Origin of the sequence: Plantibacter sp. CFBP 8798 (genome assembly GCF_014841195.1) — a bacterium.
Classification (GTDB): domain Bacteria; phylum Actinomycetota; class Actinomycetes; order Actinomycetales; family Microbacteriaceae; genus Plantibacter; species Plantibacter auratus.
Genome location: NZ_JACYTS010000001.1, coordinates 112,183 through 226,394 on the forward strand (window position 1 = coordinate 112,183; position 114,212 = coordinate 226,394).

Below are 114,212 nucleotides of genomic sequence, written 5' to 3' on the forward strand. Positions count from 1 at the left end.
CTGGCCCGCCGTCGTGCTGGCGGTGCTGCCGGTCCTCTTCCTCTCCGCCTGGTGGTTCGTGCTCGAAGACGGCTCGATGCCGGACGAGCCATGGGACTGGTCGGCCCTGATCCTCCTGCCCTACCTCGCACTGCCCGTCGGCATGCTCGTCCTGCTGGTGCGCACGGTCCGACGACGCAATGGCGTCCGCCAGTACCGGCTGGACCGGTTCGCGCGGGCGAACGGCCTGAGCTACCGACCGTTCGCCATACCGGTGGCGCTGCCCGGGCTCATCTTCACGATGGGTGGGACGAGCGTGGTCAGGGACCTGCTGTGGCGGGGCGGCAGGTCGCCGTTGTCCGTCGGGAACCTGCGCACGATCGTCGGTTCGGGGCGGAATCGCAAGGAGCACCGCTGGGGGTATGTGGCACTCCGGCTGCCGGTGGCGCTCCCCCACATCGTCTTGGACGCCGTCGGCAACAACTCGCTCCTGCACCCCCGTCTGCCCGTCACCTACGCCAAGGATCAGCGACTCTCACTCGAAGGCGACTTCGACCGCCACTTCGAGCTGTATTGCCCGCGCGGGTACGAGACCGACGCCCTGTACCTCTTCACGCCCGACATCATGGCGAGGTTCATCGACACGGTGGCCGAGCTCGATGTCGAGATCGTCGACGACCACCTCTTCCTCTACTCGCCGAAGGACCTCTCGACCCTCGACCCCGAGGTGTGGACGTGGCTGATGTCGGTCGTCGACATCCTGACCGAGCGCATCACGCAGTGGGAGCGTTGGCGGGATCGCCGACTGGAACCGGTCGACGCGGCGACGATGCCGGGTTCGTTCCCGCTGATCCGTCCGCCCCGAGGGGTGGCCGGGCAGGGCAGACGTCTGTCCCGGCGGACGGGATGGTGGTGGCTCATCGGTCTCGCCCTCGCCGGCTACGGGTGGTACCTCATCATCGGCGACGCGGTCCGGGCGATCACCGGCGGCTGAGCCCGTCCCAGCTCGCGAACTGTCACTTCGGAACAGTGCGGGCCGCGCACACCCGCATCTACTGACAGTTCGCGGGCTACTTGGCGTCGGCGTAGGAGGTGACGACGGCGGTGGTGACCGGGAACTCGACCGGCGCGGTGCCGAAGATCAGGCGACCGGCCTCGGCCGCCGCCTCGCGCACGAGGGCCACGACCCGCTCCGTCTGCTGCTCGGGGCAGTGGACGACGATCTCGTCGTGGAGGAAGAAGACGAGGTGGGCCGACTCGGTGAGCGCGGCCGCCGGACCGACCGTCTCTGCGGCGAGCGCCTGCAACCGCGTCCGGAGGCCGGCCATCCAGCACAGCGCCCATTCGGCGGCAGTGCCCTGCACCACGAAGTTGCGGGTGAAGCGACCCCAGCTGCGCGCCTCCATGCGGGCGCGCTGTGTCTCGGCGGCGTTCGCGCCCTCCATCGAGGCGGCCGACTGGATCTCCCGCCAGGTCTCGCCGGGCAGCGGTGACGTACGACCGAGCCGGGTACTGACCCGCTCACCGCGTTCACCGGCCCTGGCGGCCGTCTCGACGAACTCGATCGCCCGAGGGAACGCCCGCGTGAGCCGGGGCAGGAGGCGCCCGCTCTCCCCCGTCGTCGCGCCGTACATGGCACCGAGCATCGCGATCTTCGCGTGTGGTCTGGTGTCGACCGCGCCGACGTCGACCATGCCCTGGTAGAGGTCGACGCCCCGTCCGGCATCGGCCATCGCGCGGTCGCCGGACATCGCGGTGAGGATGCGTGGCTCGAGCTGGGCGGCGTCGGCGACGACGAAGCGCCACCCCTCGTCCGCGAGGACGGCACCGCGGACCTGGTGCGGAAGCTGGAGGGCACCGCCACCGTCGGATGCCCAGCGCCCGGTGACGACCCCGCCGGGCACGTAGGTGGGACGGAAGCGTCCGTCCTTCACCCAGGTCTCGACCCACGTCCAACCGTTCGCGGTGAGGAGACGCGACAACTTCTTGTACCGGAGCAGCGGCTCGATGACGGGGTGCTCGATCTCCTGCAACTCCCACTGCCGGGTGGACGTCGCGTTGATGCCGGCACGCTGGAGCGCCTTGAGGAGCTCGCCAGGTGACTCGGGGCTGAGCTCCTGCACCCCGAGGGCGGCCTTGACCTCCTCGAGGACCGCAGCCAGCTTCGCCGGACGGACACCGGGCGGCACCTTGGGGCCGAGGGCGTCGGCGAGGATGAGGTCGTGGGCCTCGGCGTCCCACGGGAGACCGGCGAAGGTCATCTCCGTGGCGATGAGGGCACCGGCGGACTCGGCGGCGAGAAGGAGTCCGAGCTGCGAGCGTCCCTGCGGTGTCGCGCCGTCGACGGCGTCACGCTGGAGCGTGAACTCGGCGACGGGATCGCGTTCGCCGCCCGGGAGGTCGAGGTCGAAGAGGGTACCGACGGCCTCCGCGCGCTGGGCGACGCGCGGATCGAGGACCTCGTCCCACGGGCCGGCCGGAGCCATCGCGAGGGCGGAGTCGGCGGTGAAGGCGGCGTTGCGGAGGAGGTTGTGGGAGAGCCGGAGGTCGACGCAGCGGGCCACCCGGACACCCGCGGCGAGGAGCGCCGGGTACCAGAGCGTGGTGTCGTCCCACACCCAGCGCGGCGGATTCGGCTCGGCCTCGAGACGCCGGACGAAGGCCGCGAGGTCGGCCCGCGGGATGGTGGTCTCGGATACCGGAGGTGGCTCGCCGGATGAAGTGGGACGGTCCTCGAGGTGCACGACGCGCACACGGGCGCCGTCGAGCTGCTGGAGGACGATGTGCACCACCCCAGTCTGCCGTTACCCGCCGACCTCGCCCGACGCAACCCAGCGGCCGAACGAAGGAAAGGCCCTCCGTCCGGCCGCCGGGTTCACGATGCGTGTGCCGCGATCATCTCGAGCGGGTTTCGTTGATCCACCTCAGGACGAGATAACAAGCGAGAAGCAGAACACCGACTCCGCCCGCAACTGCCGCATATTCCGCCGGGGTATACGTCAGGTTCCGACCGACCACGGTAATCAGAACCGCGCTGGACACTATTCCGGCGGTCATAGCGCGTCGGATCTGCAGCGGCTCGCGGCGGGATTTCACACGCACTGCGGATATCCGAGCTGCTGAACGTGGATACGAAGCACATTGCCGCATAGACCATGAGCGGCAATAGCGGCTGCCGCTGCAACGAAGACCCCGGTAGCTACTGCGCAGAGCGGAATGCCAACGCCGGGCAATGCGCACAGCGTAACCGCCAGAGCACCGGCACCGCCGCTAGCGATGATCCCTTGATCTGTCCGATTTAGATCCACATACAGCCCGTAAGGCCCCCAGCCGCCACCGAGACGCGATCGGTCCTGAGAAACGGCCAACTTAATCCCGGATCCCAAGTCATATGTGGTGATGACTGATGAACCGTCAATGGTGGTCGCGCGTTCGAAGTCCGAAACCTCAAGGTTCGCAACAGCAGCTGCGACGGTATCCTGATCGATTTCCCCTGCTGGGAGGCCGCTCGACGGCGATGAGGCGGCGAGCTGCGCGGGCTCACTTGTCTCGCCATGCGCCGGGAAGGCCGCCCCGAAAACCACGAGTGCGGCCACCGCCGCTCCAGTAATACCGCCACGCACGAATACTTTCCTCATTTTGAACCCCAGTTCTCCTGGAACTTCCAGGTTGCCATGACAATAAAGGAATATGAGATGCAAGTCGAGTTAAATATTTTTGACTTCATCGTTCCCATGAAGCGATTGGAACCCGGGACATCCCCCCTATGGGGGTGGGCGCTGCGGTGCCAGACTGCGAGCATGCTGATCTCAACGATGAACGATGTCCCCGGCCGCCCGGTCACCGAGGTGCTGGGCGAGGTGACCGGACTCACGGTCCGTGCACGCAACGCGGGCGTGCAACTCGGCGCCAACTTCAAGGCACTGCTGGGCGGTGAGCTCTCCGGGCTCACCAAGCAGCTCGCTGAGAGCCGCGAGGAGGCGAAGCAGCGACTCATCGAGGCGGCCACCGCGCTCGGTGCCGACGCGGTACTCGCGATGCGGTTCGACGCGGCCGAGGTCGGCCAGAACTACCAGGAGGTCGTGGCCTACGGCACCGCCGTCAAGCTCGGCTGAGGTCACAGACCACCGCTTGGCAACAGGAGAAGCGACTGAGGGCAGGACCCGAACGCGACGTTCGATCCTGCCCTCGTCCAGATCTCCTGCTGTCAGGCGCGAAGGCGCTTGAGCTCCTCGCGACGGACTGCCTGCTCGGCCGGGTCGGGCACGGGGAGCGACGCGAGGAGACGACGCGTGTAGACGTCGCTCGGCGCACCGAGCACCGCTGAGCCGGGCCCCTCCTCCACGATGTCGCCGCGGTACAGCACGACGATGCGGTCGGCGAGGATGTCGACGACGGCGAGGTCGTGGCTGATGAACAGCGACGCGAACCCGAACTCGCGCTGCAACTCGGCGAAGAGCTCCAGCACGCGGGCCTGCACCGACACGTCGAGCGCGGACGTCGGCTCGTCGGCGACGAGCAGGGCCGGCTCCAACGCGAGTGCGCGGGCGAGGGACGCCCGCTGCCGTTGCCCACCGGACAGCTCGTGCGGGAACCGGTCGCCGAACGCCTTCGGCAGCTGGACGGCCTCGAGGAGTTCGTCCACGCGCCGCCGGGCTGCACGTGCATCGCCGAAGCGGCCGTGCACGATGAGCGGCTCCGCCACACACTCCGCGATCGTGAGCAGCGGGTTGAAGCTCGTCGCCGGGTCCTGGAACACGAACCCGATCTCGCGGCGCTTCGGAGCGAACTCGCGCTCCTTCACCCGGTTCATCTCCACACCGAGCACCGACAGCGAGCCGCCGGTCACCTTGGTGAGCCCGGCGATCGCGCGGCCGATCGTGGTCTTGCCCGACCCCGACTCCCCCACCAGGCCGAGGACCTCGCCCGCGTGGATCGTGAAGTCGACGCCCTTGACCGCCCGGAACCCGGCACGACCGAAGCGGCCGGGGTACTCGATCTCGAGCCCCTTCGCGACCACCACCGGCTCACCGAGCTGCAGCTGCTTCCCGCGCTCGACCTCGGCCGGCGCGGAGCTCTTGCCGCGGCCGACGTGCGGCACCGACGACAGGAGCTTCTTGGTGTACTCGGCCTTCGGTGAGGAGAACAGCTCCTGGACGGGAGCCTCCTCGACGATGTCGCCCTGGTACATGACCACGACGCGGTCGGCGAGGTCGGCGACGACGCCCATGTTGTGGGTGATGAGGACGATGGCCGTCCCGAACTCGTCGCGGCACCGACGCAGGAGATCGAGGATCTCCGCCTGCACCGTGACGTCGAGCGCGGTCGTCGGCTCGTCGGCCACGATCAGTCCGGGGTCGAGCACGAGCGCCATCGCGATCACGATGCGCTGCTTCTGTCCGCCGGAGAACTGGTGCGGGAAGTAGTCGACCCGCTCCTCCGGCTCCGGGATGCCGACGCGACGCAGGATGTCGATGGCCTTGGCCCGCGCCTCGGCCTTCGTGTACGACCCGTGCGCGCGGAGACCTTCGGCGATCTGCCACCCCACCTTGTAGACGGGGTTGAGGGCCGTCGACGGTTCCTGGAACACCATCGCCGCGTCGCTGCCGCGGATGGACCGCAGCTGCTCCGCCGACGCCGTGACGACGTCCTGCTCGGTCGAACCGTCGCGTGAGCGCAGGACGACGGCACCCGAGGCGGTCGCCGTCTCCGGGAGCAGACCGAGGATGGTCTTGGCCGTGACCGTCTTGCCCGAGCCGGACTCGCCGACGATCGCGACGATCTCGCGCGGTGCGACCGACAGCGAGATGTCGTTGATCGCCTTCACCGCGCCGGCGTCGGTCGAGAACGAGACCCCGAGGTCGCGGATGCTGACGATGTCCTTGGTGCCGAGGTCGCGTGGACCGGTGGTCGGCGTCGACTGGCTCATGAGCGCTCGTCCTCTCGTCGGTTCTCCAGATCGCTGTCCGCCGCGGCGTCGCTCACGGCTCCCAGCGACTCGGCGTCTATCATCCCGGCGCCACCGGGGCTGTCGGGCGTGCCACCGGTGGTCGTGATGCTCGACGTCGCAGCGACCGATCCGCTCGACGCGCCGACACGACGACGGCTGCGCAGACGCGGGTCGGACAGGTCGTTGAGGCTCTCACCGACGAGCGTGATGCCGAGCACGACGAGGACGATCGCGAGGCCGGGGAACAGCGCGGTCCACCAGATCCCGCTCGTGACGTCGGAGACGGACCGGTTGAGGTCGTAGCCCCACTCGGCGGCCGCAGTCGGCTCGATGCCGAACCCGAGGAAGCCGAGCCCCGCGAGCGTGAGGATGGCCTCGGAGGCGTTGAGGGTGATGATGAGCGGCAGGGTCCGCGTCGCGTTCCGCAGCACGTGACGGAACATGATGCGGGAGCTCGACGCACCGATGACCTTCGCCGACTCGACGAACGCCTCGCTCTTGATGCGCACGACCTCGGAGCGGATCACCCGGAAGTACTGCGGGATGAAGACCACGGTGATCGAGATCGCGGCGGCGAGGATGCCGCCCCAGAGGCTCGACTGCCCGCGGCTGATGACGATCGACATGACGATCGCGAGCAGCAGCGACGGGAAGGCGTAGACCGCGTCGCACACGACGACGAGCACGCGGTCGAGCCAGCCACCGAAGTACCCGGCGACGAGCCCGAGCAGGACGCCGATGAAGATCGACAGGATGATCGCGGAGACGATGACGAAGAGCGCGGTCTGGGCGCCCCAGAGCACCCGGGACAGGACGTCGTACCCGCCGACGGTCGTGCCGAGGAGGTTCGTCGCGTTCGGCGCCTGCTGCGTGCCGAACGAACCGTCGTCGCCGCGCAGCTGGTTGAACCGGTAGGGCGCGACGAGCGGCGCGAGGATCGCGATGAGCACGAACACGCCCGTGACGACGAGACCGATGACGAGCATCGCCCGCTGCAGCCCGACCGACTGGCGGAACTGCTTCACGACGGGCAGGCGGTCGCGCAGCGGACGCTTCGCTGGCGCGGTCTGCACGGCGGTGGTGGCTGTCGGAGCACTCATGCTCAGTACCTCACCCTCGGGTCGATGATCGCCGCGATGATGTCGACGATGAAGTTGGTCAGGGCGACGATGACGGCCAGCAGCGCGACGATCCCCTGGACGGCGACGAAGTCACGCGCCTTGAGGTACTCGCTCAGCATGAAGCCGAGGCCCTTCCATTCGAACGTCGTCTCGGTGAGGACCGCGCCCGCGAGGAGGAGCGCGATCTGCAGGCCGATGACCGTGATGATCGGGATGAGCGCCGGACGGTAGGCGTGCTTCGTCACGAGCCGGAACTCGCTGACGCCGCGCGACCGGGCCGCGTCGACGTAGCCGGAACCGAGCGTGCCGATGACGTTGGTGCGGACCAGCCGCAGGAAGACGCCGGCCGTCAACAGGCCGAGGGCGATCGCCGGGAGCACCGCGTGGGCGAGGACGTCGCTGATCGCCGTCGGGTCGCCGAGGCGGATCGCGTCGATCAGGTAGATGCCGGACGGGTTGGAGATGGTCTGGAGCGTCAGCTCGGTGCCGGTGCTCGCTCGACCGGCGACCGGGAGGATCCCGAGCCAGACGGAGAAGACCAGCTTGAGCAGCAGGCCGGCGAAGAACACCGGGGTGGCATAGCTGAGGATCGCGAAGACGCGGAGGCCCGCGTCCTGCCAGCGGTCGCGGCGGGCGGCGGCGAGCATGCCGAGCGGGATGCCGACGATGAACGCGACGATGAGGGCGTAGATCGCGAGTTCGAGGGTCGCGGAGCCGTAGGTGAGGAGGACCTCGATGACCGGGCGGTTGTCGGAGATCGTCGTGCCGAAGTTGCCGACGGCGATCTGTCCGAGGAACTCGAAGTACTGGACGAAGAGCGGCCGGTCGTAGCCGGCGGCGCTGATGCGTTCCGCAAGTTGGTCGGCTGGGAGGCGACCTCCGAGCGCCGCGGTGATCGGGTCACCGGTCAGGCGCATCAGGAAGAAGACCATGGTGACGAGGATGAACACCGTCGGGATGATCAGCAGGAAGCGGATGACGAGGTACCGCCAGAGTCCGCCACCTCCGGAACGTCTGGCCGCCTTGGGGGGTGGGGTTGCGACAGCTGCCGTCATTGCAGTGGATCCTCCTCGATCACCGACTCGGTAGAGCCCGGACAGACGATCGGGGCGGCTCTGTGGAGCCACCCCGATCGCGACGTCCGACTCACCATAGTCGGATATCAGTTGGTCAGGCTACTCAGCCCTTGGTGATGGGGGCGTAGCGGAACTTGAACGACGCATCGAGGACGGTGCCCTCGATGTCCTTGCCGACGACCGCCACCTGAGCGCCCTGGAGCAGCGGGATGGTCGACAGGTCGGCCGCCTCCGTGTCCTGGATCTGCTCGATGAGCTTGGTCCGTGCGTCCGCGTCCGTCGTCGAGCGCTGCTCGTTGATGAGGTCGTTGACGGCCGGGTTGTCGTAGTGGTTCGCGAGGAAGTTGTCCGTGGCGAAGAACGGCGTCAGGTAGTTGTCCGCGTCGGAGTAGTCCGGGAACCAACCCAGCTGGTACGCCGGGTAGACGTCCGTCGTGCGGTCCTTCGAGTACTGCACCCACTCGGTCTGCTGCAGGTTGACGGTGAACAGGCCGTCGGCCTCGAGCTGGTCCTTGATGAGCGCGTACTCGTCGCCGGAGCCGGAACCGTAGTGGTCACCGTTGTACTGGAGGTTGAGCGCGACCGGAACGGTCACACCGGCTGCCTCGAGCGTCTCCTTCGCCTTGGCGGCATCCGGGCCACCGTCGCCGTCGCCGTAGAGGCCCTTGAGGGACTCGGTGGCACCGGTCAGGCCGGCGGGCACGTAGGAGTAGAGCGGCGTGTAGGTGTCCTTGTAGACGTCCTTGGCGATCGCAGCACGGTCGATCAGGTCGGCAGCGGCCTGGCGGACGGCGAGCGCCTTCGCCGGGTCGGCGTCAGCAGTGGTCGCTCCGTAGGGCATCGTGTCGAAGTTGAAGACGAAGTAGCGGATCTCGCCACCGGGGCCGTCGACGACCTTGACGTTCTTGTCCTTCTTCAGGTCTTCGATGTCGGTCGCGGAGAGGCTGCGCGATGCGACGTCGATGTTGCCCTGCTTGACGTCGAGCTTCAGGTTGGACTCGTCGGTGTAGTACTTCACGTTGACGGTGTCGTTCTTCGCCTCGCCGAGGAGGCCCTGGTAGTCGGCGTACTTCTTGTACGAGATCAGCTCGTTGAACTTGTAGCTGTCGATCGTGTACTGGCCGGCGAAGGCCTTGCCCTTGACGATGTCGTTGTCGGGCGTGACCTCGGTGGCGGAGAAGACGTCCTCGTCCACGATCGGGCCGACGGGGCTCGAGAGCACCTGTGGGAAGGTCTGGTCGTTCTCGGTCTTCAGCGTGAAGACGACGGTGAGGTCGTCGGGCGCGTCGGTCTTCTCGAGGTTGCTGAGGAGCGACGACGGGCCGTTGTCGTCGGCGATGGCCAGCTGACGGTCGAAGCTGAACTTCACGTCCGAGGAGGTGAGGTCGTTGCCGTTGGCCCACTTGAGGCCCTTCTTGAGCTTCACCGTGTACTCGGTCGGCGAGGTGAACTCGGCCGACTCGGCGATGTCGGGCTCGACGTCGGGGCTGTTGTACGGCGTGTTCAGGAGGAAGGGGAAGACCTGGTTCATGACGGCGAAGGAGCCGTTGTCGTACGATCCGGCCGGGTCGAGCGTCGTGACCTTGTCGGTCGTGCCGATGACGATCGTGCCGCTGGCACCGCTGCTGGAGCCGCTGCCACCGGCGGCGCACCCGGCGAGGGCGAGGGCGGTGATGGACAGACCCGCGAGCGCGACGGCGCTCTTCCGGAATCCACTACGTGGGGATGACATTGATGTCGACCTCGTTTTTCTGTGTGTGAGAGACGGCACGGCTGTGTGCAGGTTCTCCGCACGTGCTTGTAGAGGATTACAGCACGCTCCGAACAAATCCCTCAAACCGAGAAGGCTTCCGGTGCAGATTCGTTACGAGCACGAAACGTGCGCGAGCGACATCTCTAGCGCAATGACCGCGCGTTTCGCCTGGTTCGGACGCCACCGAGATCCGGGGCTCGACGCCCCGATGACCGGGGTCGGTCAGTACCCGCGCTCGGCGTCGAACCGGTTCAGCAGCGGTTCGCCTGCGCGGTAGCGGGCGACGTTCTCGATGAACAGTGCCGTGAGCGTCGCGTTCTCGCTCTCGACCGTGGACGCCGAGTGGGGCGAGATGAGCACGTTGTCGAGGTCCCAGAGCGGGGAGTCCGCGGGCAGCGGCTCCTCGCGGAAGACGTCGAGCGCCGCGCCACCGAGCTTGCCCGACCGAAGTGCCTCGATCAGCGCGTCCTCATCGACGACCTGCCCACGGGAGATGTTGACGATGGCGGCGCCGTCGGGCAGGAGCGCGATCCGGTCGGCGCTGATGAGGTTCTCGGTCTCGGGCGTGAGCGCCGTGCAGAGGACGAGCACGTCGGTGCCCGGCAGCACCTCGTCGAGCCGGTCCACATCGCTCAGCTCGACGCCGTCGGGGAGTTCATAGGTGCCACCGACCCGACCCACCGCGGTCACCCGTGCGCCGATGGCGTCGAAGGTCCGCACCACGTTCGACCCCATGCCGCCGACGCCGACGACCGTGACCCGCATCCCGGCGAGCTGCCTGGTCGTGTACCGCTCGAACCGGCGTTCACGCTGCCGTCGCTGGAGGAACGGAACACCCTTCACCACGAAGAGCGCCCCGGTGAGGGCGAACTCGGCGAGTGGGACAGCGTGCACACCGCCCGCCGTCGTGACGGTGATGCCGCTGCGGTCGAGTCCGGTCCGGCGCATGAACGCACCGATGCCGGCGCTCGTCGCCTGGATCCATCTCAGGTTCGGGGCGCGCTCCGGCAGTGCCGCCGGGTCCTGCCAGTCGAAGTCGAACGCGACGTCGGCCCGGGCGAGCATGTCCGCCCACCGTTGCTGGTCCGCTGCGGACAGCTCGGGTGCCGGCCCACGGTGATCGGCGACGTACTGCGGGACCGCGACGAGCGTCGGGTCGTACAGCACCTCGACATCCGGGTGGGAGGCGCCGATCGCCACGACGTACTCAGGCTCGAGGTGACTCGCGATGAGGATCCGCATGATGGTCCATCATGCCCTGCGATGCCCTGCGCCCGGACTCAGTCGTTGATGGCGGCGTTGGCCGCCTCCTGCGCCTTCTTGAGGCCGTCGGCGACGGGCGTCGTGCCGGCGAAGATCTCCTTGAAGATCGGGTCGTAGGCGGCGAGTCCCTTCGCGTACCCGGCACCCGTCGGCGGCGCGATGGTCTTCGCGTCGTCGGCGATCACGTCGAAGAAGGGCTGCACGTCGACGTCCTGGCCCTTCCAGTAGTCGAAGTACTGCTTCTGGGCCGCGGTGACGGCGGGGACCGCCGAGCCGGACGAACCGACGGGAGCGTTGCCCTCGGTGCTGCCCAACCAGGCGAGCACCTTCTTCACCTGGTCGGGGTGCTTCGTGGCCGCGTTGCCCGCTGCGGCGATCCCGTTCGTGACGCTGACTTTGCCCGCAGGGCCGGCCGGGAGCTCGGCGACACCCCAGCGGAAGTCGGCACCGTCGTGCACGGCCTTCAGGCTGTAGAGCCCCGACTGGAACATCGCGACCTTGCCCTGGAGGAAGGCATCGCGGGAGAAGTCGCCGTCGGCGTTCGTCGAGGCGGCCGGCGGGGCGACCTTGGCGCCGTTGATCGCGTTCACGAGGTAGTTGACGGACTCGCTCGTCTTCGGGTCGTTGAACGCGAAGTCGTCGCCGTCCTGGTATTTCCCGCCGTTCGAGCCGATGAACGGGAGGAGCACGGCCTGCAGGTCGTACCCGAGGCCGGTGCCGTAGGTCGCGGGCGCCGCGGGGTTGAAGCCGGGCTGGTCGGCCGAGACCCCGGCCGCGTCCTTCGTCAGCTTCTTCGCCAGGGGCAGGAAGGTGTCCTTCGTCGCGTCGGGCGACCAGGTCGCCTCCTCGAGCTCGGCGGGCTTCACGCCGGCCGCGTCGAGGAGGTCGGCGTTGTAGTAGACCGCGATGCCGGCGTCGGACAGTTGCGGGACGGCCCACAGCTTGTCGTTCCGGGTGAACTGGCTGACCACGCTCGGTGCCCATTCCTTCGAGGCGTCCTTGCCGAGCGTCTGCCCGACGTCGAGGACGCTCCCGCTGTCCGCGTACCCGGCGAGGTAGGAGTTGTTCAACCAGAAGACGTCGGGAGCGGTGTCCGCCGCGACGTCGGTGCGGAGCTTCGTCCAGTAGTCGGCCCACTCGACGACGTCGACGCGGACGCGGATGTCGGGGTTCTCGCGCTCGAAGGCGGCGAATGAGGTCTCATAGGCGTCGGCGACGGCGGAATCCCAGACGCGCACCGTGACCGTCGTGCGCTCCGTGGATCCGGCGGCGCAACCGCTCAGCATCAGGGCGGAGGCGGCCGCGATCGCGAGGGCGGCGTGGCGCTTGAGCATGAGAATCCTTCGTTCCGTGAACCTCAGGGAGGCTAGCAGTTCAGTCTGAACGCCCGCGAGCTGTCAGAAACGGCCAGTGTGACGCCGTCTGACTGTGCGTTTGTGACAGTTCGCGGGCAGGTGGGGCTATCACCGGGAGGACCACCAGTCGAGGAGGCGGCGGGTGGCCTCCTCCTCGCCGAGCGGGCCCTCGTCGAGACGCAGCTCCAGCAGCCAGCGGTACGCCTCGCCGACCTCGCGACCGGGTGCGATGCCCAGCACCTCCTGGATGCGGTTGCCGTCGAGGTCGGGCCGGACGGACTCGAGCTCCTCCTGTTCCTGGAGCTCGACGATGCGCTGCTCCAGGTCGTCGTAGGCGAAACCGAGGCGGTCGGCCTTGCGCCGGTTGCGGGTCGTGACATCGGCGCGGACGAGCATGTGCAGCCGCTCGAGCAGCGGACCGGCGTCGCGGACGTAGCGCCGCACCGCGGAGTCGGCCCACACGCCCTCCGAGTACCCGAAGAACCGCATGTGCAGCTCGACGAGCCGCGCGACGCTCTTGATCGTGTCGCCGTCGTACCGGAGCGCGGTGAGGCGCTTCTTCGCCAGCTTCGCACCCACGAGGTCGTGGTGGTAGAAGGTGACGGCTGCGCCGGGGCCGGTCTTCTTCGTCGCCGGCTTGCCGATGTCGTGGAGCAGCGCGGCCCAACGCAGGACGAGGTCGGGCGCCTCGCCGGGGTGCCGCGAGTGCTCGTAGCCGATCGCCTGCTCGAGCACCGTGAGCGAGTGCTGGTAGACGTCCTTGTGGTGGTGGTGCTCGTCGGGCTCCAGCCGGAGCGCGGGCAGCTCGGGCAGCACGAGGTCGGCGATGCCGGTGTCGACGAGCAGCTCGAGGCCCGCGCGCGGGTGGTCGGTCGCGAGCAGCTTGCCGAGCTCGGCCTGGATGCGCTCAGGGCTCACGATGGAGATGGTCTCGCGACGCTCCTCCATCGCCTCGATCACGTCGTCAGTGGGCCGGAAGCCGAGCTGCGAGGCGAACCGCGCGGCCCGGAGCATGCGCAGCGGGTCGTCGCCGAAGGAGACCTCGGGCGAGCTCGGCGTCCGCAGCAGGTGGGCGACGAGGTCCTCGACGCCGCCGGACGGGTCGACGAGGGTGATCTCGGGGATGCGGAGCGCCATCGAGTTGACGGTGAAGTCGCGCCGGCGCAGATCGTCTTCGAGGGTGTCGCCGAACGCGACGACCGGCTTGCGGGTCACGCCGTCGTAGGCGTCGGCCCGGTAGGTGGTGATCTCGACCGTGTCGGCGTGCTCGACGCCGTCGTCGTCGGTGACGGCGACCTTCGCGCCGATCGTCCCGAAGTCGCGGCCGACGTCCCACCAGGCGCTCGCCATCGGCTTGAGGACCGCGAGGATCTGGTCGGGCGAGGCGTTCGTCGTGAAGTCGAGGTCGCTCACGGTGCGACCGAGCATCGCATCGCGAACCGGTCCGCCGACGAGGGCCAGTTCGTACCCGGCTTCGGCGAACGCCGACGCCACCCGAGCGACCACGGGCGACGAGGCCAGGTCCTGCAGGCGCACCAAGGATTCCGCCACGCTCACCATGGGGTCAATCGTAGCCGGACGGCGCTCCGTGGCCATCGCCGTCAAGCCGCGAGCGGTCCCGGGCAACGGCCGTACAATAACGATGAACCCACTCCCCAGCAGACCAGAGGCGGACACGATCACGAACGAACTCGACGACCAGCGGCCAACCGTCGGCACTCAGGCACCGACGGCCTTCACCAGTACCGCGAAGGACCCGATTCCGCCGGAACTCCCGTTCACCACCGCCCCTGAGCTCGTCCTCGTGACCGGTGGCTCCCGATCGCAGCGCTTCGACCGCCCCGACGTCGTGCAGCGCAAGGGCGTGTACACCCTCATCAACGGTCACCTGACCCCACAGCAGTCGATGGTGGAGGACCTGCTCGCCGTCGCCGACGTGCTCGACGAGGCCGAGATCGAGTACCTCCTCATCCGGGGCGAGCACGACCGCCCCGTCATCGTCGTCGACCGCTCCCTGCGCAAGCGCCTGCAGACCGCACTCGCGGAGGCGTTCGCCGACGAGCCCTTCTACAGCGTGCCGCTCAAAGCGCGCATGTCGACGGTGAAGCCGGCCGGCGATCCTCACCTCCTCTCCGACGGCCTGCTCACCGGCGCCCGCAAGGCCGAGGTGTTCCGGCTGTACCGGCCGCGCATCGAACCGCTCGGCCGCCTCCGCTACGGCATGGAGACCGCCCTGCAGCTCGAACTCTGGCGCTTCGGCGACGAGGAGATCACCGCTCCCGTGGAGAACGTCCTCATGCGGACGTACATGCCGCGGACGGAGGCCGTCGAGACGACCGTCGAACGCTACGGACGCAGCTGGCGGACGCTCGAGCACATGTTCGGCGCGCTCGCGAGCGATGTCACCTTCGACATCGACCTCGTCTTCTCGTGGGTGGACGGCTCCTCCGAGGAGTTCCAGCGCGCCCGCGCCAAGCGGATGCAGAGCTACGTCGTCGGCGACGGCGACGACTCCGACGCCCGCTTCCGCCAGATCAACGAGCTCAAGTACGCCCTTCGCAGCGTGCACACCTTCGCCCCGTGGATCCGGCGCATCTTCATCGCGACCGACTCCCCCGCGCCCGAATGGCTGGCGGAGCACCCGAAGGTCACCATCGTTCGCAGTGAGGAGTTCTTCGGCGACCTTGACGCCCTCCCGACGCACAACTCCATGGCCGTCGAGAGCCAGCTGCATCGCATCGAGGGGCTGTCGGAGCACTTCCTCTACTCCAACGACGACATGTTCCTCGGCCGACCGATCAGTCCCGAACTGTTCTTCTCACCGGGCGGCATCAGCAAGTTCGTGGAGGCGACCACCCGCATCGGCCTCGGGGCGAACGACCCCTCGCGCAGCGGCTTCGAGAACGCGGCCCGCGTGAACCGTCGGCTCCTGCACGAGCGCTTCGGACGCGTCACCACCCGTCACCTCGAGCACTGCGCCGCGCCCCTCCGCCGGAGCATCATGGCGGAGATGGAGCAGGAGTTCGCCGAGGAGTTCCGCGCGACCTCCCACAGCGCCTTCCGCGCTGCCGACAACATCTCGGTGACGAACTCGTTCTACCACTACTACGGCCTCATGACGGGTCGCGCGGTGCAGCAGACCCAGGCGAAGGTCCGCTACATCGAGACGACGCTCAAGCAGTCGCTCGGGCAGATGGAGCGACTCCTCAAGCGACGCGACCAGGACATGTTCTGCCTGAACGACGGCAGCCGGCCGGAGATCTCGGTGGAGCAGCGCACCACCGCGGTGATCGACTTCCTCGAGCGGTACTTCCCGTTCCCGGCCCCGTGGGAGCGCGAGGCCGCCGTGCCGAACGCGCTCGAGATCGAGCCCGCCAAGCTCAGCTGACCGCCCTTCGACAGGCTCGGGGACCGGGACGGTCACCGCCCTTCGACAGGCTCAGGGACCGGAAGGGCGCCCAGGGACCGGAAGGGCGCCCGGGGACCGGGGACGGTCAGGGGACGATGCGCTCTGCGCGGAGGCGGTCGAAGATCGCGGTGAAGGCGTCCAGCGTCCGCCGGTAGCCGGTGAAGCCGGCGAGTCGGCTCTTGCTCATGTCGGTGACGACCTCGATGTCCCGGCCGAGGTCGCCGTCGGTGTGCCACCACGACGCCACGCGGGAGAGGTCGGCCTCGACGAGACCGTGTTCGGCCACCAGCTCGGCCCAGGTGCCCTCGACGCCCGCCATCTGCTGCTCGAGCGGACGCGGCTCGGTGTCGAAACCCTCCGGCTCGACGCCGAGGTGCGCAGCCAGTCGCGGCCACATCCAGCGCCAGCGGAAGACGTCACCGTTGACGATGTTGAACGCCTCGTCCGCACCGGCCGGTGAGGTCGCAGCCCAGAGCATCTGCTCGGCGAGGAGTCCGGCGTCGGTCATGTCGGTGAGGCCGTTCCACTGGGTCTCGGAACCGGGGAACACGAACGGTCGGTCGAGCCGCTTGCAGAGCGCCGCCTGCACCGCGAGCGTGGACGCCATGTTCATCGCGTTGCCGACCGCATGTCCGATCACGGTGTGAGAGCGGTGTACCGACCAGGTGAACCCCGCTCGCGCAGCCGCGGCGAAGAGCTCGTCCTCCTGCTCGTAGTAGAAGTTGGGCGTGTCGAGTCGGTCCTCGTCCTCGTGGAACGGGGTGTCGGGCATCTCGCCCGCCGCATAGGCCTCGAACGGGCCGAGGTAGTGCTTCAGGCCGGTGACCAGGGCGACGTGCTGAACGGGCTCGGCGGAGAGGGCTGCCAGCAGGTCGCGGACCATGCCGCCGTTGACCCGGATGTTCTCGGCCTCGGTGTCCTGACGTGACCAGGCGGTGAAGAACACGTGGGTGACGCCGGTGCCGCCGAGGGCGCGCGCGAGGTCGTCCGCGTCCCGGAGGTCGGCCGCGACGTGCTCGACCTGCGGGTGGGCCGCCGGCGCTCGGCGAGCGAGGGCGAGGATCCGCCAGCCACCGTCCTCGAGGAGCTGCGACACGATCGCGGAACCGGTGATGCCGCTGGCGCCGACGACGAGTGCGGTGCGGGGTGATTCTGGGGAGGTCATCCGTTCACGATAGGCGCGTCGGTCTGGGGAGGCTCCCGGAACGGCGGACCCGCCGGGCTGCGGCCCTTCGACAGGCTCAGGGAGCGGGGCAAGGCGACGCCCTTCGACAGGCTCAGGGACCGGGGGAAGTTCAGGGACCGGAGGCGAGCTCAGGGAGCAGGGAGGTGCAGCCCTAGACGAGGACGCCGATCGGCATCGTCAGCGGCGGCTCCGGCTGCACCGACACCGTGTCCGACAGGGGCAGCTCGATGCCGTCGCGAGCGAGCAGGCGTGCACTCTCCTCGGCGTCGATGTAGTGCAGCGGCGGGGTCTCACCCAGCGGCACCACCGAGTGCAGGACCGTCTTGCCGTAGACGTGGACGAGGTTGAACGCCCGCGCGCCGTCGCGACCACGCGTCCCGCCGACGGGCACGTTGAGGTCCTGCGTGTAGCACGTGGCCGAGGCGACCGACACCGGGATGCCCGCGAACGTCGCGGTCGACGAGTAGTGCAGGTGACCGGCGATGATGCTCCGGACGTCGGATCCCTCGAGCACTTCGGCGAGCTTCGCCTGATCCCGGAGCTCGACGCTCACGGCGAGGTCGAGCACACTCGGGACGGGCGGGTGGTGCATCGCGAGGATCGTGCCGTGGGGCGCCTTCGTCGACAGTTCCTCGGCGAGCCAGTCGAGCTGCTCGTCCGAGATCTCGCCGTGGTGGTGACCGGGCACGCTCGAGTCGAGGGTGATGACGCGGAGGCCGTTGACGTCGTAGACGCGGTCGACCGGGCGGGTGGTCGGCACCTCACCGAACAGCCCGGCCCGGAACGCCTGGCGGTCGTCGTGGTTGCCCATCACCCAGATGATCTGCGATCCGAGGCGCTCGGCGACCGGCTCGACGATGGAGCGGATGCGGTCGTACGCGTCGGGTTCGCCCTTGTCGGCGAGGTCGCCCGTGAAGACGATCGCTTCGGGCCGACCGCCGGACGCCTCGAACTCGGCGAACAGGTGACGCAGGTGCGTCTCGCTGTCGACACTGTCGTAGAGGCTCCCCCCGCCGGCGAGGAGGTGCGTGTCGCTCACATGGAGCAGGAAGTGATCGGGCCTCGGGTACTCGGCCGTGCGAAGACTCACGTGACAACTCTCGTTCGAGCGATGCTCTCCGAACCGCATCGCAGCTGTTTGACCATCTGACCAGACTCGGTTGAACGGCAACGGAACGCCACGCTACGACGCGGGAAACTCGTGAGCAAGGTCAGGAGCCGACATCCAGGGGACTCACACCTGACGGTGGGCTGCGGGAGGATGTCCGCATGCCCTACCTCGACGACGATGAGCAGCCGCTGCAGCGGATCGATCTGGCGCAGATCCCCCCGACCGGACGCCGGTTCCGGCTCGAGCGGCGGATCGGGTTCCAGGAGCACGCCCCTGACGGTCCCGTCGTGTGGGCACCGGCGTCCGACGACGGGCACGACGGCGACCGGGCGGAGGGATGGACCGACCTCGCGTCCGTCCCGGGCGTCCTGTGGAGCTTCATCGGCAGCTACGGCCGGCAGTCCGCGCCGGCCGTCGTGCACGACCACCGGGCGCTCCTCGCACTCGGGCTCCCGCCGGACCAGGCACTCGAGCAGCGGTTCGAGGACGACCGACAGTTCCGCGTCGGCCTCCGCCACCAGCGGGTGCCGCTCCTCCGGGCCTGGCTCATGTGGGCCGTCGTGTCGGTCGAGCGGTACGTCAGGCACGCTCCAGGCATCGCAGCCGTGCTGATCGGGCAGTCGGTCCTCGGGGTCCTGGGCGTCTGGATCGCGACGATCGGACTCGTCACGCCCGTGCTCGGCGCTCCGACGCCCGGGTGGCTCGGCCTCGCGATGGCACCCGCCGTCCTCGCCGTGTGCTGGCGGGAGGAACGGAGACTCCTCGTCTGGTTGCCGTACGCCGGTGCGCTCCTCGGGCCGCTCCTCCTCGTCCAGCTCGCAGCGGTCGGCGCGTTCCGCCTCCTCGAACTCCTCGTGCGGGAGACCATCGACCGCCCGTTCATCGACGACTCCCCCGGCCCCGTCGGCCCGCCGACCCTCCGCTGACCGTTCCCTGACTCAGGAACGCCTCGGCGTGTCGAGCGCGGGGGACCCGACACGCCGAGACGCTCCTGAGACAGGGACGGAGCAGGGGCCCGGCTAGGCGCCGGGGAGGGTGCCGAGTCCGTCGACGACCGGGATCGCCGCGAGGAGCCGCTGCGTGTAGGCGTCCTGCGGGTCGGACCAGACGCGGTCGACCGGACCGTGCTCGACGATGCGCCCGGCGCTCATGACCGCCACGTCGTCCGCGATGACCCGCACGACGGACAGGTCGTGGCTGATGAACAGGAGCGCCGCGCCGGTCTCGACCGCGAGCTTCCGCATGAGCTTCGCCACCCGTGCCTGCAGGGAGGCGTCGAGCGACGCGATCGGCTCATCGCCGATGAGCAGCTCCGGACCCGCCGCGATGGCCCGGGCGATCGCGATGCGCTGCCGCTGGCCACCCGAGAACTGGTGCGGGTAGCGGGTGCGGCTGGCGGCGTCGAGCTCGACGTGCTCGAGCAGCTGACCGACGTCCCACGCGTCGCGCACCGGGTTGACCCGGAGGCCGTCCTCGATCTGACTCCCGACCGTGCGGCGCGGGTTCAGCGACGCGTACGGGTTCTGGAAGACCATCTGGATCCGCAGCAGTTCGGGTGTGCGCTTCCGGAGACCCAGCTTGCCGATCGGCGTGCCGTTGAACGTGATCGCGCCACCCGAGGTCGGTTCCAGCCCGCAGACCGCTCGCGCGAGGGTCGACTTGCCGCAGCCCGACTCCCCCACCAGCCCGAGCACCTGTCGGGGTTCGAGGTCGAAGCTCACGCCGTCGACCGCGTTCAGCGTGCCGCGACCGGGCAGCTTGTACGTCACGTGGACGTCGTCGAGGTGCAGCAGCGTCATGACGCCGCCTCCGTTCCCGTGTCGGGCAGCGCGTCGATGAGCGCCTTGGTGTACTCGTGCTGCGGATCGGTGATGACCTGGTACCGGCTGCCGTGCTCGACGATCTCGCCGAGCCGCATGACCGCGATCGTGTCGGCGAGCGCCGACATCACCCCGAGGTCGTGGGTGACGAGGATGATCGCGATCCCGAGCTCGTCGCACAGCTTCCGCAGCAGGCGGAGGATGCCGGCCTGGACCGTGACGTCGAGGGCGGTGGTCGGTTCGTCGGCGATGAGCACGGAGGGCTCGCACATGAGCGCCGAGGCGATCGCGATGCGCTGCAGCTGTCCGCCCGAGAACTGGTGCGGGTACTTGCGCAGCGCCGCCTCCGGGTTCGGGACGGCGACGAGGCCGAGCATCTCGAGCGCCCGCGCATGGGCGGCCGCCTTCGAGGCCCCCGTGTGGTGCCGGTAGTGGTCGACGAGCTGGGCCTCGACCGTGAGCATGGGGTGCAGGCTCGCGGTCGGGTCCTGGAAGATCATCGCGATCTCCGTGCCGCGGTACCGGTTCATGGAGCGCTGCTTGAGCCCCACGAGTTCGGTGCCGTCGAAGCGGATGCTGCCGCCGAGGTCCGCGCCGGCCGGCAGGAGCCCGCAGATCGCGAGCCCGGTCATGGTCTTGCCTGACCCTGACTCACCGGCCAGTCCGGTGATGCGACCGGCGGGGACCTCGAGGTCGATGCCGCGGAGGATCTGCTTGGTGGCTGCCCCGCGACCGAAGCCGAGGGTGAGCCCCTCGATGACGATCCCGCCACCGCTGCCGCCTGCTGCCTGCGTCATGTCGCGTCCTTTCGGGTCGCTCGCACCGCGCGCGCCGCTCACAGCGCGCGCCCCTGCACGGCTTCCTGCGACCGGGGGTCGAGGGCGTCGCGGAGGGCGTCGCCGAGGAAGTTGAAGGCGAGCACCACCGTGAGGATGGCGAGTCCCGGGAAGACCGCGATCCACCAGGAGGAGAAGTTCTGCACCCCGTCGGACACCATCGCGCCCCAGTCCGGCGTCGGCGGGACGGCACCGAGGCCGAGGAACGAGAGACCCGACAACAGCAGGATGGCCGTACCGACGTCGAGTGTGGCGAGCACGACGACCGGCGACACGACGTTCGGCAGGATGTCCTTGCCGAGCGAGGTGAACGGTCCGTTGCCGAGCAGACGACCGGCGATGACGTACTCGGCACCCCTGGCTCCGATGACGAGCGAACGCGTCACGCGGGCATAGGCCGGCCACGACACGATGAGCATCGCGATGACGGCGTTCGTGAGGCTCGGGCCGAGCGCTGCGGCGATGACCATCGCGAGGATGATCGTCGGGAACGCGAACACGAGGTCGGCGATCCGCATGATGGTCTCGTCGAGGGCTTTGCCGAAGTAGCCGGCGATCGCCCCGAGGAGCGAACCGATGAGCATCGCGAAGATCACGAGCATGAGGGCGAGCGGGATCGAGACCTGCGCGCCACTGACGACCCGGGACAGGACGTCGCGGCCCACCTGGTCGGTGCCGAACCAGTGCGCGGCACTCGGGGCCTGCAGCCGGTCGAAGTCCTGGGCGAGCGGGTCGAACGGCCGGATCCACGGCGCGAGCACCGCGACGAGCAGCCAGAAGAGCACGATCACACCACCCGCGACGGCGAGCGGGGTGCGCAGCTGCTTCGAGATGCGGAGGCGGCCCTTGCGCTTGGTCTGGACGGCGAGGACGTCGGTCATGCCACCCTCACTCTCGGGTCGATGAAGCCGTACAGCACGTCGACCAGGAAGTTCAGGCCGATGTACACGAAGCCGACGATGAGCCCGACGCCCATGATCGCGGGCAGGTCGAGTTTGGTCGCCGCGGAGTACGCGTACTCGCCGAGGCCGTGCCACGAGTACACCTTCTCGACGAGGACCGTTCCGGACAGCAGCGACCCGAAGGCGACGCCGAGCACGGTGATGATGGGGACGAGCGCCCCGCGGAGGACGTACCGGGTCACGACGACGTGGCCGGGAAGGCCCTTCGCCCGCGCTGCACGCACGTAGTCGAGGTCGAGCACCTCGAGGATCGCCGACCGCGCGAACCGGGTGAGCAGGCCGATCGTGTAGAGCGCCAGAACCGAGGCGGGCAGGATCAGGTGGGCGATGGCGTCGCCGAAGGTCGACCACTGGCCGGCGAGCAACGCGTCGATCGTGTACATCCCGGTGACCTTCGTCGGCGGGATCGCCGCGGGCGAGAGTCGCCCGGAGCCCGGGAACCAGTGCAGCTGGGAGAAGAACACGAAGTAGACGACGAGTGCGAGCCAGAACGACGGCACCGAGATGCCGATGAGGCTCACGACCCGGATGACCTGGTCGGTGATCGTCTTGCGGCGCAGCGCGGCCCACATGCCGAGGCCGACGCCGATGACGATCGAGATGACGATGGCGGTGAGCGCCAGTTCGGCCGTGGCCGGGAAGGCGCGACCGAGTTCGTCCGCGACGGCGCCGCGGGTCTGCTGTGAGGTCCCGAGGTCGCCCTGGAACAGGTTCGCGACGTAGGTGACGTACTGGACGGGCAGTGGCTTGTCGAGGCCGGCGTTCTCGCGGAACTGCGCGACGATCGTCGGATCCGCTGCGGCCTGCTCACCGAGCGCCGCCTGCACGGGGTCCGCGGGGACGAGGTTGGTCAGCGTGAAGGTGACGAGCGTCACCCCGAACATCAGGAGGACCGTGAGTCCGAGCCGGATGCCGAGGTAGCGCGCGAGCGGGTGGAGACCCGCTCGCGCGCTGGACGTCGTCGGTGCGACGCTACTTGATTCCGGCAAGATCGACGGTCCACGTCGGGTTCAGCGGAACCTCGGTGATCGTGGTCGCGGTGACCACGTTCTGCGCCGGCTGCAGGAGCGGGATGAACGGTCCGCTCGCGTTCTGCGCCTTCTGGAGGTCCTGGTACGCGGCGGCACGGGCGTCCGTGTCGGTCGCGGCGAGCGCCGCGTTCGCGAGGTCGGTCACGGTCGGGTCGGCGCCTGCCGGCCAGCCCGCACGGAGGCCGACGAGCTCACCCGGCGTGAACGCGAGGTAGTTCGACGGGTCCGGGAAGTCCGGGCCCCAGTACCAGAGACCCACGGTCTCCTTGCCGTCGCGGTATGCGTCCAGCTCAGTGGCGACCGGAGCCGGGGCCAGCGTGATGGTGATGCCGACCGACTTCAGCTGCGCCTGGACCGACTCGGCGATGCTCTGGAGCGAGAGCCCCTGCACCGTGATGTCGTTCGGGAAGTTCAGCGTGACGGCTTCGCCCGCGTAGCCGGACTCCTTGAGCGCAGCCTTCGCCGCATCGGCGTCGAACTGGTTGCCGTCGGCGGCGTCGAGCGCACCGTTGAAGATCGAGGGGATGAAGCCACCGGGACGGACGGAACCGTCGCCGGCGAGGTCGACGATCTTGTCGTAGTCGATGCCGAGCTTGACGGCCTCGAGGAATTTCGGGTTGCTCGTGATGTCACTGATCGCGGGGTCCTGGTTGAGCATGAGGAAGATCATGTAGCGCGAGGGGTTCGCGATGATCTTCACCTTCGAGTCGTCGAGCTCGGAGACCTGGTCGGGGTTCAGGTCGAGGGCGACCTGCGAGTCACCGGCCTCGACGTTGAGCTTCTGGGTCGGGCCCTGCACGTTGCGGAGGACGACGCGCTCGTACGCGGGCTTGGTCCCCGTGTACTCGGGGTTCGCCGTGAAGACGACCTGCGAGGCGGCGTCGAAGGATTCGAGCTTGTACGGGCCGGAGCCCGCGGAAGTGGTGTTGAGGAACGACTCGGCCGCGTCGTCGGCGGTCGCGCTGCCACCGTTCTCTTCGACGACCTTCTTGTTCACGACGCCGAGGGCCGGGTTCGGCAGGATGAACGGGAGGGCGGGGTTCGGCGTCGCCGAGGTGAGCGTGAGGGTCGTGTCCGAGGTCTTCTCGATCGTGACGCCGTCGAGCAGGAAGGACGGGTTGCCCTTCACGCCCTGGACGCGCTGCAGCGAGAACACCGCGTCGTCGACGGTCACGTCGGAGCCGTCGGAGAACTTCTTGCCGTCCTTCATCGTGAGGGTCATCACCGTGTTGTCGGCGTTCATCTCGTAGCTCGCGAGGCCGTCGACGGGGGCGGTGACGTCGTCGCCCTTGAAGGTGAGGAGGGTCTCGTAGAGCGCCTTCGCGACGATCGAGCCGGTCGTCTCGTACTCGCGGTTCGGGTCGGCGGTCTTGAGGTCGAAGGACGCGTCGACGACGAGCGACTTGCCCGCGCTGTCATCGGAGCCACCTGAGGGGGAGCAGGCGCTGAGCGCGAGGCCGGCGGCGAGGGCGAGGCCGAGGGCCGCCATGCCGCGCCGGCTTGTGCGGCTGAAGGATCGTGACAAGGTGGAGCTCCTTATCTGGTTGGAGGGATGAGCTGAAAGTAGTGCGATACGCGATCATTCGTCAATCCACAAGCCGTTACCAAAGAAGAATTGTCTCGATTTCGCGGCGAATCTGCCATATCCTCTCAATCGACCGCCAGGACCACCGCCGAATCTGGACGTTTGGAGCAATCGATGCAACTCGACGACACCCACATCCGCATGTTGGAGCTGCTCCGGGAGGACGGGCGGGCTTCGGTCGCCGCGCTCGCGGAGGAACTCGGGATCTCCCGCTCGAACGCCTACTCGCGCTACGAGGCGATGCTCCGCGCCGGCGTCCTGAAGGGGGTCCACGCGGAGATCGAGCCGGCCACGGTCGGGCTCGGTGTCGCGGCCATGGTCTTCATCACGCTGCGCCAGAGCCAATGGGCGGACTTCCGCGCGCGGCTGTCCTCGGTCCCGGAGCTGGAGTACTTCGCCGTCACGACCGGCGAGCACGACGCGATGATGCTGATCCGGGCCCCAGATGTGGCGGCGATCCACGAACTGGTCGCCACCCGGCTCGCACAGTGGCCGTCCATCAAGGCGACGACGACCGTCTTCCTCATGGACGAGGAGCGGTCGAACGTGTCGCTCCGCATGACGAGGTCCGAACGCACTAGCGTCGAGGACTCCGGCGAGCGCTTCGGCATGACGCGATTCGTCCGCACGAGCGACGAGCGCGCCCAGCGGGTGCCGGAGCGACGCGGACGCTGACCGGGCGACGGTGGCGTGCCCGTCCTGACCGGCTCAGGCGGCGGCGATCTCCCGACAGACGCTGACGTGGGCCTGCCCGTCCGGGCCGATGAAGTCCTCGGTGAGGACGAACGAGCCGTCCTCGGCGCGGGAGATGATCGAGCTCGCTTCGCCGCGCGTCGTCAGGTCGCCGGCACGGTTGCGGTGCACGAACGAGATGTCGATGCGTTCGCCGGCGCGCACCCCGCAGAACCGTCCGACGGAGACGGTGTCGCCGACGTATTCGCCCCACAGCACGCCGTGCGTCTCGTGGTAGACGAATCGCGTGGGCGCGTCGGCGTCGACGACGCTCGCGGACGACGACACCATGTCGAACACCTTCGCATCGAGGTTGAAATCGAGCGTGGCACTGGTGCCGGTGTCGGCGGTTCCTGTCATGCCGTCATTCTGCGGAGGCGTCCGAACAGGTGTCAACCTGCCGACGATCCGTCCATCCCGTCCATCACCTGAGCCGGTCAGACAGGACGAAACGCCGGATCTGACGACACCGACGAGATGTTCCGCTGGCTCCAGGCGTCGCAGCTTGACGGCGTCCACCGCGGGTGGCTTACTGATCTCCATGTGTCCAGACAGCCTGCAGTTCCGCGACCCCCGCACCCAGCCGCTCCCCCGGGACGACGCGTTCCGCGAGTACCTCGCGACGAGCTGGGGTGCGGTGGACCGCTCCGTCGACCTCGCCGAGGGTGCCGGCGCAGCCGCCGGGCGTCACCGCGACGTCGTCAGCGCGCAGTTCCCCGGCCGGTGGCTCGTGGTCACCGCGGGACGCGCCGTGACGCGCGCGAACGACACCGAGTTCCCGTTCCGGCCCGACAGCGACTTCGTGTGGCTCACCTCCTGTCAGGCGGAGGGCGCCGTCCTCGTCATGCGGCCGACCGCCGGTGGGCACGACGCGACGCTGTACCTCGCCGAGCCCGTCGGTCCCGGTGAGGAGGCGTTCTACGCCGACGCCATGCGCGGCGAGCTCTGGATCGGCCCGTCCGCCGGACTCCCCCAGTGGGCGGAGGCGCTCGGCATCGAGGTCCGCTCGCTCGAGGTACTGGACGAGTCCCTCGCCCTCGTACCCGCCGACGCGCTCCGCGCAGGCGCCCCGGAGCCCAGGGTCGACGGTCGATTCGCGGCGTCGCGAGCGCTCCTCATCGCCCTGTCCGCCGCGAAGCTCGTCAAGGACGACTGGGAGATCGCGCAGCTCCGCGCCGCCGTGGACGCCACGGTGGGCGGGTTCCGCTCGGTCGTGCGCGAACTGCCCGCCGCCATCGAGTTCGGCGGAGAACGCTGGTTGCAGTCGACCTTCGAGCGCCACGCCCGCACCTTCGGCAACGGTGTCGGGTACTCGACGATCATCGGCAGCGGACCGCATGCTCCCACGCTGCACTGGACGCGCTGCGACGGTCCGGTCCTCCCCGAGCATCTCATCCTCATGGACGCCGGCGTCGAAGCCCGCTCGTTGTACACCGCCGACGTCACGAGGACCTTCCCGGCGAGCGGGTCCTACACCGCGGCCCAGCGCGAGGTCCACGACCACGTCGAGCGGGCCCACCGCGCCGCGATGTCGGAGGTGGGCCCCGGCCGGTCGTTCATCGACATGCGGAACACGGCCTACGAGCAGATCGCCACGAGCCTCCGCGACCTCGGCATCCTGCAGGTGTCGGTCGACGAGGCGATGTCGCCGAACGGCCAGCAGCACCGCCGCTACCTGCCGAGCGGCACCGGCCACCATCTCGGACTCGACGTGCACGACTGCGCCCGCATCGGCGACGAGCGGTACCTCGACGAGCCGTTGCAGCCGGGCGCCGTCCTGACGGTCGAACCCGGCCTCTACTTCCACGCGAACGACCTCACCGTGCCGCCGGAGCTGCGCGGTATCGGCGTCCGGATCGAGGACGACCTGCTCGTGACCGCCACCGGCCACGAGGTGCTCTCCGCAGCACTCCCGATCAGCGCGGACGGTCTCGAGGCCTGGTTGCGGAGCTGACCGACGGTTCACAACTCAGGACGGTCGCCGCGTGTCGCGACGCGCCCCTCCGGCACCAGCAGCGACTCGCCCGGTGCGTCCTGCATTGCGAACGAGCCTAGGCTTGCACGGTGAGTCAGCCCGACGCCCCCATGCGCACCGCCGTCCGCCCGAGCCCGGGCGTCATCGCGACCCTGCGGAACCCCAGGGCCTTCAGTGTCGAGATCCTCGCCGGGATCGTGACGACGCTGGCGCTCATCCCCGAGGTCATCTCGTTCTCGATCATCGCCGGCGTCGACCCGAAGGTCAGCCTCATCGCCTCCGTCGTGCTCGCCATCTCGATGTCGATCCTCGGCGGGCGTCCGGCGATGATCACGGCCGCCGCGGGAGCCGTCGCCCTCGTCGTCGCGCCGCTCGTCAAGGAACACGGCGTGGAGTACCTGCTCCCCGCCGTCATCCTCGCGGGCCTCATCCAGATCGTGTTCGGCGTCACCGGTCTCTCCCGGCTCATGCGGTTCATCCCCCGCTCGGTGATGATCGGGTTCGTCAACGCGCTCGGCATCCTCATCTTCGTCGCCCAGGTCCCCCACCTGCTCGGCGTCCCGTGGCTCGTCTACCCGCTGTTCGTCATCACGGTGCTGATCGTCCTGCTGCTCCCCAAGCTCACGACCGCGGTGCCGGCGCCACTCGTCGCCATCGTCGTCGTCACCGCGATCACGATGATCGCGCACGCCGCCGTGCCGACCGTCGGCGACCAGGGCGACGTCTCCGGCGGCCTCCCCGGCCTGACCGCGCTGCTCGTGCCGCTGAACCTCGAGACGCTCGGCATCATCTGGCCGACCGCGCTGAGCGTCGCGTTCGTGGGGCTCATGGAGACCCTCCTCACAGCGAAGCTCGTCGACGACATCACCGACACGACCTCGTCGAAGGGGCGTGAGTCGTGGGCCCTCGGCGTCGCCAACATCCTGGCCGGTTGGTACGGCGGGATCGCCGGCTGCGCGATGATCGGTCAGACGGTCGTGAACGTCAAACTGGGTCGAGCTCGGACGAGGATCTCCACATTCGTCGCCGGCGTCTTCCTCCTGCTGCTCGTGACCGCGCTCAGCCCGGTGATGGCGCAGATCCCGATGGTCGCGCTGGCCGCCGTGATGATGATCGTCGCCATCAAGACCGTCGACTGGCACAGCGTGCGCCCGGCGACCCTGCGACGGATGCCGATCCCCGAGACGGTCGTGATGGTGGTGACCGTCTCGGTGGTCGTCATCACACACAACCTCGCGATCGGCGTCGCTGCAGGAGCCGTCCTCGCGATGGTGCTCTTCGCGCGGCGCGTGGCCCACGTGATCCGCGTCCGCCGGGTCCTCGCGGACGACGCCGCCTCCGTCCGCTACAGCGTCATCGGCCCCCTGTTCTTCGGCAGTAGCAACGACCTGGTCGAGCAGTTCGACTACGCCGCCGATCCTGCGGAAGTCGTCGTCGACTTCACCGCCTCGCAGATCTGGGACGCCTCGAGCGTCGCCGTCCTCGACGCCGTGCAGGAGAAGTACGCCGCACACGGCAAGCAGGTCGTGTTCACCGGACTCGACGAACGCAGCTCGGCGTTCCACGGAAAGCTCACCGGCCACCTCTGAGCCGATCGCTCCGGCACCACCTCAGAGGTGCAGCACTCGCCGGAGCCCCGCGTCCAGATCCAGTGACAGGGTGACGGGAACCCTCCCGGCGGCCGGACCGAGGTCGTCCTCATCGAGGGTGAGCAGCTGCGTGGTGTTCACGACCGAGTCCTTCGGCAGGCCGGAAGCCGTCGCAGGGAGGAACACGTTGCCCGGGAGCTCGGCGAGCGCCGTGTTCGACGTGACGACCGCGACGATCACGGTCCGGAGTGCGCTCCGCGTGTAGGCGTCATGTTGGACGACGACGACCGGGCGCCGACCGGCGGGCGCACTCCCCCGTTCGCGAGGGCCGAGATCGACCCACCGGATGTCACCGCGGCGGATCACCAATCGTCTCCGGCAGTGAGTTCGGCAAGGCGGTCGCGTCCGGCCGCGGCGACGCCCCGTGCTTCCTCCGCTGAAGCGACTCCCGCACGCCGCAGCGCGGTGTCCACTGCGTCAGTGAGACCGGCGGCATCGGTCTCGTCGAGATACCGACTCGCCGCCGCCGCGAAGAACTCGGACCGGTTGACACCGAGCTCGGCGGCGCGAGCCTCGACGCGGGTGAACAGTTCATCGGGCAACGAGATGGCGGTCTTCACAGGTGAGAGTATAACCGGGTATAACTTGGGTTGCGACCCTGGGCTGAAGATGTCGACGGCGTGACTGGGCATGCGACCACGGTACGCAGCCCAGGTCGGTCACGGCCTGGCCGGCGCAGCAGCGGTGGAGAGGAGCCCCGCAAGCGGGGCTGTGGAGGACTGAAGTCGCCGATTCGCGGGCCACCAGAGGATGATGGAGTCATGGCAGAAACCGGAACGCCCAGAGTCGCGGTCTACATCGACTTCGACAACATCGTCATCTCGCGCTACAACCAGCTCTACGGGAAGGCGGCGTTCAGCCGGGATCGCGCGCGGTCCCACGTGCCCTCCGCCGCACCCGAAGGCGACGAGATCTCCGAGCGCCTGCAGGCCGCTCGCGTCGACGTGGGCGCCATCCTCGACTACACCTCGTCGTTCGGGAACATCGTCATCAGCCGTTCCTACGCCGATTGGTCCGAGCCGGTCAACTCCGCGTATCAGAAGGACCTCGTGGACCGCGCGGTCGACCTGACGCAGATGTTCCCCACGACGAAGGCAATGAAGAACGGTGCCGACATCCGCCTCGCCGTCGACGTCGTCGAGGACCTCTTCCGCCTCCCCGACCTCACGCACATCGTGATCGTCGCAGGCGACTCGGACTACATCTCCCTCGCGCAGCGCTGCCGACGCCTCGGACGCCACGTGATCGGGATCGGTGTCGCCGGTGCGACGAGTCGTGCGCTCATGGCGGCGTGTGACGAGTTCTCCGACTACGACGACATCCCCGGGATCGTCCGGCCGGTCGTCACGCGCACGCCCCGGACCCCTGCCGCCGTCGAGAGCACGGCGGAGGTCTCCCCGGAGGAGGCGCCGAAGTCCGCGCCCAAGTCCGGCGGGCGTCGTCGCGCCTCGTCCGGGTCCACGCCGACGGCCGAAGCGCCGGTCGCCCAGACACCTCCCCGCATCGGCGGCCTCTTCACTGAACCGGTCTTCAGCCACCGCGACGCCGACGACCTGGACGACACCGACGAGGAGACCGCGGACCCCTCCGGCCCCGACGCACAGCGTGCGGCGACCGAGCTCCTCGTGCGCGCGCTCCGCCTCGTGCACGCCAAGAACGACGACGAGGACTGGCTCCTGAACGCCGAGGTGAAGAACCAGATGATCCGCATGGATCCGGCGTTCAAGGAGAAGCCGCTCGGCTACCGCTCGTTCAGCGACTTCATCAACTCGCGCTCCGACCTCGTCGAGGTGAACCCGGACGCGAGCCCCGACGGACGTCGTCTGCGACTGCGCGAACTGGGCTGAGCCCGGCCCGGTAGCAGGAGATCAGCGCCGGAGCAGGACCGTCCGCCTTCGGATGTCCTGCTCCCGCGCGGATCTCCTGCTGCGGCGCGGCTCAGGCGCCCCGGAAGAACGCCTGGACCGCTGCGCTCAGAGCGGTCGGATCGTCGATGTGGCACAGCTCGCGGGCGGAGTGCATCGACAGCAGCGGCGTCCCGACGTCGACCGCCCGGATGCCGAGCCGCGTCGCGGTGAGCGGGCCGATGGTCGAGCCGCACGGTACCGTGTTGTTCGACACGAAGTCCTGTGAGGCCACACCTGCGGCGGCGCAGCTCCGGGCCCACAGTGCGGCCCCGAGGGCGTCGGTGGCGTAACGCTGGTTCGCGTTGATCTTGAGCAGTGGCCCGCCACCGGCGATCGGACGGTTGGCCGGGTCGTGGCGCTCCGGGTAGTTCGGGTGGATCGCGTGGCCGGCATCTGCTGACAGGCACCAGGAGGCCGCATAGGCCTGGAGCCGTTCGGACGTCGTCGCGCCCAGTGATGCGCCGATGCGGGTGAGGACGTCGTCGAGGAACGGACCGCTGGCACCGGACGTCGAGGCCGAACCGAGCTCCTCGTGGTCGAAGGCGGCGAAGACCGTGATGTGTCCGGCGTCGTCCGTCGCTCCCCCGTCGCTCGCGGCCAGCAACGCCGCGAGTCCCGCGTGGACCGAGGTCAGGTTGTCCATGCGTCCGGCGGCGAACAGCTGACCGTCGAGACCGAATCGCCGAGGCTCCTGGGTGTCGGCGACGAGCACGTCGTACCCGGCGATCGCGCTGGGGTCGACACCTGCGATCGTCGCCAGGTGCGCGAGCACGTCGGCGTGGGCGAGGTCGCCGACCCCGTACACCGGCTGCAGGTGGCGCTGACGATCGAGGACCAGGCCGTCGTTGACACCTCGATCGAGGTGCACGGCGAGCTGCGGGATGCGCAGGAACGGGCCGGTCCGGACGAGGTGCACGGTGCCGTCGAGCGTCACCAGGCGTCCGGCGAGTTCGAGCTCGCGGTCGAGCCAGGAGTTGAGGAGCGGACCCCCGTAGACCTCCACGCCGGCCTGCAGCCACCCGTGAGCGCCGGTCGTCGGCTTCGGCTTGAGCTTGAAGCTCGGCGAGTCGGTGTGCGAGCCGAGGATGCGGAACGGCGTCGTGGCGTGGGCCTGCTCGGGCTGCGCCCAGGCGATCACCGCGCCCTCGCGTTCGACGAAGAACCGGCCGGCGCCGCCGTCCCAGGACTCGGTCTCGAGCCGCCGGGTGAAGCCGGCCGCCGTGAGGCGCCGAGCACTCTCCGCGACCGCGTGATACGAGGTGGGCGAGGCGACGATGAAGTCGGCGAGGTCGGTGATGTGGGCGACGGAGTCCATCCCACCATCCTCCCACCACCCACGCACCCGGCACGTGGATGCACCAGGCCCTACCCTGGACGGGTGACGAAGACCCGCAGCGACCTCATCGGGCCCGCAAGCGGCCTGTCCGAGGATCGTCGCGGACGGATCGCACGCATCGTCGACGGTTGGTTCTTCGCCTTCGGCACGGCTGCGGCCGTCTTCCTGGCGTACGTGCTGCTCACCGAGGCGTTCGCCCGCGGTTGGGCCCAAGCCTGGTTCATCCTCGTCATCTACCTCGTCATCGCCTACCTCATCCTCCCCCGCCTGCACACCGTGCTGTCGCGCGTCTACCTGCCCGACTACTTCATCGGACGCACTCGCACGCGCGAGGGCATCCTCGGTGATCCCGTGAACCTCGGCCTCCGTGGTCGGGAGGAGCAGATCCACATGGCGATGCTCTCGGCGGGCTGGACGCTCGCCGACGACCTCGGCCTGCGCGCGAACCTCCGGATCGTGACCTCGACGCTGACCAGGCGCAGCTACTCCGAGGCACCCGTCTCGTCGCTCTACCTGTTCGGTCGTCCCCAGGCGTTCTGCTACCAGCAGGAGGTCGACGGCAGTCCGGGGAAGCGGCACCACGTCCGGTTCTGGCCGACCCCCGAGGGCTGGCTGCTCCCGGGCGGCTACCAGGCGGATTGGCTGGCCGCCGGGACGTACGACCGATCGGTCGGCATCAGCGTCTTCACCCTGCAGGTGACCCATCGGATCGCCGACGACGTCGACGACGAACGCGATCACATCGTCGCGTCGATCGCGGCCGCGGACCTCGGGGCGTCGACGTCCGTGATCGACAACTTCTCCACCGGCTACCACTCGCGGAACGGCGGAGGCGACGCGATCGTCACCGACGGCGACCTGCCGATCATCGATCTCAGCGCCGTGGTCGTGCCGCCGGCGGCGACCCTGCCGGCCGCCGACGCTCCCCCGACGCGCTCCCTCATCCGGGCCGGCGACCCGCGGCCCTTGGACACCACCGTCGGCGTGGTCCTCATGGTCGTCGCGGCGCTGTCCACCGTGCTCTCCGGCGCCCTCCTGGTCTCCGATTGGAAGCAGGTCATCTCGGAGGCCCGCGCGACAGCCGCGACGGCTGACGACGTCGTCCTCATCCCGTGGGTGGTCGGGGCCGTGCTGGCCCTGTCGGCCGTGGTGACGCTCTGCTACCTCGTCCTCGCCTGGCGGGTCCATCGGGGAGGCAATCTCGCGCGCCTGCTCGCCATGACCTTCAGCTCGACGTCCATCGCCACCCTCGCCGCGAGCTATGTCGCCGGCGCCGGCGGATTGACCCTGCAGACCAACCTGATCGGCTTCGCGGTCGACTGTTCCATCATCCTCGCCCTCTCCGGAACCGAGGCCCGTGACTGGGCCCGTGGGCGACAACGACGCACCCGGAGGACGAAAGCATGACCGACGCACCCGACCAGACGGACGAGGGGCCGCGCCCCGCCACCTCGCTCAAGCGCGCGCTGCTCCTCGGCGCAGCCATCATCACGATCGTCGCCGGGCTGACGGTGCACTGGTCGGTGGCGGCAGCCTGGGCGAACCCCGTGACCAACGCGCTGTACACGGTCCTCGTCGCGCTCCTCCTCGCCTTCGCCGCCCCACGGCGTCCGCTGTGGCAGATCGCCCTCGGCGCGTTCGTCTTCTCGGCGGCGATCGAGTGCTTCCAGGCCACGGGCGTGCCGGCCGCACTCGCCGACCAGTGGCCGCCCTCGGCACTCGTGCTCGGCACGACGTTCATCCCCACGGACTTCATCTCCTACGCCCTGGGCGCGGCGGCGTTCCTGTTCCTGTCGCTCGCCATGTCGCTGCTGATCCGCTGGGTTCGCAACGACATCCTCGAGCGACGCGCACGCGCGGAACGGGAGACACGGCGCCGATCGGGCTCAGGACCCGCCTGACGGGTGCCCTAGCCGCGAGTCGTCTCCCCGTACTGGACGTGCTCGAGGTCGAAGACGGCCTCCGCCAACGCCGACCTCGCCGCTTCGAACTCGACATCGTCGGGGTGGCCCACCACCCGTGCGTGCTCGAGGTGCCAGGTGGCACTGCGCAGGAGTTCGACGGTCGTCGGAGCGGGGGAGGGCGCCCGCGTCGAGGCCGCAGGTGACGCGTCGGCGTTTGCCGCTCCGCCGGGGACGAACTCGATCGTATTCGATTCCTTTGGAGCCTCGGGCTGAGCGTATTCCTTCTTCTTCATATGTCCTTCATTGAGATCGTGGTTCGTTGTGGTTTGCCGGGAGATCGGCTCCACTGGCGGCGAAGATGCCTATTGTGGAGACGAAGTGATATATGCCGAGATGGGAATGCCCGGTTTCGAGCGCTGTTCGGGTCGCGCCATCGCGAGGAGCGTCGGAACGCGCCCACGGTCGTCCGGAGCATCCGAGGCGCCAAGGACCTGGAACCGTTCGAGCCCCCAACGGGACCAGGCGGATGCCGTCCACGCGCAGATGGCCGCATCGATGAGGTCCTCGCGGTGCTTGTGCGCCGATTCCTTCAGCGGCGACGGTTCCGCGACGAGGAGCGCCGTCACCGGGTGGGTGTCGAGGTCGAGTGGCGGAGTCGCCGAGGTCAGCGCCTGCAGGCGCGAGACGAGGTCGTCGCAGACCTCCGCGCGGCGTCGCCGTCGCTCGGCGACAGGGAGACCGGGGTCGAGGCGTTTGTAGCGGGGCCGCGCATCCGGGTACCCGAACTCTTCGGCACCCACCAACGTGGTGTGGGGATAGGCCTCGAAGAACACGACGGCATCCGCCGCGGGCGTGCTCAGTCCGTCGAAGTACTGGAACCCCGCCGCCTCCAGCGCAGAGAAGAGCGCGACACCACCGAGCGCGGGCAGGCCGAGGTTCGACGGGTAGGCCGAGACCTGCCAGCGCCCGTACCGCTGGCCGACCTCGCGTTCACAGAGACGCATGCCGGTCTCGTTCTGGACCAGCAGTGGGGCGTCGACCGCGATCACGGAGCCCGGTGAGGCGGTGGCGACGATCCAGGCGACGACGGCGTCGATCCCCACGGCCCACCCGGCCTCGATGACGGTCCCGGTCTCGTCGATGCACACCAGTCCCGACTCGTTCGCCGCGCGGGAGCCGGTCCCCTCGCCCCAGGCGAGGTCGACTCCGAGGAAGCGGGTCACGAGCGGTTCCTTCCGGTGGACGCGGCGAGGCACCGCCTCCCGAGCCTACTGGTCAGACGTCGACGACTCCTCGGATCCGGCGGCGGGCCGGAGGTGAGGAGTCGTCGAGCGTCCCGAGCGCGCGATCAGCCGACCGGGCCCTCGATCAGCGTCACGTCCGCGGTCTGGGAGGTCCCACTCGCCGTGGTCCAGGTGACGGAGACCGTCTGACCGGGCTCGAGCGTCGCCATGGTCGCCGTCAGGGTCTCCGCGGAGTCGATGGCGACACCGTTGAGGCCGGTGATGACATCGCCGGCTGCGAGGCCGATCGACGCCGCCGGCGTGTTCTCGATCACCGAACCGACCACGGCACCCGGCACGGTCTGGGGTGCGCCGGACGCGGCCAGACCGATCCCGATGAAGGCCGGGTAGCCGATCGAGACGGTGTCGGTCGCGACGCCGGTACGGATCTGGTCGACGATGGACAACGCGTCGTCGATCGGGATGGCGAATCCGTCGATGTCGGTCCCACCGGAGGAGGCAGCGGTGTCGACGCCGACGACCTCGCCTTCCGAGTCGTAGAGCGGCCCGCCGGAGTCGCCCGACTGGATGTCCGCGTCCGTCTGGATCAATCCGGTCAGCTGCTTGCCGGCCCCGGTCGTCTCATCCTGGACCGTGATGTCCTGGTCGAGGGCGGTGACGGACCCGTCCGCCGCGCTGGGTGTCCCACCCGTGCCTCCCGCGTTCCCGACCCCGGTGACGGCGTCACCGACGGCTGCGCCGCCGTCGTCGTCGATCGCCACGGTGTCCAGTCCCGAGGCGCCGTCGAGCTGCAGGAGCGCGACGTCGTTCGTGGCGTCCGTCCCGACGACGCGTGCGTCGTACTTCTCCCCGGTCGCCACGACGGTCACGACGATGCTCGTCGCTCCCGCGACGACGTGGTTGTTGGTCAGGATCTGGCCGTCCGCGGTGAGGATCATCCCGGTTCCCGCGGCGGCGGCCCCCTGGTAGGCCAGCTCGGTGTCGATGTCGACGACTCCCACGGACTCCGCGGCGGTGGCGCTCCGGGTGCTCGCCGTCGCGGCATCCGGCGTCGCCTGCTGCGGGCCAGGCTGGCCACCGGGAGCGCGGAAGCTCTGACCGCCCTCGTCCGGCACCGTCTCCGTCACCTGTGAGGAGGCGGCGACGCTCTGGAACGCTCCGGCCGCCAGCGAGGCGAGGCCGAGGCCACCGGTCACGAGGGACACCACCGTGGCGGCTGTCGCGGCGGCGATGATCCAGCCGATGGGCTGCTTCTTTGCCGTGGTCGACGGCGGCTGGGGGATCGTCTGCTGTCCGTACGGCTGGGGCTGCCAGGTGCCGGAGGGCGCGTACTGGCCCTGGCCGGCGGCGTACGGTCCGTACTGACCCTGCGGGCCCTGGTGATGACCGGGCCACACGTGACCGCTCGTCGCGTGGGGAGCCGTGGCGTAACCGAACGGCGTCGTGGGCTCGCGTCGTGGACCGCCGCCGGTCGTGTTGCCGGGGTAGCCGGCCGGGGGAGTGACGTCCGCCCCGGGCTGGGGCTGATACGAGCCGGTGGGCGGCTGGTACGGGTCGGGTGCGGGCGACGGCTGCTGCGCTTGCGTGCCGTCCGCTGGTCGCGACTCAGGGCGTTCTGGATCTGGGGTGGTGTTCACGGGGATTCCTCTCGGCGGGGGTGCTGAGATCATCTGACTCCCACAATCCGAGTGAATCGTCTGGTTCGACCATGAACGGCCTCTGAGCTTCCCGACCGTTTCCCGGATGATGATCGTGCAAACGCTCCATGCGGGACGCCACCTCAGGGTCGCGTGAGCAACGCCTCCAGCGCGGGTCGGGCCGCCGCCTCGGAGATGTGTCCGGCGACGACGAGTTCTGCGAGCCCGTGGACCGCGGCCCAGACCGCCGTGGTCAGAGCGGCGATGACCTGCGGCTCGGCGCCGGGCGCCAGCGACGCCGTCGTCTCGGCGAGCAGCGCTTCGACGCCACCGATGAGTGGCGCCATCGCCTCGCTGGGCGAACCGGGGACACAGACTTCGGGGTCGTAGATCAGGCGGAACCGCTCCGGATGCTGCGCCGCGTAGTGCACATACGTCGAACCGATCCGGACGGCCGCCTCCTGTGGGTCTCGACCCGCCGTCGCCTGCCGCTCCTCGCGCATGGCGTCCAGGAGCTCGGCCATGCCGCGTTCGCTCAACCGTTTCAGGAGCGCGGTGCGGTCGCCGAAATGGTGGTACGGCGCGTTGTGACTGACCCCGGCACGGCGTGCGACCTCTCGCAGGCTCAGCGTGGCATGGCCCTGCGTCCGCATGAGTTCGAGCGCAGCGTCCTCGAGCGCCGGCCCGAGGTTGCCGTGGTGGTACGCCGTCGTCGATCTTGACACAAGCAACATCGTACCCGTAGAGTCGGTTCCGGCCGGAAGTGGACAGTGTCCAGATTCTTGGCACTGTCCAGACCTACAACTGTTGGAGAACTCATGCCCGCCCTCGTCATCGACGGACACCCGAACCCCGGGTCCCTCTGCGCCGCCCTCGCCACGAGCTACGCGGAGGCGCACGGCGACGCGACCGTCCTCGCCGTCCGCGACCTCGCGTTCGACCCGAACCTCCGCCTCGGTTACACCCGCCGTCAAGACCTGGAGCCCGACCTCGAACGGGCGTGGGAGCAGATCCTCGCCGCGAACCACATCGTGATCGTGGCTCCGGTCTGGTGGGGATCGGTGCCCGCGCTGCTCAAGGGCTTCTTCGATCGCCTACTGCTGCCCCGTCGCGCCTACCGGATGAAGTCGAACGGCCTCCCTGAGGGGCTGCTGGCGGGCCGTACCGGTCGGGTGATCGTCACGTCGGACTCGCCCTCGTGGTACCTGCCGCTCGTCGGCGACACGACGGTGAAGCAACTCCGTACCACCACCCTCCGGTTCTGCGGGATCAAGCCCGTCGCCGTGAACCGGTTCGGTCGGGTGAAGGATTCGACCGTGGAGCAGCGTCAGCGGTGGCTCGCGAAGGCGGCGCAGAACGGGCGCACGGACGCAGCGCGACGGAATCCTCGCCCCTCCACAGCCCCGGCGGAGCTGGTCAGTGGCCGTCGACCAATCGGATGAAGGCGCTGAGCTCGGCGACACCCTCCGGCGTGACCGGTAGGTACTCGGTGAGCGCGGGGGAGTGCACGAGGTACGCCGCCCACTGGGCGCGGGAGATCCCGACGTTCAGTCGGTTCTTCATCAACAGGAACGACATGCCCCGCGGGACGTCGGCGGGGGAGGACGCGGCCAGCGACACGATCGCGATGACGGCCTCCTGACCCTGGAACTTGTCGACGGTCCCGACGCGCACCGCGTCGAACCCGGCCGCGTCGAGCGTCGCACGGACGACGGCGACGTGGGCGTTGTAGGGACAGACGACGATGATGTCGGCCTCGCTCACCGGGTCGTCGATGCGGCCGGCATCCGGATCGGTCCAGCGGAGCCCGATGCTCGACCGGACGAGTTCGGCGACGCGGTCGGCCTCCTCCTGCGAACTCGTCGCATTTCCGACGTGGTGGACCGGGACGACGTGCAGTCCCGGCGCACGACCCTCCAGACGCCGCTTCGTCGTGGCCGCTGCTGAGCGCAGCTCGCCACCGTACGACAAGCGCGAGACCGGCTCGGTGACCGCGGCGTCCATCCGCCAGGTCTCGTGGAGGAAGTAGCCGAGTTCCGGAGGGAGGACGTCGCGACCGTCGGCCACGAATCCGAGGGCCGAGGTGTCGATCGGTTCGGGATGCGTCCCCTGGCTCACCTGCGGCAGCTGCTGCGGGTCGCCCAGGAGCAGGAGGTTCCGCGCGGCGACGCTCGCCGCGATCGTGTACGCGAGCGAGAACTGGCCGGCTTCGTCGACGACGAGCAGGTCGAGCGACCTCCGGTCGAACCGGTTGGGGTTGCTGAAGTCCCAGGCCGTGCCGCCGATGACGAAGCCGCCGGCCTGCTCGGCCATGAACGCGCCATGACCATTGGCCGGAAGGACCGTGTAGCCGCGCTCCGCATCCGGGTCGGCACCGGATCGCAGGGTCTTCGCCACGAGCGCGGGAGAGAGCCCCGCCTTCACCACACGCTCGAGGAGGTTCTCGACGACGTCGTGCGACTGCGCCACGACCCCGATCCGCCAGCCGTGCTGCTGCACGAGGGCCGTGATGACGTGCGAGGCGACGTAGGTCTTGCCGGTTCCGGGCGGCCCCTGGACGGCGAGCGCCGAGTCGTCGAGGTCGAGCAACGCGGCGGTCACGTCTTCGATCGTCCGTCCGTCTCCACGGTGGGGGAGCGGCTCACCCGAGCTCGTGCGGGGCGGCCGTCGCCGCAGGATGTCGACGACGCCGTCGTCCGGCCACTCCGGAGAGGCGTCGAGGACCGCTTGCCCCCACTCGGCGATCGCATCGACCTGTGTTCCGGGTCGCGGGGGAGGAGACGGCGTGAGCGCGACCGGCAGCTCCGTGTAGGGCTCACGATCCGTCTTGAGCGTCTCCTGGATGAGCAGGGAGTCGTCGTCGACCTCGAGGACCGTGATCTGCCCCGCCGGTCGCGAGCCGGGCTCGGCGCGGGGGAGCGTGTACGGTCCCGGGTGGTCGTAGACCGCGAACGGGTCGGCGCCGACCTTCACACTGCTGCCGGGAGCCCATCGGCCGCGGAGTCGGACGTGACGGCGGTCGCTGCGCTGCCGCCCCTCGCGGAACCAGTCGCGCTCGACGACTCCCGAGGTGACGGTGAAGACGTTCCGGGTGTCCTCCCATTCGTCGCGCGCGGCGATGAGTCGGGAGAAGTGCTCCTGCCAGAACGACTTGTGCTCGCGCCGGTGGTAGTCGATGGCGGCGGCCGCGAGCGCATACGCGGTGGCGTCGGCGGTGCGTTCCGGGTCGAGGGGGTCTCCGGCCAACGCCGTCAGCGCGTCGTGAAGCGGCGTCGGTTCGTCCACGAGGGGCTCGGGTGCGTCGGTGACGAAGGTGCCGGGAAGCACGCCCCGTTCCGCACCGAGGTCGAGCAACCAGTTCCGCAGTCGACGGGTCGACTCGCAGTCGTACGCGTTGTACTCGGCGATCTCCGCGAGCTTCCGTTCGCCTTCGGCGACGAGCTCCGGGTCGTCGCTCCGACTCAGCTCCCGCGCCTCCGCGTAGGCGGTGATGGATGCAGCGGCGTCGGTGACGTCGCTGTCGCGGTGGTCCTCGCCCATGTAGAGCGGCTCGAGCTTCTTGATCGAGTACGACCGAGAACCGACGCGCACCGTCTTCCGGACGAAGGGGTAGAGGTCGAAGAGCACGGCCTCGCGGAGGAGGTCGTCGATCGTGTCCTCCCCGACGCCGTGCCGAGCGGCCAGCGAGAGCAGGTGCGTCCGCTCGTACGCGGCGTAGTGGTACACGTGCATGCCCGGGAACTCGGCACGACGGGCGGTGAGGTAGGCGAGGAAGTCGATCAGGGCCGTGCGCTCCTCATGGAAGTCGTGCGCCCACCAGGATCGGAACCGGCCGTCGGTGTCGACGAGACCGAACAGGTAGTCGATGCCCCACCTCGTGCGGTCGCCCCGGCGGGCGTCGCCCGGCTCGCCCTCGGTGTACAGCGGGTCGCCCTCGAAGTCGAAGAAGACGTCGCCCGGATCGGGTTGCGGCAGGAGTCCGAGCGCCGTGGCGTCGTGCACGCGGAACGCCGGCACGCCGGCGGCAAGTGACGGCTCGAGCTGCAGGTGCGCCTGCTCTCGCAGCGCGGCGAGCGTGCTCTCGGCGATGCCGTCGACCGTCCCGCCGGCGCCACCCGACGGCCCGTGCTGCCCCGGTCGTTCGTTCGATCCGGTGAGCGTGAGCGACGCCAGATCCTCGATCGTGGCGATGCCGGCCGCCAGCAGGCGGTCGCGCTGCGTCAACCGGAGGCCGGCCACCAGCAGGACGTCGCGTGAGGCCGTGATCTCGGCGTCGCACCACGCGCATCGTCCGCAGACGCTGTAGCGCTGGTCGCCCCAGGCCATCGGCCCGTCGGCCTCGAGCCGTTCGGCGACGATCCGCAGCAGGCGCGCACGACGGCGACGGTACACCGGCAGGATGTCGGCCACCGCGTGGGTGCTGACGGTGCCGTCTCCCAGAATGAGGTCGACGTCGTCGTCGACCGGGATCCCGGCCGTCTCCAGCTGCTCCACGTAGGCGGCGAGCTGGAGGAGGGCGGTCACCTTCGGTGAGCGCGCGAGTTTGGTGTCCTGCACGCGATACCGGCCGTCGGGCCGGCGCACGATGAAGTCGGCGAAGCCGATGAACGATCCGTCGAAGAACGCGGCCTGGAAGACGACCGGGGCTCCGTCGCGGAACGCCGTGATCGTCGACTGGACGGCTGCGGCGAGCGCCACCGCGTCTCGGACGTCGGGGCGGTCGAGCTCGACGACGCCGGTACCGAACTCGGCGCGGTAGGACTCGAGGACGCGCAGCTCGTGCTGGTCGCCGAGCTTGGAGGTCCGCATGAGCATCTCGTCCTCGGGCTCGACGATCGGTTCGATCCGACCGAGCTTCGCGTCGACCGTGCGCAGGAAGGCGAACTCGCAGTAGGAGGCGTTGGAGAGGTCGCTGGCGCTCGTGATGGCGGAACCGTCGAGGAGGAACATCGGTGCGGTGGGTGCCTTTCGAGACGACTGCTGCGGGGGCTGGTCCGCCTCCGATCGCTGTCAGTCTGGCACGCACCACCGACCACAGCACCGCCGCGGGACGCAGGCTGTCGTCAGCCGAGGGGGAGCTCTCTGTGGAGCGGCGTCGGGCGTCCTCGATCCCGCGTCCCCTAGCCTGGACAGCGACCACGACGCCACGGGACGGGAGCGCATGATGACCACCACGATCCAGGTCGTCGCGGGTGTCGCCTCACAGGACGACACCGTGCTCGCATGTCGGCGGGCACCCGGGCGGGCGTCCGGAGGACTGTGGGAGTTCCCCGGCGGCAAGGTCGAGGCCGATGAGCAGCCGCAGGACGCGCTGGCTCGCGAGCTGCTCGAGGAGCTCCACGCCGACGTCGCTGTGGGCGCACTGCTGGACCGTTCCACGGTCGCCGTGGGCGAGCTCGTCATCGACCTCGCCTGCTACGAGGTCGTCTTCCGCGGTGCGCCCCCGACCCACAGCACCGATCACGACGAACTGCGCTGGGTCACGCGCGAGCAGCTCGGCGAACTCGACTGGGCGACCCCCGACCTCCCGATGGTCAGGAGACTCACCGCGAGTTGACCCCGGAGACGCGGCGTGTCAGTCGGCCGCGTGGAGCGGAATGCGCGCGAGCGTGCGCCCGCTCAGCACGAGATCGTCGTTGGTCGAGGTGATCGCCAGCTCGGTGACCGTCCACTCGAACAGGGTCACGTCGCGCCAACGCTCGAGGAATGCGGCGAGCGCCGCGGTCTCGGCAGCGTCGAGCTCATCGCGGAAGTGGTGCAGGCCCACCCCGACGAGCGGTGCTGGACGCCCGCCGACGGCCCGCTGGATGGGGGCGAAGGCGTCCGCGACGGCGGGGAGGTAACAGCGTCCGCGGTTGAAGCCGCCGATGACGGGGCCCGCCAGCCTGACCCGGAAGGGCGTGAACGCGCCGACGCTCGTCCGCAGCCCGTCGAGGAACCCGGAGTCCGCGTCGATGGACGAGAGCGTCGCGTGCAAGCGGTGGGCGCGTCGGAGCTCGATGCCTCGGGCGAGTTTGGGGGCGAAGGGTGCCGAGGCGAGATCGGCCTCGTAGCTCAGGAAGATCGGATCGACGAACAGTCGTTCGATCGGGACGGGGACGACGACCGCCAGGCGCGCCTCGGCATACCGCCCGCCACGGTAGACGCCGTCAGGGCTTGCGTCGAGCGCGAGCGGGTGGTCGGCGTCGATCAGGGGGAGCTGGGCGTACCGGTAGCGCTCGTCGAAGGTCAGGGCCTCACCTGGTCGGAAGGTGGAGCGGACGACGTCCCAGCTGCGGAGGGCGTCGTGCGAGTGCGACGACGTGTCCGCAGCCCTCGTGGCCGTTTCGGGGACATCGACCTCGAACGCCCGGTCGGCGGATCCGCCGGTCACCGTCCGGACCAGACCCGTCGCGACACCGGTCGGCAGCGCGCCGATCGTGTTTCCGGTCGCACCGGCGGGAGAAGGCATGTCGTGAGGTTAGTGGAGCCGTCAGCCCAGCGCGTCGGGGACACCCCGAATTCGGGCGATCGACCCAATTCACCGCGCGGTCGACGCGAACGCCGACACCGGCGGCCGATCAGTGCGCCTTGCCGGCCTTCCAGTAGCCGCAGAACATGACACGGTCCTTCGGCATGCCACCACGGACCCAGAGCCGACGCACGTTCGCGGCCAGAGACTGCTCACCGACCACCCACCCGTAGCACGGGGCGGGCGGCACGCCGAGGGCCGTCGCGGCGGCCAGCGCCGCTCGTCCAGGGACGTCGTGCGGATCCTCTCGGACCACCCATCGCAGCTCGACCCCGTCCGGCACTCGCACGTCCTGCGCGTCGGCCGCGGACGGGATCTCGACGATCGCCGTCCCGACGGTCGACGCCGGAAGCGATGTCAGGATGCCTGCGACGGCGGGGAGTCCGGTCTCGTCCGCGACCAGCAGCACCCGGTCGAGGTCCGCCGGGAGGTTGAACATGCGCCCCTCGTCCAGCAGCGCCACAGCATCGCCCACCTCGCATGACTGGGCCCAGCTCGCCGCGGGCCCCGCAGTCCCCTCGGCGGCCGACCCGTGGATGACGAAGTCGATGTCCAGCTCCGGCCCGTGGGGGCCGTCGCGCCGGAAGTCCCGCACCGTGTAGTTCCGGAGCACCGGTCGCACCGACTTGGAGATCGCGAGGTACTTAGCGTAGGCCAGCATGTCGAGCTTGGTCGGCAGCCGCTCGAGCCCGCCCTCGGAGACCGGGATGAAGAACCGGAACCACTGGTCGTAACCGAGGAACGTGAAGTCGGCGATGTCACCGCCACCGAGGGTGACCCTGGCGATGTTGGGCGAGATACGCGAGCGGCGGACGACCCGCAGCGTGAGGAGTGTCGCCGCCTCGGGTTTGATGCGCGCCGTCTCGGCATTCGTGCGAGCCACTCGAGCCCCTTCCTCCGGCGGCTCCGACGGCCGCGACTGAGGCTACCCTAACTCAGGTCACCCTTACTTGGAGGATCCGGGTGCGTCGGCGGCGACCTTCCGCGAACGGGTGTCGAGCAGCGCGAAGACGAGCGCCACGACCACGAAGCCGATCGTGACGAGGGTGCTGTTGCGATACGCGTCGTGATAGACGTCGAGCGAGGCCCCCGACGCATCGCCGCCGTTCTCCGAGTACACGGTCGCGTAGAAGGTGGCCGTCGCGGCGGCGAGTCCGACCGCGGTGCCGATGCGCTGGCCGAGTTGACCGATCGATCCGGCGACACCACCGGAGGCCACGGGGATGTCCGCGAGCATCAGCGTCTGGTTCGGAGAGATGACCGCGCCGCCGCCGATGCCGGCGAGCAGCATCGCGGCACCCATCGCGTACGGCGTGATCTCCGGGGGCGTGATGAAGGCGAGGAGCGAGTTGAGACTGAACCCCACCACGACCAGCACGAGCCCACCGACGACCAGGGGACGTCCGAGTCGGTCGACGACCCGACCGCTCAACCACGAGCTGACGGCCGAGGCGAGGGCGAACGGGATCGTGATCATGCCCGCGAAGACCGGCTCGAGCCCGAGCCCCTGCTGCACGAACAGCGTGAGCGTGAGGAAGGTGGCCGGCATCGCCGCGAAGTACGTCGTGGAGATCAGGACGCCGTTGCGGTAGCTGCCGAGCTTGAACAGGGAGAAGTCGACGACGGGTGTCTTCCCGGCGCGTTGATAGCGACCCTCCCACCAGGCGAAGAGGCCGGCGAAGACGGCGAACGCGACCAGCAACCACCAGCGCGCCGGGTCGTCGCCCGGAGAACCGGTCGTCAGGACGAACGGCAGCATGAGCGACAGCACGGCGAGACCGAGGAACACGATGCCCACCGGGTCGAGCGATCCGGCACCCGCCTCGTGCGGCTGCTGCTTGGGCAGCAGTCGGGCGGCGATCGGCAACAGGACGATCGCGAGCGGGACGTTCATCCAGAAGAGCAGGCGCCAGCCGTCCTCCGGGCCGCCGATGGCGATGAGCAGACCGCCGAGCGTCGGTCCGAACGCCGTCGAGAGGCCGATGATGGCTCCGAAGAGACCGAAAGCGCGGCCGCGCTCCTTCCCCACGAACAACTGCTGGATGAGCCCGATGACCTGCGGCATCAGCAGACCCGCGGCGATGCCCTGGAGGATCCGCCCGCCGATGAGGATGCCGACGCTCGGTGCGACGGCGCAGGCGAGACTGGCCGCCCCGAACACGCTCAGGCCGATCATGAACATGCGACGCCGCGAGTGCAGGTCGCCGTAGCGCCCGGCGGGCACGAGGATCAGACCGAAGGCCAGGGCGTACCCGGCGACGATCAGCTGCAGGGCGGTCGGGCCGGCGTCGAGCGCCTCCTCGATCGACGGCAGTCCGACGTTGACCTTCGAGAGGTCGAGGATCGTGAGGGCGGCGACCGACACGCAGATGGCGAACGCGCGCCACTTCGTCCGGTCGTCGGGGGCGGTTCGCTCGTCAGTCATCCTGGCCAGCCTAGGCCCGCGTCAACCCGGTCCACCCCGGCTTGACGGGCGCGGATCCGCCGTCCTGTGCAGCATCTTCACCCTCAGAACCGGCTCAGACGATGACGGGGCAGCCGTCACGGGCTACGCTCGGAAGATGCATATGGATGCCCCTCGCGGGCTGCAAGACCCCGACGAACTGGCCGAACGACACCGCATGCTGGCCGAGTCGCCGGCACTCGCGCCGCTGCGCGACTGGTCGGACGCGATGATGACCCGCCGAGGACGGCGGCAGGCGGACCTCGTCCTCCCGCTCGTCGACCCGGCCGATGCGGCCGTCAACGCGAAGACACTGATCCTCCTCGACGCCCCGGGGACCCTGGCCCCCGACAGCCTCGACGCCCCGGGATCCGGCTTCGCCTCGGTCGACAACGACGACCCGATCGCCGAGAGCCTCTGGAATCTGCGGAACGACATCGGCTTCGACGACGTCATGGTGTGGAACATCGTCCCGTGGTACCTGAGCGCCGGGCGGAAGAAGCCGAACGCGCCCGAGGTCGCTCAGGGAGCGATGGAACTGCGTGCCCTCCTGCCCCTCCTCAAGAACCTGCGCGTCGTCGTCCTCTGCGGACCCCACGCCCAGGACGGTTGGTGGAAGCACGTCGAGCCCCTGCTCGGCAACACCTACAGCGCCTTCAACGCTCCGCACCCCTCGCCGTTGTCCCTGAAGCAGCCGGGTCGTCGTGAGGAGATCGAGAAGGTCTTCGCCCGCGCCAAACAGGTCGCCGGCTGATCACACACCCTCGTTCCGCAACCCCCTCGCCCGTCGGGCGAGGGGGTTGCGTGCATCCGAGGCCTCGTTAGGGTCGATGGACGAGGAGAGGAGCATCACATGGACATCGGCACCATCGTCATCCTCGCCGCGCTCGTCCTCCTGGCGATCGCGGCCGTCTGGTACGTGTCACGGCGAGACCGCGCCGCGCGCTCGGCCGACGAACACCATTCGCACGACAACGACGCGGAGGTCGTGCGCGAACGCGCGAGAGGCCTGGCCGAAGGCACCGGCGGCGTTCCGCGCCGTGGTGGCGGCCCGATGGGCGTCTGAGCCCACGAGATCGCAGAAACGGTCGCCATCCGCGAAGGATGGCGACCGTTTCCGCGTGTTCGGCGGTGAGCTCTAGACGAGCGGCGGGAGGCCGGCTGCGACGCGCGCGCCCAGCGTGCCGTCGACGGCGGTCCAGTAGGCGATGACCCGCGCACGGAGCTCGGGGCGCGTCACCTTCGAGACGTGGCCGATGATGTTGCCGACGAGACGGTCGCGGGCGGCGTCGTCGAGCACCTCGCGCACGAGGGTCCCGGCCTGGCCGAAGTCGTCGTCCTCGGCGTGCAGCGTCGCGGCTGCCCGCACGAGCTCGCCGTCGGACTGCCAGCCGTTGGATTCAGCGGCACGCGCAGGGTCGGCGTGGGCGCCACCGACCGAGTTGGGTGCGTAGACCGGCGCGTCCGCGTCGTTGAAGGTGTAGCGCATGGCGCCTTCCTTCGAGTACGTGTGCACCGGCGCGTGCGGCGCGTTGACCGGCAACTGTGCGTGGTTGGTGCCCACGCGGTATCGGTGTGCGTCCGCGTAGCTGAAGATGCGGGCCAGGAGCATCTTGTCGGGGCTCGCAGCGATTCCGGGGACGAAGTTCGACGGCGCGAAGGTCGCCTGCTCGATCTGCGCGAAGTAGTTCTCCGGGTTGCGGTCGAGGGTCATCTTGCCGACCTCGATGAGCGGGTAGTCGCTGTGCGGCCAGACCTTGGTGAGGTCGAACGGGTTGAAGCGGTAGCCTGCGGCGTCGGCGTAGGGCATGACCTGCACGGAGAGCGTCCAGCTCGGGTGCTCCCCTCGCGTGATGGCCTCGGAGAGGTCGCGGATGTGGAAGTCGGCGTCCTCGCCGGCGATCTGGTCGGCCTGGTCCTGCGTGAGGATCTCGATGCCCTGGTCGGTCTTGAAGTGGTACTTCACCCAGAACCGCTCGCCTGCGGCGTTGACCCACTGGTAGGTGTGCGACCCGAAGCCGTCCATGTGGCGCCAGGAGCCCGGCAGACCGCGGTCGCCCATGAGCCAGGTGACCTGGTGCGCGCTCTCGGGGGAGAGCGTCCAGAAGTCCCACTGCATGTCGTGGTCGCGCAGGTGCGAGCCCGGGAGACGCTTCTGCGAGCGGATGAAGTCGGGGAACTTGATGCCGTCGCGGATGAAGAACACCGGCGTGTTGTTGCCGACGAGGTCGTAGTTGCCCTCGCTCGTGTAGAACTTCAGCGCGAAGCCACGGGGGTCGCGCCAGGTGTCGGGGCTGCCCTGCTCACCGGCGACGGTGGAGAAGCGTGCGAGCATCTCGGTCTCGACGCCCGGCTGGAACAGCGCGGCGCGCGTGAACTGGGAGACATCGCCGGTCGTGACGAACCGTCCGAACGCACCGCCGCCCTTGGCGTGGACGACGCGCTCCGGCACTCGTTCGCGGTTGAACTGCGCGAGCTTCTCGACCAGGTAGTGGTCGTGGAGCGCGATCGCTCCGTCTGCGCCGACGCTCTGCGAATGCTCGTCGCTCGCGACGGGTGCTCCGCTGTTGGTGGTGGTGTAGCTGGTCTCGGACATGTCTCTCCTCGAGGGTGGGGCTGGTCGGACGGTCGGATGGATTCAGCACTGCCACCTTGTCGGTGTCAGCTGACGATCGGCATGGAGGTGCCGTCGAGTGGTCTGTGGAACGGTGTCAGGCGACATCCGCCTGGCACGCGGGGCATACTCCCCAGAACGTGATCTCGGCCGTGTCGATGACGTACCCAGCCGTGTCGTCGGGGTGCATGCATGGTGCCGCACCCTGCGTGCAGTCGACGTCGACCACGGCGCCGCATGAGCTGCACACCAGGTGATGGTGGTTGTCGTCGACGCGCAGCTCGTACCGGCCGGGATGGCCGTCCGGTTCAATCCTGCGCACGAGGCCGGCCGCGACGAAGGCGTTGAGCACGCTGTACACGGCCTGTGGGGAGGTTTGCGGGGCTCGCGGCTTCAAGGACGCGACCACCTGCTCCACGTCGGCGTGCGGTGTCCGGGCGAGGATCTCGAGGACGGCGAGGCGTCCCGTTGTCACCCGCAGCCCGGCTGCCCGGATCTTCGTGTTGAAGTCGAACGCCGCCGACTCCACCTCCGATCCGTTCATGCAGCCACCGTACCGAGTTGTTTTGAATTAGTCAAAATAAGGACTTCCCCTCCGCGTTGTCCCGCAGCCACTCCAACTCTAATATCAGATATGAGTGATGGACCGGTGGACACCGCCGGATGTGGAGAGATCCCGATCACGGCCGGGGGAGTGCCGTGCTACAGCTCGACGGTCAACAGCGGCCGCAGCGAACGTCGGGTCTCCTCGGCCATGTCCACCGAATCACGATCGAGCAGCCACTGCAGCTGGAGACCGTCCATCATCGCGATGAGCATGCGTGCCGCGCTCGCGGGCTCGACGCCGGCCACCAGCTGGCCCTCGCGCGCCATCACCTCGAAGGAGACGGTCATCCCGTCGATCAACCAGCTGTACCGCCGGACGAAGTGCTCGTGCGCCGGGTGGTCCGGTGAGGTCGCCTCGGCGGACAGCACGCAGTGGAGCTCGACGAGACCGGGGACGCGCATGTTGTGCTCGACGAGGCGGAGGAGCCCGCGGATGCCTTCGATGCCGCTCCCGATCTCGATGCCGGACTCCTCGCGATCCCGGTCGTCCCGGAAGTCGAGGATCGCGGCGAGCAGGTCGTTCTTGGTCGAGAAGTGGTGGAGGAGGCCGGCCTGGCTCATGCCCACGCGCTCCGCGACCTCACGGAGCGATCCACTGCGGAACCCCTGCTCGGCGAAGACGTCCATCCCCGCCTCGAGGATCTCCCGACGTCTTGCCGCCGTCTTGGCGTAGCTGCCGCGGGAGCGGCCCGTCTGCGTCACCGTCATCCTGCGATCGTATCGGGCGTGAGGACCGCCGGAGAAGGGTTCCCGAGGCGCCCCTAGCCCGCTCCTTCCCCAGGTGTCCACCCCGGCACTTCCCCAGGTCGCTGTCGTACGGTGTCGCCATGAGACGCCGCATCGAGCCCGTGTACGACGCCGCTGTCGGTGTCGGTCGCTCCCTCTTCGGCTTCTGGCGTCTGCGCCGTCACACCACCGGCATCGAACACCTGCCCGACGAGGGTGGCGCGGTGATCGCGATGACCCACTTCGGGTACCTCGAGTTCGCACTCGTCGAGTGGGCCACCGTGCTCCACAACCGCCGCCGTATCCGCTTCATGGCCAAGCAGGGCGCCTTCGACCAGCCCGTCGTGGGCCGCCTCCTCCGGAGCATGCGGCACATCGCGGTCGACATGCGCGCCGGCGCGGCCGCCTATGCCGACGCCGTCGCAGCGCTCCGCAGCGGCGAGCTCGTCGGGGTCTTCCCCGAGGCCGGCGTCAGCGCCTCGTTCACCGTCCGCGACCTCAAGTCGGGCGCGGTCCGCCTCGCGCAGGAGGCCGGCGTGCCGATCATCCCCGTCGCGGTCTGGGGCGGTCATCGCCTCCTGACGAAGAACCACCGGGTCGGCTTCCGCGAGCGGTTCGGGGTCCCCGTGCACTTCTCGTTCGGCGAGCCGATCATCGTCGCGCCCGGCGACGACGTCGGAACGAGCACCGAGCAGCTCCGCGACCGCCTGCAGGGCATGGTCGACGAACTGCAACGCGACTATCCCGTCGACGGGACCGGGGCGTGGTGGCAACCTCGCGCCCTGGGCGGAACGGCGCCGACGCCCGCCGAGGCTGCAGCCGCCGACCTCGAACGCGAGCGCCGACGCGAGGCGCGTCGACAGACGGCGAGCTGAGCGCACGTCCGCCGCGGTCTATCCTGTGGAGGTGCCACCTCTGACCTCGACGACCCACCCAGCAGGGCATCGTCGCTCTGCCAGCCCGCGTCCCGAGCGGAGCGTGGCACCGTGAGTCGCGGGTGGAACGGCTTCGTCGCGAAGTCGACATGGCTCCCGAAGGCCTGGCGCGAACGCGCTGAACGTGCGCTCTCGGAGGACCCCTCGACGCCGGCCACACCGGACACGGACGACGCCGAGTCCGCAGCGGACCACTCGCCACGGCGCACGCCGGATCCCGCGCCGCGGACGACGCCGACGCCCCCTGCGCAGCAATCCACCGGCTCGGAGCCGCTGGACGACCGCGAGGCGAACGCACCCCGGACACCCGTCGCCGGCCCGGACGTCGACGGGGCAGCATCAGCCCGGGACCGGTCCACGACCGGCCTGGTCGACCCGGTCGCCCTCCCCGTCACCGCGTCGGCCCCGGTCGTCCCCCTGAGCGTCGCCATCACCGATTTCGAGCTCGCCGACGACTCCGTCATCGGCCCGGCGTCCGTCCTCGACAACCTCGAGCTGACGAAGGCCGCCGTAACCCGCGTCGCGTCGGCGATCCTCACGACCGAGGGCCCGATCGCCGTCCCGCGACTCGTGACCATCGTGGCCCGGCGCTTCGGCGTCGACCGACCGTCCGAGGAGTCGCGCACCGAGCTGTCAGCGCTGGTGACGGAGGCGTTCGTCGTCCAGAACGGCTTCGCCTGGCCCACCGGACTCGACGTCGTCACGTGGCGAGGCGTCCGCCGGGTCGTGCACCGTGACCACCGCGCGGTCACCGACATCAGTCCCGCGGAGATCTGCAACGCCATGGAGCTCGTGATCACCGCGAGCCCCGAGCACGAGGTCGACAGCGAGCAGCTGCCGATGCAGGCGGCGTCGGTGCTCGGCTACGGTCGCCTCGGTGAGACCGCTCGACGATGGCTCGACCTGACGCTCGCCCAGGCGGTGCTTCACGGTCGTCTCGTCGAGGACGGCGACCGCATCCGCCTCCCCTGAAGCGGGTCGTTCAGCGGACGGGCGGACCCTGCTGCCCGAACGGCAGGCTCGTGTCGGTGACGCCGTCGATGAAGGCGTCCATGCGCTGGAGGTTGAACCGGCCCTGGTCGTTGAGCAGGAACTGGTACTCGTGCTCGAGCCCTGGCCGGAAGTCCGGGTTGAAGATCATCGATTGCACGTCCACACCGAGGCCCTGGAGCTTCGCCTTGAACTCGACCGACTGCGGGTAGAGCGGATCCCAGTTGCCGACCGTGATGTACGTCGGTGGATACTTCGCCGTCAGATAGTCGACGACGGACGCGGACGCCACCTCCGGCCGGGTCTTGTAGTCGCGCGCTCCGAAGTACGACCACAGCACCGTGTCGAGGAACCACCCGAAGCTGCCTTCGGCGTTGACCAGGCTGAGGTCGTAGGCCCCGCAGGCGAGGACCACCCCGGCGAGCTGCTCCGGTTCGATCGGCGATTCGACCTTGATGGAGCTGGCGTACTCGGAGCTCGTGACCACGTTCGCGACCTGGGCGGCGATCTGGGCACCGGCGGAGTCGCCGGCGAGGATGAGCTTGGACGAATCCACGTTGAGCGCGCGAGCGTTGGCGTCGAGGTAGCCGAGCGAGTCGGCGACCTGCTCGATGGGCAACGGGTACTGACCCTCGGGCGCGATCGTGTATTCGACCGCGATCGCGGTGTACCCCTCGCCGGCCAGCACGCGCATGTAGTTGGAGATGAGTTCCTTGCTACCGGAGATCCACGCTCCACCGTGCACCCACACGATCGTCGGGAGGGCGGCACCACTGCCGCGCACCCCGTCGGGCGTGTAGACGTCGAGCAGCGCGTCCGCGTCGCCGGAGCGGTACGGGATGTCCTGTCGGACGTCGACACCGTCGGGGACGTACTTCACGAGGTCGGATTGCACGACCTTCGCCCGCTCGTCGAACGCCATGCGGATGACCATCGAGCCCGGCCACGGGGTCAGCTGCAACCAGACGAAGATCACCAACGCGATGGCGAGGATCACGCCGATGATCCAGAACATCGTGTTGCGGACGACACGCAGGAAGCGCGCGAAGCCCGAGCGAGGGGGTGCTGTCCTCAAGCGATTCACCTCCTGGCGGGTCTGGACGGCGGCGCTGCCTGACGGAACACGAACCTCCAGTCTCGCATTCGATCGGACACCGGCGGCGTCCCGGAAGTTCTTCGACGGATTTCGTGACGAATACCCGCCGAGCTGCGTCTTACCCGATGACCGGACATCATCACCGGTTTCCAACGCAGACGAAGGAGAACGCCATGAGTGCATCGGACAAGATCCAGAACGCAGCTGAGGACCTCGCGGGCAAGGCGAAGGAAGCCTTGGGCAAGGTCACCGGCGACGACAGCAAGGTCGCAGAGGGCAAGGCCGACCAGACGAAGGCCGACGCCAAGAAGGCCGGCGAGAATGTCAAGGACGCGTTCAAGCACTAGTCCTCGCGATACAGTGGCTGCCCCCGCCCACCGGCGGGGGCGGTAACACGGTCGACCGGCACCCCGTTCGATCCAGCAATCACATTTGGAGACATCATGAGTTTTCTCGGCTTCCTGCTGCTCGGCCTCATCGCCGGCGCCATCGCCAAGGCGATCCTTCCGGGCCGCCAGGGCGGCGGCTGGTTGATCACGCTGCTGCTCGGCGTCGTCGGAGCACTGCTCGGCGGCTGGCTCGGCGGCATCCTCTTCGGCGCGAACCTGCAGGAGTTCTTCTCGCTGCAGACGTGGCTCCTCGCCATCGGCGGATCGATCGTCGTGCTCCTCATCTACGGCGCACTGACCCGCAACAAGAAGGCGTAAGCGCCTCCACACAGCACTCGGACGCCCGGCCCCTCCAAGGGGTCGGGCGTTCGTGCGTGTCGGAGGGAGATTTGCGATCGCACGGTGTCCGCCGTTCCGGGGACTGTGCGACCTCCTGAGCTCTGTCAGGATGACTGATGTTTGATTTCAGTATCTGATATGAGAGGAGGTGGTCTCATGGACTTCTACCGAAAGTTGCTCGAGCTGCTCCGCGCGATCTGCGGCTGGGCCTGACCCGCACCGACGAACGCCCGGTCCACCAGGACCGGGCGTTCGTGCGTCGCGTTGCGACCGGAGTCAGGCGTGCTGGCCCTCGTGCTCGCCTTCGCCGATCTCCTCGACGAGCTTCGCGTTGAAGGCCGGGAGGTCGTCGGGCGTCCGGCTCGAGACGAGTCCCTGGTCGACGACGACCTCCTCGTCCACCCAGGATGCACCCGCGTTCCGCAGGTCCGTCTTGAGGCTCGGGTAGCTCGTGAGCTCACGACCACGGACGACGTCCGCCTCGATGAGGATCCACGCGCCGTGGCAGATCACCCCGACCGGCTTGCCCTGCTCGAAGAACGCCTTCGCGAAGGCGACCGAGGTCTCGTCCACGCGGAGGTCGTCCGCGTTGACGACGCCTCCGGGCAGCACGAGTGCGTGATAGTCGTCGGAGGAGGCCTCGGCGACCGCGACATCGACGGGCTGGACGTGTCCGTTCTTGCCGGTCACGTCCTGGGTGGCGGGAGACACCAGCCGGGCGGTCGCTCCGGCTCCGGTGACCGCCTCCCAGGGGCTCGTCAGTTCACTGTCCTCGTAGCCGTCCGTGAGCAGGAAGGCCACCTGCTTGCCGTTGAGTGCTGCGCTCATCGTCGCTCCAATCCGTCAGCGTCGAGGCACCGTCCAGCGCCTCGCCAGCGACGATACGCTCGGCTCCACATCTCGGACCCGGACTTCCGCCGAACGCGAACGGGGTTGCTCAGGCGTCGCAGGCGATACCGTCACCATCCCGATCGAGGTCGTAGACGTCGCTCCCGACGACGTACACCGGACCGGGCGTGTACGCCGGTCCGTTGCCGCTTCCCCCGGCGCAGTCGACGTCGCTGGCGATCGGAACGCACTGCCCCTCGTAGTTCGGGTCACACCCTCCACCGGCCGGATCGGCGACGGGAGCGGGAGGCGGCGGAGCGGGTTGCCGCGTCCCGACGGACGTCACCTGCGCGACCGGTTGGACCGACACGAGCTGTGCGACGAGCTCTCGAGCGATCTCGACCCCGGCTCGCGTGGTGACGCGGTAGGTGTTCGTCTGCTGCCCGGGGACGCCCGTCGTCGTCACGACGACCTGACCGACGTCGATGTTCGGGTCCTGCACCTCGGTCACCGCGAACGGGATCTCCACCACCTCGGTCACCTCGGTGACGACCTCGGTCGGGGTGGGGGTCGGCGTGGCACTCGGCTTGGCGACGGACGTCCCCTCCGGAGCCGACAACAGCGCCGCCGGACGGGGCCCGACCGGGTGGATGGCCGCGTTGGCGCTTCCGCCCACGACGACCAGGCACAGGGCGGCACCGATCACGGCGGCCGCGATCCCGCGGTTGCGGATCCCGAGGGAGGAGACGCGACCACGGACGAGCGCGACCACGCCGATGACCACGGCAACGATGGCGACGAGTGCGAGCATCGCCCAGAACGCGCCACCGACGGCGCTGACGAGCAACAGTGCTCCGACCAGGCTGAGCAGGACGATGTGGAGCGGACCGAGGCGGCGCGTCCGGGTTGCCCCGGCAGCAGCAGGGACAGCGGCAGGGACTGCGACCGGGGGAGCGGGCACGGCCGCCGGCATGCGTTGCCCACCCCAGCCGACTCCGGTCCACCATCGTTGCCGGCCGGGCTGCTCGGGATCGGGATACCAGCCTGCGGGAGAAGTCATGCCCTGATGCTGGGGCCCGGAGCACGACGGCACAAGGTCCCCGAGTGGGGCGGGAGGGGATTCCTCCCCCGCCGTGTCGGGCCGCGCGTCAGAGTCCGACGAAGCGGATGGTCTGCTGCAGGCGCGTGCGGATGTCGAACAGCTGGTTGCCGCCCATGCGGTCGACGCCCGGGAGACCGGTGCGGAGGAGGTCGGCCAGGCGGGAGCGCTCGACGAGGACCGTCACCGGATGCTTGCGACCGATGAACTCCACCGACTCCGGGGTGGCGCCGTCCGGCACGACGATGACGGAGGCCGTGAACTTCACCCGGGCCGCCTTCGCGACGGTCCGAGCCGAGCGCACAATCGACCGGACGGGCTCCTCACGAGGATCGAGCGTCTCCCCGACGACCTCTCCACGGTGCACCCGGACCGGCCCACCCCAGTCCTCCGACTTGACCGCGAAGAGGCCGGTCGGGCCGAGGACGACGTGGTCGAGCTTCGCCTCGCCCGGCGCCAGGACGTCGTGCCAGACCGTGTATCCGATGCCGAGCGTCGCCACGGTGCGCGCCGTCTGCTCCTCGGCGAGCGCGTTGGCCAACTGGTGCCGGATCTCGCGCGGAGCCGAGCGGACGAGCTTCGGGTCGTAGGGGTCGTCGAGTGGGACACCTCGGCCGACCCACTCCCGGATGAGCCCGAGGTAGGCCTCCCGCGAGTCTCCGCCGGGGTGTCCGTAGGCACGAGCGCGAGGGCGTGAGTCGGCGCGCTGCGTACCCGACCGACCAGTGGTCGACGCCGACCAGGTCGGAGCGTCGTCGTCGCCCGCGTCGGAGGACGGAACGTTGCGCCCGCGGTCGTAGGCGGCCCGGTCCTGCTCGGTTCCGACGCGCTCCCAGGCGAGCTGGACGGCGTTGAACTGCCGCGCGCTTCCGCCGAGGTCGGGGTGGGTCTCGCGCATGAGCCGTCGGTAGGCCCTCCGGAGCTCGTCCTGCGTCGCCGTCGTGCTCACGCCGAGCACCTCGTACGGGCTGGCTGAGAGTGGGCTCTCCGGCATGGAGGGTGGTCGCTTTCGTCGGCGGCGTCGGTCTGTCCGACACGGCAGACTATCGCCATCACCTGGAAGACCGCCCGAACCGGCACCCGGTCGGGGCTGTGGAGCATCGACTGGTCTCCCGCCTCACGGACGACGGCGTCCTCATCGCCCAGGCACGGTTCCACGGCGAGTAGGGCCAGCGTGCCTGAACACCTCAGGAGCTCGGCAGGAGGATGCCGTCGTCCAGCAGGGCGCGGACCCGGGGGAGGAGTTCGGCGCGGAGTTCCGCCGCATCGACCTCGACGAGCTGGGCGATCGCGTCGATGATGGCTCCCAGGGTCAACTCGCCGTCGCAGGCCCCGACGAGCCCCGCCAGGCCCGTGTCGATGCCCACCGAGCGAGCCAAGCCGCCACCCTGCCGCAGCGTCATCGCCGTCGGGTCCTCGTCCCCGGGCCAGTAGTGGCGCTCCTCGGTGACATCGCCCGCGAGGATGACGCGTTCACCGAGCAGCTGGTCGTCGTCGAGCGCCACCTGCCAGTCGTGAGTGAGGAGACACACGGCGAGGTGCGCACCCAGCCCGGCGGAGTTCGAGCCCGCCTGCCCGTGCAGCCGCTCGAAGCGGCGCAGCGGAGTGGACGGGTCCGATCGACGGAGCAGCACGTACCCGAAACCGACGCCGGTCACGGCCCGAGCCTCGAAGTCGTCGAGCCAGGCTCCCGCGAGGCGCTCGAACTCCGGCGTCCCGAGCCGTGTTCCACCGTCGCGGATCCAGGTCTCCGCGTATTCGGCCGGATCCTGCACCTCGCGCTCGATGACCCAGGCGTCGACCGGTTCCGGACTGCGCTCCACCCACCCGGCCACGCGGTCGAGCCCGTCGGCGCCGTCGCGGTACTCCCAGTTCCCGAGGAACTGCGCGACCCCGCCGGGCGTCAGATGCCGGGCGACCTCGAGGAACACGGACTCGACGAGCGCATCGCCGACGAGACCGCCGTCGCGGTACTCGTAGCTCGGCACGCCCTCGGCACGCGGGGTGATGACGAACGGCGGGTTGGAGACGATGCGGTCGAACCGTTCGCCGGCGACGGGTTCGAACATGCTGCCGTGGCGGAATTCGATCGAGTCGATGCCGTTCAGCCGCGCGTTGAGTGCGGCGAGCTCGAGGGCTCGTTCGGAGATGTCCGTCGCGACCACGTGATCCGCGATCCGCGACAGGTGGAGCGCCTGGATGCCGCACCCGGTCCCGAGGTCGAGTGCCGTTCCGATCCGCTCAGGGAGGATGATGCCGCTCAGGGTCATCGACGCGCCGCCGACCCCGAGGACGTGCTCCTCGCCGAGCTCGTGACCCAGCGCGAGTTCGCCGAGATCGGAGGCGATCCACCAGGCACCGCTCCCGTTGGCGTCGACCCAGGCGTACGGCCGCAGATCGATGGCCGGGGCGACGGATCCGTCGTCGCTCAGGCCGACGAGACCGAGCGCCACCGCGCCGTCGAGACCGAGCGACGGCAGTGCCCGCGTCGCGTCATCGGCCTCCACGGCGACACCGAGCACGAAGAGCGTCGCCAGCGTCGCGATCGGTTCCACCCCCACGGTCCGGCGGCGTTCGTCGAGTGAGCGGATCGCCACGACCCGGTTGGAACGGTGCAGGGCGGCCTCGGCCGTCTCACCCCAGAGGCCGCGCACCCGTTCCACCGTGTACCCGGCCGCGTCGAGGTCGGAACGGAGGAGGTCGATCAGTCGCTGGTCCACGCCCACCAGTGTGCCAGCTGCGGGGTGGGCCGAGCCGCCCACCCTGCAGCCGCCGTCAGCGATCCGTGGTGAGGATCGCGTCGAGGTCCTCATCGGTCTGCTCGTCGTGCTCCTCGGCCTCGCGCTGCGCGGCCTTCGCCGTGCGCTTCCGCTCGCGCTTCGCCAGACGGCGCTCGGTCCGGCGCTCCAGGAGCAGGTACAGCACCGGCACGAGGATGAGCGTCAGGAGCGTCGACGACACCAGGCCGCCGATCACGACGATCGCGAGCGACTGCGAGATGAACACCCCGCCGCCGGTGAGGCCGAGCGACATCGGCACGAGCGCGAAGATGGTCGCGCAGGCGGTCATGATGATCGGTCGCAGACGGAGTCGGGCCCCGTGCAGGACCGCGTCGTCGATGCCGTCGCCCCGAGCCCGGTACGAGTTGACCAGGTCGATGAGGACGATCGCGTTCGTGACGACGATGCCGATGAGCATGAGGAGGCCGATCATCGACGGGATACCGAGCGGGGTCCCCGTGATGAGCAGAGCCGCGATCGCGCCGGTCGCCGCGAACGGCACGGAGACCAGCAGGATGAGCGGCTGCAGGAGGCTCCGGAACGTCGCCACCATGACGATGAACACGAGCACGATCGCGATGAGCATCGCGAGGCCGAGCTGCGCGAACGACTCCTCCTGGTCCTGGGCGACACCACCGACCGAGGCCGTGACCCCGCTCGGCAGGTCCAGGCCGTCGAGGCCCTCCCGGACGGCGAGCGTCGTCGCACTGAGGTCGTCACCCGTCGGCGTCGCCGACACGGTCACGGTCCGGACGCCGTCGATGCGCGTGATCGCCGCGGCGGCACGTTCCTCGCCCACCTGCGCGACGGCGCTGACCGGGATCGGGACGGCGCTGACGTTGGCGAGGTCCTTCTGCGCCTGGGTGAGGCGGTCCGCCTCCGCCTGCTGCTCAGCGGCCTCGCTCTCGGCGTCCCGCATCGCGGTCAGCTGCTCATCGATGGTCGTGATCGAGCCCTGGAGCTGGGATATCGCGTCGCTCAGCCCGGCGAGTTGGGCGGCGCGGGCCTCGTAGGCCTGTCGTGCCGCCTCCTCCTCCGGGGTCGTGGGCGTGACCGGCGGCACCTCGACGGGAGCCGCTTGCAGCGCGCTCAGCTGAGCCCGCAGGGCGTCGAGCTGCGAGGCCGCGGTCGAGCGGGCCTCCTGGAGTTCCGAGCGCTGGGTCGCGGCCTGGGATGCCGCCTCGTCCTTCGCGCGCTGGGTGGCCTCGTCCTGCTCGGCCGTGAGGGCGTCGGTCGCGGCCTTCTGTGCCGCGGCCTGCTGCAGCGCGCTGACCGGAAGGGGGAGCGCGGCGATCTCGGCCGGTGTCGTGCCGACCCGCTGCGACCGCACGATGATGTCGCGAGACGAGCCCTCGAGGATGACCGAACCCATCGGCGTGCCGCGGAGCGCACTGGCGATGGCCTGGCCGACCTGCTCCTGCGTGAAGCCGTACCGGGCGGCGGCGGCGCGATCGACGTTCACCTTGAGTAGACCCTGCTCGTCGGCGAGGTCGCTCGTCGCATCGCGGAGGCCGTTCGTACCGCCGAGCATGTCCTGCACCGCGGCCGCAGCTGTGGCGAGCGCCACGGGGTCCTCACCCTGCAGCGTGACCTCCATGCCGCCACCGCCACCGGTGAATCCGCCTGCGGCGTCACCGACGGTGATCTCTCCGACGTCGTCGAGCTTCGCCACGGCCTTCCGGATGGTGTCGGCGACGCCCTCGCGTGAGCTCTCCTCACCGACGGTCACGCTGATCTGTGCCGTGTTGCTCGAGCCGTTCCCACCGACGGTGGTCAGGTACCCGGAGACGCCGGCGGTCTTCGCGAGGACCGCTTCGACGGCTGCGGCCGCGTCACTGGTCACGTCGAGGCTCGTCCCTTCGGGGAGTTCCTGGGTGACCGTGACGGTGTTCTCGCCCCCGATGTCGCCGAGGTAGTCGGTCTTCAGGAACCCGGCCGAGACGATCGTCCCGGCGAACACGACCGCCGCCACGAGCAGGGTCACGACCGGACGCTTCAGGGCGGTGCGCAGGACCGGCAGGTAGGCGCGCTGGAGCTTCGAGTACGCCTCGGACTCGTCCTCGACGACGGACGCCGCTTCGGTGGCCGCGTCGTCGGTGGCCGTGCCCACAGCCGGGGCGGAGGAGCCTCGCATGAACCAGTAGGCGAGTACCGGCACGATCGTGAGCGACACCACGAGGGACGCGATGAGTGCGACCGACACGGTGACGGCGAACGGTCGGAAGAGCTCGCCGACCGTCCCGCCGACGAAGGCGACCGGGAGGAACACGGCCACGGTCGTGATCGTCGACGCAGTAACGGCCCCGGCGACCTCGCGGACCGCCTCGACGACACTCGTGGTCGTCATCACGCGCCCGGTGTGCCGACGTTTGATGTTCTCGATCACCACGATCGAGTCGTCGACCACCCGCCCGACCGCGACGGTCAGCGCTGCGAGCGTGAAGATGTTGAGCGAATAGTCGCCGATCCACAGACCGATCATCGCGATGAGGAGGGAGAGCGGGATCGACACGGCCGTGATGATCGTGGACCGGATCGACAGCAGGAAGACGAGGATCACGATGATCGCGAACAACAGCCCGAGCCCGCCCTCGACGGAGAGGTCGTGGATGGACTGCTCGACCATCGGCGACTGGTCGAAGACGACGGTGAAGGCCGCACCCGAACCGAGCTCCTGCTCCAGCCCGGGGAGGGCGTCACGGATGGTGTGGGCGAGTTGGACGGCGTTGGCCGACGGGTCCTTGAGGATCGTGAGCGACAGCGACGGGAGACCGTCCGCCCGGGCGATGGAGGTCTCGGCTGCGGGCACGAGCTCCACGTCCGCGACGGCGGAGAGCGCGAACGGGCCGTCCTCATGCTGGATGGGGAGCGCCTGCAGTTCCTTGAGGGAGCCGACTGCGGAACCGACCTCGATCGAGAGTTCCTTGCCGGCGTCGACACTGGTGCCGGCCGCCGTCACGGCACCACTCGCCTGGACGGCCGCCATGACCTCCTCCGCGGTCACCTTCTTGGCCGCGAGGTCGGCCGGACGCATCGTGATGACGAGCTGCGTGGCGTTCTCACCGGCGAGATCGACCTGACGCACGCCGGCGATCCCACGGAGCGCGGGGAGCACGGTGCTCTCGACCTTGCCCGCGAACTCACCGGACTCGTCCTCGGACGCGACCGCGAGCTGCAGCACGGGGATGTCCTCGCTCCCACCGGCGTAGACCTCGGTGCTCGTGTCGTTCGGAAGGGTGCTCTTCAGTCCGGCGAGCGCGCTGCGGATGTCGCCGACGATCTTCTCGTCGTCCTGGCCGAAGTCCCAGCTCACCTGCACGGACGTGGAACCGCTGACCGACGTCGAGGTGACGCCGGTGACGCCCTTGACCCCCTGGACCGCCTGCTCGACGGGCTTCGTGACCTCGCGCTCCACCGACGACGGCGATGCGCCAGGATACGTCGCGGCCACGACGGCACCCGGCTGCTGCACGGACGGCAGGAGTTCCTGCTTCAGCGAACCGACCGCGAAGAGTCCGAAGGCCACGATCGCCGCGGTGATGAGGCCGACGATCAGTCGATTGGCGAGGCTGAGCCTCGTGAGGAATGACATGGAAGGACGGGCCTCTCGGTCGCGGAGTGGGCGCGATCCGCCCCACTCCACGCTATGGAGCGCCGCCACCGACCACATCCGCATGAGGATGGACCTGATGCGACCCCGGCATCCGCCGATCGGACGACATCGGTGGTCCTGCGGTACCAGCCTCGGCCGCGAGGGAGCTGCGCCTTGACGGCATGGTCCACCGATACCGGGCGTACCCTTGATACCCGAGTGCGCGCCGCGGGGTGCGCCGGAGCGAGGAGGGTACGTGGATCTGCAGGCCGTCGACCTCCCCAGGTTGCGCCGCGACGCACAGCTCGAGCGCGAGGTGATCATCGAGCACCGCGCCCGCGACGGTGAGGACCCCTGGGACTTCCTGCCTTCGATGCCGACGGTCGACGAGCTCGTCGTCGCCGTCCTCCGGGACGACGCGCTGCACGCCCGGGGTCTGGCCGCCCAGCACGCGATGGCGCGGCTCGCCGGGTACTCGTCGCTCGACGACGCCCAGGACCACCGCGACAACGCGGACCACTTGGAGTACGAGGTACTCCGTGAGATCGCCCGTGTGCACCCCGAGTTGACCCGAGCGGTATGGCGGATGTCCGGCAAGGTCGCCCGGCCGCCGTGGGAGGGCGACGACGCCGAGTAGATCGACGCCGCCGCCCAGGTCACAGCGCCGCGGCGAGCCCCATGGCGACGACGGAGACCGTCATGCTCACCACCTCGACGACCACGACCCGCTCACGCCGTCGAGCCGCCTCGACCGCGATCCGCGTGGACAGGGCGACGAACCCCGCCATGCCGCCCGCCAGGAGCATGGCGGGGAGGGCACTGGTTCCGAACTGATGGCCTGCCGGGTGTATACCCGATCCGGCATATATACTCCCGGCGGCATGGCCCGCCATCGTGCACACGAGCGCCGCCATGATGACGAGACCGCCTGAGGTGTGCACGGTCATCGCCGCACGGTGGCGCGTGACGGCGAGCGACACAGCGTCGTCGACCGGAGCCGGCAGTCCGGCGATGGACCGAAGCCGGACCGCCGAGGCGACGGCGAGGACGATCAGGACGACGGCCCAGAGCAACGGATGCAGCATCCCGACACCGGTCGCCAGGTCGAGCATCGCCGCGAGCATGACGATCGCGGCCACGAGGTCGAGGGGTCCGCGTCGGCCGCCGACGGTGCAACAGGCGCCGACGGCGGCCGGGACGAGCGCCCCGAGGTGGAGGACCTCGCTCATCGCCGCGACCTAGTGCCCGTGGCCACAGTGCTCCTCGGCGCCCTGGTCGTGACCTCCGTGTCCCGCGTGCGCGGCGCCGGTGTCGTGCGAACAGTGCCCGACCGCTTCGTTCGGCGGGACGTTCAGGGTCGGGTTCTTGCCGAAGAAACCGTAGGGCTTGAGCGTGAACCGGGCGTAGTCCACCGGCATCACCGGCCAGTCCTCTGGACGGGGGAAGTGCGTCGGTCCGAAGGTGTGCCAGAGCACGATGTCCTCGCCGTCGATCGACTCGTCGCCCTCGATGAACCGCGTGATGCCGTCGCCACCCGGGTTCTGGTGGACGAAGTCGCCCGCCGCGTATCGTTCAGCCGGGTCGTACTTCGTCACGAAGAGGTGCTTCGTCGCGAACTCCGCCCGCTTGGCGATCGACGACGACGCGTCGGCCATGAGCGTCGGCGACTCCTGCGGGTACAGCACGTACCCCGTCGGGCGTCCCATCCGGTTCGTCTTCTCCGTGTTGACGATGTGCCAGGCCCGAGCGGCCGAGCCGTCCGCCACGCGTCCGGACCCCGCTTCCGTGCTGAGCCGCGTGACCCGCTTCGTGAACGCGTTGCCGTGCTCGTTCCCGGGCCCGATCGGCACCCGGACCGCGTCCACCTCCTCGACCGCGTTCGACAGACCGTCGACCATCATGTCCAGACGGGCCGAGAAGAGGTGCTGGTGGTACGGCCCACCGAGCCCGGGCGCGACCTCCGAGGCGTACGGGTAGTCGGCGCCCTCCGCGTCGAGCCCGGGGTACGCCGAGGTGAACAGGATGCCCGTCAGCTTCGACTCGCACTCGATGGTGCCGTCGAGGTACAGGTACCAGTAGAACCCGTAGTCGTAGTTGCCGACGGTCGTGAAGAACGAGATGACCAGCCGACGCGACCGCCGGACCTCGTTCGAGCCGGTGTACAGGTCGGAGTGCTTCCAGAGGGTGCCGAAGTCCTCCTCGTGCATGCAGATCCCGTTCTCGATCGTGAACGGATTGCCGAGTTCATCGGCGAGCACCGCGTCGAAGTAGGTGATCTCGCCCACGCAGTCGCACCCGAGCGCCAAGGAGTTCGTGAACCGGCCGAACAGGTACTCGCCGGTGTCGAAGTAGTTCTGCCAGAAGCGCACGGGTGAGGGGTCGCCGTAGGGGACCAGCATCTCGTTGATCGACGCCCGGTAGATGATCGGTCGTTCCTCGCCGGCATCGTCGAACGAGAGCTGACGGAGGACGAGGCCCTCACGGACGTCGAACCCGACCTGGAACCGCCAATTGCCCCACTCGACGAACTCGCCGTCGACCTGGAAGCTCGGACCCTCCGGCTGGGTGATGACGATCGGCTTGAGCGAGGAGAGCGGAGCACCCTGGACCGCCGGGTCGTCGAAGTTCCCGGGCTCCGCCGGGATCGCCAGGGCGGTCGCGTCGATGAGGCGGGTGATCCGCCGCGCCGCGGTGTCGACATAGGCGCTCAGCCCGTCGACGGGGTGGGCCCACGGGTGGTCGGCCGGGTAGTCCTGGCGGAACGCGAGGACCCGGACGATCCGGCGCCCGACCTCCTCGGGATAGTCGTAGAAGCCTGCCGACAGCGGGACGACCTTCACCTCGTCGACCGTGCAGCCACGGGCGGCGAGGGCGGCGACCCACCCCTCGTCCTCCGCCACGATCTCTGCGATGGCGTCGAACTCCTCGATGAGGATCGGCAGTTGGCCGCGGGAGCCGTCCAGCACGACCGTGCTGAGCAGGGACCCGCTGTCGATGGACACCACGTTGTCCGTCGATCGACCCGTGGCCATGTCGAGCAGCATCACGCGGGCGAGGCGTTCCGGCAGTGGACCGTCGCCGGCCTGCCAGGCGAGCACCGCCCGCTTGTGGGGCTCCTCGAGGCCGACGTAGGCGAACCGGGTCGTCTCGGTGAAGTCGTCGAAGCCGGTGACGATGTCGCGGATGCGGTCGAACTCGGGTGCGGACAGGCTGGCGAGCGGGTGCTGGACGGGGGCGTCGCCGTCGGCGCTGCGCAGGGTGGTGGGGTCGGTGATGGTCATCGTGATGCTCCTGGTTCGGTGATGCGGGTGGTCGCGGGTGGCGAGGGGAAGGGTCGGATGGTCAACCGCCGATGGCGTCCATGACGTCGGCGTAGGCGGCCGGGCGACGACGACGCAGGTACGCGGCCTGCACGAGGCCGACGACGGGGCAGACCGCGATGAGGGCGAGGAGGACGGCGCTCACGGTTCCGAACACGGGGTTGCCGCCCGCATCCACGTCTCCCACCAGCATCGGGAAGTAGACGACGATCACGACGGCCGAACCGACGAGTCCGATGAACCCGAGGCCGGGAGCGACGACCGTGTTCCACAGCCGCCGATCCTGCTTCGTGCGAGCGAAGTACACGATCACCGCGAGGCTCGTGACCGCCATGAGGATCGCGATCGCGAGGGTCGCGACGCCGGCGAACCACGTGAACACCTGCAGGACGGGGTCGAGACCGAGCACGGCGAAGACGACGATCAGGATCGCTGCGGTTGCGCTCTGGACGAGCGACGAGGTGTGCGGCGAGAGGTGCTTGGGGTGGACGCCGCCGAGCCGGCCCGGCAGGACGCCGGCGTTCGACATCGTGTGCTGGTAGCGGGTGATGACGTTGTGGAAGGAGAGGACGCAGGCGAACATGCTCGTGATGAGGAGGACGTTGATGACGAGCTCTCCGACCGGACCGAGGTAGAGCAGCGTGGTGCGGAGGATCATCGCACCCGGGTCCTCACCGGCCACGGCGAGGACGTCGTCCGGCCCCCAGGCCATGACGAGCGCCCAGGAGGCGAGGGTGTAGAACAGGCCGATCCCGATCACCGCGATGTAGGTCGCCCGTGGGATCGTGCGGGACGGGTCCTTCGCCTCGTCGCGGAAGATCGCGGTCGCCTCGAACCCGATGAACGCCGCGATCGCGAACATCAGTCCGACACCGGGCGACCCGGAGAACACCTGCTCGGGCACGAACGGCTCGGCCGACAGCCCGTCGGCACCGCCGGTCACGATGACCGCCCCGGCGAGGACGAGGACGATCCCGACCTCCGCCACGAGCAGGACGCCGAGGACCTTCGAGCTGAGGTCGATGTGGCGGTAGCCGAGCAGACCGACCACGGTGATCGACGCGAGCGAGTAGACGTACCAGGGGATCTCCGGAGCGCCGAGACCGGCGAAGGTCACGCTCAACAGGTAGCCGATGTAGCCGTACACGGACACCTGGATGGTCGTGTAGGTCAGGAGGGCGAGGAATGCTGACGCGAGACCGGCCGGTTTGCCGAGCCCGTATCCGACGAAGGTGAAGAAGGCACCCGGCTTGGGCACATGCCGGGTCATGGCCGAGAGTCCGACGGCGAACAGCAGGAGGATCACCGCGGACACGACGTACATGCTCGGGAAGCCGACCCCGTTGCCGAGCAGGATGCCGAGCGGTGCGGCTCCACCGACGACCGTCAACGGCGACGCCGCGGCGACGACCATGAAGACGATGGCGGTGACGCCGAGCGATCCCTTCAGGGACCGGGTGGGCTGTCCGGCATCGGTGGCCGGACCTTTCGTGACGGTCATGGACACTCCTCGAGCAATGCGGCGGTATCGGGACGAGGCCAGCATCCCGGTCTCCTGTTGCCGCCTCGTCTCGTCGCCGTAACACCTGCTCGGCACCGAATGAGACCGGTCGACACCGCTGTCTCATTTGACGGTCATGAAGCCGAAACACGCCCGCCACGCCGGTGCAACGGGACGCGCCTAGCCTGAACGACGAGGAGGAGGTGAGGGACGTGACGGCTCTGGAACGCGCGATCAGCAATCCTCCGAGCGTCCGTGGTCTCGAGTCCCGGTCACCGGTCGACGGCCTCCAGCGGCGCAGTGTCGGGTTCATCGACGTGTTCGCCCAGTCCGTCTCGGCGGTGGCGCCGTCCGCCGCTGCGACGACGATCCCGTTGATCGTCACCGTGACCGCGGGCGGGGCGACCATGTGGTCGCTCGCCATCGCGATGCTGCTGTCGTTGCTCGTCGCCACCACCGTGAACGTGTTCGCGAAGCGCATCGCCGCGACCGGCTCGCTGTACACCTTCGTCTCCAAGGGGCTCGGAACGGGTGCGGCCTTCGTCACGGGCGTCGCGCTGCTCATCGGGTACGGCTTCATCGCCATGTTCGCCCTGGCCGGAGCCGGGTACTACCTGTCGATCCTGCTGCACCGGTTCTGGCCCGGCATGCCGAGTTCGACGGGTGTCGTGTCCGCACTGCTCGTCTGCATGGCCATGGTCTGCCTCGTCGTGCTCGTCCGCGGGATCCACCTGTCCACCCGGGTGACCCTGATCGTGGAGAGCGCCTCGGTCGCGATCATCCTGATCCTCGTGGGCGTGCTCCTGTCGCAGCTGGGACCGACGCCCGACTGGGCGGTGCTCGGGCTGGACTCCTCCCCGGAACACCTCGCGGTCGGATCGGTCCTCGCCGTGACCGCCTTCGTCGGATTCGAGAGCTCCTCGACGCTGGGCGTCGAAGCCCGCCGGCCCTTCGCGAGCATCCCACGGTCCCTGGTCTGGACCGTCGTCGGCGCGGGTCTCCTCTTCCTCGTCACCTCGTACAGTCAGCTGGCGGGCTTCGCGGCGTTGGGGGAGGACATCACCGCGACGCGGACGCCCATCAACGACCTGGCGCTGGCCTCCGGGGTCGAATGGATGGGACTGCTGCTCGACCTGTCCGTCGCGGCGTCGTTCCTCGCCTGTGCGATCGCCTCCATCACGGCGTTCTCGCGGGTCGTCTTCTCGATGGGTCGAGAAGGGGTCCTCCCGTCTCGCCTCGGGACCACGCACGGCCGGTTCCGAACGCCCCATGTGGCGATCATCACGGCTCTGGCGATCGTCACGCCCGTCTCGATGCTCGCGCTCCTGCTGACCGGAGGAGCCTGGGCGGCCATGCAGGTCCTCATCGTCGTGGCCGCGGCCGGGTACATCACCGCCTACGTCCTCGTCTGCATCGCAGCCCCCGTCTTCCTCTGGCGGATCGGAGAACTGACGCTCTGGCCGCTCCTGCGCGCGGTGGTGGCCGGGGTGCTGCTGTCCGTCGCGCTCGTCGTCTACCTGGTCGTCGAGAGCACCGGCGAACGGGGCGTGGGCGTCTGGGTGTTCCTCGTCACGATGGCGCTCGGCATCACGATCTGGGCGATCCGGCATCGACGCCGACCGTGGCTGAGTTCGACCGTGGGGGTCTACGACGAGACGGTGAGCGCCGACGTGCTCGGCGGACCGTCCGCGGAGCACCGGTGAGCGGCGCGGGCGAGCTCCGCGCCCGACAGCCGAAGGCCGTGCACAGCGCGCTCACCGTGCTCGAAGAGGTCGCGCGATGCGGTGCCGGTGTGACGGCGCAGGAGGTCTCAGCCGGACTCGACATGCCGAGGGCGACCACCTACCGACTCCTCAACCTCCTCGTCCAGGACGAATACCTCGTCCGCATGCCCGACCTGCGCGGATTCGCACTCGGGCGGAAGGTCGTCGAGCTCGCCCATCTCGTCGCTCCGGCCCCACCCCCGCTCGCTGCGCGCGAGGTGATCGGACGATTGCGGTCGAGCGTCCGAGGAGGCGTCCACCTCGTGCGGTACGAGGGCGATCGGATCAGGATCGCGGATGCGGATCCCGACTTCCCGTTGAGTGACGAGCAGCGGATCGTCAGGCGCCTCGACACCTCCGCGATCGGGCGCCTCCTTCTGCACGAGCTCGCTCATGGCGGATACGACTGGTCAGGACTCGTCCAACGGCCGTTCCGGGACGCCGAGCCGTTGATCCGCGACGTCGAACGACTCGGGTATGCACGACAGGTGGGTGAGGTGACGCCCGGTCACGGTTGCCTCGTGGTCCCGATCCGGGACGACCGCGGCGGTCTCGTCGCGGGGCTGTCGCTCTCGGCACCCAGTGAGCGGATCGAGCGCCCCGCCGCACTCCTGGACCTCTTGCTCGACGGCTCGCACCAGCTGCAGCCGCTCCTCGTCTGACCACCGGATGTCCGTGTGACATCAGCCTCGAGAAGGCGCATAATCAGAATATGCAGCCAGCTGATCGTTTCCGCGCATGACGGAGTCCACGCCTTCCGCGAAGCCTGAGCGCTCGCCGTCGGACCGTCGCAAATGGTTCGGCCTCGTCGTCATCAGCATCGCCGTCGCGCTCATCATCGTCGACTCGACGATCGTCAACGTGGCTATCCCGTCGATCGTCGACGACCTCGGGATCTCCTCGACCCAGGTGCAGTGGGTCCAGGAGTCCTACACGCTCGTCTTCGCCGCACTGCTCATCGTGTTCGGCACGCTCGCCGACCGGTTCGGCCGTCGTCGCATGCTGCTCATCGGCGTCGTGGTCTTCGGCGGAGCCTCCGTCTTCGCCGCCATCGCGCCGACGGGCGACCTCCTGATCCTGTCCCGGGTCATCCAAGGCGTGGGCGGCGCGATGATCCTGCCGACGACCCTCTCCATCATCAACGCGACCTTCCGAGGCCGCGACCGTGCGATCGCCTTCGCGGTCTGGGGCTCCACGATCGGGGGCATGGTGGCGGTCGGTCCGCTCCTCGGCGGCTGGCTCACCACCGACTTCTCCTGGCGCTGGGCGTTCGGGATCAACGTGCCGCTCGGTGTCCTCATCATCGTCGGACTGCTCCTGTTCGTCTCGGAGTCGCGGGAACCCGCGACCGACCGCATCGACGCCGTCGGCGCCGTCCTGTCGATCCTGACGAGCGCGTCCCTCGTCTACGGACTCATCGAGGGCCGGAGTCTCGGGTGGTGGCTCACGGACACCCCGCTCGTCATCGGGGACTGGACCTGGCCGTTCACCCTCTCCCCGGTACCTGTGGCCCTCATGGTCACGGTCGTCGCAGGTGTCGCGTTCGTCCTCTGGGGACGCCACCGGATGCGCCAGGGGCGCAGCACGATCATCGCGTTCTCCCTGTTCTCACTGCCGTCGTTCCGGAACGGCAACATCGCCGCCCTCATCGTCTCGCTGGGGGAGTTCGGCATCATCCTCTCGCTGCCGATCTGGCTCCAGTTCGTCCTCGGCTACAGCGCACTGCAGACCGGTCTGATCCTCCTGGCCCTCGCGATCGGTTCCTTCGTCGCGAGCGGGTTCGCCGGCGCGTTCGGCAACCGGGTCGCACCCGTCCTGATCGTCCGCGTCGGCATCGTCGCGGAGATCATCGGTGTCGCGGGTATCGGGCTGGTCGTCGGGCCGGCGACCGAATGGTTCGCGATCGTGCCGTTCCTGTTCGTCTACGGCTTCGGCGTCGGTCTCGCCACCGCACAGCTGACGGGCGTCGTCCTGAAGGATGTACCCGTCGAGCAGAGCGGCCAGGGCTCCGGGACGCAGAGCACGGCGAGGCAGATCGGCTCGGCACTCGGTATCGCCGTCCTCGGGACCATCCTCTTCGTGAGCACGGCGTCGGTCCTCGACGGACGACTCGAGGACGCCGGTGTACCGAGCGCGCAGCGCGACGCCCTCGTGACGAGTGTCGTCGACAGCTCGGGCGCCGCCATCGCCGGGCTCGACGCGAACCCGGCGACCGCGACGGTCGCCGAGGACGCCAGGATCGCCCTGTCGGACGGCACCCGCTCCGCGGCGTTCGCGGCCGCAGGATTCCTGGCCGTCGGCTTCCTCGCCACCCTGTCGCTCGGCGCCGGGCGCCGGGAGGACCGAGAGGACGAAGCCGGAGCACAAGTGGACGGGACGGACTCCTCCGAGACGTCCGACCCGGCCCCGCGGGCGTAGGACGCGAGGCCGCCTCACACCTCCGCCGACGTCGCATCGGCGTCGTACAGCGCACAAGCATCCAGGTTCGACTGGGAGGCCCCCGTACAATCGTCACCGGACGGCTCCGCCCGAGCGGACCGTCCCCACCGCCCATGACACGCCACCGCCACCGCCCACGCCTCCTCAGCGCCCTCGCAGCAGCCGCGCTGTCGTTCGCCGTGGTGTCCGCCGGCGGATGGTCCACGGGTTCCAGCGCGATCGCCTCGCCCGAGCTGAGCGCGAACACGGCATCGACTCCCGACGGCCTCCTGTCCGTCGAGGTGAGTCCGAGCGACGGGGGAGCGGTCGAACCCTCGTCCCTCACCTCGTTCGGCATCACGCTCACGAACGGCACCGACGCCGATCTCCCCGCCGGCTCCGTGTCCGTGGCGATCACCACGGCGCGGATCACCGGCACGGCGGCGCTCGACGCCTGGCTCGACACGACCGGTGCGGACGCGGCCGCGACCCCCGCCGGCACCACCGTGGTGCGGACGATCGACATCCCCGAGCTCATCGCCGGGCAGCAGTACGTCGTCAGCGGGCTCGACTTCACTCCTCCGGCGCTGGGGTTCGACGACACCGACGCGTGGGGCTCCTACGGCGTCTCAGCCGGCTACGTCGCGGGCGACACGGCGGCCGGCGGTCGGACGGCGCTCGTCTGGCGGGCGCAAGGACAGCCCACGTCAGCCACCGTCGCGCTCGTCGCCCCGCTCACCGTGCCGCTCAGTTACGGCGGACTCCTCGATGCGGACGAACTCACCGAGCTCACGGCCGACGACGGCGCGCTCACGACGCAGCTCGACGCACTCTTCGGCGAGCAGATCGCGCTCGGGATCGACCCACGCATCATCGCGTCCATCCGGGCGCTCGGCACGCGCGCACCGGAGAGCGCCGTCGCCTGGCTCGCCCGCCTCGAGGCCGCTCCGAACGAGACCTTCGCGCTCCAGTACGGCGACGCCGAACCCGCCGTGCAGGCCGAAGCCGGCCTCGACCGACTGCTGACCCCGAGCTCGTTCTCCTTCGCCCTGAACGTCGCCGACTTCCCCGTCGTGCAGCCGACCGAGACGCCCACCCCGACCGCGTCGCCGACCACCGGGCCCGACGACGTCCAGCCGACTCCGCAGGCCGGCTCCTCACCGGCCACGTCCTCCGAACCATCGGCGGCAGCCACTCCGTCGGAGGAACCGGCACCCACACCGAGCCCCTCCGAGACGCCCGGCCAGGCGGTGCCGACCGTTCCGACGATGGACGAGCTCCTCAGGTGGAGTTACTCGCTCCCCAGCATCGTGTGGGCGGGAGGCGCGGTGACCGATGCGGATCTCGCCGTCTTCGCCGCATCGGGCGGAACGGTCACATTGCTCGACTCCGCGAACACGACCGACACCGGACAGTCCGTGCGCGCCTCGACGGCGGTCGGCACGGCGCAGACGCTGCTGGCCGACCACGGCCTCGCCGAGTCACTGGGCGACGCCGCCGCCGCCACGACGGACGCCGCGTTCGAGAGCGCCATCGCCGACGTGAACGCGCGGGCGGCCGCCATCGGCACCGAGGGTTCGTCCGGCGGAACGGTCGTCGCCGTGCTGCCTCGGGGAGTGGACGCGACCCTGCCCGCCCTCGCCGACACCGTGAGCGCGCTCCGCTCCCTGCCGGCCACGACGCAGACCTCCCTGGCGGCGACGCTCGCCGAGCCCCCTGCCGCGGCGACGCTCGGGGCGATGGCACCCGACAGCGAACGCGTGTCCGACGTGCAGGTCCTTCTCGACGAGGAACAGGACGTCACCGCCTTCTCCTCGGTGCTCGACGAACCCGAGCTGCTGACCGGACGGGAGCGCGCCACCCTGCTCTCCAGCCTCGCGGCCGGCTGGCTGCGTACGGAGGGCGACTGGGGATCGGCGGTGACCGCGCAGCAGGAACGGACGGACACGGTCCTCGCGTCGGTGCGCGTCACCGACAGCAGTCGCATCAACATGGTCGGCGGCGAGGTGTCCCTGCCGTTCGCCGTGCGCAATGACCTGCCCTATCCCGTCACCGTGGTCATGGAGGCCTCGCCGAGCAACGGTCGACTGAGCATCTCCGGTTCCGTGACGCAGGAGATCGCCGCGGACTCGCGCGCCACCGTGCTCGTCCCCGTGCAGTCGCAGATCGGCAACGGCGACGTCACCCTCCGTCTGCAACTCTTCAGCACCAGCGGGCAGGCAATCGGCGAACAGTCCTTCGTGGGCGTGAACGTCCGCGCCGACTGGGAGGGCATCGGTGCCGTCGTCCTCGCCCTACTCGTCGCTCTGCTGTTCGTCAGCGGTGTGGTCCGCATGGTGGTGACCCGACGAGCCAAGCGACGCGGCTCGGGTGCCACGTCCGCCGCCCCCACAGATGCTCCGGACAGCGGTCAGCCCCCCGGCGGTGAGCCCCCGGTAGAGTCGTCACCCGGACGACAGGAGACGAATGGCTGACGGCATCGGCAGGGCGAGCGCGCTCCTCGCCTCGGGAACCCTCGTCTCCCGACTGCTCGGCTTCGTCAAGGCGATCCTCGTGGCTCAGGCCATCGGCGTCCTGGTCATCGGCGACACCTTCGCGATCGCCAACCAGCTCCCGAACACGATCTACGTCATCATCGGTGGCGGCGTGCTCAGCGCCGTGCTCGTGCCACAGATCGTCCGTGCGGGGATCCATGCCGACGGTGGCAACGCGTACATCAACAAGCTCGTCACCATCACCCTCGTCTTCATCGGCGGGGCCACCGCGCTCATCACCCTGCTCGCACCCGTGTTCGTGTTCATCGTCGCCGCGACGCTGTCGCCTGATCAATTCGCGCTCGCGACGGCATTCGCCTACTGGTGTCTCCCGCAGATCCTGTTCTACGCGCTCTACACCGTCCTCGGCGAGGTCCTGAACGCACGCAAGATGTTCGGGCCGTTCACCTGGGCACCGGTGCTCAACAACGTCATCGCGATCGCCGGGCTGATCGCCTTCATCACGCTGTACGGCAGCGGCGACCTCGCGGTCAGCGAGTGGACCGACAGTCGAACGGTGCTCCTCGCAGGCTCCGCCACCCTCGGCGTCGTCGTCCAAGCCGCCTTCCTCATGCTGTTCTGGCGTCGGGCCGGACTGCGTTTCCGACCGGACTTCCAGTGGCGAGGCGTCGGCCTCCGGGCCACCGGGCGGATCGCCAGCTGGACCTTCGGCATGCTGCTCCTGACGACCGGTGCGGGGATCGTCGAGACCCAGATCGTCGCTTCCGTGAGCAAGCAGGGACCCTCGGTCGCGATCCTCAACTACGCCTGGCTGATCTTCATGCTCCCGCACTCGATCATCACCGTCTCGATCGCGACGGCCTATTTCACGCGGATGAGCGAGCACGCACAGGGCACACGCGATCGCGGACGGGACATCCCGCGGCTGCAGGCCGACATCTCCGGGGCCATCCGCGTCGTGAGCGTCCTCATCGTGCTCGCAGCGGCCGTCATCATGGTGGTCGCCGTGCCGTTCGGCAGTGTCTTCGCCGAGACGTTCGAACAGGCGCAGGCGATGGGCGGCATCATCATCGCGTTCGTGATCGGACTCGTGCCCTTCTGCATCCTCTTCGTCCTCCAGCGCGCCTTCTACGCCCTCGGAGACACGAAGACACCCTTCTTCTTCACCCTGTTCCAGACCCTCCTGTTCGTCCTCCTGGCGCTGATCGTGCTCCTGGTCCTCCCACCGCATCTGGTGGGTGCCGGCGTCGCGCTCGCCATCACGATCGCGTGCATCGCACAGACCGTTGTCGCCGCACTGCTGCTCCGGCGCCGGCTGGGGGGTCTCGACGGCCGACGTATCGTCCTGAGCCTGGTCCGGTTCATCGCCGCCGCCGTGCCTGCGGCTGTGGTCGGCGTCGTCGTGCTGCTGCTGCTCGGCGGTGTCAGCGAGGAGGGGTTCCCGACCGCCACGATCCCCGGCGCCATCGTCACCATGGGCGTCGTCGGGGCGGCGATGGCCGCCGTGTACCTCGCGGTGCTCGCCCTCCTCCGCACGCCGGAGCTCAAGGCGGCCTTGGCGCCCGTCCTCGCCCGGTTCGGGCGCTGACACCCACGGGTCGACGCCACCTCACGCACACCGGCTGAGAGCTGCCCGAGGCGCCGGGGGGAGCGGAATAGCGGCCGGTTAGGATGTGTTACACCACTCGGAACCCCGGAACCCACCTGGTCCGGGAGCCCACGAACCACTGAGGAGCATCGTGCGTCAGGTCATCATCATCGGATCAGGACCCGCCGGCTACACGGCGGCGATCTACGCTGCCCGCGCCTCGCTGCAGCCGCTGCTCGTGGCGTCATCGGTCGAGGCCGGCGGCGAGCTCATGAACACCACCGAGATCGAGAACTTCCCCGGCTTCCCCGAGGGCATCCAGGGCCCCGAGCTCATGATGAAGCTCCAGGAGCAGGCAGAGCGGTTCGGCACCGAGGTCCTCTACGACGACGTCACCGAGCTCAAGCTCGACGGCGACGTCAAGACGGTCACCCTCGGCAACGGACAGGTGCACGAGGCCCACACCGTGATCTTCGCCACCGGCTCCGCCTACCGCAAGCTCGGCCTGCACGACGAAGAGCGACTCTCCGGCCACGGTGTGTCCTGGTGCGCCACCTGCGACGGCTTCTTCTTCAAGGAGAAGACGATCGCGGTCATCGGCGGCGGCGACAGCGCCATGGAGGAGGCCACCTTCCTCACGCGGTTCGCGTCGAAGGTGTACGTCATCCACCGCAAGGACACCCTGCGCGCGTCGAAGATCATGCAGGACCGTGCGTTCGCGAACGAGAAGATCGAGTTCATCTGGAACAGCGAAGTCGCCGGCATCACCGGCGCCGACGCGGTCGACGGCGTGACGCTGCGCTCGACCACCGACGGCACCGAGACACACCTGCCGCTCGGTGGCCTCTTCATCGCGATCGGCAACGACCCGCGCACGCACCTCATCCACGGCCAGCTGGAGCTCGCCCCCGAGGGCACGATCGCCGTCAAGGGCCGCTCGTCGAAGACCAACCTCCCCGGCGTCTTCGCCGCGGGCGACGTCATCGACCCCACGTACCGACAGGCCATCACCGCAGCCGGCAGCGGCACCATCGCCGCCCTCGACGCGGAGCACTACCTCGCAGACCTCGAGCAGGCTGCTGGGGAAGCGTCGGCCATCGGCGAAGCGCAGACGGCCGGTCGTCCGCAGCCGGCCGACCCCGTGCTCACCACCACCGTTTGATCGACGGCCAGGCTGTCGGCCTGGCCACCACGAAGGAGAACACTCATGTCAGATGCAGTCACCGAGGCCACGTTCGACGAACTGGTCATCAACAGCGACAAGCCCGTCCTCGTCGACTTCTGGGCCGCCTGGTGCGGTCCGTGTCGCGCGGTCGGCCCGATCCTCGACACGATCGGCTCCGAGAACAGCGACAAGATCACCGTTCTCAAGCTGAACGTCGACGAGAACCCGAACCTGGCCATGAAGTACCAGATCACCTCCATCCCCGCGATGAAGGTCTTCAAGGGTGGCGAGGTCGTGCAGACCGTCATCGGCGCCAAGCCGAAGGCCGCACTCGAGAAGGATCTCGCGGCTTTCCTCGCCTGATCAGGTTTTTCTGAACCACGGAACCGCCCGGCTCATCTGAGCCGGGCGGTTTTTCGCTGTCGAGCGAGTTTCACGTGAAACACCCCGAATTGTCGCTTTGATCAGGGGTTATCAATCACAGTGCACCCGCACCGCGCTTCGAAGAGCTCCGTAGCCGAGATGGGGTGGCTGTCCGCCAATCCACGGATTCCACCGCTTTGGTCCCTGAGCTTGGCGAAGCGCATACGGGACCCCGCGGCCGAACGGCCCATGTTTCACGTGAAACAGCGTCAGGAAGACTGACCGAATCCTGACTCGCCAAGCTCGCTCAGAATGCGGTTGAGGTCGGCGATGGTCGCGAACTCCACGACCATCTGTCCCTTCTTCGCACCGAGCGTCACCTTCACGCGGGTGTTCAGGCGGTCGCCGAGGCGGTCTGCGATCTCATCGAGTTGTCCGCGTCGCGATCCGGCCACCGGACGCGGCTTCTTCGCCTGAACGCCCTGAGCCGCAGCAGCCTCGGCCGCGCGAACCGACAGGTCCTCGTTCACGATCTTGTCGGCCAAGCGCTGCTGTGCCTCAGGATCGGTCAGCGACAGGATGGCGCGAGCATGTCCGGCGCTCAGCACACCGGCCGCGACGCGCTGCTGCACGGCCGCCGGCAGCTTGAGCAGGCGGATGGTGTTGCTGATCTGAGGGCGGGAACGACCGATGCGGTTTGCAAGCTCGTCCTGGGTGATTCCGAAGTCGGCCAGGAGCTGCTGGTATGCAGAAGCCTCCTCGAGCGGATTCAGCTCCGAGCGGTGCAGGTTCTCGAGCAGCGCATCGCGCAACATGTCTTCGTCGGCGGTGTCCTTGATGATCGCGGGGATGCGGTCGAGACCCACCTCCTTGGAGGCGCGTAGACGGCGCTCACCCATGATGAGTTCGTATCGTTCGTCGTCGCCAGGGATCGGTCGGACCACGATCGGCTGCAGCACGCCCACCTCACGGATGCTCGTGACGAGTTCGGCGAGGTGGTCCTCATCGAAGACCGTGCGCGGCTGGTTGGCGTTCGGCACGATCAGTTCGGGGGAGAGGTACGCCAGCCGGGCACCGGGGACGGCCACGAGCTGCGGCCCATCTGTCGTGGGCGCAGCGGCGTCCGGTGCAGTGGGCGCGTCGGCTGCCGCCGCCTCTGCTGCTGCGGCGTCCGCGGCAGCAGTAGCCGCGTCCTTCGCCGCCTTGCGGGCAGTGCCCTGGTTGTCGGGGAAGAAGACGTCGACGGGACGGTTCGCCTGCGAGTCTGAACTCGTCGTCGGAATGAGTGCTCCGATCCCGCGACCGAGTCCAGTTCGTTTCGTTGCCATCAGTGACTGACTCCCTCAGGGTGGTTCGTATTGGGTGTATCGGAGGAGCCTGCGGCCCATCGGTTGGCGATCTCCGCCGCTGCTTCGAGATAGGACACCGCGCCGAGTGACGTGGGGTCGTAGCTGATGACGCTCTGCCCGAAGCTGGGGGCTTCGGAGATGCGCACCGCTCGTGGGATGACCGACTCGAGGACCTGCCCGGTGAAGTGGTCTCGGACGTCCTGGGCCACCTGCTGCGCGAGGTTGGTGCGCCCGTCGTACATCGTTAGGAGAATGGTGCTGACGGCGAGCCCTGGGTTCAGGTGCCGCTGGATCAGCTGGATGCTACTGAGGAGCTGACTCAAGCCCTCGAGCGCGTAGTACTCGCACTGGATCGGGATGAGTACCTCTTTGGCCGCGACGAAGGCATTGATCGTCAGGAGGCCGAGGGACGGCGGGCAGTCGATCAGGACGTAGTGGAACGGCTCTTCGGCGTCCTGGATGAACTGTTCGAGCGCCGTGCGGAGTCGGTGCTCACGCGCGACCTGTGACACGAGTTCGATCTCCGCGCCGGCGAGATGGATCGTCGAGGGAGCGCAGAACAGCGTGGGGAACTCGGGGCTCTGCTGGACGACATCGGCCAGGGGGAAGTCGTCGATCAGGACGTCGTAGACACTCGGGACGTCCGAGTGATGCTCGACACCGAGTGCAGTTGACGCGTTCCCCTGGGGATCCAGGTCGATCACGAGGACACGAGCGCCCGAACGAGCGAGGGCGGCGCCGATGTTGACGGTGGTCGTCGTCTTGCCGACTCCACCCTTCTGGTTGGAGACCGTGAAGACCCGAGTGTGGTCGGGCGTCGGCAGGGTTGCGTGAGCCAAGGCTTTACGCCTCTCAGTCAGATGGTGGAGCTCGCGAGCCAACGGCGTGGACGCGTCGAAGGCGCTACCAACGGAGTCGCGCTCGGGAGCCGCGGAATGCGTTGGTTCGGGTTGTTTCACGTGAAACCTTCTTGCTCGAAACGTGTCCTTCAACCGTACCAGCGTGGGCTGACGCCAGGGGAGCGATCTCCGACAGTGATCGGGGGAGTGCGTACGGACGGAGGCCCTCGAGCGCCGTTTTGCGACACCCGCATATCTTCGAACGTCCCGGATGGTGCCCAGAAGGGACACCTCCCCCTCCTGCGTCCACAGGGTTATCCACAGGGCACCGGCGTGGCCGATCCCGCGCAACTGCGCGAGCCCCAGGCGTGCAGGTCGATGCTGGTCAGATCAACCCGAGACGAGACCGGCGGACATGTGTTGACAACCATGTGGGAGGTTGCTCTGCAATCAGGCGGAGATCCGCGTTTTTCCGCGGAAGTTCGTACCCGCGCGTCCCACTCCGGGCCCGGCACGTCCGGGCTCTCGCCCCGGTCCGAGTTGGCCACAGTGCGGTGGTGGGCCGGGCGGGGGCCCTTCTTCGCAGAGGATCACCAGTTCCTGCGGTTGCGCGCCAGAACTGTCCACAGAGTTATCCACAGGCCCCAGTCCCACACGCTCGTATGGTGGAGAGTTGCACAACAGGCACGAGTCCGCGCCAACGTTTCACGTGAAACCGAGACGTCGCGCACGCCGAGCCGTCGGACGGCTCATATCGATAGGCGTCTTCGCAGCCCCTGGCCACAGCCCGCAATCCGCCTCACCGGTGTGATCCCACACTGGGGGAGCGGTATCGACGAAGTATCACGCAACCGGTCCGATCTCACACCCGGTCCGTCGTACCCGGCCGCTGTTTCACGTGAAACCCTCTCGACAGGACCAACGCAACCGATGGGTGTGATCTCGAGCGCAAGCCAGCCTGCTACCGCGCACTGTGCTCGTCGAACTCAACTCGTCTGCACCACCGCGTAACAGCCACGCAGGAGCAGAACGCCACCCATGTTCCACGTGAAACATCGAACACCGCGCCGGTCCCGGCACGACGGCCTCCCTGGGCGTGCACGCACTGAGTGAACTGGATCACACGACTCCAGGCCGACAGGAACCACTCCTGAGAACGAAGGACTCCAGCGAGTGGCATCGCTCCCACGTTCCACGTGAAACGTCCCGCAATTTCACACTTCCGGCGGCAAGCACGCTCCGCCGAGGCTATCTGGGTGCATAATCATGCATCGTCGATCGGGAATACGCCTGCTCCTTCCAAGCTCACAGGAGTCACGAGTACGACCTCCGCAGTGCCGGCGCACTTCGACACATCGTTACGCAGAGTGGGCGCCGTGCACGGTACCTCGCCGCCGGGAGAGCGCGGAGTAGCAGCACGGCGTGCTCCGATGTGAACGCACTGCACCGCGCCAGAACCTCCTAGAACGGGGCGCCCTCGACGCACGCGATAGCGGTAGGCAGATCATCCTCTGCTTCTCCGGCCGGCAAATCACCCAGCACCTCAGACAGCACCGACCCGACGGTGGACATGAGCCTGCCAACGGTCGGGCGCCAGTCGGCCCGCAGGCACCTGAGGAACTGGCGAAATCCGCATCTCGCAGCAGGTCTCCAACGACAGGTCCGCCACGTGATGCACCACCGCGAGTCCGTTGAACGTGTGGGACGGGAACGGGGCGATGCATCTTCCCTGCAACCAAGGAAAGCCTCGGGACCACAGATCCCCGACAAGCCCGACCGGATCACCAACCTGGGAGGTCCACCGTTGCCACCCGCACTCGTCCATCATCTCCGAAAAGGCAGCTAGCTGGCCGGCCACCGCGCACAACAGCATGGACGTCTGGGTGCGCCGACCACCGGAGCGCGGAGCATCGCCGCCCGTCGATCGCGGTGCCGGCGCCGCGTCACAAGACTGGGGCTACAGGCCAAGTGAAGAACATATATGAGATACCAGAAGCATTACCGCTGGCAAACGTCAGAAAACACTCGAATCCGGCCCACCCGGCACCCCAGATTCGTGTCAAATTAGACCGGAGAATCGTTCCTGACGAACTCAGGACCTCTGAATTGGCCGCAGGTTCCGGGCCGGTTCGTCAGGAGCCATTCTCCCGAGAGCTCGCAAGCCGCGGAAGATTGTCTGCGGTGCCCCTCGCGGAGGCCCGAGCGTTCCCGACTGACCTCAGCCGCGGACGGTTCCCACGATGACTCGGGTCGGCTCCGCGAGAACGCCCTCGCCAAGCGTTCGAGCCTCGACACCGGAGACCCGGTACTTGCGAAGCTCCTTGGTCGATGCATCGACCTCCGCCTGCGCGCCGGCACCCTTCATGAGGACCAGCTCTCCGCCGTCCCGAAGCAGGGGAGCGGTGAGGGGGAGCAACTTGCGGAGCGCACTGACCGCGCGCGCGGTCACCTGGTCGAGGGGCTCATCAAGACGAACCTCCTCAGCGCGCGCTCGCACGACGGTGACGTTCTCGAGCCCGAGGACTCCGACCTGATCGTTGAGCCAGGCGACTCGACGTTCCATCGGCTCGATGAGCACGAACTCGACGTCCGGCCGGGCGATCGCGAGGACCAGTCCAGGCAGCCCCGCGCCAGTGCCGACATCCCCAACTCTGCCGGGACGAAGGAGCGGAGCCACAATCACGCTGTTGAGGATGTGGCGCGTCCAGAGACGCGGAAGCTCCAGGGGCCCGATCAGCCCGAGTGGCTCACCGAACTCCGCCAGGTTCGCGGCGAATGCACGACCGACATCGATCCGGTCACCGAACAACTCGGACGCTTCCGCCGGTTCCGGTTCGAGTCCTGCAGGCACGTCAGTCATCGCAGTTTCACGTGAAACGATCAGGCCGCGTCAGCCGCGGGTGATGACGGTGTGACGGTCGCGGCCTTCGCCGTGCGACTCGGACACGAAGCCGCGAGCCGACACGATGTCGTGGACGAGCTTGCGCTCGTAGCTCGACATCGGGGGGAGTGCCGCCTCGGTGGAACCAGCCTCGATGCGCTCGACCGCTCGCTCCACGAGGGCGCCGAGCTCCTGCTGACGCGCTTCGCGGGATCCGCCGATGTCGAGGATGAGCCGGGAGAAGCCACCGGTGCGGTTCTGAACAGCCAGGCGGGTCAGCTCCTGCAGCGCGTTGACCGTGTCGGGACGCGAGAGGAGACGCAGGTTGCTCTCCGTGGGGGAGTCGATCGACACGTACGCACGACCATTGCGGGCATCGATGTCGATGTCGCCATCGATGTCGCAGATGTCGAGGAACTCTTCGATGTAGTCCGCTGCGACGTCGCCCTCTTCTTCGAGCTGCGTGATGGTGGGTGCTTCGTCCTGGGCCGGGGCCAGTTCCTGGTCAGTCACCGATACTCCTACTTGTCTCGTCCGTCGGTCTGCTGCTTCTTCGCACGCGCCTTGCCCATGGGCTGCTGGCGCTGCGTCGGGGTCTTCTTCTCGGGTACCGGCGCCTCGGAGATCGAGATGACGTCGCCGTTCGGCGTCATGAGCTTGCCCTTCCGCGCGAGACGCTCCTCCCGAGCCTTCGCAGCGTCGGAACCAGGCGTCGGCATGTTCCGGATGACGAGGAACTGCTGCACCATCGTCCACGCGTTAGACGTCAGCCAGTAGAACATGACGCCGAGCGGGAAGGCGAAGCCGGAGAAGAGGAACACGAACGGCAGGATGTAGAGGAGGATCCGCTGCTGCTTGAACTGCGGGCTGGCCTTCGTCTCGGCCGACATGTTCTTCGACACGATCTGCAGCTGCGTGATGAACTGCGACGCGCACATGAGGATGACCATGACGGCGGCGATGATGACGACCGCCCAGTTGACCGGGTTGCCGGCGAGTGCCGCCTGCATGCTCGTGTGCAGCGGAGCGATCCCGAACAGGTTCGCGTCGCCGAACTGCACGGCGAGGGTCTCGTTCAGGGGACCGACGCCGGCCTTGCTCTTCTGGGCGTCGTTGAGCACGGAGAACAGGGCGAAGAAGATCGGCATCTGGACGAGCAGCGGCAGACAACCGCTGACGGGGGAGGTGCCGTGCTTCTTGTACAGCTCCATCGTCTCGCGGGACATCGCCTCACGGCTGGCCTGGTCGCGCTTGCCCTTGTACTTCTCCTGCACCTTCTTCATCTGCGGCGCGATCTCAAGCATCTTGCGCTGGCTCTTGATCTGCTTGATGAACAGCGGGATGAGTGCCGCACGGACGACCAGGACGAGCCCGACGATCGAGAGCACCCAGGTGAGACCGGCCGCGGGGTCGAGTCCGATGGCCGTCCACAGCAGGTGCCAGCCCACGAGGAGCAGCTCGACCGCCCACTTGAGCGGCCAGAGAATTGTGCCGATGATGTCCATAGGTGCGGGTCAGCCCTTTCCGTGGCTCGGTTGCACGACAAATCCGTGAGAAGTGACGCTGTACCGGAAGTTCTTCTTGGGCGGTACCTCGTCGAAACGAGGTGCTGCCCAGGGGTGGCATCTCGCGATGCGCGCCGCTGCCATCGCCGAACCGACGACGACACCGTGTTGCTGCACCGCTCCCAGAGCGTACGCGGAACAGCTGGGGTAATACCGGCAGACGTCGCCGTACAGCGGGGAGATCGCGGCGCGATACCCGCGAAGCGCCAGCACCGCAGCATTGCGGGGCGCGAGGCAGGTGGCAGCGATGACGCCGTTCATCGGTGCGCGTCCGCAGCCTCGGCGACGACGCCGCGTTTGGCGAAGGCTCGATCGACCTCGGCATGGAGCGAGGCGAACGGAGCCGTCGCTGCAGACGGCAGCGCACGGATGACCACGTCAGCGCCGCGGGCAGCGTGAACGACGCTGTCGTGGCAGATGGCCTTCAAGCGACGTCTGACGAGATTGCGGGTCACTGCGTTTCCGACCGTTTTCGCAACGATGAACCCGAAGCGCGGCTGTCCGCCCTTCGGGTTCATGCGTACGTACGTGACCGTGTGCTCGCCGACGAACCGGGACCCGCGACGAACTACCCCTCGGTAGTCGTCGCCGGACGTGATCCGGCTCGCACGCTCGAGCACGACGGCTCTACGCGGAGAGTTCAGTGCGGCCCTTGGCGCGACGAGCCGACAGGATGCCGCGGCCGGCACGCGTGCGCATGCGCAGACGGAAGCCGTGCTTCTTGGCGCGACGACGGTTGTTCGGCTGGAAGGTTCTCTTGCTCATAATTACGATCTCCGGATCATGACCCACCACTGCACAGGTGGCAGCAGGGTACGGAAGGGTGCCCGTGGGCAGAAGTCAACTGATTAAACCTACGGTCTACTCGCGCGAAGGTCAAACCGGCGGCGCCCAAACGAATGATTATCCACAGGATTCTCAGAAATTGTAGCAGTGACACGCAGGGCGGCCGTACAGTGATTTGGGACTGGGGCGACGTGTTGTTAGCGTAAGCCCTCGGGTTATGCACAGCGTGTGGATAGCACCGCGCTCAGCCCCGAATACTCAGGGGAGAGCCTGTGGATGAACCTGTGAGTATGTGTGGGGAGAACTATGTCGGACGCCGACGATGCGATCGCTGAGACCTGGCAATCGGTGCTCGAGATCCTCTCCGTCGACGACCGCATCACCCCGCCACTCCGCGGGTTCCTCAACCTCATCGTCCCCAAGGGCATCATGGGCGGCACCTTCTACCTGGAGGTGCCCAACGAGTTCACGATGGGCATGCTCAACCAGCGCATGCGGGCACCGATCCTCGCCGCACTCGCGTCCATCGTCGACGGCGGTCCCGTCGGCAACTACGCGATCGTCGTCAACCCCGACATCGTCGAGGAACGGTACGAGCAGACCGGCTTCCAGCACATCGACCCGGCGCCGCTCGAGTCACCGCAGCCGCAGCTGACCCCGATGCCCACGCTGCCGGCGCGCGAGAACGACACCCGACTCAACCCGAAGTACAGCTTCGACAACTTCGTCATCGGCCAGTCCAACCGGTTCGCGCACGCGGCCGCGGTGGCCGTGGCTGAAGCGCCGGCCAAGGCCTACAACCCGCTGTTCGTGTACGGCGACTCCGGGCTCGGCAAGACCCACCTCCTCCACGCCATCGGCCACTACGCGATGAACCTCTACGCGGGGATCCGCGTCCGGTACGTGTCCAGCGAGGAGTTCACGAACGACTTCATCAACTCGATCGCCAACAACCGCGGCTCGTTCTTCCAGTCGCGGTACCGCGACATCGACATCCTGCTGATCGACGACATCCAGTTCCTCCAGGGCAAGGCGGAGACGCAGGAGGCGTTCTTCCACACCTTCAACACCCTCCACGATCACAACAAGCAGGTGGTCATCACCAGCGACCTGCCGCCGAAGGCACTCACCGGCTTCGAAGAGCGGATGCGTTCACGCTTCGAGTGGGGACTCATCACCGACGTCCAGGCTCCCGACCTCGAGACCCGCATCGCGATCCTGCGCAAGAAGGCGCAGAACGAGAAGCTGCACATCCCGGACGAGGTCCTCGAGTTCATCGCCACCAAGGTGTCGAGCAACATCCGTGAGCTGGAGGGCACGCTCATCCGGGTCGTCGCGTTCGCGAGCCTGAACCGGACCGCTGTCGACATGACGCTGGCCCAGACGGTGCTGAAGGACGTCATCAGCCTCGACGACGACAACGTCATCTCGCCGATCGACATCATCAACACCACGGCCGACTACTTCAAGCTCTCGGTCGACGACCTGTACGGCTCGAGTCGGTCGCAGGCCGTGGCGACGGCGCGGCAGATCGCGATGTACCTCTGTCGCGAGCTCACGAACCTCTCGCTCCCGAAGATCGGTCAGCTGTTCGGCAACCGGGACCACACGACGGTCATGTACGCCAACCGGAAGATCACCGACCTCATGCAGGAGAAGCGCTCGATCTACAACCAGGTGACCGAGCTCACGAGCCGCATCAAGCAGAACCTCCGCTACGGCGCCTGACCCCTGTTCGCTCACTGAGCCTCACTCGGTCACTGAGCTTGTCGAAGGGCCCTCGACAGGCTCGGGGACCGGGGAACCGCTACGGCGCCTGAGGCGTCCTGATGAACGTTTCCGGCCCCTCGACGCACTCGGTGCGCTCGAGGGGCCGATTTCGTTCATCAGGCGACGACGAGCGCTCATTCGACGACATGATCCGCGTCCGATCTGTCCACATTCCGGCCTCGCAGCCCTGTGGATAACCTGTGGAGGGATGTGGAAGCTCCGGGCACGCTTGTGAGTGAACACCGTTCACCCGCCTCCGCGTCCCACACCCTCGCGTCGTTCTCTCCACAGGCTGCCACCAAGTTACACACATGTAGTTCCCTGTGTTCGAGCGGGTTCGGCGGACTTATCCACAGTTTCCACACCGGTTAAGACTGTTAACCGTTAATTCAATGATCTCTCCGCCAAACAACCTTTCCCCAGGCTTGCTTCTCCACAGCACCTCGTCCCACCCGACCTCGGAAGCAGACCCACTAGCATTGGTGACGTCATCGAGAGCCAGAGACAGGGGACTTGTCGTGCGATTCAGCGTCAACCGGGATGTATTCAGCGAAGCCGTCTCGTTCGCAGTGAAGCTGCTCCCGCAGCGCCCGACGCTGCCGATCCTGAACGGCATCCTCATCGAAGCCGGTGACGATGGTCTCATCCTGTCCTCCTTCGACTACGAGGTTTCCAGCCAGACCGGCATCGCGGCCGAGGTCGAGGAGGCCGGCACGGCACTCGTCAACGGTCGGCTGCTCTCGGAGATCGCCAGCCGCCTTCCGAACGCGCCCGTCCGGTTCAGCAAGGTCGAGAACCGCATCGAGGTCACCTGTGGTTCTGCCCGGTTCACGCTCGGATCGATGCCCGTCGAGGAGTACCCGACGATCCCTCAGGTCGACGCCGACTTCGGCCTCGTGCCTGCCGATGAGTTCGCCACCGCAGTGAGCCAGGTCGCCGTCGCCGCAAGCCGCGACGACGTGACCCCGGTCATCACCGGCGTGCAGCTCGAGGTCTCCAAGACGAGCCTCAGCCTCGTCGCGACCGACCGCTACCGCGTCGCGGTCCGCGAGATCGACTGGGACTCGGGCCAGGGCGACGGTTCCAGCGAGACGATCACCGCCCTCGTGCCGGCCCGCACGCTCCAGGAGGTCGGCAAGACCTTCGGCCACAGCGGCAACATCAACGTCGCGATCACGAATCGTGACGACCGCGAGCTCATCGCGTTCCGGGCCGACCGCAAGACGGTCACCTCGCTGCTGATCAAGGGCAACTTCCCGCCGGTCAAGCGGCTCTTCCCCGAGACGACCGACAACTACGCGATCATCAACACCGCGGAACTCATCGAGGCGACCAGGCGTATGTCGCTCGTCCTCGAGCGCGAAGCGGCCCTCCGCTTCACCTTCACCATCGACGGCCTCACGCTCGAAGCCGTCGGATCCGAGCAGGCGCAGGCATCCGAGGGCATCGACGCCCTCCTCACCGGCGACGACATCGTGCTCTCCCTCAAGCCGCAGTTCCTGATCGACGGTCTGACCGCGGTCCGGAGCGAGTACGTGCGGTTCTCGTTCACGAAGACGGAGAACACGAACAAGCCGGGACCCATGCTCATCACGAGCCAATCCTCCAAGGATCAGCCGGGTGCCGACAGCTACAAGTACCTGCTGCAGCCGAACCTGCTGCTGCGCTGACACGCAAAGGATCCACCATGCACATCGGTCTCGTCGGTCTCGGCAAGATGGGCAACAACATGCGCACGCGTCTGCGTGCGAACGGCATCGAGGTCACCGGTTTCGACCGGAACCCCGATGTCACCGACGTCGCGACGATCAGCGACCTCGTCGCTGCGCTCCCGGCACCTCGCACGGTCTGGGTCATGGTCCCCGCCGGGGCCATCACCGACTCCGTGGTCGAGGAGCTGAACGGCCTGCTCGAGGCCGGCGACCTGATCATCGACGGCGGCAACAGCCGCTTCACGGACGACTTCAAGCACGCTGAGCTGCTGTCGGCGAAGGGCATCGACTACATCGATGCCGGCGTCTCCGGCGGTGTCTGGGGTGTCGACAACGGCTACGGCCTCATGGTCGGCGGTTCCAAGGAACAGGTGGAGCGGGTCATGCCCGTCTTCGACGCCTTGCGTCCTGAAGGCCCGCGCGATGAGGGCTTCGTCCACGTCGGAGAGGTCGGCGCCGGCCACTACGCGAAGATGGTGCACAACGGCATCGAGTACGCGCTCATGCAGGCGTACGCCGAGGGCTTCGAGCTCCTCGACAAGCGCGAGGACATCATCAAGGACGTGCCCGGCACCTTCAAGGCCTGGCAGCGCGGCACCGTCGTGCGGTCCTGGCTGCTCGAGCTCCTCGTCCGCGCCCTCGAGGAGGACCCGGACTTCGAGCAGATCGAGGGCTACGTCGAGGACTCGGGCGAGGGCCGCTGGACGATCGAGGAGGCCATCGCGAACGCGGTGCCCGTCCCGACCATCTCGGCATCGATCTTCGCCCGCTTCGTGTCGCGCCAGGAGGACTCGCCGGCCATGAAGGCGGTCGCCGCACTTCGCAACCAGTTCGGCGGTCACGCGGTCAAGAAGGCCGACGACTGACGACACGACGTCTCCTGACGAACGAAATCGACCCTCCCGGAGCCTTCCGCTTCGCTGGAGGGTCGATTTCGTTCACCCTGCGTCGTCGTGACGGGCGCGCTCGGACGTCCGACGGCGCCCCGACCCGTTCGGCGTCAGGGCGAGGCGGTAGGGTGACGTGGTGATCGTGCGGCACTTGAATCTCACCGACTACCGCAACTACGCGGTGGTCGACGTGGCGCTCGAACCCGGACCCAATCTGTTCGTGGGTCGCAACGGCCAGGGCAAGACCAACCTCGTCGAGGCGATCGGATACCTCAGCAGCCTCGGGTCCCATCGGGTCTCCTCCGAGCAGGCGCTCATCCGACACGGTGCCGACGCAGCGATCATCAGGGCGCGCATCGTGCACGACGGTCGTGAGCTGCTCGCCGAGGTGCAACTCAACCGGGGTTCGGCCAACCGCGCCCAGGTGAACCGGTCCCAGATCAAGCCGCGCGAACTGCCGCGGTACGTGTCCACCGTGCTGTTCGCCCCGGAGGACCTCCTGATCGTCCGCGGCGACCCGTCGGCGCGTCGGCGGTTCATCGACCAGCTCCTCGTGCAGCGGATCCCCCGGCTGGCCGGCGTGATGGCCGACTACGACCGCTCCCTGAAGCAGCGGAACTCGCTCCTCAAATCGGCGAGGGCGCGTGGGCTGAAGTCCGGGCCCCTGGCGACGCTCGACCTCTGGGACGACCGACTCGTGCAGTACGGCACGGAGATCATCGCTGAACGTCTGCAGCTCCTGGCCATGCTCGGTGGGCCACTGCGTGCCGCGTACGAGGCCGTGGCCGGCGACGATCACCGACCGGTCCTCCTGCCCGTGCTCAGTATCGCCGGCACCGATGCCGAGGACGAGTCGGCAGCCGCCGATCCCACGGAGGGCGTGGAGCCGGGCGCCCCTGTCGATCTGGCGCGCATCGCGGAACGGTTCCGTGCGGCGCTCGCGCAGCGCCGGTCGGCCGAACTCGAGCGGGGCCTGACGCTCGTCGGACCGCACCGAGACGACGTGTTCTTCGGTCTCAACGGGCTGCCGGTCAAGGGCTACGCGAGCCACGGCGAATCGTGGTCGTTCGCGCTCGCCGCCAAACTCGCCTCAGCCGAGCTCCTCCGTGCCGACTCGTCCCTCGGCGATCCGGTGCTCATCCTCGACGACGTCTTCGCCGAGCTCGATTCGCGTCGCCGGGAACGCCTCGCGGCCGCGGTCGCGGAGTACGACCAGGTCATCATCACCGCGGCCGTGTTCGACGACGTCCCCGAACGGTTCACCGCGCACGTCGTGCGCATCGAGGCCGGACGGATCGTGGACGGTCCGGACGAGGCTGCCGGCCCAGTGAACGAGCCGCTCCCCACGGAGTCGACGCATGACTGAGCCGCGGCGACTCGGACGGGACGCCGACCCGGCGGGGGAACTCTCCGCCACGGTGTACCTCCGGTTCAAGGAGATCTTCGGCGGCGAACGGGTCTCCCGTGATCGCAAGCGTCGGGAACGCTCGGCCGAGGGGCCGCAGGACTCGGTGCCGTACGGTGTCGGTCGCGACCCGAAGGGCCTCGGGACGGTCATCGATTCACTGACCGCCGGACTCGGGTGGAACTCGCCGCTCGCTCAGCACGAGGTCCTCGGGAACTGGGCGGAGTTGTGCGGCGAGGACACCGCCAGATACTCCGAACCGGTGTCGATCGCGGACGGCGTCCTGATCGTCCAATGCCAGTCCACGGCCTGGGCGACGCAACTCCGGCACATGCGCCATGAGATCCTCGTCCGCATCGCCGAACGCTATCCCGATGCCGGTGTCGACACGATCCGTTTCCAGGGCCCCGGAGCACCCTCCTGGAAAAGAGGCCCCAGGTCGATCCCAGGGCGTGGTCCACGCGATACTTACGGCTAGGGAGGCAAATACGGCCTCCGGGCATGGAAAAGTGCCTCAAACGGGCGTTTTCTCGCGGCTTCACGGGGTCTGTTTGGTAGGATGGAACGGTCGAATCTCGACGGTTTGGAGCCCTCTTTTCCTATGACATCAGAACCCAACACGCACGCCCAAGACTCTGATTACGGCGCAAGTGCCATCCAGGTTCTCGAAGGTCTCGAAGCCGTCCGGAAGCGGCCCGGTATGTACATCGGGTCCACCGGTCCACGTGGTCTGCACCACCTGGTCTACGAGATCGTCGACAACTCCGTGGACGAGGCCCTCGCCGGCTACTGCGACACGATCCTCGTGACCATCCTGGAGGACGGCGGCGTCCGCGTCATCGACAACGGTCGAGGCATCCCGGTCGACATCCACCCGGTGGAGAAGAAGTCGACCGTCGAGGTCGTCCTGACCATCCTGCACGCCGGCGGCAAGTTCGGCGGCGGCGGGTACGCGGTCTCCGGTGGGCTCCACGGCGTCGGTTCGTCCGTCGTCAACGCACTGTCCACGCGCCTCTCCGTCGAGGTCCGTCGTCAGGGTTCGGTCTGGCGCCAGAGCTTCCAGCACGGTGTCCCCGACGCCCCGCTCCACGAGGACGAGCCGTCCTCCGAGACGGGCACCACGATCACCTTCTGGCCGTCCGCCGAGACGTTCGAGACGACGGAGTTCGACTACGAGACGCTCCGGACCCGCTTCCAGCAGATGGCCTTCCTCAACAAGGGCCTCCGCATCGAGCTCGCCGACGAGCGTCCGTTGCGCGACGCCATCGAGGCCGACGACGTCGACGACAACTCGGCGGCACACTCGCAGCGCAAGGACGTCTTCTTCTACGAGCGCGGTCTCGAGGACTACGTCGAGTACCTGAATAAGGCCAAGCGTGCCGAGCTCGTCCACGACGAGATCATCTCCTTCGAGTCGGAGAACACCGAGCGCAAGATCGCGCTCGAGGTCGCGATGCAGTGGACGACGGCGTACAACGAGAGCGTCCACACCTACGCGAACACGATCAACACGCACGAGGGTGGCACCCACGAAGAAGGGTTCCGCGCGGCGCTCACCACGCTCGTGAACCGCTACGCACGTGAGAAGGGCATCCTCAAGGAGAAGGACGACAACCTCTCCGGCGACGACGTCCGCGAGGGCCTCACCGCCGTCATCTCCGTGAAGCTCTCCGAGCCGCAGTTCGAGGGCCAGACGAAGACCAAGCTCGGCAACACCGAGGCGAAGGCGTTCGTGCAGAAGGTCGTCAGCGAGCAGCTCAACGACTGGTTCGACCGCAACCCGAACCAGGCCAAGGAGATCATCCGGAAGGCGCTGCAGGCCGCGACCGCTCGTCTCGCCGCCCGGAAGGCCCGCGAGACGGCCCGTCGCAAGGGCCTCCTCGAGGGTGGCGGCATGCCCGGCAAGCTCAAGGACTGCCAGTCGAAGGACCCGTCGCTGTCCGAGATCTTCATCGTCGAGGGTGACTCCGCAGGCGGCTCCGCCGTGCAGGGGCGCAACCCGGAGACCCAGGCGATCCTCCCGCTCCGTGGCAAGATCCTCAACGTCGAGAAGGCACGCCTCGACCGCGCTCTCGCGAACAACGAGGTCCAGGCCATGATCACGGCCTTCGGTGCCGGCATCGGTGAGGACTTCAACCCCGACAAGGTGCGGTACCACAAGATCGTGCTCATGGCCGATGCCGATGTCGACGGCCAGCACATCACGACGCTGCTGCTGACCCTCCTGTTCCGCTACATGCGCCCGCTCGTCGACCTCGGATACGTGTACCTCGCGCAGCCGCCGCTCTACCGCCTGAAGTGGTCGAACGCCGACCACCAGTACGTGTACAGCGACCGCGAACGCGACGCCCTCCTCACCGACGGTGTCGCCTCGGGCAAGCGCATCCCGAAGGAGAACGGGATCCAGCGCTACAAGGGTCTCGGCGAGATGAACTACAAGGAGCTGTGGGAGACCACGATGGACCCGCAGACGCGGACGCTCCTCCAGGTCACCCTCGACGACGCCGCGGCTGCCGATGAGATCTTCTCCACACTCATGGGCGAGGACGTGGAGTCCCGCCGGACCTTCATCCAGAAGAACGCGAAAGACGTCCGCTTCCTCGACATCTAGCCGGCCCGGTCACTGAGCTTGTCGAAGTGCGACAGCCTCGAGGACCGTCCGGCACCGACATAGCCCCTCGACAAGCTCGGGGAGCGAAGATCGTTCAGCTCCGCAATCGAAAGAGTCAGTAGACACATGGCAGACGAAACCAACGACGAGATCACGGTCCCGGACGAGGACCACGGCGTGCACGGACGGATCGACCAGGTCGACCTGCAGCTCGAGATGCAGCGCAGCTACCTCGACTACGCGATGAGCGTCATCGTCGGTCGTGCCCTGCCCGACGTCCGCGACGGTCTGAAGCCTGTCCACCGTCGCGTGATCTACGCGATGTACGACGGCGGCTACCGCCCTGACCGCTCGTTCTCCAAGTGCGCGCGCGTCGTCGGCGACGTCATGGGTCAGTTCCACCCGCACGGCGACACGGCCATCTACGACGCGCTCGTCCGCCTCGTCCAGCCGTGGAGCCTGCGGTACCCGTTGGCGCTCGGCCAGGGCAACTTCGGCTCACCGGGCAACGACGGCGCGGCCGCCCCTCGGTACACCGAGACGAAGATGGCCCCGCTCGCCATGGAGATGGTGCGCGACATCGACGAGGAGACCGTCGACTTCCAGCCCAACTACGACGGCGAGTCCCAGGAGCCGGTCGTCCTGCCGGCGCGCTTCCCGAACCTCCTCGTCAACGGTTCCGTCGGCATCGCGGTCGGCATGGCCACGAACATCCCGCCGCACAACCTCCGCGAGGTCGCCGACGGTGCCCTGTGGCACCTGGCGAACCCCGAGGCCAGCCGGGAAGAGCTCCTCGAGGCGCTCATGCAGCGCATCAAGGGGCCGGACTTCCCGACCGGCGCGCAGATCCTCGGTATCAAGGGCATCCAGGACGCCTACCGCACGGGTCGGGGTTCCATCACGATGCGGGCCGTCGTGAACGTCGAGGAGATCCAGGGCCGGACCTGCCTCGTCGTCACCGAGCTCCCGTACCAGGTGAACCCCGACAACCTCGCGCTGAAGATCGCCGACCTCGTCAAGGAGGGCCGTCTCGGCGGCGTCGCCGACATCCGCGACGAGACCTCCGGTCGTACCGGCCAGCGGCTCGTCATCGTGCTGAAGCGCGATGCGGTCGCGAAGGTCGTCCTCAACAACCTCTACAAGCACACGCAGCTGCAGGACAACTTCGGCGCGAACATGCTCGCGATCGTCGACGGCATCCCGCGCACGCTGCCGCTCGACGGGTTCATCACCAACTGGGTGACGCACCAGGTCGAGGTCCTCGTCCGCCGCACCGTGTTCCGACTCCGCAAGAAGGAGGAGCGCGCACACATCCTCCGCGGCTACCTGAAGGCGCTCGACGCACTGGACGAGGTCATCGCGCTCATCCGTCGCTCGCCGTCCGCCGACGAGGCGCGCACGGGCCTCATGGACCTCCTCGAGATCGACGAGCTCCAGGCCAGCGCGATCCTCGACATGCAGCTGCGTCGTCTCGCCGCCCTCGAGCGTCAGAAGATCATCGACGAGGCAGCCGAGATCGAAGCGCAGATCGCCGACCTCAAGGACATCCTCGCGAAGCCGGTCCGCCAGCGCGAGATCGTCAGCGAGGAGCTGACCGCGATCGTCGACAAGTACGGCGACGACCGCCGCACCGAGATCATGTTCGGTTTCGACGGCGACATGAACATGGAAGACCTGATCCCCGAAGAGGAGATGGTCATCACGGTCACGCGCGGCGGGTACATCAAGCGCACGCGCAGCGACAACTACCGTCAGCAGCACCGCGGTGGCAAGGGCGTCAAGGGCGCCCAGCTGCGCGCGGACGACGTGGTCGACCACTTCTTCGTGACGACGACGCACCACTGGCTCCTCTTCTTCACCACCAAGGGTCGCGTGTACCGCGCGAAGGCCTACGAGCTGCAGGAGGCCGGCCGCGACGCCAAGGGCCAGCACGTGGCCAACCTGCTCGCCATGCAGCCCGACGAGGAGATCGCCGAGATCCTCGACATCCGCGACTACGAGGCCGCGACGTACCTGGTCCTCGCGACGCACGACGGCCTCGTCAAGAAGACGGCGCTCTCGGAGTACGACACGAACCGCTCGGGCGGCATCATCGCGATCAACCTGCGCGAGGGCGACGAGCTCACCTCCGCGCTGCTCGTGGAGAACGACAGCGACGTCCTGCTGGTGTCCCGCAAGGGCATGTCGATCCGCTTCACGGCGAGCGACGAGACCCTGCGACCGATGGGACGCGCGACGAGCGGCGTCATCGGCATGCACTTCCGCGACGACGACAAACTGCTCTCGGCGTCGGTGCTGCCGTCGGTCGAGGGTGAGGAACGCGAGGCCTTCGTCTTCGTCGTGACCGAGGGTGGCTACGCGAAGCGCACCAACATCGACCAATACCGCGGCCAGAACCGCGGTGGTCTGGGCATCAAGGTGGCCAAGCTGAACGACGATCGAGGCACCCTCGCGGGCGCCCTGATCGTCGACGAGAGCGACGAGGTCCTTGTGGTTCTTGCCAGTGGCAAGGTGGTAAGGTCTGCCGTGGCCGAAGTTCCAGCGAAGGGGCGCGACACGATGGGCGTCGTCTTCGCACGTTTCGCGGAGAGCGACCGAATCATCGCGCTGGCCAAGAACAGTGACCGAAACCTTGAGACCCAGGATGTTCCGGAGACGGTTGCAGACGCAGCCGCCCCGGAGGGTGCAGAACCCGAGGCATCCGTGCCGGACGAGACTCCGGCGATGAAGGAAGAAGTAGATGAGCAGTAGCGTCGCAGAGAAGTTGGCCAAGAAGTCGACCAAACGCACCAGCACCAAGCAGGTGCGCCTGAAGCTGGTGTACATCGACTTCTGGTCGGCGGTGAAGCTGTCGTTCCTGGCGGCGATCGCGGTCGCCGTGGTCATCGTGGTGTTCTTCTTCCTCGTCTACACCGTGCTCAACACCACCGGTGTCTTCACGAAGGTCGGTGGCCTGTTCACCGACATCGCCGGACCGGGGAACAACATCCTGCAGTACGTCAACCTGCCGCAGGTCATGGCCTTCGCCGGCATCGTGGCGCTGCTCAACCTCATCGTCATCACGCTGATGGGAGCGCTCCTCGCGGGGCTCTACAACCTCAGCGTGAAGATCACGGGTGGCCTCCTCGTCGGGTTCACCAACAACTGACGCTCCTTCGGGTCGGCGCCGCCCCGTGCGGCGCCGCTCGATTATGAGTTGCGGCGGGAATCGGGTAGTCTCAACAAGGTTCAAAACGGGGCTATAGCTCAGGCGGTTAGAGCGCTTCGCTGATAACGAAGAGGTCCCAGGTTCAAGTCCTGGTAGCCCCACCCTGCACGACCAGCAACACACCGATTGGATCGGATCTCCGGATCTGTTCCATCCGGGGCCTTAGCTCAGTTGGTAGAGCGCCTGCTTTGCAAGCAGGATGTCGGGAGTTCGATTCTCCCAGGCTCCACAGTCCAGAAACGCCCTCGGCAGACGCCGGGGGCGTTCTCCGTTGTCGCGGGGCCCGGCGGTTAGGCTGACGGCATGGATATCCGCGTCGCTGCCTATGCCGTCATCGTCGACGAACGGGGCATGCTGCTCTCCCACTGGAACGAGAGCGGACACAGCGGATGGACGCTCCCCGGCGGCGGGATCGACCCCGGTGAGGACCCGGCCGACGCGGCCGTCCGCGAGGTGTTCGAGGAGACCGGCTACCACGCGGAGCTCGACGACTTGATCGGCGTCGACTCGCAGGTCGTACCGGCGGAGCGTCGCCTCAGCACCACGGCCACCGGGCCGCTCCACACGCTGCGCATCGTCTACCGGGCGCACCTCACCGGCGGCACGCTGACCTACGAGGCCGACGGCAGCACCGACTACGCCGCGTGGTACCCGCTCGAGGAGGTCGGCTCACTCGACCGCGTCAGCCTCGTCGACGTTGGACGACGCTTCGCCGGCCTCATCTGAGCACAGCCGTCACAACACGAAGCCCCTCCCCGGTCGAGACCGGCGAGGGGCTGCGTCGTGCGAAGCGTGATCAGGAAGCGGCAGGCTCCTCGTCGGAGACCCACAGCTCGTCGTCTGCGCGGAACGTCTGCCAGACGGCGTAGGCGACACCGGCAGCGGCGAGGACGCCGAGGCCGATCGCGATGACGGTACCGGCGCTCGCGCCCTTCTTGGCGGGCAGCACCTGCTCGGGCACGTGGAGGCGACGGAGAGCCGCCTGCACGCGGGTGTCCTTGGCGATGTCGCCGATGCTCAGCACCGTACCGACGACGCCACCGACAGCGGGGACGACGCCATCCGAGATGCCCTTGCGCACGCCGTCGACGGCGTTGCGGGAGACCTTGATCCCCCGGTCGACCGTCGGGACGACGCGGTGCTCGTAGGTGTCGCGCACGACGGGGACCACCTGCTCCTTCGAGAAGTTCCCGAGCTGACGGCTCACCTCACGAGCGACTTCGTTGGCGTGGTTCAGGACATCCTGCTGGGAGTCCCAGAGGTCGGCAGCGGAACCCTTGAGCTTCTTGAGCTCTTTCCGGCGCTTGCGTGACAGGCTCATGTGGTCATCTCCAATGATCGCGGCAACAACGTAACCTCCATCTTGCCACTTAGACCCCTGGATACCATCCGAGAGTCCCGAACCCTTGTGCAAGAATTGGGAGTATGTCAAAGCACACCGCAGTCGCCACGTTGCACACCAACCACGGTGAGATCAAGGTCAACCTCTTCGGGGACCACGCTCCCAAGACGGTCAAGAACTTCACCGACCTGGCGACCGGTGGGCGCGAGTGGACGGATTCGAAGACGGGCCAGACCCGGAACGACGCGCTGTACAGCGACCTCATCTTCCACCGCATCATCCCCGCGTTCATGATCCAGGGCGGCGACCCGCTCGGAACCGGCACCGGTGGCCCGGGCTACAACTTCGACGACGAGATCCACCCGGAGCTCAACTTCGACGAGCCCTACATCCTCGCCATGGCGAACGCCGGCAAGCGCCGCAACGCCATCACGGGCGCCGTCGAGGGCACGAACGGTTCGCAGTTCTTCATCACGACCGTTCCCACGCAGTGGCTCCAGGGCAAGCACACCATCTTCGGTGAGGTCGCCGACGCCGAGTCCCGCGCGGTCGTCGACGCCATCCAGGCCGTCCCGACCGGTGCCGGCGACAAGCCGATCGAGCCCGTCGTCCTCGAGAGCGTCACCATCTCCGAGGCCTAGACCCCGCTCGGAGGACAGACCGTGACCCTGCCCCGGGATCCGTCGGCCAACTTCTGCTATCGCCACCCCGACCGACAGAGCTTCGTGCTCTGCCAGCGTTGCGGTCGGACCATCTGTGGAGAGTGCCAGACGCCCGGGGCAGTCGGTTTCATCTGTCCGGAGGACATGAAGGCGCAACGACAGAGCGCCCCTCGCAACCGTCTCGGCGCGAGGATCAGCAACTCCTCCCCCATCGTCACGTACGCGATCATCGCCGTGACGGCGTTCGTGTTCCTGCTGCAGTGGATCCCCGGGCTCGGCGTCACGAACGCGCTCCTCTACGCCGGCGTGTACTCCGATCCGTCGTACGGCGCCCTCCAGCCCTGGCGGATGCTGACCGCTGTGTTCGTGCACTCGCAGGGGTTCATCTTCCACATCCTGCTGAACATGTACACGCTCTGGATCTTCGGCCGGATCCTCGAGACCATGCTCGGGCACTGGCGGTTCCTCGCGCTCTACCTGGTCGCCGGGTTCGCCGGTTCGGTCGGCGTCCTGTTCCTCGCCGACCCGAGGACGGCCGTCGTCGGCGCCTCGGGCGCGATCTTCGGTCTCCTCGGGGCGTTCCTCGTCATCCAGCGACGCATGGGTGCCGACACCCGCGGGCTGCTGGTGCTCCTGGGCATCAACCTCGTCATCGGCTTCATCCCCGGCGTGAACATCGCCTGGCAGGCCCACCTGGGCGGGCTCGTCGGCGGCGCCCTCATCGGCCTCATCCTCGTCAACACCCGCAAGCGCACCCAGCAGCCGCTTCAGGCAGTCCTGATCGGCGCCGTGAGCGTCGTCCTCGTGGGCGCCAGCCTCCTGCCCGCCCTGCTCTGAGCGGGACTGCACTTCGACAGGCTCAGTGACCGGGTTCGGCTCGGCGACCGGGCGTGGCTCAGTGACCGGGTTCGGCTCGGCGACCCGCGTCGACCAGTGGTGCGCTCGGCCGAGAACCGCAACCATGCAGGAGACGTTGAAGGTTGCGTGAGTTATCCACAGAGTTATGAACACTGGGGATAATTACACCGGTGTGGTTCCGCGTGTTTCCGGGACTCCTGCCGGTTCTCCACACCGGCATGTGGATAACTCGGAAGTTCTCCACATTCCTGTGGAGAACTTCGTCACGACGGATGCCCGGTACACGAAACAGCGGGCCGTCCGAGAGGACGACCCGCTGTGCACGACGTGAAGTGAGTGAGGCTAGCGCCACCTGGTGGTCATGAGGAAGCCGATGAAGGCGATGCCGAAGCCGACGAGGATGTTCCACGGGCCGAGCGACTGGATCGGGAGCAGCGTGCCGCTCAGGTAGTAGACGACGATCCAGGCGAGGCCGAGGAGCATGAAGCCGAACATGACCGGCTTGAACCAGACGGCGTTCGGTGCGGGTTCGCCGCTCGTCTGCTCGGGTTCGCGGGACGGTTTGCTTCGTGACTTCGTGCGTGCCATGCCGACATTCTACCTGTTCACCCCAATCGGTGCCTGGGGGATCAGCCGATCCCGAGTTCTTCTCGGTAGAATCCATGCGTGACCGACGACCTACCTTCGCGAGCGAGCGCACGCGCCGCTGAGCGCAGAGCGCCGTCGAAGCACCGCATCAGCGTCTTCGGGGTGGCCGGCGAGCTGCTCATCACCGCCGGCATGGTGGTTCTGCTGTTCCTCGCCTGGCAGCTCTGGTGGAACGACATGATCATGGCCGGCAGCCAGGCGAACGCCGCGTCGAGCCAGTCGCAGGAGTGGATCAAGAACGCCGAGACCGCTCCGGCACCCGAACCGACCGTGGATGCAACCGGCGCGCCGAACTACGGTGAGCCGCCCGTCACCGCCCGCCCCGCGCCGGGCGACCCGTTCGCGGTGCTCTACGTTCCGCGGTACGGCGCCGACTACCGCCGCGTCGTGGCAGAGGGTGTCGACACCGCGACCGTCCTCAACAGCTTCGACCTCGGCGTCGGTCACTACCCGAGCACCCAGATGCCCGGAGAGGTCGGCAACTTCGTCGTCGCCGGTCACCGCAAGGCCTATGGCGGCGCGATGACCCTGATCAGCGACCTGCAGATCGGCGACAAGGTCTACGTCCAGACGGCCGACGGCTACTACACCTACGTGTTCCGGAACATCACCTACGTGTTGCCCACCCAGGTGGACGTCCTCAACCCCGTCCCCCAGGTCGACGGTGTCGCACCGACGCAGCGCATCCTCACCCTGACCACCTGCAACCCGCTCTATTCGACGGCGGAACGCAGTATCGCTTACGCGGTGTACGAGTCCTGGCAGCCGCTGTCCGCCGGGCCGCCCGCCGAGATCGCCGCGTCCGTCGCGGCCGCTGGAGGCTGACGATGTACGGCGCACTCTGGAGGGTCCTGCCTGGACCCGTCTGGCTGAGGATCATCATCCTCGTCGTCCTGTTCGTGGCGGTCGTGGCCGCACTCTTCACCTGGGTGTTCCCCTACGTGGACTCGTTCATCGTCGATCAGAATGTGACCGTCGGAAACGAATGACCCGCGTCCTGGTCGTCGACAACTACGACAGCTTCGTCTACACGCTGAACGGGTACGTCGAACAACTGGGTGCAGAGACCGTCGTCGTGCAGAACGACGGCGTCGCGCTCGACGACCTCGAGCAGCGGATCCTCGGGTTCGACGGCGTACTCGTCTCACCCGGACCCGGTCGGCCCGCTGACGCCGGGATCTCGCTGGCCACCGTGCGCGCGGCGTACCGAACCGGGACGCCACTCCTCGGAGTGTGCCTCGGCCACCAGGCGATCGCCGAGGCGTTCGGAGCGACCGTGCACACCGCCGACGAGCTGATGCACGGACAGAGTTCGCTCGTGGAACACGACGGCAGTGTCTTGTACCGGGGTATTCCGCAGCAGTTCAACGCCACCCGGTACCACTCGCTCGCCGTCGTCGACGGCAGCGTGCCCGAGGAGCTCGTCGTGACGAGCCGGACGACCAGCGGCGTCATCATGGGGCTCCGTCACCGTGACGCCCCGATCCACGGCGTGCAGTTCCATCCGGAGTCGGTGCTCTCCGAGGGCGGCTACCAGCTCCTGGCGAACTGGCTCGAGACGACCGGGCTCACCTGTGCGAATGAGCGGGCACGAGGGCTCAGCCCGCTCATGACCCGGTAGGCCCTTCGACAGGCTCAGGGACCGGAGAGCCTGTTCAGGGACCGGTGAGCTTGTTCAGGGACCGTCCTTCGACAGGCCCAGGAACCAGCGCAGCCTACGGACCGGTGCAGTAGGTGAGCGTGATGACGGACTTCTGGGGGATGTCGCCTGGTGCGGGAGACATGGCCGTGACCGGGTCGCCGGCGACCGCCTTACACGTCGCGTCGGCCTGCGGCTGCACGGTGAACTGCCTCGTCGCGTCCTGCAGGTAGTTCGTCGCGTCGAGAAGCGGCTGCCCGACGACGTCGGTCAGCGTCACGTTTCCGCTGGAGACGACGAGGTTCACTGTGGACCCCTGGTCGACGGAGGTACCCGCTCCGGGATCCATCCGCAGCACGACACCTGCCGGCACGGTCGGCGAGTTCTCCCGGGTCACCGAGCCTTGCGTGAGGCCCGCAGCGGCGACCGCAGCCCACGCGGCCTCCGAGGATTGGTTGACGACGTCGGGGACCTCGACCTGAGCACGGCCGGTCGACACGTAGACCTTGATCTGCGTGTTCTTGGTCACCGTGGTGCCGCCGGGCGGGTCGGTGCGGATGACGTGACCCGCCTTGTAGTCGCTGCTCGCCTCGTCGAACTTGGTGGGGACGAGCTCGAGCTGTTCGATCGTGCTGTTCGCGCTCTCCCAGGTGGCGTCGACGAGGTCCGGGACCTCTCTGGAGTCCGTGGAGATGCTCGTCGCGGGCGGAAGCTGCACCACCCAGAACACGAGCGAGAAGAGGATGACGGCGATACCGGCGATGGCGGCCCAGATCCAGACCACCGGTGGCCGGCGCTGGGTACGCGTCACGGTGTCGTCCGAGGTGAGCTGACGGATCGCCTGCTCGGTGCTGGACGCCGCCGTCGGCGATGGACCGAACAGCGAGTCGTGATCGTCGCGACGGACCGGCACATGGCCGGCTCCGGCTTCGTCGAGATCCTCTCGGAACTCGACAGCGCTCTGGTACCGCTCGAAGCGATCCTTCGCGAGGGCTCGGAGGACGACCTGGTCGAGCGCCGGCGACACCTTCGGGTTGATCGAGCTCGGCTTCACCGGGCGCTCGCTCACGTGCTGGTACGCGACCGCGACGGCGGTATCGCCGCGGAAGGGCGCCTTGCCGGTCAGCATCTCGAAGAGGACGACGCCGGTGGAGTAGAGGTCTGTCCGGGCGTCGACCGTCTCGCCCTTGGCCTGCTCGGGCGAGAAGTACGCGGCCGTGCCGAGGATGGCGGTCGTCTGGGCGACCGTCGTGGACGAATCGGAGACGGCCCGTGCGATGCCGAAGTCGGTGACCTTGACGTCGCCGGCCGTGGTGATCATGACGTTGCCCGGCTTGATGTCGCGGTGCACGACGCCGGCTCGGTGGGAGTACTCCAGCGCGGTGAGGATGCTGTGCGCGATGCGCACCGCCTCTTCGGACTCGACGGGACCCTCGGCGATGAGGTCCTTGAGCATGCGCCCTTCGACGTACTCCATGACGATGAACGGCTCGATGAGGTCGTGCCCCGAGCCGTCCTTCACCCGCTCCTCGCCGGCGTCGTACACGCGGACGATCGTGGGGTGCGCCATCCGTGAGGCGGCCTGCGCCTCCTGACGGAAACGGGAGCGGAATGCGGGGTCGGTGGCAAGCGTGGACTTCAGGACCTTGATGGCGACGGTGCGACCGAGCTTGGTGTCCACGCCGCGGAAGACGTTGGACATGCCCCCGCGACCGATGAGGTCGCCGACGACGTATCGGCCTGCGAGCAGGCGTTGATCGTCAGCCACGTACCACCCCTGAATTCGCTTGGAGGACAAACACTAACAGCTTACCCGGGCACCTTCCGAGTGCTCTCAGGGATGACCCTGAGAGCACTCGTCGCGGCATCGGCCTACTGCCCCTTGATGACGTTGATCGACTCGGAGGACGGCGATCCGGAGGAGGTACCCGTGCTGCAGCGGACCGCGTACGAGACCGAGAGCGTGCCCACCGCGTCGACCGTGATGGTACCCGTCGTGGTGTTCGCATCGAACTGGCCCGAGGAGTTGTTCTGGAAGTACCCGCCCGAGACGGCGACGGTGTAGCCGAGGAAGTCGGCCCCGGTCGGGCAGGCGTTCTGCACGGCGAGCCAGTCGACCTTGATCGAGGTCGAGGTCGCGTCCTTCGGGATGACGAGCGAGCCGTCCTCCAGCACCGACTTGTCGAGCTTCGGTGCCTCGGTCGGCGGGTTGATGACCGCGATCTCGTCGTAGACGGTCAGCGTGATGGCCGAACCGGTCTTGACGTTGCCCGTGGGGTTCACGTCGTAGACGGTGTTGACCTGTTCCGGCGTCGTGGCCGGGTCGCCGACGTTCTTCGACACGCTGAAGTTGTACGGCGGCGCGCTGAAGATCGTGTTGAGTTCGTCGAAGGACCGGCCCTGGAGGTCGCTCAGGTTGATCGGGAACACCGTGGGCGTGGGCGTCGGTGTGGGCGTAGGGGTCTTCGTCGGCTTCGGCGTCGTGGACGTCGTGGCCGACGGAGTCGTACCTCCCGCGTCGTTCCCCTGGTTCGCGAACACGGCGATCAGCGAACCGACCAGCACGATGACGAGCAGGGCGACGAGGCCGATGAGCGGCCAGGTCCACTTGCTGCGCTTCTTCTTCTCGCCCTCGCCCTCGACGTCGTCCTCGAGCTGGTCCGCTTCGGCGGCGGACAGCAACTGCGTGGTCGCGTCGTCGGCCGCGGGCATCCGGCGGGTCTGGTCCATCACGGTGGTCGCGGCGTCGCCGGCCCCACCGAGGATCATCGGCACGGCTGCGGCCGCGGCGTTGAGATCGCCTCGACGGAGCGCCTGGGCGGCGCGCGCGACGTGGGCGGACGATGCCGGACGGTCGACCGGGTTCTTCGCGATCATCGACATGACGAACCGGCGGACCGGCTCGGCGATCGTGACGGGGAGCTCGGGCGGCTGCTCGTTGATCTGGGCCATCGCGATGGCGACCTGCGACTCGCCCGTGAACGGACGGCGTCCGGCGAGACATTCGTACGCGACGATGCCGAGCGAGTAGATGTCCGTCGACGGTGAGGCGGGGTGCCCGCTCGCCTGCTCGGGCGAGAGGTACTGCACGGTGCCCATGACCTGACCGGTGGCCGTGAGCGGCACCTGGTCGGCGATACGGGCGATGCCGAAGTCGGTGATCTTGACGCGGCCGTCCGGCGTGATGAGCAGGTTGCCCGGCTTGATGTCACGGTGGACGAGGCCTGCGGCGTGTGCGGCCTGGAGTGCCGACGAGGTCTGCGCGACGATGTCGAGCACCTTGTCGGTGGGCAGGACACGCTCGCGCTCGAGCACGGTGGACAGGGCCTCACCGGGCACGAGTTCCATGACGAGGAACGCGCTGCCGTCCTCCTCGCCGTAGTCGAAGACGTTGGCGATGCCCTCGTGGTTCACGAGCGCGGCGTGCCGTGCCTCAGCACGGAACCGCTCGAGGAACCCGGGGTCCCCCATGTACTCGTCCTTGAGGATCTTGATTGCGATGGTCCGGCCGATGACCAGGTCAGTGGCCTGCCACACCTCGCCCATGCCACCGATCGCAATACGAGATTGCAGTTCGTAGCGACCTCCGAAGGTCAGCCCGGCTGTCGGTCTCATTTGTTCAGCACCGCCTCTAGTACTTTCTTCGCGATCGGCGCGGCCACGAGGTTGCCGTAACCGTCCTGTCCGAGTCCACCGCCATCTTCAACAACGACCGCCACGGCGACCTTCGGGTCGTCCGCAGGCGCGAAACCGGTGAACCACAGCGTGTACGGATCGTCGGATCCGTTCTGTGCCGTGCCTGTCTTTCCAGCCACATCGACCCCATCTATTCTTGCATTAGTCGCAGCACCGCTCTGGACGCCCTGGACCATGATGTCCGTGATCTGCTTGGCCACCGAACTCGAGATCGGCTGCGACAGCTGCGCCGGTTCGAACTCCTTGAGGACGCTCAGATCGGGGTTCACGACACGGTTCACCAGCTGCGGGTTGCAGACGATGCCACCGTTCGCGATGCCGGCCGAGACCATGGCCATCTGGAGTGCCGAGGCCCGCACGGTGTACTGCCCGAAGGCTGCCATGGCGGTCTGGTCGTCGCTCAGCGCGTTCGGGAAGGTGCTCGGCTGCATCGGCATGGGGTTGAGTCCCGTTCCGGTGATGTTCACGTCCATGTTGAAGCCGAAGCTCTGCGCCATGTCGCGGATCTTCTCGTAGCCGAGTTCGACGCCGAGTTCCGCGAGCGGGATGTTGCAGCTGAGCTCGACGGCTGTCGCGATGGACACCGTCGCGCCGCCGCCGCAGCTTCCGCCCTCGGAGTTGCGGATGACGGTGCTCGTCCCGGGGAGCGTGTAGGTGGACGGGTTCGGGAACTCGGACTCCGGCGTGTAGTCACCCGAGGCGAACGCCGCGGCCGCGGTGACGAGCTTGAAGGTGGAACCGGGCGGATCGAGGTCGCCGTCGACGCCCTTGTTGAGGAGCGGCTGGCGGTCGTCGTCGTCGAGCGTGCGGTAGGCGTCGAGCACGGCCGCGTTGTCGTGGCTGGCCAGGACGTTCGGGTCGTAGCCGGGGCTCGACACCGAGGCGAGGATCTTGCCCGTCTTCGGCTCGATGGCGACGATCGCGCCCTCCTGGTCGCCGAGCGCGTCGAAGGCGGCCTGCTGCACGACGGGGTCCAGGGTGACCTCGACCGCCGCACCCTTCGGAGCCTGGCCGGAGATGAGCCGGTTGATGGAGTCGAGGAACTGGGAGTTCGACGTACCGCTCAGGTACTCGTTCGTCGCGAGTTCGAGACCGGACGAGCCCTGGGTGGGCGAGAAGTAGCCGGTGACGGGCGCGTACAACGGGCCGTTCGCGTAGACGCGCTGGTACTTGTATTCGTCGTCACTGGCGACGGACGAGGCGATGGCGGTCCCGTCCGTGAGCAGGATGGGACCTCGCTCCGTCCGGTAGCTGTCGTAGAGGGTCCGCGTGTTGCGACCGTCGGCGTTGAGGGTGTCGGCCTGGAACATCTGGATGATCGTGGTCGACCCGAAGAGCGCCAGGAACATCGCCAGGACGACGATGCTCACCCGCTTGAGTTCGCGATTCATGAGACCACCGCCTTGGGTTGGGTTCGGACCGTGTCGGAGATGCGGAGCAGGACGGCGATGATGATCCAGTTCGCGACGAGCGACGACCCGCCGGCCGCCAGGAAGGGTGTGGTGAGCCCCGTGAGCGGGATGATGCGGGTCACGCCGCCGACGACGACGAAGACCTGTAGCGCGACGGTGAACGCCAGGCCGATCGAGAGGAGCTTGCCGAAGTCGTCGGTACCGGCGTAGCCGACTCGGAAGCCCCGCGAGACGAGCAGCAGGTAGAGCGCGAAGATCGCGAAGAGACCGGCGAGGCCGAGCTCCTCACCGAGGCTGGCGATGATGTAGTCGCTCTGCGGGACGGGGGTGATCTCGGGCATGCCTTGGCCGAGCCCGGTGCCGAGCAGTCCGCCGTGGGCGAGGCCGAAGATGCCCTGCACGAGCTGGTAGCTGCCGCCGTCGCGGTCGAAGACCTCCGGGTTGAAGGCGTCCCACCAGTTGTGGAAACGACCGGCGACGTAGGAGAGGGTCTGGCCGGCGATGAACGCACCGGCGAAGAACATCGTCAGGCCGATGATGATCCAGCTGGCGCGGCTCGTCGCGACGTACAGCATCACGAGGAACATGCCGAAGTAGAGCAGACCGGTTCCGAGGTCGCGCTGGAAGACGATCACGCCCATCGCCATCGCCCAGACCACGAGGATCGGGCCGAGGTCGCGCAGACGGGGGAACTGGATCCCGAGGAACTTCTTGCCGACCATCGAGAGGCTGTCGCGCGTGCGCACGAGATAACCGGCGAAGAAGACCGCGAGAGCGATCTTCGCGATCTCGCCGGGCTGGAAGGTGACCGCGTCGCCGATGCCGATCCAGACGCGGGCGCCGTTGACCTCCCGACCGATGCCCGGCAGCAGGGGCAGCAGGAGGAGGACGAAGGCGAAGAGGCCGGCGATGTACGTGTACTTGAAGAGCACGCGGTGGTTGCGGATGATCAGGACCACGGCGATGGCGCCGGCGATCGCGATCGCACTCCACACCATCTGTCGGACCGCGGCGCTTGCCCAACCGGAGTCGCCGAGGGCGATGTCGATCCGGTAGATCTCAGCGATGCCGACGCCGCCGAGCACGGTGGCGATCGGTAGCAGGAAGGGGTCGGCCTCCGCCGCGGTGTAGCGCAGCACGATGTGGAAGGCGAGGACCAGGAGTGACAGGCCCGAGCCGAAGGTGATCAGGGCGAAGTCGAGGTGCCCGAGGGCGCCGAGCTGCACGAGCATGACCGCGACCGCGTTGATGGCGAACGCGAAGATGAGGAGCGCGAGCTCCAGGTTGCGGAGCTTCTTCGGCAGCCGGAGTCGGCGCATCGTCTTGATGACGCCGGTATCGGCTTGGATGGGGGCTGCGACGTCACTGGTCATCGGTCACCCGCAATCGCTTCACGATGTCGAGGGCCTCGGTGAACGAGGACGCGCTGATGGTCTGGTCGACGGCCTGGCGGTCGAAGTCGGAGAGCGAGCCGAGCGGGATGCCGGTGTCCTCCTTGACGTTCGAGAGTTTGATGGGGCCGACGTCCTGCTGGATGCCCTGGTAGATGACCACCGTGTCGTCGTCGCCGCCGACGAAGTAGCGGGTCTGGGTCCACGCGTACCCGAGCATGACACCACCGACGATCGCGACGATGACCACGATGAGACCGACGAGCCAGGTGATGCGCCGACGTCTCGCGCGGCGCTCGTCCTCCTCGATGAGCTCGTCGAGGTAATCCTCGGAGGCGGGCTCGAAGTGCGAGTTGCCGAGCGAGGTGACCCGCCCCGGGTGCAGCCAGCTGTTGGGGATGAGCGACGGCTTCTTCACCGACGGGGTGAGCGCGAAGGCCACGGGCTTCGAGGCCGAACCGACGACGACGGGCTCACCGTCACTCACCGGCTCGTCGACGATGTCGACGACCACGACGGTGACGTTGTCCGGTGCACCGCGGTCCAGGCTCTGCCGGACGAGCTTCTCGGCAGTGCGCTGCGCCGACAGCTTCTCGGTGAGGGTCGCCGTGATGTGCGTCTCGTCGACCACGCCCGAGAGACCGTCCGAGCAGAGGATCCAGCGGTCACCCGGCTGCGTTCCGAGCGTCATCGTGTCGATCTCGGGGGAGGCGTCGACGTCGCCGAGGACGCGCATCAGCACGGATCGGCGGGGATGGACCATCGCCTCCTCCGCCGTGATCCGGCCGGAGTCCACGAGACGCTGGACGAACGTGTGGTCGACCGTGATCTGGCTGAGCTCGCCCTCACGGAAGAGGTAGATGCGGGAGTCGCCGATGTGGGCGATGGCGACCTCGTTGCCGATGACCGCGAGCGCGGAGACCGTGGTGCCCATGCCGGTCAGCTCGCGGTGCTTCGAGACCGTGTCGCCCAGGATGGAGTTCGCCGCGAGGATCGCGGACTGGAGCGTCGCCTCAGCGGCCTCGGAGGACGGGTACGGCTCGTCGGCTTCGATGATGCGGTTGAGTGCCATCGCCGAGGCGACGTCACCGCCGGCGTGGCCGCCCATGCCGTCGGCGACGACGAACAGGTGGTGCCCGGAGTAGCCGGAATCCTGGTTGTTTGAGCGCACTTTACCCACGTGGGAGAGCGCTGCGCCGGCGCCGCTGGTCGTCACCGGGTTACCGCCGCAACTCGAAACTGGTCTGGCCGACCTTGACGGGGGTGTCGAGTGGGATCTGCGTCGGGACGCTCACGCGCTTGCCGGCGAGGAAGGTGCCGTTGGTGGAGTCGAGGTCCTGGACCATCCACTCGTCGTTCCAGAGCATGAGGCGCGCGTGATGCGTGGACGTGTAGTCGTCGCGGATGATGAGGCCGGAGTCCGCTGAGCGGCCGATGGTGATCGGCTCGCGGCCGAGGGGGAGCTCGGTGCCCTGCTTGGGCCCGGACACGATGACGAGGCGCGAGGTGTTGTCGACCGTGGCGCGCGGAGGCGTGCCGCTCGATCCGCCGGTGGCGGGCCGACTGGGGGCCGGGGCGGCCGCGGCGCGCATCGGCTGCGGCGGTGTGGCCGGGGCTCCGTTCGACGACTGCTGCTGCGGCTTCCGGACACGTGGTCCGAAGAGGTCGGTGCGGAGGGCGTAGACGATGCCGAAGACGAACGTCCAGAGCAGGAGCAGGAAGCCGATGCGGAGGACCAGCAGGGTCAGTTCGCTCACGCGCCGTCCCCCCACGAGTCGCCGAAGGACGACACATCGTGACGTCGGGTCGCATCGCTCATCTGGCGATCGGATCCGCCGGCCTTGGCGACCACCCGGAACACGATCCTGGTGCGGCCGATCTCGATGACGGAGTCGGGGGAGAGGGCCGCCTGGCGGAAGGACTGGCCGTTGAGCTTCGAGCCGTTCGTGGAGCCGAGGTCGCGCGCCTGACCGGCGTTGCCGTCCCAGAGGATCTCGACGTGCTTCCGTGAGGTGCCGGTGTCGGGGATCGTGATGTCGGCCTCGGTACCGCGGCCGATGACCGTGCGGGCCTGCGTGATCGGGTAGCGCTTACCGCCGATGTCGAGCACGGGTGCCCAGGTGACGGAGCCCTTGAGGTTGACACTGTCGATCTGCACGAGGCCGTCGGGGAGGGAGCGGTCGCCGGAGAGCTTGATGGTCACGGCACCCGGAAAGGAGTACCCCTGGCTCTTGGCGTGCTTCTGGACGAGCGAACCGAGCTCGTCGATGAGGGAGGGGCCGATGGCGTCCATGCGCTCGAAGTCGGTGGGCGACATGCGGACGGTGAACTTGTTCGGCACGAGGATGCGGTCGCGGGAGACGACGGCGGCCTTGGTGTCGAGCTCGCGTCGGAGCGCGCTCGTGATCTCGACCGGCTGGAGTCCGGACTTGAAGGTCTTCGCGAAGGCGCCGTTGACGGCGCGCTCGAGTCCCTTCTCGAAGTTGTCCAGAATGCCCACGGTCTCTCGATTCGTGTCGGTGTCCAGGCAATGTTAGACGGTTTGCCTGCACACGAGGCCAATCGACGCGGGCGCCGACGCCAGGTGTTCACCCGCTCGGCAGCAGGAGATCGGCATCGGAACAGGACCGTCGGGGCCGTTTCGTCCTGCTCTGGCGCGGATCTCCGGTGTTCTGCCACCCGGGCTCCGCGTGCTATCCTCGATAAGTTGCCGCGAGAGCGGCGACGTCTGGTGTCTCGCGCGAGTGGCGGAATTGGCAGACGCGCTGGCTTCAGGTGCCAGTGCTCGAAAGGGCGTGCGGGTTCAAGTCCCGCCTCGCGCACCAGTTGATGTGACACGAAGGCCCCCGAGGAATCGGGGGCCTTCGTCGTTCCCGCCGTCCGGGCGTGGCCGCTACCGTGTCGACATGGAGAACCCCCGGATGCCGATGGGCATCGCGATCACGATGCTGCACGACGGCCGAGTGCTCCTGGAACTGCTGGCCGACCGCTCCTCGGTGTTCAGCAGCGCCGAGACGCGCGTCGACGACCACGACCGGACGTCGGCCATCGTCCGCGAGTGGGTGACTGCGCCGCTGGCGGTGCCGGATCGTCGTGGTCCACACCGTCCGTCGCCGTACCGCGACGGCTACACCCTCGTCGTCTCGCCCGGGTCGACCCGGGATCTTGCGGCGTTCAGTACGTACGGGAACTCCCTGCTGGTCGACTTCGGTCGGGCGTTCGGGGCGGCGCCCGGCGCGGCGGGGGATCCTGAACCACTCGCGCGAGCGCTCCCGCGTGATCTGGCGATCAGCTTCCGGCGCGCGCAGGAGAAGGCCGCCTGGCGACTCGCGCAGGGCGCCTATCTTCCCGTCCTCGTCGGGTACCTCGACGAGTTGCGGGCGATGACGTCGATCGAGGAGCAGTACGCCTACGAGACGACGACCGCCGGGGTCGGTGGAATCCTCGACGACGAGCGCTACCTCCTGGTGGCCGACGATGCCCGCGCGCGGCAGGTGTACCTCGACCTCCTGGCGGAGCGGTCCTCGCTCTACAACTGGTACATGGATCTGGCCAAAGGTGGTCTCGTCCGCCCACGGCGGTGACGGAGACGTGTCCGCAGCGGGTTCACCGTCACCGGCGCTCGCGGACGCGCTGCACCTCGAGGATGAGGACGGCGAGCCCCACGGCGGTCGCGGTGCCGAGGACGGTCACGATCGGGAGTGTGGCGGAGGCCAGCACGGCGATGGCGGCCAGGAGGAAGAGGATCGAGGCGGTGGTCGAGATCCTGCCGCGGATCAGGACCAACCAGACCGCGACCATGAACACCGAGACGGGGATGGTCAGCGAGAATGACGCGACGGCGGCGGTGAGATGCTCGCCCGCGTGCGTCAGCAGGTCGAGTTCCACTTCGATCCCGGCGGAGACGGCACCGGCGGCGGCGAAGACGACGTAGTGCGCGTACCCGAAGGCGAACCCCTGGCGGGACGAGGCCAGGCGAGCCCCTTGCTCCCGGCTGAAGTAGATCCACCACATCCCGGCGGCGAGGACGATGCCTGCCACGGCCAGGCCGACGAGCCCGTCGATCCGCTCGTCGCTGTTCGCCGCGTCGATGATGGCGTTCGCCGAACCGAGAAGGCTCTCGCCGAGCAGGATCAGCGTGAACAGGCCGTACCGCTCGGCGACGTGATGCGGGTGCCAGGGCGTGCGGTGGACCCGTTCCGCCCAGACGGGCACGAGCACCTCGAGCAGCATCGCGGGCCAGAAGGTCCAGAACTGCCCCTCCACCGGAAGGGCCAGTCGCGCGACCCAGAGGACCTGCACGAGGCTGATCCCGATCGCGAACCGGAGGGCCACCGCGCGTTGCTCCGGATCGGACAACGCGAGTCGGAGCCACTGCGCCACCATCGCCAGTCGCATGATGACGTAGCCGATGGTGATGATCGCCCACTCGCCGTCGACCATGGCGTCGTGCACGCCGGCGGCGAGCACGAGGACCCCGCCCATCTGCACGATGGTGGTCATGCGGTAGAGCCAGTCATCGGTGTCGAACGCGGACGCGAACCAGGTGAAGTTCATCCACGCCCACCAGATCGCGAAGAAGATCATCGCGTAGGAGACGGTCGTCTCCGCCGCGTGACCCTCGACGATCCCGTGGTGGAGGTTCTGCGAGGCCTGGGAGACGGCGACGACGAACACGAGGTCGAAGAGCAGCTCCAACGGGCTCGCCACCCGGTGCCCCTCGCCGGGGTCGCGGCCGGTCATACGGAGGAGACCCAGTCGGTTCAGCACGATCCCATCCTGCCGTGCCTGTCGTTGCCAAGGAAGCTTGACACGTCGCCGAATGACAAGCATGCTTGACGTATGTCAGGTTTCCTTGTCATTTCGGACTCGATCGTCCAGATGCGCCGACGATGACGAACGACAGGTCGGCCCGCTGCGGCGGCGCGGCGTTCCGGCGGCTGGCGTTGATGAGCGCTCGCGACGTGCTCAGGAACCCGCTCACCGGGATCTCGATGTGGTTCATGACCGGCATCATCCTCGTGATCTACGTTTCCATGTGGCTCGCGTTCGTCGTCCTGGGCCCTGCTCCGGTCGCAGCGCTGGACACGGACGAACCGGGAGTCTCGTCGGCGCTCGAGCGGGCCGGTGTGCAGGTGGTCGCCCCCGACGACCCCGATCGGAACACGCGGGTGACCGTGCACGAGGGGCGCGCCCTGGTGGTGCTCGACGCTGCGGACCAGGCTGCATGGGACCCGATCTGGCGAGGGCTGCGCGACGCAGGCGTCCCGGCTCACGGGGTGACGGTGATGGACGACGAGGGTGACGTGAAGATCGACCCGCTCCAGGAGAACCTCGGCATCGTGGTCCTGGTCGGGGTCGCGAGCCTGGCGTTCATCGGCACGACCGTCCCACTCGTGGCGATGCGGGAGCGCGGGCTGCTCCGGCTGCTCGGCGTGACGCCGCTCCGCCGGTCGACCTTCCTCCTCGCGCAGCTCCCCTTGCGCGCGCTGGTGGCGGTGGGGATCCTGGTGCTGACGACCGGGATCGCAGTCTGGCGAAGGTACGTCGACGGCGTGGACCTCCTGGCCCTGGGGGTCTCGTTCCTCCTCGGAGCGGCGATGCTGTTCGCTCTGGCGCTGGTGTTCGCCGCCCGATCGCGGAACGCCGAGGCGACACAACAGACGATGGTGATGGTGACGATCGGGCTCGTGTTCGCGTCGGGCGGGCTCCTGCCGCAGTCCATCCTCCCTGCCGCCGTGCAGGTCGCCATGAACTGCCTGCCGACCACCTGGTTCGTCGCCGCCGCGAGTGCCTCACTGACCGGGGCCGAACCGTTCCTCCCCGTCCCCGCGCTCTGGGGGCTCATGTCGCTTGTCAGCGTCGCAGCAGGCGTGCTCGCCGTGCGGTGGTTCGAGTGGGATCAGTCCGAGCGCGACGGGCGGACGACCAAGATGTCCGACACGCAACGAGAGGTGGCAGCATGAACGAGCACACGACACGGGGATCGACGCCGCAGGAGCGTCGTGCCTCCCGCAGATACATGTGGGAGATCGCGGCCGGTGCCGTCGGGTTCCTCGTGACGTTCCTCTTCCTGCCGGAGCTGTTCCCCACCGAGCCGGGATCGCCCGCAGCCGTCGCGGTCGCACTCGTCCCGCTCGTGCCGGTGGTGTGGATCGTGATCGCACTCGTCCGACACGTGCGCCGCGTCGACGAACTGCAGCGCGGAGTGATCGTGCTGAGTCTCGCCATCGGGTTCGGCGCGGCGATGCTGATCAGCCTCGCGGTCGTGTTCCTGTCGACCGCCGGTGTCGTCGTCCCCCAACCGGAATGGTGGGTGTTCATCGGCGGGATGGCGGTCTGGGGTGTGACCATCGGCGTCGTCTCCTTCCGGGCCACCCGATGAAGAACGACGTCCGCGCCCTGCGCACCGAACGCGGGTGGACCCAGGTCCAGTTCGCTGAAGCACTCGGCGTCTCCAGGCAGACGGTGAACGCGCTCGAGACCGGGCGCTACGACCCGTCCCTGCCGTTGGCGTTCCGGGTCTCCGCACTGCTCTCCCGCCCGATCGAGGAGATCTTCTTCCCGGGTGAACACGATGCTCCGCCGTCTGGAGGACGACGATGAACGAATCGGACCGAGTGGTCGTCACCGTCGACCGGCTCAGCAAGCGCTACGGCGACCGGAGCGTCCTGCGCGACGTCTCCCTCCGGGTCCACGCGGGCGAGGTGTTCGGACTGCTGGGACCGAACGGCGCCGGGAAGACCACCACGCTCGAGACCATCGTCGGACTCCGCCGTCCCACCGACGGAACCGTCCGGGTGCTCGGACGAGACCCGTCGATCGACCGCCGATACGTGACCGAGCGGATGGCGGTGCAGCCGCAGGCCGCCACCCTGTTCCCGACGCTGACGGTCGCGGAGACGCTCGACCTCTTCGCGTCGTTCTACCGCGACGTGCGGCGTCCCGAGGAGGTCTTGGACGAGCTCGATCTGGGGGAGGCACGGCGCGTGCGCGTGAAGCACCTCTCAGGCGGCCAGGAGCGTCGCCTGCTGATCGCCATCGCGTTGATCGGCAATCCCGAGATCGTCGTCCTCGACGAGCCGTCGGCCGGACTCGACCCGCAGGCCCGACGGAACCTCTGGGGCATCATCCGGCGCCAGCAGGAACGCGGGACCACGATCCTG

105 protein-coding genes and 3 tRNA genes (2 of these 108 only partly in view) are annotated in these 114,212 nt (G+C 68.3%); 49 read left to right on the top strand and 59 right to left on the bottom strand.

All coding sequences use genetic code 11. The features are described from left to right. Window positions 1–973, top strand: the 3' portion of a protein-coding gene (locus IFU30_RS00550) for a hypothetical protein (protein ID WP_192003957.1). It extends 131 nt beyond the left edge of the window; only the last 973 of its 1,104 coding nucleotides appear in the window; its start codon lies beyond the left edge, outside the window; it ends in the stop codon at window positions 971–973. A 76-nt stretch (window positions 974–1,049) separates the two neighbouring features. On the opposite strand, the gene IFU30_RS00555 is transcribed toward IFU30_RS00550, so the two are convergent. Together IFU30_RS00555 and IFU30_RS00560 are read right to left on the bottom strand one after the other, a co-directional pair. Next, window positions 1,050–2,768 carry a bifunctional 3'-5' exonuclease/DNA polymerase gene (locus IFU30_RS00555; RefSeq protein ID WP_192003958.1) on the bottom strand — a complete coding sequence of 573 codons (1,719 nt, stop codon included), beginning with the start codon at window positions 2,766–2,768 and terminating at the stop codon, window positions 1,050–1,052. Between the two features lie 303 nt (window positions 2,769–3,071). Then, the gene (locus IFU30_RS00560) at window positions 3,072–3,680 is read right to left on the bottom strand and encodes a hypothetical protein (protein WP_192003959.1); all 609 of its coding nucleotides are present in this window, start codon (window positions 3,678–3,680) and stop codon (window positions 3,072–3,074) included. 99 nt (window positions 3,681–3,779) lie between these two features. On the opposite strand from IFU30_RS00560, the gene IFU30_RS00565 reads away from it, so the two are divergent. Beyond that, entirely contained in the window at window positions 3,780–4,094 is a 315-nt protein-coding gene (locus tag IFU30_RS00565; protein WP_192003960.1) for a YbjQ family protein, read from the top strand. Window positions 4,095–4,186: 92 nt separating this feature from the next. Here the strand turns inward: IFU30_RS00565 and IFU30_RS00570 are convergent, their stop codons facing one another. From IFU30_RS00570 to IFU30_RS00600, 7 genes are all read right to left on the bottom strand, one after another. Then, on the bottom strand, window positions 4,187–5,908 hold the full coding sequence (locus tag IFU30_RS00570) for a dipeptide ABC transporter ATP-binding protein (RefSeq protein WP_079704269.1): 1,722 nt from the start codon (window positions 5,906–5,908) through the stop codon (window positions 4,187–4,189). Beyond that, window positions 5,905–7,029, bottom strand: coding sequence for an ABC transporter permease (locus IFU30_RS00575; RefSeq protein ID WP_192003961.1), 1,125 nt, complete (start codon window positions 7,027–7,029; stop codon window positions 5,905–5,907). Before IFU30_RS00575 ends, IFU30_RS00570 begins: the two co-directional genes overlap by 4 nt. Window positions 7,030–7,031: 2 nt before the next feature. Then, window positions 7,032–8,105 carry an ABC transporter permease gene (locus tag IFU30_RS00580; RefSeq protein ID WP_124767788.1) on the bottom strand — a complete coding sequence of 358 codons (1,074 nt, stop codon included), beginning with the start codon at window positions 8,103–8,105 and terminating at the stop codon, window positions 7,032–7,034. Between the two features lie 124 nt (window positions 8,106–8,229). After that, the gene (locus IFU30_RS00585; RefSeq protein WP_079704272.1) at window positions 8,230–9,858 is read right to left on the bottom strand and encodes an ABC transporter substrate-binding protein; all 1,629 of its coding nucleotides are present in this window, start codon (window positions 9,856–9,858) and stop codon (window positions 8,230–8,232) included. 243 nt (window positions 9,859–10,101) lie between these two features. Further along, the gene (locus IFU30_RS00590; protein WP_192003962.1) at window positions 10,102–11,121 is read right to left on the bottom strand and encodes a D-2-hydroxyacid dehydrogenase; all 1,020 of its coding nucleotides are present in this window, start codon (window positions 11,119–11,121) and stop codon (window positions 10,102–10,104) included. Window positions 11,122–11,159: 38 nt separating this feature from the next. Beyond that, on the bottom strand, window positions 11,160–12,476 hold the full coding sequence (locus tag IFU30_RS00595; RefSeq protein WP_192003963.1) for an ABC transporter substrate-binding protein: 1,317 nt from the start codon (window positions 12,474–12,476) through the stop codon (window positions 11,160–11,162). Window positions 12,477–12,605: 129 nt separating this feature from the next. Continuing rightward, window positions 12,606–14,057: a CCA tRNA nucleotidyltransferase gene (locus IFU30_RS00600; RefSeq protein ID WP_192003964.1), complete on the bottom strand. Its 1,452-nt coding sequence runs from the start codon at window positions 14,055–14,057 to the stop codon at window positions 12,606–12,608. An 82-nt stretch (window positions 14,058–14,139) separates the two neighbouring features. Between IFU30_RS00600 and IFU30_RS00605 the strand changes: the two genes are divergently transcribed. Further along, complete coding sequence (locus IFU30_RS00605) at window positions 14,140–15,885, top strand: stealth family protein (RefSeq protein ID WP_192003965.1); 1,746 nt, start codon at window positions 14,140–14,142, stop codon at window positions 15,883–15,885. Between the two features lie 106 nt (window positions 15,886–15,991). Here IFU30_RS00605 and IFU30_RS00610 read toward each other — a convergent pair whose 3' ends face one another. Together IFU30_RS00610 and IFU30_RS00615 are read right to left on the bottom strand one after the other, a co-directional pair. Continuing rightward, window positions 15,992–17,071 (bottom strand): SDR family oxidoreductase, encoded by a 1,080-nt coding sequence (locus IFU30_RS00610; RefSeq protein WP_192003966.1) that lies wholly within the window; start codon window positions 17,069–17,071, stop codon window positions 15,992–15,994. A 172-nt stretch (window positions 17,072–17,243) separates the two neighbouring features. Continuing rightward, window positions 17,244–18,221, bottom strand: coding sequence for a phosphodiesterase (locus tag IFU30_RS00615; protein WP_192003967.1), 978 nt, complete (start codon window positions 18,219–18,221; stop codon window positions 17,244–17,246). 140 nt (window positions 18,222–18,361) lie between these two features. On the opposite strand from IFU30_RS00615, the gene IFU30_RS00620 reads away from it, so the two are divergent. Then, window positions 18,362–19,129: a DUF1353 domain-containing protein gene (locus tag IFU30_RS00620; protein WP_192003968.1), complete on the top strand. Its 768-nt coding sequence runs from the start codon at window positions 18,362–18,364 to the stop codon at window positions 19,127–19,129. A 93-nt stretch (window positions 19,130–19,222) separates the two neighbouring features. Here IFU30_RS00620 and IFU30_RS00625 read toward each other — a convergent pair whose 3' ends face one another. Genes IFU30_RS00625 through IFU30_RS00645 form a run of 5 tightly spaced genes read right to left on the bottom strand, consistent with a single transcriptional unit; the run spans window position 19,223 to window position 24,377 of the window. Beyond that, a complete protein-coding gene (locus tag IFU30_RS00625; RefSeq protein ID WP_192003969.1) occupies window positions 19,223–20,002 on the bottom strand; it encodes an ABC transporter ATP-binding protein in 780 nt (259 codons plus the stop codon). Further along, window positions 19,999–20,820, bottom strand: coding sequence for an ABC transporter ATP-binding protein (locus tag IFU30_RS00630; protein WP_137242966.1), 822 nt, complete (start codon window positions 20,818–20,820; stop codon window positions 19,999–20,001). The genes IFU30_RS00625 and IFU30_RS00630 overlap by 4 nt, the downstream gene beginning before the upstream one ends. A 38-nt stretch (window positions 20,821–20,858) precedes the next feature. Further along, a complete protein-coding gene (locus IFU30_RS00635) occupies window positions 20,859–21,740 on the bottom strand; it encodes an ABC transporter permease (RefSeq protein WP_079704282.1) in 882 nt (293 codons plus the stop codon). Then, window positions 21,737–22,810: an ABC transporter permease gene (locus IFU30_RS00640; protein ID WP_249404618.1), complete on the bottom strand. Its 1,074-nt coding sequence runs from the start codon at window positions 22,808–22,810 to the stop codon at window positions 21,737–21,739. Before IFU30_RS00640 ends, IFU30_RS00635 begins: the two co-directional genes overlap by 4 nt. Then, window positions 22,794–24,377, bottom strand: a complete 1,584-nt coding sequence (locus IFU30_RS00645) for an ABC transporter substrate-binding protein (RefSeq protein WP_197977346.1) — start codon at window positions 24,375–24,377, stop codon at window positions 22,794–22,796. The genes IFU30_RS00640 and IFU30_RS00645 overlap by 17 nt, the downstream gene beginning before the upstream one ends. A gap of 174 nt (window positions 24,378–24,551) precedes the next feature. On the opposite strand from IFU30_RS00645, the gene IFU30_RS00650 reads away from it, so the two are divergent. Continuing rightward, a complete protein-coding gene (locus IFU30_RS00650) occupies window positions 24,552–25,112 on the top strand; it encodes an Lrp/AsnC family transcriptional regulator (protein ID WP_079003723.1) in 561 nt (186 codons plus the stop codon). Between the two features lie 33 nt (window positions 25,113–25,145). Here IFU30_RS00650 and IFU30_RS00655 read toward each other — a convergent pair whose 3' ends face one another. After that, window positions 25,146–25,529: a hypothetical protein gene (locus IFU30_RS00655; protein WP_197977347.1), complete on the bottom strand. Its 384-nt coding sequence runs from the start codon at window positions 25,527–25,529 to the stop codon at window positions 25,146–25,148. 181 nt (window positions 25,530–25,710) lie between these two features. Here IFU30_RS00655 and IFU30_RS00660 point away from each other — a divergent pair, with 181 nt between their 5' ends. Then, window positions 25,711–27,123 (top strand): aminopeptidase P family protein, encoded by a 1,413-nt coding sequence (locus IFU30_RS00660; protein ID WP_192003970.1) that lies wholly within the window; start codon window positions 25,711–25,713, stop codon window positions 27,121–27,123. A gap of 131 nt (window positions 27,124–27,254) precedes the next feature. Beyond that, window positions 27,255–28,733, top strand: coding sequence for a SulP family inorganic anion transporter (locus IFU30_RS00665; protein ID WP_192004735.1), 1,479 nt, complete (start codon window positions 27,255–27,257; stop codon window positions 28,731–28,733). A 21-nt stretch (window positions 28,734–28,754) separates the two neighbouring features. Here IFU30_RS00665 and IFU30_RS00670 read toward each other — a convergent pair whose 3' ends face one another. After that, window positions 28,755–29,099 (bottom strand): type II toxin-antitoxin system PemK/MazF family toxin, encoded by a 345-nt coding sequence (locus IFU30_RS00670; protein WP_274498837.1) that lies wholly within the window; start codon window positions 29,097–29,099, stop codon window positions 28,755–28,757. Further along, complete coding sequence (locus IFU30_RS00675) at window positions 29,096–29,353, bottom strand: CopG family ribbon-helix-helix protein (RefSeq protein WP_159876470.1); 258 nt, start codon at window positions 29,351–29,353, stop codon at window positions 29,096–29,098. Before IFU30_RS00675 ends, IFU30_RS00670 begins: the two co-directional genes overlap by 4 nt. Window positions 29,354–29,554: 201 nt before the next feature. Between IFU30_RS00675 and IFU30_RS00680 the strand changes: the two genes are divergently transcribed. Continuing rightward, window positions 29,555–30,640, top strand: a complete 1,086-nt coding sequence (locus tag IFU30_RS00680) for an NYN domain-containing protein (protein WP_079704288.1) — start codon at window positions 29,555–29,557, stop codon at window positions 30,638–30,640. 91 nt (window positions 30,641–30,731) lie between these two features. On the opposite strand, the gene IFU30_RS00685 is transcribed toward IFU30_RS00680, so the two are convergent. Continuing rightward, window positions 30,732–32,015, bottom strand: a complete 1,284-nt coding sequence (locus tag IFU30_RS00685) for a M18 family aminopeptidase (RefSeq protein ID WP_192003971.1) — start codon at window positions 32,013–32,015, stop codon at window positions 30,732–30,734. A gap of 63 nt (window positions 32,016–32,078) precedes the next feature. Between IFU30_RS00685 and IFU30_RS00690 the strand changes: the two genes are divergently transcribed. Both IFU30_RS00690 and IFU30_RS00695 read left to right on the top strand, forming a co-directional pair. Further along, complete coding sequence (locus IFU30_RS00690; protein ID WP_236555309.1) at window positions 32,079–33,443, top strand: LssY C-terminal domain-containing protein; 1,365 nt, start codon at window positions 32,079–32,081, stop codon at window positions 33,441–33,443. Then, a complete protein-coding gene (locus tag IFU30_RS00695; RefSeq protein WP_192003972.1) occupies window positions 33,440–33,937 on the top strand; it encodes a ribosomal maturation YjgA family protein in 498 nt (165 codons plus the stop codon). Before IFU30_RS00690 ends, IFU30_RS00695 begins: the two co-directional genes overlap by 4 nt. An 8-nt stretch (window positions 33,938–33,945) precedes the next feature. On the opposite strand, the gene IFU30_RS00700 is transcribed toward IFU30_RS00695, so the two are convergent. The 4 genes from IFU30_RS00700 to IFU30_RS00715 form a co-directional block, all read right to left on the bottom strand. Next, window positions 33,946–34,233: a hypothetical protein gene (locus tag IFU30_RS00700; RefSeq protein WP_192003973.1), complete on the bottom strand. Its 288-nt coding sequence runs from the start codon at window positions 34,231–34,233 to the stop codon at window positions 33,946–33,948. Window positions 34,234–34,302: 69 nt separating this feature from the next. Continuing rightward, window positions 34,303–35,163, bottom strand: a complete 861-nt coding sequence (locus tag IFU30_RS00705) for a DUF429 domain-containing protein (protein ID WP_192003974.1) — start codon at window positions 35,161–35,163, stop codon at window positions 34,303–34,305. Window positions 35,164–35,288: 125 nt separating this feature from the next. Further along, entirely contained in the window at window positions 35,289–36,821 is a 1,533-nt protein-coding gene (locus IFU30_RS20790) for a S1C family serine protease (RefSeq protein ID WP_342450777.1), read from the bottom strand. 143 nt (window positions 36,822–36,964) lie between these two features. Then, window positions 36,965–37,546, bottom strand: a complete 582-nt coding sequence (locus IFU30_RS00715; protein ID WP_342450778.1) for a TetR/AcrR family transcriptional regulator — start codon at window positions 37,544–37,546, stop codon at window positions 36,965–36,967. 93 nt (window positions 37,547–37,639) lie between these two features. Here IFU30_RS00715 and IFU30_RS00720 point away from each other — a divergent pair, with 93 nt between their 5' ends. Next, a complete protein-coding gene (locus IFU30_RS00720) occupies window positions 37,640–38,263 on the top strand; it encodes an NAD(P)H-dependent oxidoreductase (RefSeq protein ID WP_192003977.1) in 624 nt (207 codons plus the stop codon). Here the strand turns inward: IFU30_RS00720 and IFU30_RS00725 are convergent. Next, complete coding sequence (locus IFU30_RS00725) at window positions 38,238–41,771, bottom strand: TM0106 family RecB-like putative nuclease (RefSeq protein ID WP_192003978.1); 3,534 nt, start codon at window positions 41,769–41,771, stop codon at window positions 38,238–38,240. The two genes, IFU30_RS00720 and IFU30_RS00725, sit on opposite strands and share 26 nt — an antisense overlap. 214 nt (window positions 41,772–41,985) lie before the next feature. Between IFU30_RS00725 and IFU30_RS00730 the strand changes: the two genes are divergently transcribed. Then, window positions 41,986–42,378, top strand: coding sequence for a (deoxy)nucleoside triphosphate pyrophosphohydrolase (locus IFU30_RS00730; RefSeq protein WP_192003979.1), 393 nt, complete (start codon window positions 41,986–41,988; stop codon window positions 42,376–42,378). An 18-nt stretch (window positions 42,379–42,396) separates the two neighbouring features. On the opposite strand, the gene IFU30_RS00735 is transcribed toward IFU30_RS00730, so the two are convergent. The 3 genes from IFU30_RS00735 to IFU30_RS00745 all read right to left on the bottom strand — a co-directional run bounded on the left by IFU30_RS00735 (window position 42,397) and on the right by IFU30_RS00745 (window position 45,757). Further along, the gene (locus IFU30_RS00735) at window positions 42,397–43,272 is read right to left on the bottom strand and encodes a hypothetical protein (protein WP_192003980.1); all 876 of its coding nucleotides are present in this window, start codon (window positions 43,270–43,272) and stop codon (window positions 42,397–42,399) included. Window positions 43,273–43,381: 109 nt separating this feature from the next. Continuing rightward, window positions 43,382–44,215: an SIP domain-containing protein gene (locus IFU30_RS00740; RefSeq protein WP_192003981.1), complete on the bottom strand. Its 834-nt coding sequence runs from the start codon at window positions 44,213–44,215 to the stop codon at window positions 43,382–43,384. 63 nt (window positions 44,216–44,278) lie between these two features. Then, window positions 44,279–45,757 (bottom strand): MFS transporter, encoded by a 1,479-nt coding sequence (locus IFU30_RS00745; RefSeq protein ID WP_192003982.1) that lies wholly within the window; start codon window positions 45,755–45,757, stop codon window positions 44,279–44,281. Between the two features lie 136 nt (window positions 45,758–45,893). Between IFU30_RS00745 and IFU30_RS00750 the strand changes: the two genes are divergently transcribed. After that, window positions 45,894–46,529, top strand: coding sequence for a uracil-DNA glycosylase (locus IFU30_RS00750; protein WP_158596626.1), 636 nt, complete (start codon window positions 45,894–45,896; stop codon window positions 46,527–46,529). 99 nt (window positions 46,530–46,628) lie between these two features. Continuing rightward, on the top strand, window positions 46,629–46,841 hold the full coding sequence (locus IFU30_RS00755; protein WP_192003983.1) for a hypothetical protein: 213 nt from the start codon (window positions 46,629–46,631) through the stop codon (window positions 46,839–46,841). 72 nt (window positions 46,842–46,913) lie between these two features. Here IFU30_RS00755 and IFU30_RS00760 read toward each other — a convergent pair whose 3' ends face one another. The 3 genes from IFU30_RS00760 to IFU30_RS00770 all read right to left on the bottom strand — a co-directional run bounded on the left by IFU30_RS00760 (window position 46,914) and on the right by IFU30_RS00770 (window position 49,703). Next, window positions 46,914–48,371: a catalase gene (locus tag IFU30_RS00760; protein WP_079704299.1), complete on the bottom strand. Its 1,458-nt coding sequence runs from the start codon at window positions 48,369–48,371 to the stop codon at window positions 46,914–46,916. A gap of 115 nt (window positions 48,372–48,486) precedes the next feature. Further along, on the bottom strand, window positions 48,487–48,933 hold the full coding sequence (locus tag IFU30_RS00765; RefSeq protein WP_192003984.1) for a Fur family transcriptional regulator: 447 nt from the start codon (window positions 48,931–48,933) through the stop codon (window positions 48,487–48,489). A 158-nt stretch (window positions 48,934–49,091) separates the two neighbouring features. Then, window positions 49,092–49,703 carry a TetR/AcrR family transcriptional regulator gene (locus IFU30_RS00770; protein ID WP_064294065.1) on the bottom strand — a complete coding sequence of 204 codons (612 nt, stop codon included), beginning with the start codon at window positions 49,701–49,703 and terminating at the stop codon, window positions 49,092–49,094. Between the two features lie 119 nt (window positions 49,704–49,822). Here IFU30_RS00770 and IFU30_RS00775 point away from each other — a divergent pair, with 119 nt between their 5' ends. Further along, window positions 49,823–50,596, top strand: coding sequence for a lysophospholipid acyltransferase family protein (locus IFU30_RS00775; RefSeq protein WP_192003985.1), 774 nt, complete (start codon window positions 49,823–49,825; stop codon window positions 50,594–50,596). Window positions 50,597–50,707: 111 nt separating this feature from the next. Then, window positions 50,708–51,628, top strand: a complete 921-nt coding sequence (locus IFU30_RS00780) for a hypothetical protein (protein ID WP_192003986.1) — start codon at window positions 50,708–50,710, stop codon at window positions 51,626–51,628. Window positions 51,629–51,638: 10 nt separating this feature from the next. Here the strand turns inward: IFU30_RS00780 and IFU30_RS00785 are convergent, their stop codons facing one another. After that, the gene (locus tag IFU30_RS00785; protein WP_161578587.1) at window positions 51,639–52,721 is read right to left on the bottom strand and encodes an alpha/beta hydrolase; all 1,083 of its coding nucleotides are present in this window, start codon (window positions 52,719–52,721) and stop codon (window positions 51,639–51,641) included. A gap of 194 nt (window positions 52,722–52,915) precedes the next feature. Between IFU30_RS00785 and IFU30_RS00790 the strand changes: the two genes are divergently transcribed. Further along, window positions 52,916–53,089, top strand: a complete 174-nt coding sequence (locus IFU30_RS00790) for a CsbD family protein (protein ID WP_064294062.1) — start codon at window positions 52,916–52,918, stop codon at window positions 53,087–53,089. A gap of 96 nt (window positions 53,090–53,185) precedes the next feature. Continuing rightward, on the top strand, window positions 53,186–53,449 hold the full coding sequence (locus IFU30_RS00795) for a GlsB/YeaQ/YmgE family stress response membrane protein (RefSeq protein ID WP_079003747.1): 264 nt from the start codon (window positions 53,186–53,188) through the stop codon (window positions 53,447–53,449). Window positions 53,450–53,746: 297 nt separating this feature from the next. On the opposite strand, the gene IFU30_RS00800 is transcribed toward IFU30_RS00795, so the two are convergent. From IFU30_RS00800 to IFU30_RS00810, 3 genes are all read right to left on the bottom strand, one after another. Beyond that, entirely contained in the window at window positions 53,747–54,298 is a 552-nt protein-coding gene (locus IFU30_RS00800) for a type 1 glutamine amidotransferase domain-containing protein (protein ID WP_124767818.1), read from the bottom strand. Between the two features lie 109 nt (window positions 54,299–54,407). Then, the gene (locus tag IFU30_RS00805; RefSeq protein WP_192003987.1) at window positions 54,408–55,358 is read right to left on the bottom strand and encodes a G5 domain-containing protein; all 951 of its coding nucleotides are present in this window, start codon (window positions 55,356–55,358) and stop codon (window positions 54,408–54,410) included. Between the two features lie 88 nt (window positions 55,359–55,446). Beyond that, complete coding sequence (locus tag IFU30_RS00810) at window positions 55,447–56,391, bottom strand: J domain-containing protein (protein ID WP_079704305.1); 945 nt, start codon at window positions 56,389–56,391, stop codon at window positions 55,447–55,449. A 5-nt stretch (window positions 56,392–56,396) separates the two neighbouring features. Between IFU30_RS00810 and IFU30_RS00815 the strand changes: the two genes are divergently transcribed. Then, entirely contained in the window at window positions 56,397–56,564 is a 168-nt protein-coding gene (locus IFU30_RS00815) for a hypothetical protein (RefSeq protein WP_192003988.1), read from the top strand. Window positions 56,565–56,584: 20 nt separating this feature from the next. Here IFU30_RS00815 and IFU30_RS00820 read toward each other — a convergent pair whose 3' ends face one another. Then, entirely contained in the window at window positions 56,585–58,210 is a 1,626-nt protein-coding gene (locus IFU30_RS00820; RefSeq protein ID WP_192003989.1) for a DUF7059 domain-containing protein, read from the bottom strand. Next, the gene (locus IFU30_RS20175) at window positions 58,173–61,769 is read right to left on the bottom strand and encodes an efflux RND transporter permease subunit (RefSeq protein WP_249404619.1); all 3,597 of its coding nucleotides are present in this window, start codon (window positions 61,767–61,769) and stop codon (window positions 58,173–58,175) included. Before IFU30_RS20175 ends, IFU30_RS00820 begins: the two co-directional genes overlap by 38 nt. A 256-nt stretch (window positions 61,770–62,025) precedes the next feature. Here IFU30_RS20175 and IFU30_RS00830 point away from each other — a divergent pair, with 256 nt between their 5' ends. Continuing rightward, the gene (locus IFU30_RS00830) at window positions 62,026–62,406 is read left to right on the top strand and encodes a hypothetical protein (protein ID WP_064294055.1); all 381 of its coding nucleotides are present in this window, start codon (window positions 62,026–62,028) and stop codon (window positions 62,404–62,406) included. Window positions 62,407–62,425: 19 nt separating this feature from the next. On the opposite strand, the gene IFU30_RS00835 is transcribed toward IFU30_RS00830, so the two are convergent. The 3 genes from IFU30_RS00835 to IFU30_RS00845 form a co-directional block, all read right to left on the bottom strand. Beyond that, window positions 62,426–62,998 (bottom strand): hypothetical protein, encoded by a 573-nt coding sequence (locus IFU30_RS00835; protein WP_192003990.1) that lies wholly within the window; start codon window positions 62,996–62,998, stop codon window positions 62,426–62,428. A gap of 9 nt (window positions 62,999–63,007) precedes the next feature. Further along, the gene (locus IFU30_RS00840; RefSeq protein WP_192003991.1) at window positions 63,008–65,050 is read right to left on the bottom strand and encodes a primary-amine oxidase; all 2,043 of its coding nucleotides are present in this window, start codon (window positions 65,048–65,050) and stop codon (window positions 63,008–63,010) included. A 61-nt stretch (window positions 65,051–65,111) separates the two neighbouring features. Next, window positions 65,112–66,590 (bottom strand): APC family permease, encoded by a 1,479-nt coding sequence (locus IFU30_RS00845; RefSeq protein ID WP_192003992.1) that lies wholly within the window; start codon window positions 66,588–66,590, stop codon window positions 65,112–65,114. A 212-nt stretch (window positions 66,591–66,802) separates the two neighbouring features. Between IFU30_RS00845 and IFU30_RS00850 the strand changes: the two genes are divergently transcribed. The 7 genes from IFU30_RS00850 to trxA all read left to right on the top strand — a co-directional run bounded on the left by IFU30_RS00850 (window position 66,803) and on the right by trxA (window position 76,382). Beyond that, window positions 66,803–68,293 carry an amino acid permease gene (locus IFU30_RS00850; RefSeq protein WP_192003993.1) on the top strand — a complete coding sequence of 497 codons (1,491 nt, stop codon included), beginning with the start codon at window positions 66,803–66,805 and terminating at the stop codon, window positions 68,291–68,293. Further along, window positions 68,290–69,015, top strand: coding sequence for an IclR family transcriptional regulator (locus IFU30_RS00855; RefSeq protein WP_124767826.1), 726 nt, complete (start codon window positions 68,290–68,292; stop codon window positions 69,013–69,015). Before IFU30_RS00850 ends, IFU30_RS00855 begins: the two co-directional genes overlap by 4 nt. 76 nt (window positions 69,016–69,091) lie before the next feature. Beyond that, window positions 69,092–70,771: a DHA2 family efflux MFS transporter permease subunit gene (locus IFU30_RS00860; RefSeq protein ID WP_192003994.1), complete on the top strand. Its 1,680-nt coding sequence runs from the start codon at window positions 69,092–69,094 to the stop codon at window positions 70,769–70,771. A 134-nt stretch (window positions 70,772–70,905) separates the two neighbouring features. Beyond that, window positions 70,906–73,245, top strand: a complete 2,340-nt coding sequence (locus IFU30_RS00865) for a DUF6049 family protein (RefSeq protein WP_192003995.1) — start codon at window positions 70,906–70,908, stop codon at window positions 73,243–73,245. Continuing rightward, window positions 73,238–74,854 carry a murein biosynthesis integral membrane protein MurJ gene (murJ, locus tag IFU30_RS00870; RefSeq protein ID WP_192003996.1) on the top strand — a complete coding sequence of 539 codons (1,617 nt, stop codon included), beginning with the start codon at window positions 73,238–73,240 and terminating at the stop codon, window positions 74,852–74,854. Before IFU30_RS00865 ends, murJ begins: the two co-directional genes overlap by 8 nt. Window positions 74,855–75,005: 151 nt before the next feature. Next, on the top strand, window positions 75,006–76,016 hold the full coding sequence (gene trxB / locus IFU30_RS00875) for a thioredoxin-disulfide reductase (RefSeq protein WP_086472471.1): 1,011 nt from the start codon (window positions 75,006–75,008) through the stop codon (window positions 76,014–76,016). Between the two features lie 45 nt (window positions 76,017–76,061). Beyond that, window positions 76,062–76,382: a thioredoxin gene (gene trxA / locus IFU30_RS00880; RefSeq protein ID WP_064294045.1), complete on the top strand. Its 321-nt coding sequence runs from the start codon at window positions 76,062–76,064 to the stop codon at window positions 76,380–76,382. A gap of 269 nt (window positions 76,383–76,651) precedes the next feature. On the opposite strand, the gene IFU30_RS00885 is transcribed toward trxA, so the two are convergent. From IFU30_RS00885 to rpmH, 8 genes are all read right to left on the bottom strand, one after another. Beyond that, window positions 76,652–77,710: a ParB/RepB/Spo0J family partition protein gene (locus IFU30_RS00885; RefSeq protein WP_124767830.1), complete on the bottom strand. Its 1,059-nt coding sequence runs from the start codon at window positions 77,708–77,710 to the stop codon at window positions 76,652–76,654. Next, a complete protein-coding gene (locus tag IFU30_RS00890; RefSeq protein ID WP_441005540.1) occupies window positions 77,710–78,690 on the bottom strand; it encodes a ParA family protein in 981 nt (326 codons plus the stop codon). The genes IFU30_RS00885 and IFU30_RS00890 overlap by 1 nt, the downstream gene beginning before the upstream one ends. 2,098 nt (window positions 78,691–80,788) lie before the next feature. After that, the gene (rsmG, locus tag IFU30_RS00895; protein ID WP_192003998.1) at window positions 80,789–81,430 is read right to left on the bottom strand and encodes a 16S rRNA (guanine(527)-N(7))-methyltransferase RsmG; all 642 of its coding nucleotides are present in this window, start codon (window positions 81,428–81,430) and stop codon (window positions 80,789–80,791) included. A gap of 30 nt (window positions 81,431–81,460) precedes the next feature. Continuing rightward, window positions 81,461–81,964 carry a Jag family protein gene (locus IFU30_RS00900; protein ID WP_064294041.1) on the bottom strand — a complete coding sequence of 168 codons (504 nt, stop codon included), beginning with the start codon at window positions 81,962–81,964 and terminating at the stop codon, window positions 81,461–81,463. Between the two features lie 8 nt (window positions 81,965–81,972). Beyond that, entirely contained in the window at window positions 81,973–82,956 is a 984-nt protein-coding gene (gene yidC / locus IFU30_RS00905; RefSeq protein ID WP_064294040.1) for a membrane protein insertase YidC, read from the bottom strand. A gap of 9 nt (window positions 82,957–82,965) precedes the next feature. Then, the gene (yidD, locus tag IFU30_RS00910; protein ID WP_192003999.1) at window positions 82,966–83,277 is read right to left on the bottom strand and encodes a membrane protein insertion efficiency factor YidD; all 312 of its coding nucleotides are present in this window, start codon (window positions 83,275–83,277) and stop codon (window positions 82,966–82,968) included. Continuing rightward, entirely contained in the window at window positions 83,274–83,705 is a 432-nt protein-coding gene (gene rnpA / locus IFU30_RS00915; RefSeq protein WP_342450780.1) for a ribonuclease P protein component, read from the bottom strand. Before rnpA ends, yidD begins: the two co-directional genes overlap by 4 nt. Continuing rightward, window positions 83,644–83,781 carry a 50S ribosomal protein L34 gene (rpmH, locus tag IFU30_RS00920; protein WP_056010217.1) on the bottom strand — a complete coding sequence of 46 codons (138 nt, stop codon included), beginning with the start codon at window positions 83,779–83,781 and terminating at the stop codon, window positions 83,644–83,646. Before rpmH ends, rnpA begins: the two co-directional genes overlap by 62 nt. A 327-nt stretch (window positions 83,782–84,108) precedes the next feature. Here rpmH and dnaA point away from each other — a divergent pair, with 327 nt between their 5' ends. The 11 genes from dnaA to IFU30_RS00975 all read left to right on the top strand — a co-directional run bounded on the left by dnaA (window position 84,109) and on the right by IFU30_RS00975 (window position 96,124). Next, window positions 84,109–85,530, top strand: coding sequence for a chromosomal replication initiator protein DnaA (gene dnaA / locus IFU30_RS00925; RefSeq protein ID WP_192004001.1), 1,422 nt, complete (start codon window positions 84,109–84,111; stop codon window positions 85,528–85,530). A 560-nt stretch (window positions 85,531–86,090) separates the two neighbouring features. Beyond that, window positions 86,091–87,242, top strand: a complete 1,152-nt coding sequence (dnaN, locus tag IFU30_RS00930; RefSeq protein WP_064294037.1) for a DNA polymerase III subunit beta — start codon at window positions 86,091–86,093, stop codon at window positions 87,240–87,242. Window positions 87,243–87,259: 17 nt separating this feature from the next. Continuing rightward, window positions 87,260–88,150 (top strand): phosphogluconate dehydrogenase (NAD(+)-dependent, decarboxylating), encoded by an 891-nt coding sequence (gene gnd, locus IFU30_RS00935; RefSeq protein WP_064294036.1) that lies wholly within the window; start codon window positions 87,260–87,262, stop codon window positions 88,148–88,150. Window positions 88,151–88,310: 160 nt separating this feature from the next. Then, window positions 88,311–89,540, top strand: coding sequence for a DNA replication/repair protein RecF (gene recF, locus IFU30_RS00940; protein ID WP_192004002.1), 1,230 nt, complete (start codon window positions 88,311–88,313; stop codon window positions 89,538–89,540). Next, window positions 89,533–90,057, top strand: coding sequence for a DUF721 domain-containing protein (locus IFU30_RS00945; RefSeq protein WP_137242931.1), 525 nt, complete (start codon window positions 89,533–89,535; stop codon window positions 90,055–90,057). The genes recF and IFU30_RS00945 overlap by 8 nt, the downstream gene beginning before the upstream one ends. Window positions 90,058–90,180: 123 nt before the next feature. Beyond that, on the top strand, window positions 90,181–92,190 hold the full coding sequence (gene gyrB / locus IFU30_RS00950; RefSeq protein WP_064294034.1) for a DNA topoisomerase (ATP-hydrolyzing) subunit B: 2,010 nt from the start codon (window positions 90,181–90,183) through the stop codon (window positions 92,188–92,190). 126 nt (window positions 92,191–92,316) lie between these two features. After that, the gene (gene gyrA, locus IFU30_RS00955; protein ID WP_192004003.1) at window positions 92,317–94,941 is read left to right on the top strand and encodes a DNA gyrase subunit A; all 2,625 of its coding nucleotides are present in this window, start codon (window positions 92,317–92,319) and stop codon (window positions 94,939–94,941) included. Continuing rightward, window positions 94,931–95,338 (top strand): DUF3566 domain-containing protein, encoded by a 408-nt coding sequence (locus tag IFU30_RS00960; RefSeq protein WP_056010202.1) that lies wholly within the window; start codon window positions 94,931–94,933, stop codon window positions 95,336–95,338. The genes gyrA and IFU30_RS00960 overlap by 11 nt, the downstream gene beginning before the upstream one ends. 87 nt (window positions 95,339–95,425) lie before the next feature. After that, window positions 95,426–95,499 (top strand) — tRNA-Ile (locus IFU30_RS00965). A 55-nt stretch (window positions 95,500–95,554) separates the two neighbouring features. Further along, window positions 95,555–95,627: transfer RNA gene (locus tag IFU30_RS00970), tRNA-Ala, on the top strand. Window positions 95,628–95,701: 74 nt separating this feature from the next. Beyond that, window positions 95,702–96,124 carry an NUDIX hydrolase gene (locus IFU30_RS00975; protein ID WP_079704326.1) on the top strand — a complete coding sequence of 141 codons (423 nt, stop codon included), beginning with the start codon at window positions 95,702–95,704 and terminating at the stop codon, window positions 96,122–96,124. A gap of 70 nt (window positions 96,125–96,194) precedes the next feature. Here the strand turns inward: IFU30_RS00975 and IFU30_RS00980 are convergent, their stop codons facing one another. Next, a complete protein-coding gene (locus IFU30_RS00980; RefSeq protein ID WP_079704327.1) occupies window positions 96,195–96,719 on the bottom strand; it encodes a hypothetical protein in 525 nt (174 codons plus the stop codon). 104 nt (window positions 96,720–96,823) lie between these two features. Between IFU30_RS00980 and IFU30_RS00985 the strand changes: the two genes are divergently transcribed. Both IFU30_RS00985 and IFU30_RS00990 read left to right on the top strand, forming a co-directional pair. After that, window positions 96,824–97,381: a peptidylprolyl isomerase gene (locus IFU30_RS00985; RefSeq protein ID WP_064294028.1), complete on the top strand. Its 558-nt coding sequence runs from the start codon at window positions 96,824–96,826 to the stop codon at window positions 97,379–97,381. A 165-nt stretch (window positions 97,382–97,546) separates the two neighbouring features. After that, window positions 97,547–98,239 carry a rhomboid family intramembrane serine protease gene (locus tag IFU30_RS00990; protein WP_236555314.1) on the top strand — a complete coding sequence of 231 codons (693 nt, stop codon included), beginning with the start codon at window positions 97,547–97,549 and terminating at the stop codon, window positions 98,237–98,239. Window positions 98,240–98,602: 363 nt separating this feature from the next. Here the strand turns inward: IFU30_RS00990 and IFU30_RS00995 are convergent, their stop codons facing one another. Next, window positions 98,603–98,848, bottom strand: coding sequence for a cell division protein CrgA (locus IFU30_RS00995; protein ID WP_064294026.1), 246 nt, complete (start codon window positions 98,846–98,848; stop codon window positions 98,603–98,605). A 78-nt stretch (window positions 98,849–98,926) separates the two neighbouring features. On the opposite strand from IFU30_RS00995, the gene IFU30_RS01000 reads away from it, so the two are divergent. From IFU30_RS01000 to IFU30_RS01010, 3 genes are read left to right on the top strand one after another with little or no spacing between them, the layout of a single operon-like run. After that, on the top strand, window positions 98,927–99,733 hold the full coding sequence (locus tag IFU30_RS01000) for a class E sortase (RefSeq protein WP_139382341.1): 807 nt from the start codon (window positions 98,927–98,929) through the stop codon (window positions 99,731–99,733). 2 nt (window positions 99,734–99,735) lie between these two features. Continuing rightward, on the top strand, window positions 99,736–99,897 hold the full coding sequence (locus IFU30_RS01005) for a hypothetical protein (RefSeq protein WP_164486886.1): 162 nt from the start codon (window positions 99,736–99,738) through the stop codon (window positions 99,895–99,897). Next, window positions 99,894–100,529: an anthranilate synthase component II gene (locus tag IFU30_RS01010; RefSeq protein ID WP_192004004.1), complete on the top strand. Its 636-nt coding sequence runs from the start codon at window positions 99,894–99,896 to the stop codon at window positions 100,527–100,529. Before IFU30_RS01005 ends, IFU30_RS01010 begins: the two co-directional genes overlap by 4 nt. A 94-nt stretch (window positions 100,530–100,623) precedes the next feature. Here IFU30_RS01010 and pknB read toward each other — a convergent pair whose 3' ends face one another. From pknB to IFU30_RS01045, 7 genes are all read right to left on the bottom strand, one after another. Next, window positions 100,624–102,315: a Stk1 family PASTA domain-containing Ser/Thr kinase gene (gene pknB / locus IFU30_RS01015; protein ID WP_192004005.1), complete on the bottom strand. Its 1,692-nt coding sequence runs from the start codon at window positions 102,313–102,315 to the stop codon at window positions 100,624–100,626. Between the two features lie 104 nt (window positions 102,316–102,419). Then, entirely contained in the window at window positions 102,420–104,162 is a 1,743-nt protein-coding gene (locus tag IFU30_RS01020; RefSeq protein WP_192004006.1) for a protein kinase domain-containing protein, read from the bottom strand. Next, complete coding sequence (locus tag IFU30_RS01025; RefSeq protein WP_192004007.1) at window positions 104,159–105,634, bottom strand: peptidoglycan D,D-transpeptidase FtsI family protein; 1,476 nt, start codon at window positions 105,632–105,634, stop codon at window positions 104,159–104,161. Before IFU30_RS01025 ends, IFU30_RS01020 begins: the two co-directional genes overlap by 4 nt. Further along, window positions 105,631–107,028: an FtsW/RodA/SpoVE family cell cycle protein gene (locus IFU30_RS01030; protein ID WP_079704333.1), complete on the bottom strand. Its 1,398-nt coding sequence runs from the start codon at window positions 107,026–107,028 to the stop codon at window positions 105,631–105,633. The genes IFU30_RS01025 and IFU30_RS01030 overlap by 4 nt, the downstream gene beginning before the upstream one ends. Beyond that, window positions 107,018–108,262, bottom strand: a complete 1,245-nt coding sequence (locus tag IFU30_RS01035; protein ID WP_192004008.1) for a Stp1/IreP family PP2C-type Ser/Thr phosphatase — start codon at window positions 108,260–108,262, stop codon at window positions 107,018–107,020. The genes IFU30_RS01030 and IFU30_RS01035 overlap by 11 nt, the downstream gene beginning before the upstream one ends. 4 nt (window positions 108,263–108,266) lie before the next feature. Beyond that, a complete protein-coding gene (locus tag IFU30_RS01040; protein WP_192004009.1) occupies window positions 108,267–108,803 on the bottom strand; it encodes an FHA domain-containing protein FhaB/FipA in 537 nt (178 codons plus the stop codon). Continuing rightward, complete coding sequence (locus IFU30_RS01045) at window positions 108,800–109,546, bottom strand: FhaA domain-containing protein (protein ID WP_124767843.1); 747 nt, start codon at window positions 109,544–109,546, stop codon at window positions 108,800–108,802. Before IFU30_RS01045 ends, IFU30_RS01040 begins: the two co-directional genes overlap by 4 nt. Before the next feature lie 238 nt (window positions 109,547–109,784). On the opposite strand from IFU30_RS01045, the gene IFU30_RS01050 reads away from it, so the two are divergent. Beyond that, a tRNA-Leu gene (locus IFU30_RS01050) sits at window positions 109,785–109,871 on the top strand. Window positions 109,872–109,952: 81 nt separating this feature from the next. Beyond that, window positions 109,953–110,630: a hypothetical protein gene (locus IFU30_RS01055; RefSeq protein ID WP_192004010.1), complete on the top strand. Its 678-nt coding sequence runs from the start codon at window positions 109,953–109,955 to the stop codon at window positions 110,628–110,630. 28 nt (window positions 110,631–110,658) lie between these two features. Here the strand turns inward: IFU30_RS01055 and IFU30_RS01060 are convergent, their stop codons facing one another. Next, on the bottom strand, window positions 110,659–111,816 hold the full coding sequence (locus IFU30_RS01060) for a low temperature requirement protein A (RefSeq protein ID WP_342450781.1): 1,158 nt from the start codon (window positions 111,814–111,816) through the stop codon (window positions 110,659–110,661). Window positions 111,817–111,904: 88 nt separating this feature from the next. Beyond that, the gene (locus tag IFU30_RS01065) at window positions 111,905–112,051 is read right to left on the bottom strand and encodes a hypothetical protein (RefSeq protein WP_192004012.1); all 147 of its coding nucleotides are present in this window, start codon (window positions 112,049–112,051) and stop codon (window positions 111,905–111,907) included. On the opposite strand from IFU30_RS01065, the gene IFU30_RS01070 reads away from it, so the two are divergent. The 4 genes in view from IFU30_RS01070 to IFU30_RS01085 are tightly spaced (each overlapping or abutting the next) and all read left to right on the top strand, a layout consistent with a single transcriptional unit that may run on beyond the window. Beyond that, window positions 112,050–113,012 carry an ABC transporter permease gene (locus IFU30_RS01070; protein WP_192004013.1) on the top strand — a complete coding sequence of 321 codons (963 nt, stop codon included), beginning with the start codon at window positions 112,050–112,052 and terminating at the stop codon, window positions 113,010–113,012. The genes IFU30_RS01065 and IFU30_RS01070 overlap by 2 nt on opposite strands. Beyond that, window positions 113,009–113,431: a hypothetical protein gene (locus IFU30_RS01075; RefSeq protein WP_192004014.1), complete on the top strand. Its 423-nt coding sequence runs from the start codon at window positions 113,009–113,011 to the stop codon at window positions 113,429–113,431. Before IFU30_RS01070 ends, IFU30_RS01075 begins: the two co-directional genes overlap by 4 nt. Beyond that, complete coding sequence (locus IFU30_RS01080; RefSeq protein ID WP_079704339.1) at window positions 113,428–113,652, top strand: helix-turn-helix transcriptional regulator; 225 nt, start codon at window positions 113,428–113,430, stop codon at window positions 113,650–113,652. Before IFU30_RS01075 ends, IFU30_RS01080 begins: the two co-directional genes overlap by 4 nt. Further along, window positions 113,649–114,212, top strand: partial view of an ABC transporter ATP-binding protein gene (locus tag IFU30_RS01085; protein WP_192004015.1) — the 5' portion only. It continues 396 nt past the right edge of the window; 564 of the gene's 960 nt are visible here — the first part of the coding sequence; the start codon lies at window positions 113,649–113,651; its stop codon lies off the right edge, out of view. The genes IFU30_RS01080 and IFU30_RS01085 overlap by 4 nt, the downstream gene beginning before the upstream one ends.

Bases quoted from the DNA above. Each gene is read 5' to 3' on its own strand.
- IFU30_RS00820 (WP_192003989.1), bottom strand. From the start codon at position 58,210: ATGAGGACCTCGACGCGATCCTCACCACGGATCGCTGACGGCGGCTGC.
- gyrB (WP_064294034.1), top strand. From the start codon at position 90,181: ATGACATCAGAACCCAACACGCACGCCCAAGACTCTGATTACGGCGCA.
- IFU30_RS01070 (WP_192004013.1), top strand. From the start codon at position 112,050: ATGACCGGCATCATCCTCGTGATCTACGTTTCCATGTGGCTCGCGTTC.
- IFU30_RS00730 (WP_192003979.1), top strand. From the start codon at position 41,986: ATGACCACCACGATCCAGGTCGTCGCGGGTGTCGCCTCACAGGACGAC.
- IFU30_RS00760 (WP_079704299.1), bottom strand. From the start codon at position 48,371: ATGTCCGAGACCAGCTACACCACCACCAACAGCGGAGCACCCGTCGCG.
- rpmH (WP_056010217.1), bottom strand. From the start codon at position 83,781: ATGAGCAAGAGAACCTTCCAGCCGAACAACCGTCGTCGCGCCAAGAAG.
- IFU30_RS00765 (WP_192003984.1), bottom strand. From the start codon at position 48,933: ATGAACGGATCGGAGGTGGAGTCGGCGGCGTTCGACTTCAACACGAAG.
- IFU30_RS00795 (WP_079003747.1), top strand. From the start codon at position 53,186: ATGAGTTTTCTCGGCTTCCTGCTGCTCGGCCTCATCGCCGGCGCCATC.
- IFU30_RS00625 (WP_192003969.1), bottom strand. From the start codon at position 20,002: ATGACGCTGCTGCACCTCGACGACGTCCACGTGACGTACAAGCTGCCC.
- IFU30_RS01080 (WP_079704339.1), top strand. From the start codon at position 113,428: ATGAAGAACGACGTCCGCGCCCTGCGCACCGAACGCGGGTGGACCCAG.
- IFU30_RS01010 (WP_192004004.1), top strand. From the start codon at position 99,894: ATGACCCGCGTCCTGGTCGTCGACAACTACGACAGCTTCGTCTACACG.
- IFU30_RS00595 (WP_192003963.1), bottom strand. From the start codon at position 12,476: ATGCTCAAGCGCCACGCCGCCCTCGCGATCGCGGCCGCCTCCGCCCTG.
- IFU30_RS00810 (WP_079704305.1), bottom strand. From the start codon at position 56,391: ATGCCGGAGAGCCCACTCTCAGCCAGCCCGTACGAGGTGCTCGGCGTG.
- IFU30_RS00650 (WP_079003723.1), top strand. From the start codon at position 24,552: ATGCAACTCGACGACACCCACATCCGCATGTTGGAGCTGCTCCGGGAG.
- IFU30_RS00660 (WP_192003970.1), top strand. From the start codon at position 25,711: ATGTGTCCAGACAGCCTGCAGTTCCGCGACCCCCGCACCCAGCCGCTC.
- IFU30_RS00685 (WP_192003971.1), bottom strand. From the start codon at position 32,015: ATGGACTCCGTCGCCCACATCACCGACCTCGCCGACTTCATCGTCGCC.
- IFU30_RS00805 (WP_192003987.1), bottom strand. From the start codon at position 55,358: ATGACTTCTCCCGCAGGCTGGTATCCCGATCCCGAGCAGCCCGGCCGG.
- IFU30_RS00975 (WP_079704326.1), top strand. From the start codon at position 95,702: ATGGATATCCGCGTCGCTGCCTATGCCGTCATCGTCGACGAACGGGGC.
- rsmG (WP_192003998.1), bottom strand. From the start codon at position 81,430: ATGACTGACGTGCCTGCAGGACTCGAACCGGAACCGGCGGAAGCGTCC.
- IFU30_RS00590 (WP_192003962.1), bottom strand. From the start codon at position 11,121: ATGCGGATCCTCATCGCGAGTCACCTCGAGCCTGAGTACGTCGTGGCG.
- dnaA (WP_192004001.1), top strand. From the start codon at position 84,109: ATGTCGGACGCCGACGATGCGATCGCTGAGACCTGGCAATCGGTGCTC.
- IFU30_RS00720 (WP_192003977.1), top strand. From the start codon at position 37,640: ATGCCCGCCCTCGTCATCGACGGACACCCGAACCCCGGGTCCCTCTGC.
- murJ (WP_192003996.1), top strand. From the start codon at position 73,238: ATGGCTGACGGCATCGGCAGGGCGAGCGCGCTCCTCGCCTCGGGAACC.
- IFU30_RS00995 (WP_064294026.1), bottom strand. From the start codon at position 98,848: ATGGCACGCACGAAGTCACGAAGCAAACCGTCCCGCGAACCCGAGCAG.
- IFU30_RS00860 (WP_192003994.1), top strand. From the start codon at position 69,092: ATGACGGAGTCCACGCCTTCCGCGAAGCCTGAGCGCTCGCCGTCGGAC.
- IFU30_RS01030 (WP_079704333.1), bottom strand. From the start codon at position 107,028: ATGACCAGTGACGTCGCAGCCCCCATCCAAGCCGATACCGGCGTCATC.
- yidD (WP_192003999.1), bottom strand. From the start codon at position 83,277: ATGAACGGCGTCATCGCTGCCACCTGCCTCGCGCCCCGCAATGCTGCG.
- IFU30_RS00635 (WP_079704282.1), bottom strand. From the start codon at position 21,740: ATGACCGACGTCCTCGCCGTCCAGACCAAGCGCAAGGGCCGCCTCCGC.
- IFU30_RS00605 (WP_192003965.1), top strand. From the start codon at position 14,140: ATGAACCCACTCCCCAGCAGACCAGAGGCGGACACGATCACGAACGAA.
- IFU30_RS00885 (WP_124767830.1), bottom strand. From the start codon at position 77,710: ATGGCAACGAAACGAACTGGACTCGGTCGCGGGATCGGAGCACTCATT.
- gyrA (WP_192004003.1), top strand. From the start codon at position 92,317: ATGGCAGACGAAACCAACGACGAGATCACGGTCCCGGACGAGGACCAC.
- IFU30_RS00735 (WP_192003980.1), bottom strand. From the start codon at position 43,272: ATGCCTTCTCCCGCCGGTGCGACCGGAAACACGATCGGCGCGCTGCCG.
- IFU30_RS00585 (WP_079704272.1), bottom strand. From the start codon at position 9,858: ATGTCATCCCCACGTAGTGGATTCCGGAAGAGCGCCGTCGCGCTCGCG.
- IFU30_RS00620 (WP_192003968.1), top strand. From the start codon at position 18,362: ATGCCCTACCTCGACGACGATGAGCAGCCGCTGCAGCGGATCGATCTG.
- IFU30_RS00775 (WP_192003985.1), top strand. From the start codon at position 49,823: ATGAGACGCCGCATCGAGCCCGTGTACGACGCCGCTGTCGGTGTCGGT.
- IFU30_RS00570 (WP_079704269.1), bottom strand. From the start codon at position 5,908: ATGAGCCAGTCGACGCCGACCACCGGTCCACGCGACCTCGGCACCAAG.
- IFU30_RS00610 (WP_192003966.1), bottom strand. From the start codon at position 17,071: ATGACCTCCCCAGAATCACCCCGCACCGCACTCGTCGTCGGCGCCAGC.
- IFU30_RS01055 (WP_192004010.1), top strand. From the start codon at position 109,953: ATGGAGAACCCCCGGATGCCGATGGGCATCGCGATCACGATGCTGCAC.
- IFU30_RS00615 (WP_192003967.1), bottom strand. From the start codon at position 18,221: ATGCGGTTCGGAGAGCATCGCTCGAACGAGAGTTGTCACGTGAGTCTT.
- IFU30_RS00750 (WP_158596626.1), top strand. From the start codon at position 45,894: ATGCATATGGATGCCCCTCGCGGGCTGCAAGACCCCGACGAACTGGCC.
- IFU30_RS01005 (WP_164486886.1), top strand. From the start codon at position 99,736: ATGTACGGCGCACTCTGGAGGGTCCTGCCTGGACCCGTCTGGCTGAGG.
- IFU30_RS00655 (WP_197977347.1), bottom strand. From the start codon at position 25,529: ATGACAGGAACCGCCGACACCGGCACCAGTGCCACGCTCGATTTCAAC.
- IFU30_RS00845 (WP_192003992.1), bottom strand. From the start codon at position 66,590: ATGACCGTCACGAAAGGTCCGGCCACCGATGCCGGACAGCCCACCCGG.
- IFU30_RS00800 (WP_124767818.1), bottom strand. From the start codon at position 54,298: ATGAGCGCAGCACTCAACGGCAAGCAGGTGGCCTTCCTGCTCACGGAC.
- IFU30_RS00755 (WP_192003983.1), top strand. From the start codon at position 46,629: ATGGACATCGGCACCATCGTCATCCTCGCCGCGCTCGTCCTCCTGGCG.
- IFU30_RS00745 (WP_192003982.1), bottom strand. From the start codon at position 45,757: ATGACTGACGAGCGAACCGCCCCCGACGACCGGACGAAGTGGCGCGCG.
- trxA (WP_064294045.1), top strand. From the start codon at position 76,062: ATGTCAGATGCAGTCACCGAGGCCACGTTCGACGAACTGGTCATCAAC.
- yidC (WP_064294040.1), bottom strand. From the start codon at position 82,956: ATGGACATCATCGGCACAATTCTCTGGCCGCTCAAGTGGGCGGTCGAG.
- IFU30_RS00835 (WP_192003990.1), bottom strand. From the start codon at position 62,998: ATGAGCGAGGTCCTCCACCTCGGGGCGCTCGTCCCGGCCGCCGTCGGC.
- IFU30_RS01075 (WP_192004014.1), top strand. From the start codon at position 113,009: ATGAACGAGCACACGACACGGGGATCGACGCCGCAGGAGCGTCGTGCC.
- IFU30_RS00600 (WP_192003964.1), bottom strand. From the start codon at position 14,057: ATGGTGAGCGTGGCGGAATCCTTGGTGCGCCTGCAGGACCTGGCCTCG.
- IFU30_RS00990 (WP_236555314.1), top strand. From the start codon at position 97,547: ATGAAGGCGCAACGACAGAGCGCCCCTCGCAACCGTCTCGGCGCGAGG.
- IFU30_RS00960 (WP_056010202.1), top strand. From the start codon at position 94,931: ATGAGCAGTAGCGTCGCAGAGAAGTTGGCCAAGAAGTCGACCAAACGC.
- IFU30_RS00680 (WP_079704288.1), top strand. From the start codon at position 29,555: ATGGCAGAAACCGGAACGCCCAGAGTCGCGGTCTACATCGACTTCGAC.
- IFU30_RS01020 (WP_192004006.1), bottom strand. From the start codon at position 104,162: ATGAGACCGACAGCCGGGCTGACCTTCGGAGGTCGCTACGAACTGCAA.
- IFU30_RS01065 (WP_192004012.1), bottom strand. From the start codon at position 112,051: ATGAACCACATCGAGATCCCGGTGAGCGGGTTCCTGAGCACGTCGCGA.
- IFU30_RS00700 (WP_192003973.1), bottom strand. From the start codon at position 34,233: ATGAAGAAGAAGGAATACGCTCAGCCCGAGGCTCCAAAGGAATCGAAT.
- IFU30_RS20175 (WP_249404619.1), bottom strand. From the start codon at position 61,769: ATGTCATTCCTCACGAGGCTCAGCCTCGCCAATCGACTGATCGTCGGC.
- IFU30_RS00630 (WP_137242966.1), bottom strand. From the start codon at position 20,820: ATGACGCAGGCAGCAGGCGGCAGCGGTGGCGGGATCGTCATCGAGGGG.
- IFU30_RS00725 (WP_192003978.1), bottom strand. From the start codon at position 41,771: ATGTTCCTCCTCGACGGTTCCGCCATCACGAGCGCCAGCGACCTCTCC.
- IFU30_RS00565 (WP_192003960.1), top strand. From the start codon at position 3,780: ATGCTGATCTCAACGATGAACGATGTCCCCGGCCGCCCGGTCACCGAG.
- IFU30_RS01025 (WP_192004007.1), bottom strand. From the start codon at position 105,634: ATGAATCGCGAACTCAAGCGGGTGAGCATCGTCGTCCTGGCGATGTTC.
- gnd (WP_064294036.1), top strand. From the start codon at position 87,260: ATGCACATCGGTCTCGTCGGTCTCGGCAAGATGGGCAACAACATGCGC.
- IFU30_RS00945 (WP_137242931.1), top strand. From the start codon at position 89,533: ATGACTGAGCCGCGGCGACTCGGACGGGACGCCGACCCGGCGGGGGAA.
- IFU30_RS00985 (WP_064294028.1), top strand. From the start codon at position 96,824: ATGTCAAAGCACACCGCAGTCGCCACGTTGCACACCAACCACGGTGAG.
- IFU30_RS00790 (WP_064294062.1), top strand. From the start codon at position 52,916: ATGAGTGCATCGGACAAGATCCAGAACGCAGCTGAGGACCTCGCGGGC.
- IFU30_RS00770 (WP_064294065.1), bottom strand. From the start codon at position 49,703: ATGACGGTGACGCAGACGGGCCGCTCCCGCGGCAGCTACGCCAAGACG.
- IFU30_RS00980 (WP_079704327.1), bottom strand. From the start codon at position 96,719: ATGAGCCTGTCACGCAAGCGCCGGAAAGAGCTCAAGAAGCTCAAGGGT.
- IFU30_RS00575 (WP_192003961.1), bottom strand. From the start codon at position 7,029: ATGAGTGCTCCGACAGCCACCACCGCCGTGCAGACCGCGCCAGCGAAG.
- IFU30_RS00695 (WP_192003972.1), top strand. From the start codon at position 33,440: ATGACCGACGCACCCGACCAGACGGACGAGGGGCCGCGCCCCGCCACC.
- IFU30_RS00665 (WP_192004735.1), top strand. From the start codon at position 27,255: ATGCGCACCGCCGTCCGCCCGAGCCCGGGCGTCATCGCGACCCTGCGG.
- IFU30_RS00840 (WP_192003991.1), bottom strand. From the start codon at position 65,050: ATGACCATCACCGACCCCACCACCCTGCGCAGCGCCGACGGCGACGCC.
- IFU30_RS00865 (WP_192003995.1), top strand. From the start codon at position 70,906: ATGACACGCCACCGCCACCGCCCACGCCTCCTCAGCGCCCTCGCAGCA.
- IFU30_RS00580 (WP_124767788.1), bottom strand. From the start codon at position 8,105: ATGACGGCAGCTGTCGCAACCCCACCCCCCAAGGCGGCCAGACGTTCC.